This is a genomic window from Pseudomonas sp. LBUM1648, from assembly GCF_059716145.1.
This window is the reverse complement of the sequence record NZ_CP166808.1, coordinates 4,045,199-4,158,904: the sequence shown is the minus strand read 5'-3', so window position 1 is coordinate 4,158,904 and position 113,706 is coordinate 4,045,199. Positions and strand designations below refer to the sequence as shown.

At 57.9% G+C, this 113,706-nt stretch carries 99 protein-coding genes, 4 tRNA genes and 3 pseudogenes (1 of these 106 running past the window's edge); 58 read left to right on the top strand and 48 right to left on the bottom strand.

Features of this window, described 5'->3' with window-relative positions; translation table 11 throughout:
- Positions 1-371 precede the first annotated feature (371 nt).
- A protein-coding gene (locus ACA043_RS18885; RefSeq protein ID WP_497657660.1) for an IS3 family transposase occupies positions 372-1,534 on the bottom strand; the annotation gives its coding sequence in 2 pieces (ribosomal slippage) (positions 372-1,279 and positions 1,279-1,534; 1,164 coding nt in all).
- Positions 1,535-1,855: 321 nt separating this feature from the next.
- Positions 1,856-2,278 carry a hypothetical protein gene (locus ACA043_RS18880; protein ID WP_497657659.1) on the bottom strand — a complete coding sequence of 141 codons (423 nt, stop codon included), beginning with the start codon at positions 2,276-2,278 and terminating at the stop codon, positions 1,856-1,858.
- A 90-nt stretch (positions 2,279-2,368) separates the two neighbouring features.
- Here ACA043_RS18880 and ACA043_RS18875 point away from each other — a divergent pair, with 90 nt between their 5' ends.
- Positions 2,369-2,653, top strand: a complete 285-nt coding sequence (locus ACA043_RS18875; protein ID WP_497657658.1) for a helix-turn-helix domain-containing protein — start codon at positions 2,369-2,371, stop codon at positions 2,651-2,653.
- A 58-nt stretch (positions 2,654-2,711) separates the two neighbouring features.
- On the opposite strand, the gene ACA043_RS18870 is transcribed toward ACA043_RS18875, so the two are convergent.
- From ACA043_RS18870 to ACA043_RS18850, 5 genes and pseudogenes are all read right to left on the bottom strand, one after another.
- Positions 2,712-4,187 carry a tyrosine-type recombinase/integrase gene (locus ACA043_RS18870; RefSeq protein ID WP_497657657.1) on the bottom strand — a complete coding sequence of 492 codons (1,476 nt, stop codon included), beginning with the start codon at positions 4,185-4,187 and terminating at the stop codon, positions 2,712-2,714.
- Positions 4,177-4,539 (bottom strand): hypothetical protein, encoded by a 363-nt coding sequence (locus ACA043_RS18865; protein ID WP_497657656.1) that lies wholly within the window; start codon positions 4,537-4,539, stop codon positions 4,177-4,179. The genes ACA043_RS18870 and ACA043_RS18865 overlap by 11 nt, the downstream gene beginning before the upstream one ends.
- A 142-nt stretch (positions 4,540-4,681) precedes the next feature.
- Complete coding sequence (locus ACA043_RS18860) at positions 4,682-6,943, bottom strand: hypothetical protein (protein ID WP_497657655.1); 2,262 nt, start codon at positions 6,941-6,943, stop codon at positions 4,682-4,684.
- 65 nt (positions 6,944-7,008) lie between these two features.
- Positions 7,009-9,054: a hypothetical protein gene (locus tag ACA043_RS18855; protein ID WP_497657654.1), complete on the bottom strand. Its 2,046-nt coding sequence runs from the start codon at positions 9,052-9,054 to the stop codon at positions 7,009-7,011.
- Between the two features lie 142 nt (positions 9,055-9,196).
- Positions 9,197-9,715: pseudogene (locus tag ACA043_RS18850) on the bottom strand (U32 family peptidase); the annotation flags it as partial.
- Between the two features lie 261 nt (positions 9,716-9,976).
- Between ACA043_RS18850 and ACA043_RS18845 the strand changes: the two are divergent.
- A complete protein-coding gene (locus ACA043_RS18845; protein ID WP_497657653.1) occupies positions 9,977-11,038 on the top strand; it encodes an AI-2E family transporter in 1,062 nt (353 codons plus the stop codon).
- On the opposite strand, the gene ACA043_RS18840 is transcribed toward ACA043_RS18845, so the two are convergent.
- The 3 genes from ACA043_RS18840 to ACA043_RS18830 all read right to left on the bottom strand — a co-directional run bounded on the left by ACA043_RS18840 (position 11,035) and on the right by ACA043_RS18830 (position 12,104).
- Positions 11,035-11,217 carry a hypothetical protein gene (locus ACA043_RS18840; RefSeq protein ID WP_095190737.1) on the bottom strand — a complete coding sequence of 61 codons (183 nt, stop codon included), beginning with the start codon at positions 11,215-11,217 and terminating at the stop codon, positions 11,035-11,037. The genes ACA043_RS18845 and ACA043_RS18840 overlap by 4 nt on opposite strands.
- A 102-nt stretch (positions 11,218-11,319) precedes the next feature.
- The gene (locus tag ACA043_RS18835; protein WP_016984641.1) at positions 11,320-11,514 is read right to left on the bottom strand and encodes a hypothetical protein; all 195 of its coding nucleotides are present in this window, start codon (positions 11,512-11,514) and stop codon (positions 11,320-11,322) included.
- 230 nt (positions 11,515-11,744) lie between these two features.
- Complete coding sequence (locus tag ACA043_RS18830; RefSeq protein WP_187677652.1) at positions 11,745-12,104, bottom strand: hypothetical protein; 360 nt, start codon at positions 12,102-12,104, stop codon at positions 11,745-11,747.
- 245 nt (positions 12,105-12,349) lie between these two features.
- Between ACA043_RS18830 and ACA043_RS18825 the strand changes: the two genes are divergently transcribed.
- Positions 12,350-13,168, top strand: a complete 819-nt coding sequence (locus tag ACA043_RS18825; RefSeq protein WP_497657652.1) for a shikimate 5-dehydrogenase — start codon at positions 12,350-12,352, stop codon at positions 13,166-13,168.
- A gap of 112 nt (positions 13,169-13,280) precedes the next feature.
- Positions 13,281-13,799, top strand: coding sequence for a cupin domain-containing protein (locus ACA043_RS18820; protein WP_497657651.1), 519 nt, complete (start codon positions 13,281-13,283; stop codon positions 13,797-13,799).
- Between the two features lie 72 nt (positions 13,800-13,871).
- On the opposite strand, the gene ACA043_RS18815 is transcribed toward ACA043_RS18820, so the two are convergent.
- Complete coding sequence (locus tag ACA043_RS18815) at positions 13,872-14,516, bottom strand: YceH family protein (protein WP_187677655.1); 645 nt, start codon at positions 14,514-14,516, stop codon at positions 13,872-13,874.
- Positions 14,517-14,642: 126 nt separating this feature from the next.
- On the opposite strand from ACA043_RS18815, the gene ACA043_RS18810 reads away from it, so the two are divergent.
- The gene (locus ACA043_RS18810) at positions 14,643-15,152 is read left to right on the top strand and encodes a DUF1993 domain-containing protein (protein ID WP_497657650.1); all 510 of its coding nucleotides are present in this window, start codon (positions 14,643-14,645) and stop codon (positions 15,150-15,152) included.
- 241 nt (positions 15,153-15,393) lie between these two features.
- Here the strand turns inward: ACA043_RS18810 and sstT are convergent, their stop codons facing one another.
- Complete coding sequence (gene sstT, locus ACA043_RS18805; protein ID WP_497657649.1) at positions 15,394-16,626, bottom strand: serine/threonine transporter SstT; 1,233 nt, start codon at positions 16,624-16,626, stop codon at positions 15,394-15,396.
- 337 nt (positions 16,627-16,963) lie between these two features.
- Here sstT and ACA043_RS18800 point away from each other — a divergent pair, with 337 nt between their 5' ends.
- Positions 16,964-18,127, top strand: a complete 1,164-nt coding sequence (locus tag ACA043_RS18800) for an MFS transporter (RefSeq protein WP_187677658.1) — start codon at positions 16,964-16,966, stop codon at positions 18,125-18,127.
- On the opposite strand, the gene nhaR is transcribed toward ACA043_RS18800, so the two are convergent.
- Entirely contained in the window at positions 18,122-19,021 is a 900-nt protein-coding gene (gene nhaR, locus ACA043_RS18795; protein WP_401272096.1) for a transcriptional activator NhaR, read from the bottom strand. The two genes, ACA043_RS18800 and nhaR, sit on opposite strands and share 6 nt — an antisense overlap.
- A 133-nt stretch (positions 19,022-19,154) precedes the next feature.
- Between nhaR and ACA043_RS18790 the strand changes: the two genes are divergently transcribed.
- Together ACA043_RS18790 and ACA043_RS18785 are read left to right on the top strand one after the other, a co-directional pair.
- Entirely contained in the window at positions 19,155-19,397 is a 243-nt protein-coding gene (locus ACA043_RS18790) for a hypothetical protein (protein ID WP_187677660.1), read from the top strand.
- A gap of 29 nt (positions 19,398-19,426) precedes the next feature.
- Positions 19,427-20,176, top strand: coding sequence for a TerC family protein (locus ACA043_RS18785; protein WP_187677661.1), 750 nt, complete (start codon positions 19,427-19,429; stop codon positions 20,174-20,176).
- A gap of 74 nt (positions 20,177-20,250) precedes the next feature.
- Here the strand turns inward: ACA043_RS18785 and ACA043_RS18780 are convergent, their stop codons facing one another.
- The gene (locus ACA043_RS18780) at positions 20,251-20,442 is read right to left on the bottom strand and encodes a hypothetical protein (RefSeq protein WP_401272095.1); all 192 of its coding nucleotides are present in this window, start codon (positions 20,440-20,442) and stop codon (positions 20,251-20,253) included.
- Between the two features lie 210 nt (positions 20,443-20,652).
- On the opposite strand from ACA043_RS18780, the gene ACA043_RS18775 reads away from it, so the two are divergent.
- The 3 genes from ACA043_RS18775 to ACA043_RS18765 all read left to right on the top strand — a co-directional run bounded on the left by ACA043_RS18775 (position 20,653) and on the right by ACA043_RS18765 (position 21,835).
- Entirely contained in the window at positions 20,653-21,324 is a 672-nt protein-coding gene (locus tag ACA043_RS18775; RefSeq protein WP_497657648.1) for a C39 family peptidase, read from the top strand.
- A gap of 88 nt (positions 21,325-21,412) precedes the next feature.
- Entirely contained in the window at positions 21,413-21,619 is a 207-nt protein-coding gene (locus ACA043_RS18770; protein WP_305438703.1) for a DUF6021 family protein, read from the top strand.
- Between the two features lie 12 nt (positions 21,620-21,631).
- Positions 21,632-21,835, top strand: a complete 204-nt coding sequence (locus ACA043_RS18765) for a hypothetical protein (RefSeq protein WP_305438702.1) — start codon at positions 21,632-21,634, stop codon at positions 21,833-21,835.
- A gap of 52 nt (positions 21,836-21,887) precedes the next feature.
- Here the strand turns inward: ACA043_RS18765 and pbpG are convergent, their stop codons facing one another.
- Positions 21,888-22,826, bottom strand: coding sequence for a D-alanyl-D-alanine endopeptidase (gene pbpG, locus ACA043_RS18760; RefSeq protein ID WP_187680487.1), 939 nt, complete (start codon positions 22,824-22,826; stop codon positions 21,888-21,890).
- A 230-nt stretch (positions 22,827-23,056) separates the two neighbouring features.
- Positions 23,057-23,911, bottom strand: a complete 855-nt coding sequence (folD, locus tag ACA043_RS18755; RefSeq protein WP_401272093.1) for a bifunctional methylenetetrahydrofolate dehydrogenase/methenyltetrahydrofolate cyclohydrolase FolD — start codon at positions 23,909-23,911, stop codon at positions 23,057-23,059.
- Positions 23,912-24,186: 275 nt separating this feature from the next.
- Here folD and ACA043_RS18750 point away from each other — a divergent pair.
- The 10 genes from ACA043_RS18750 (at position 24,187) to ACA043_RS18705 (ending at position 33,502) form a co-directional block, all read left to right on the top strand.
- Positions 24,187-24,263 (top strand) — tRNA-Arg (locus ACA043_RS18750).
- Between the two features lie 32 nt (positions 24,264-24,295).
- Positions 24,296-24,371, top strand: a tRNA-His gene (locus ACA043_RS18745).
- A gap of 57 nt (positions 24,372-24,428) precedes the next feature.
- A tRNA-Leu gene (locus ACA043_RS18740) sits at positions 24,429-24,513 on the top strand.
- 76 nt (positions 24,514-24,589) lie between these two features.
- Positions 24,590-24,665: transfer RNA gene (locus ACA043_RS18735), tRNA-His, on the top strand.
- A gap of 323 nt (positions 24,666-24,988) precedes the next feature.
- Positions 24,989-26,299, top strand: coding sequence for a trigger factor (gene tig, locus ACA043_RS18730; protein ID WP_187680485.1), 1,311 nt, complete (start codon positions 24,989-24,991; stop codon positions 26,297-26,299).
- A gap of 92 nt (positions 26,300-26,391) precedes the next feature.
- Complete coding sequence (clpP, locus tag ACA043_RS18725) at positions 26,392-27,027, top strand: ATP-dependent Clp endopeptidase proteolytic subunit ClpP (protein WP_007951559.1); 636 nt, start codon at positions 26,392-26,394, stop codon at positions 27,025-27,027.
- A gap of 112 nt (positions 27,028-27,139) precedes the next feature.
- On the top strand, positions 27,140-28,423 hold the full coding sequence (gene clpX / locus ACA043_RS18720; RefSeq protein ID WP_016775335.1) for an ATP-dependent Clp protease ATP-binding subunit ClpX: 1,284 nt from the start codon (positions 27,140-27,142) through the stop codon (positions 28,421-28,423).
- A 163-nt stretch (positions 28,424-28,586) separates the two neighbouring features.
- Entirely contained in the window at positions 28,587-30,983 is a 2,397-nt protein-coding gene (gene lon, locus ACA043_RS18715; RefSeq protein WP_187680484.1) for an endopeptidase La, read from the top strand.
- A 148-nt stretch (positions 30,984-31,131) separates the two neighbouring features.
- Positions 31,132-31,404, top strand: coding sequence for an HU family DNA-binding protein (locus tag ACA043_RS18710; RefSeq protein WP_003183171.1), 273 nt, complete (start codon positions 31,132-31,134; stop codon positions 31,402-31,404).
- Between the two features lie 226 nt (positions 31,405-31,630).
- A complete protein-coding gene (locus ACA043_RS18705; protein ID WP_497657647.1) occupies positions 31,631-33,502 on the top strand; it encodes a SurA N-terminal domain-containing protein in 1,872 nt (623 codons plus the stop codon).
- A gap of 166 nt (positions 33,503-33,668) precedes the next feature.
- Here the strand turns inward: ACA043_RS18705 and ACA043_RS18700 are convergent.
- A pseudogene (locus ACA043_RS18700) lies at positions 33,669-34,107 on the bottom strand (MFS transporter); the annotation flags it as partial.
- A 3-nt stretch (positions 34,108-34,110) separates the two neighbouring features.
- On the opposite strand from ACA043_RS18700, the pseudogene ACA043_RS18695 reads away from it, so the two are divergent.
- Both ACA043_RS18695 and ACA043_RS18690 read left to right on the top strand, forming a co-directional pair.
- Positions 34,111-34,470 (top strand): annotated as a pseudogene (locus ACA043_RS18695) (LysR substrate-binding domain-containing protein); the annotation flags it as partial.
- 92 nt (positions 34,471-34,562) lie between these two features.
- Positions 34,563-35,405 carry a DUF2242 domain-containing protein gene (locus ACA043_RS18690; protein WP_497657646.1) on the top strand — a complete coding sequence of 281 codons (843 nt, stop codon included), beginning with the start codon at positions 34,563-34,565 and terminating at the stop codon, positions 35,403-35,405.
- Between the two features lie 338 nt (positions 35,406-35,743).
- Here the strand turns inward: ACA043_RS18690 and ACA043_RS18685 are convergent, their stop codons facing one another.
- Complete coding sequence (locus tag ACA043_RS18685; RefSeq protein WP_187680479.1) at positions 35,744-36,784, bottom strand: AraC family transcriptional regulator; 1,041 nt, start codon at positions 36,782-36,784, stop codon at positions 35,744-35,746.
- Positions 36,785-36,787: 3 nt separating this feature from the next.
- The gene (locus tag ACA043_RS18680) at positions 36,788-37,915 is read right to left on the bottom strand and encodes a carbon-nitrogen hydrolase family protein (protein ID WP_489880303.1); all 1,128 of its coding nucleotides are present in this window, start codon (positions 37,913-37,915) and stop codon (positions 36,788-36,790) included.
- A 206-nt stretch (positions 37,916-38,121) separates the two neighbouring features.
- On the opposite strand from ACA043_RS18680, the gene ACA043_RS18675 reads away from it, so the two are divergent.
- The gene (locus tag ACA043_RS18675; protein ID WP_497614716.1) at positions 38,122-40,161 is read left to right on the top strand and encodes a 2,4-dienoyl-CoA reductase FMN-binding domain-containing protein; all 2,040 of its coding nucleotides are present in this window, start codon (positions 38,122-38,124) and stop codon (positions 40,159-40,161) included.
- 140 nt (positions 40,162-40,301) lie between these two features.
- Entirely contained in the window at positions 40,302-41,207 is a 906-nt protein-coding gene (locus tag ACA043_RS18670) for a 1-aminocyclopropane-1-carboxylate deaminase/D-cysteine desulfhydrase (RefSeq protein WP_497657645.1), read from the top strand.
- Between the two features lie 134 nt (positions 41,208-41,341).
- On the opposite strand, the gene ACA043_RS18665 is transcribed toward ACA043_RS18670, so the two are convergent.
- The 3 genes from ACA043_RS18665 to ACA043_RS18655 all read right to left on the bottom strand — a co-directional run bounded on the left by ACA043_RS18665 (position 41,342) and on the right by ACA043_RS18655 (position 44,073).
- On the bottom strand, positions 41,342-41,896 hold the full coding sequence (locus tag ACA043_RS18665; protein WP_497614712.1) for a cytochrome b: 555 nt from the start codon (positions 41,894-41,896) through the stop codon (positions 41,342-41,344).
- 186 nt (positions 41,897-42,082) lie between these two features.
- Positions 42,083-42,910 (bottom strand): phosphonoacetaldehyde hydrolase, encoded by an 828-nt coding sequence (phnX, locus tag ACA043_RS18660; protein ID WP_187680475.1) that lies wholly within the window; start codon positions 42,908-42,910, stop codon positions 42,083-42,085.
- Positions 42,911-42,963: 53 nt separating this feature from the next.
- Positions 42,964-44,073: a 2-aminoethylphosphonate--pyruvate transaminase gene (locus ACA043_RS18655; RefSeq protein ID WP_497614710.1), complete on the bottom strand. Its 1,110-nt coding sequence runs from the start codon at positions 44,071-44,073 to the stop codon at positions 42,964-42,966.
- A 112-nt stretch (positions 44,074-44,185) separates the two neighbouring features.
- On the opposite strand from ACA043_RS18655, the gene ACA043_RS18650 reads away from it, so the two are divergent.
- Positions 44,186-45,046: a LysR substrate-binding domain-containing protein gene (locus ACA043_RS18650; RefSeq protein ID WP_497657644.1), complete on the top strand. Its 861-nt coding sequence runs from the start codon at positions 44,186-44,188 to the stop codon at positions 45,044-45,046.
- 25 nt (positions 45,047-45,071) lie between these two features.
- Here the strand turns inward: ACA043_RS18650 and ACA043_RS18645 are convergent, their stop codons facing one another.
- A complete protein-coding gene (locus ACA043_RS18645; RefSeq protein WP_187680472.1) occupies positions 45,072-45,944 on the bottom strand; it encodes a LysR family transcriptional regulator in 873 nt (290 codons plus the stop codon).
- Between the two features lie 268 nt (positions 45,945-46,212).
- Here ACA043_RS18645 and ACA043_RS18640 point away from each other — a divergent pair, with 268 nt between their 5' ends.
- Positions 46,213-47,538, top strand: coding sequence for an MFS transporter (locus ACA043_RS18640; RefSeq protein ID WP_489880297.1), 1,326 nt, complete (start codon positions 46,213-46,215; stop codon positions 47,536-47,538).
- Positions 47,539-47,609: 71 nt separating this feature from the next.
- Positions 47,610-49,001 carry an FAD-dependent oxidoreductase gene (locus tag ACA043_RS18635; RefSeq protein WP_497657643.1) on the top strand — a complete coding sequence of 464 codons (1,392 nt, stop codon included), beginning with the start codon at positions 47,610-47,612 and terminating at the stop codon, positions 48,999-49,001.
- 108 nt (positions 49,002-49,109) lie between these two features.
- Here ACA043_RS18635 and ACA043_RS18630 read toward each other — a convergent pair whose 3' ends face one another.
- Complete coding sequence (locus ACA043_RS18630; protein ID WP_497657642.1) at positions 49,110-50,504, bottom strand: type VI secretion system Vgr family protein; 1,395 nt, start codon at positions 50,502-50,504, stop codon at positions 49,110-49,112.
- 221 nt (positions 50,505-50,725) lie between these two features.
- On the opposite strand from ACA043_RS18630, the gene ACA043_RS18625 reads away from it, so the two are divergent.
- On the top strand, positions 50,726-51,430 hold the full coding sequence (locus tag ACA043_RS18625; RefSeq protein WP_187680468.1) for a YebC/PmpR family DNA-binding transcriptional regulator: 705 nt from the start codon (positions 50,726-50,728) through the stop codon (positions 51,428-51,430).
- A 102-nt stretch (positions 51,431-51,532) separates the two neighbouring features.
- Here the strand turns inward: ACA043_RS18625 and ACA043_RS18620 are convergent, their stop codons facing one another.
- Together ACA043_RS18620 and zapE are read right to left on the bottom strand one after the other, a co-directional pair.
- Positions 51,533-52,846, bottom strand: a complete 1,314-nt coding sequence (locus ACA043_RS18620) for a leucine-rich repeat-containing protein kinase family protein (protein WP_497657641.1) — start codon at positions 52,844-52,846, stop codon at positions 51,533-51,535.
- Between the two features lie 92 nt (positions 52,847-52,938).
- Entirely contained in the window at positions 52,939-54,063 is a 1,125-nt protein-coding gene (gene zapE, locus ACA043_RS18615; RefSeq protein ID WP_497657640.1) for a cell division protein ZapE, read from the bottom strand.
- Between the two features lie 286 nt (positions 54,064-54,349).
- Here zapE and ACA043_RS18610 point away from each other — a divergent pair, with 286 nt between their 5' ends.
- The 7 genes from ACA043_RS18610 (at position 54,350) to ACA043_RS18580 (ending at position 60,794) form a co-directional block, all read left to right on the top strand.
- A complete protein-coding gene (locus tag ACA043_RS18610) occupies positions 54,350-54,871 on the top strand; it encodes a Csu type fimbrial protein (RefSeq protein ID WP_497614696.1) in 522 nt (173 codons plus the stop codon).
- Between the two features lie 105 nt (positions 54,872-54,976).
- On the top strand, positions 54,977-55,510 hold the full coding sequence (locus ACA043_RS18605; protein WP_489880292.1) for a Csu type fimbrial protein: 534 nt from the start codon (positions 54,977-54,979) through the stop codon (positions 55,508-55,510).
- Between the two features lie 20 nt (positions 55,511-55,530).
- The gene (locus ACA043_RS18600) at positions 55,531-56,067 is read left to right on the top strand and encodes a Csu type fimbrial protein (protein WP_305438669.1); all 537 of its coding nucleotides are present in this window, start codon (positions 55,531-55,533) and stop codon (positions 56,065-56,067) included.
- 4 nt (positions 56,068-56,071) lie between these two features.
- Positions 56,072-56,572 (top strand): Csu type fimbrial protein, encoded by a 501-nt coding sequence (locus ACA043_RS18595; protein WP_187680462.1) that lies wholly within the window; start codon positions 56,072-56,074, stop codon positions 56,570-56,572.
- A gap of 30 nt (positions 56,573-56,602) precedes the next feature.
- Positions 56,603-57,391, top strand: a complete 789-nt coding sequence (locus ACA043_RS18590) for a fimbrial biogenesis chaperone (RefSeq protein WP_401268557.1) — start codon at positions 56,603-56,605, stop codon at positions 57,389-57,391.
- 77 nt (positions 57,392-57,468) lie between these two features.
- Positions 57,469-59,826 (top strand): fimbria/pilus outer membrane usher protein, encoded by a 2,358-nt coding sequence (locus ACA043_RS18585; RefSeq protein ID WP_497657639.1) that lies wholly within the window; start codon positions 57,469-57,471, stop codon positions 59,824-59,826.
- Positions 59,823-60,794 (top strand): Csu type fimbrial protein, encoded by a 972-nt coding sequence (locus tag ACA043_RS18580; RefSeq protein ID WP_497657638.1) that lies wholly within the window; start codon positions 59,823-59,825, stop codon positions 60,792-60,794. Before ACA043_RS18585 ends, ACA043_RS18580 begins: the two co-directional genes overlap by 4 nt.
- Positions 60,795-60,805: 11 nt before the next feature.
- Here the strand turns inward: ACA043_RS18580 and ACA043_RS18575 are convergent, their stop codons facing one another.
- Positions 60,806-61,561 carry an anti-sigma factor family protein gene (locus ACA043_RS18575; protein ID WP_497657637.1) on the bottom strand — a complete coding sequence of 252 codons (756 nt, stop codon included), beginning with the start codon at positions 61,559-61,561 and terminating at the stop codon, positions 60,806-60,808.
- Positions 61,558-62,064, bottom strand: a complete 507-nt coding sequence (locus ACA043_RS18570; RefSeq protein ID WP_187680457.1) for a sigma-70 family RNA polymerase sigma factor — start codon at positions 62,062-62,064, stop codon at positions 61,558-61,560. The genes ACA043_RS18575 and ACA043_RS18570 overlap by 4 nt, the downstream gene beginning before the upstream one ends.
- A 157-nt stretch (positions 62,065-62,221) precedes the next feature.
- On the opposite strand from ACA043_RS18570, the gene ACA043_RS18565 reads away from it, so the two are divergent.
- Both ACA043_RS18565 and ACA043_RS18560 read left to right on the top strand, forming a co-directional pair.
- The gene (locus ACA043_RS18565; protein WP_401268568.1) at positions 62,222-63,316 is read left to right on the top strand and encodes a catalase family peroxidase; all 1,095 of its coding nucleotides are present in this window, start codon (positions 62,222-62,224) and stop codon (positions 63,314-63,316) included.
- Positions 63,313-63,858: a cytochrome b gene (locus tag ACA043_RS18560; protein ID WP_187680455.1), complete on the top strand. Its 546-nt coding sequence runs from the start codon at positions 63,313-63,315 to the stop codon at positions 63,856-63,858. Before ACA043_RS18565 ends, ACA043_RS18560 begins: the two co-directional genes overlap by 4 nt.
- On the opposite strand, the gene ACA043_RS18555 is transcribed toward ACA043_RS18560, so the two are convergent.
- The 3 genes from ACA043_RS18555 to ACA043_RS18545 all read right to left on the bottom strand — a co-directional run bounded on the left by ACA043_RS18555 (position 63,855) and on the right by ACA043_RS18545 (position 67,175).
- Entirely contained in the window at positions 63,855-65,054 is a 1,200-nt protein-coding gene (locus ACA043_RS18555; protein WP_401268573.1) for an MFS transporter, read from the bottom strand. The genes ACA043_RS18560 and ACA043_RS18555 overlap by 4 nt on opposite strands.
- 150 nt (positions 65,055-65,204) lie before the next feature.
- Entirely contained in the window at positions 65,205-66,356 is a 1,152-nt protein-coding gene (locus tag ACA043_RS18550; RefSeq protein WP_497657636.1) for a M14 family metallopeptidase, read from the bottom strand.
- A gap of 480 nt (positions 66,357-66,836) precedes the next feature.
- Positions 66,837-67,175, bottom strand: coding sequence for a DUF6124 family protein (locus ACA043_RS18545; protein WP_187680452.1), 339 nt, complete (start codon positions 67,173-67,175; stop codon positions 66,837-66,839).
- 130 nt (positions 67,176-67,305) lie between these two features.
- On the opposite strand from ACA043_RS18545, the gene ACA043_RS18540 reads away from it, so the two are divergent.
- A complete protein-coding gene (locus ACA043_RS18540; RefSeq protein WP_187680451.1) occupies positions 67,306-67,965 on the top strand; it encodes a LexA family protein in 660 nt (219 codons plus the stop codon).
- A 39-nt stretch (positions 67,966-68,004) separates the two neighbouring features.
- Here the strand turns inward: ACA043_RS18540 and ACA043_RS18535 are convergent, their stop codons facing one another.
- From ACA043_RS18535 to ACA043_RS18520, 4 genes are read right to left on the bottom strand one after another with little or no spacing between them, the layout of a single operon-like run.
- Complete coding sequence (locus tag ACA043_RS18535) at positions 68,005-69,954, bottom strand: acetyl/propionyl/methylcrotonyl-CoA carboxylase subunit alpha (protein WP_489880285.1); 1,950 nt, start codon at positions 69,952-69,954, stop codon at positions 68,005-68,007.
- The gene (locus tag ACA043_RS18530; RefSeq protein WP_497657635.1) at positions 69,954-70,769 is read right to left on the bottom strand and encodes a gamma-carboxygeranoyl-CoA hydratase; all 816 of its coding nucleotides are present in this window, start codon (positions 70,767-70,769) and stop codon (positions 69,954-69,956) included. Before ACA043_RS18530 ends, ACA043_RS18535 begins: the two co-directional genes overlap by 1 nt.
- 13 nt (positions 70,770-70,782) lie before the next feature.
- A complete protein-coding gene (locus ACA043_RS18525; protein WP_497657634.1) occupies positions 70,783-72,390 on the bottom strand; it encodes a carboxyl transferase domain-containing protein in 1,608 nt (535 codons plus the stop codon).
- Between the two features lie 12 nt (positions 72,391-72,402).
- Complete coding sequence (locus ACA043_RS18520) at positions 72,403-73,566, bottom strand: isovaleryl-CoA dehydrogenase (RefSeq protein ID WP_187680447.1); 1,164 nt, start codon at positions 73,564-73,566, stop codon at positions 72,403-72,405.
- Between the two features lie 178 nt (positions 73,567-73,744).
- Between ACA043_RS18520 and ACA043_RS18515 the strand changes: the two genes are divergently transcribed.
- Positions 73,745-75,439, top strand: a complete 1,695-nt coding sequence (locus ACA043_RS18515; protein WP_497657633.1) for an AMP-binding protein — start codon at positions 73,745-73,747, stop codon at positions 75,437-75,439.
- Between the two features lie 118 nt (positions 75,440-75,557).
- On the opposite strand, the gene ACA043_RS18510 is transcribed toward ACA043_RS18515, so the two are convergent.
- The 4 genes from ACA043_RS18510 to ACA043_RS18495 all read right to left on the bottom strand — a co-directional run bounded on the left by ACA043_RS18510 (position 75,558) and on the right by ACA043_RS18495 (position 79,730).
- Positions 75,558-76,780 (bottom strand): IS3 family transposase gene (locus ACA043_RS18510; protein WP_123367138.1). Its coding sequence is split into 2 segments (ribosomal slippage): positions 75,558-76,429 and positions 76,429-76,780, totalling 1,224 coding nucleotides; the frame shifts between segments, so codons are not numbered across the junction.
- Between the two features lie 602 nt (positions 76,781-77,382).
- Positions 77,383-78,282 (bottom strand): hydroxymethylglutaryl-CoA lyase, encoded by a 900-nt coding sequence (locus ACA043_RS18505; RefSeq protein WP_497657632.1) that lies wholly within the window; start codon positions 78,280-78,282, stop codon positions 77,383-77,385.
- A 46-nt stretch (positions 78,283-78,328) separates the two neighbouring features.
- On the bottom strand, positions 78,329-78,730 hold the full coding sequence (locus tag ACA043_RS18500) for a MerR family transcriptional regulator (RefSeq protein WP_064117756.1): 402 nt from the start codon (positions 78,728-78,730) through the stop codon (positions 78,329-78,331).
- Between the two features lie 70 nt (positions 78,731-78,800).
- Positions 78,801-79,730 carry a LysR family transcriptional regulator gene (locus tag ACA043_RS18495; RefSeq protein ID WP_187680444.1) on the bottom strand — a complete coding sequence of 310 codons (930 nt, stop codon included), beginning with the start codon at positions 79,728-79,730 and terminating at the stop codon, positions 78,801-78,803.
- A 171-nt stretch (positions 79,731-79,901) separates the two neighbouring features.
- On the opposite strand from ACA043_RS18495, the gene ACA043_RS18490 reads away from it, so the two are divergent.
- Positions 79,902-81,131 (top strand): acyl-CoA dehydrogenase, encoded by a 1,230-nt coding sequence (locus tag ACA043_RS18490; protein ID WP_187680443.1) that lies wholly within the window; start codon positions 79,902-79,904, stop codon positions 81,129-81,131.
- A gap of 56 nt (positions 81,132-81,187) precedes the next feature.
- Here the strand turns inward: ACA043_RS18490 and ACA043_RS18485 are convergent, their stop codons facing one another.
- Both ACA043_RS18485 and xthA read right to left on the bottom strand, forming a co-directional pair.
- Positions 81,188-82,522: a phosphate ABC transporter substrate-binding/OmpA family protein gene (locus ACA043_RS18485; RefSeq protein ID WP_187680442.1), complete on the bottom strand. Its 1,335-nt coding sequence runs from the start codon at positions 82,520-82,522 to the stop codon at positions 81,188-81,190.
- Between the two features lie 154 nt (positions 82,523-82,676).
- Positions 82,677-83,489 (bottom strand): exodeoxyribonuclease III, encoded by an 813-nt coding sequence (gene xthA / locus ACA043_RS18480; RefSeq protein WP_497657631.1) that lies wholly within the window; start codon positions 83,487-83,489, stop codon positions 82,677-82,679.
- A gap of 303 nt (positions 83,490-83,792) precedes the next feature.
- Between xthA and ACA043_RS18475 the strand changes: the two genes are divergently transcribed.
- The 7 genes from ACA043_RS18475 (at position 83,793) to ACA043_RS18445 (ending at position 95,102) form a co-directional block, all read left to right on the top strand.
- Positions 83,793-84,443 carry a GNAT family N-acetyltransferase gene (locus ACA043_RS18475; protein WP_187681035.1) on the top strand — a complete coding sequence of 217 codons (651 nt, stop codon included), beginning with the start codon at positions 83,793-83,795 and terminating at the stop codon, positions 84,441-84,443.
- Between the two features lie 65 nt (positions 84,444-84,508).
- On the top strand, positions 84,509-86,236 hold the full coding sequence (locus ACA043_RS18470; RefSeq protein WP_489880279.1) for an autotransporter assembly complex protein TamA: 1,728 nt from the start codon (positions 84,509-84,511) through the stop codon (positions 86,234-86,236).
- Entirely contained in the window at positions 86,233-89,907 is a 3,675-nt protein-coding gene (locus ACA043_RS18465; protein ID WP_497657630.1) for a translocation/assembly module TamB domain-containing protein, read from the top strand. Before ACA043_RS18470 ends, ACA043_RS18465 begins: the two co-directional genes overlap by 4 nt.
- 225 nt (positions 89,908-90,132) lie before the next feature.
- Entirely contained in the window at positions 90,133-90,615 is a 483-nt protein-coding gene (locus ACA043_RS18460; protein WP_150592326.1) for a MarR family winged helix-turn-helix transcriptional regulator, read from the top strand.
- The gene (locus ACA043_RS18455) at positions 90,605-92,074 is read left to right on the top strand and encodes an efflux transporter outer membrane subunit (RefSeq protein WP_497657629.1); all 1,470 of its coding nucleotides are present in this window, start codon (positions 90,605-90,607) and stop codon (positions 92,072-92,074) included. The genes ACA043_RS18460 and ACA043_RS18455 overlap by 11 nt, the downstream gene beginning before the upstream one ends.
- A 15-nt stretch (positions 92,075-92,089) precedes the next feature.
- The gene (locus ACA043_RS18450) at positions 92,090-93,292 is read left to right on the top strand and encodes an HlyD family secretion protein (protein WP_187681031.1); all 1,203 of its coding nucleotides are present in this window, start codon (positions 92,090-92,092) and stop codon (positions 93,290-93,292) included.
- Between the two features lie 280 nt (positions 93,293-93,572).
- A complete protein-coding gene (locus tag ACA043_RS18445) occupies positions 93,573-95,102 on the top strand; it encodes a DHA2 family efflux MFS transporter permease subunit (RefSeq protein ID WP_489880276.1) in 1,530 nt (509 codons plus the stop codon).
- 169 nt (positions 95,103-95,271) lie between these two features.
- Here ACA043_RS18445 and lpxH read toward each other — a convergent pair whose 3' ends face one another.
- Both lpxH and ACA043_RS18435 read right to left on the bottom strand, forming a co-directional pair.
- A complete protein-coding gene (gene lpxH / locus ACA043_RS18440) occupies positions 95,272-96,018 on the bottom strand; it encodes a UDP-2,3-diacylglucosamine diphosphatase (RefSeq protein ID WP_401268606.1) in 747 nt (248 codons plus the stop codon).
- A complete protein-coding gene (locus tag ACA043_RS18435; RefSeq protein ID WP_187681028.1) occupies positions 96,015-96,521 on the bottom strand; it encodes a peptidylprolyl isomerase in 507 nt (168 codons plus the stop codon). Before ACA043_RS18435 ends, lpxH begins: the two co-directional genes overlap by 4 nt.
- 251 nt (positions 96,522-96,772) lie before the next feature.
- Between ACA043_RS18435 and ACA043_RS18430 the strand changes: the two genes are divergently transcribed.
- The 3 genes from ACA043_RS18430 (at position 96,773) to ACA043_RS18420 (ending at position 101,426) form a co-directional block, all read left to right on the top strand.
- On the top strand, positions 96,773-98,470 hold the full coding sequence (locus tag ACA043_RS18430) for a glutamine--tRNA ligase/YqeY domain fusion protein (RefSeq protein WP_187681027.1): 1,698 nt from the start codon (positions 96,773-96,775) through the stop codon (positions 98,468-98,470).
- Positions 98,471-98,491: 21 nt separating this feature from the next.
- Positions 98,492-99,874 carry a cysteine--tRNA ligase gene (gene cysS, locus ACA043_RS18425; protein WP_497657628.1) on the top strand — a complete coding sequence of 461 codons (1,383 nt, stop codon included), beginning with the start codon at positions 98,492-98,494 and terminating at the stop codon, positions 99,872-99,874.
- Positions 99,875-100,208: 334 nt separating this feature from the next.
- Positions 100,209-101,426 carry an MFS transporter gene (locus ACA043_RS18420; protein WP_497657627.1) on the top strand — a complete coding sequence of 406 codons (1,218 nt, stop codon included), beginning with the start codon at positions 100,209-100,211 and terminating at the stop codon, positions 101,424-101,426.
- A gap of 178 nt (positions 101,427-101,604) precedes the next feature.
- On the opposite strand, the gene ACA043_RS18415 is transcribed toward ACA043_RS18420, so the two are convergent.
- The gene (locus ACA043_RS18415; RefSeq protein WP_497657626.1) at positions 101,605-103,443 is read right to left on the bottom strand and encodes a sigma-54-dependent Fis family transcriptional regulator; all 1,839 of its coding nucleotides are present in this window, start codon (positions 103,441-103,443) and stop codon (positions 101,605-101,607) included.
- A 338-nt stretch (positions 103,444-103,781) separates the two neighbouring features.
- On the opposite strand from ACA043_RS18415, the gene ACA043_RS18410 reads away from it, so the two are divergent.
- From ACA043_RS18410 to ACA043_RS18385, 6 genes are all read left to right on the top strand, one after another.
- The gene (locus tag ACA043_RS18410; protein WP_497657625.1) at positions 103,782-104,876 is read left to right on the top strand and encodes an ABC transporter ATP-binding protein; all 1,095 of its coding nucleotides are present in this window, start codon (positions 103,782-103,784) and stop codon (positions 104,874-104,876) included.
- Complete coding sequence (locus ACA043_RS18405) at positions 104,876-105,991, top strand: ABC transporter ATP-binding protein (RefSeq protein ID WP_103305292.1); 1,116 nt, start codon at positions 104,876-104,878, stop codon at positions 105,989-105,991. The genes ACA043_RS18410 and ACA043_RS18405 overlap by 1 nt, the downstream gene beginning before the upstream one ends.
- Positions 105,988-106,854, top strand: a complete 867-nt coding sequence (locus tag ACA043_RS18400; protein WP_095189650.1) for a carbohydrate ABC transporter permease — start codon at positions 105,988-105,990, stop codon at positions 106,852-106,854. The genes ACA043_RS18405 and ACA043_RS18400 overlap by 4 nt, the downstream gene beginning before the upstream one ends.
- Before the next feature lie 9 nt (positions 106,855-106,863).
- On the top strand, positions 106,864-107,664 hold the full coding sequence (locus tag ACA043_RS18395; RefSeq protein WP_003192012.1) for a carbohydrate ABC transporter permease: 801 nt from the start codon (positions 106,864-106,866) through the stop codon (positions 107,662-107,664).
- A 10-nt stretch (positions 107,665-107,674) separates the two neighbouring features.
- Positions 107,675-107,947, top strand: coding sequence for a DUF2160 domain-containing protein (locus ACA043_RS18390; RefSeq protein ID WP_095189651.1), 273 nt, complete (start codon positions 107,675-107,677; stop codon positions 107,945-107,947).
- A 69-nt stretch (positions 107,948-108,016) separates the two neighbouring features.
- On the top strand, positions 108,017-109,759 hold the full coding sequence (locus ACA043_RS18385) for an ABC transporter substrate-binding protein (RefSeq protein ID WP_187681021.1): 1,743 nt from the start codon (positions 108,017-108,019) through the stop codon (positions 109,757-109,759).
- A gap of 147 nt (positions 109,760-109,906) precedes the next feature.
- On the opposite strand, the gene ACA043_RS18380 is transcribed toward ACA043_RS18385, so the two are convergent.
- The 4 genes from ACA043_RS18380 to ACA043_RS18365 form a co-directional block, all read right to left on the bottom strand.
- Positions 109,907-110,284, bottom strand: a complete 378-nt coding sequence (locus ACA043_RS18380) for a type II toxin-antitoxin system VapC family toxin (protein ID WP_401271835.1) — start codon at positions 110,282-110,284, stop codon at positions 109,907-109,909.
- Positions 110,281-110,712 (bottom strand): type II toxin-antitoxin system Phd/YefM family antitoxin, encoded by a 432-nt coding sequence (locus tag ACA043_RS18375; protein WP_489880272.1) that lies wholly within the window; start codon positions 110,710-110,712, stop codon positions 110,281-110,283. Before ACA043_RS18375 ends, ACA043_RS18380 begins: the two co-directional genes overlap by 4 nt.
- 299 nt (positions 110,713-111,011) lie before the next feature.
- Complete coding sequence (locus ACA043_RS18370; protein ID WP_497657624.1) at positions 111,012-112,409, bottom strand: heavy metal sensor histidine kinase; 1,398 nt, start codon at positions 112,407-112,409, stop codon at positions 111,012-111,014.
- Positions 112,406-113,080: a heavy metal response regulator transcription factor gene (locus tag ACA043_RS18365; RefSeq protein WP_187681019.1), complete on the bottom strand. Its 675-nt coding sequence runs from the start codon at positions 113,078-113,080 to the stop codon at positions 112,406-112,408. The genes ACA043_RS18370 and ACA043_RS18365 overlap by 4 nt, the downstream gene beginning before the upstream one ends.
- A gap of 455 nt (positions 113,081-113,535) precedes the next feature.
- Here ACA043_RS18365 and ACA043_RS18360 point away from each other — a divergent pair, with 455 nt between their 5' ends.
- A protein-coding gene (locus ACA043_RS18360) for a TolC family protein (protein ID WP_497657623.1) crosses the window boundary here: on the top strand, positions 113,536-113,706 show its 5' portion. The gene runs 1,086 nt beyond the window's last position; 171 of the gene's 1,257 nt are visible here — the first part of the coding sequence; its start codon is at positions 113,536-113,538; the stop codon falls past the right edge of the window.

The following is a 113,706-nucleotide window of genomic DNA, read 5'->3' as shown; positions in this document are numbered from 1 at the left end:
TCCACAGGTGACTGCCTCCGCAGCAATTGCAATCTAGTTGAACTGAGAGATCGTCATTCGTCAGTCTGTATCGTCCACAGTGGGTCGCGGCTCATGAATTCGGATTCCCAATCTGCAAAGGCCCGAACTCGTTAAACAGATGGCGGATTTAGGGATATACCAAGCTGATTGGAAAAATCTTCAGTTTCCAGTTTGGTAGTACCTCCACCAGATCCCCAGACATTAAGTAGGGCGCCGCTTCCGCGCGTGGCGCGAATCCGACTCCCGATCCGGCCAAGCATCCTGCTAGTCGCTCAGATAAATCTTTGGGGACTGAGCGCATAAACCTCTCAGCCTTCATAAATTGTGGTCAATTTCTTAAAGTGTAGTGGTCAACTAATCCCGGACACGACGTTAAGTTTTTTCTCGGCCTGAGCTGGGGCCAGTCCGTTGTTGAATTGGTGCGGTCTAATCCAGTTGTACCGATGCATCAGGTAATGACTGATGTCGCGGTGCGCCTCTTGAGCTGTCATGTAGCCCACGGTCGGTATCCATTCAGTTTTCAAGCTGCGAAACACTCGCTCCATCGGCGCGTTATTCCAGCAGTTTCCACGACGGCTCATGCTTTGGCGCATGCGGTAACGCCAGAGCCGTTGGCGAAACTGGCGGCTGCCATATTGCGAGCCCTTATCCGAGTGAAACATTAGCCCTTGAGGCCTGCCACGCTGCTCGTAAGCCATGTCCAACGCCTTGATGACCAGATCCGCATCCGGCTTGTTTGACAGCGCCCAGCCCACAATCCGGCGTGCGTAGAGATCCAGAACGACTGCCAGGTAATGCCATTTCCCTTGGGCCCAGATGTAGGTGATGTCGCCACACCAGACTTGGTTGGGTGCCGGAACATCAAACTCCCGATTCAAGATATTCGGAATGTCAGGCCGCTCGACCGTTGCTTTTTTGTAGGCATGCGATCCAGGTTGTTTGCTGACCAACTCCAGTTCCCGCATCAGGCCACGCACCTTGAACCGCCCGATTTGCTCGCCGTCTTCCTGCATCATCGACACGATGCTGCGGCTACCGGCGGCGCTTCGGCTTTGCGTAAACAGTTCGTTAACCCGGCTGCGCAACCGAAGCCGCTCAACGTCTGGAGTTCGGCGCCTGAGACGGTGGGCGTAGTAACACGAACGAGTGACATCAAAGACTGCGCAAAGCCAATCAACCGGCTCTTGAGGGCTCAGTTGATCAATCAGCGCGTGCGCTCGTGCTCTTCCGACATAAAGAGCGCGGTAGCCTTTTTTAAAATGGATTTCTCCCGCTCAAGTCGAGCGATTCGGGCTTCCAACTCCTGGATTTTCTGCTGCTCAGGCGTCAGCGCCTTACTCTGCGGAGTAACGCCGGTGCGCTCCTGCTGGAGTTGATTAACCCAGCGACGCAACGCGGACTCAACCACACCAAGCGAGCGGCTGGCTTCGATATGGCTATAGCCTTGATCGAGCACGAGGCCTGCGGCCTCGCGTTTGAATTCAGTGGAAAAAGAACGACGTTGTTTGGTCATCAGACACCTCTATCTGGCGAGCATTCTCGCCTAAATGGGTGTCCGGTTTCATTAGACCACTACATCAACGGTCACGACGATCACGGTCGCACAGAGTCAGTTCTGCTTCATTTCCAGCACAGCAGTGAGATGCTGACCAAGGCACTCCTCGTGCAAAAATCGAAGGAGGTCTTCGATAAACAGAAGGGAATTGCCATTGGGCTGGATCTGGCACTGAATGTAGCCACCGCCAGTGGGTAAGGGCAATGAGGACGCCATGCGCGATTGTGCGCTCGGTAAAATGGGAGTTTATTGCTCCTGAATTTTGGGTTAATCGATCGGTCATGAGGGGGAAAGGAACAGAACATTTACAGTTTGCAAATTTGCCTCGGTGCTCACCCCAAGTCCTGAGTATGTTCCACTGGAGACCCTAAAGAGGATTGTTGGATCTCCTTGCTGGTTAATAGCTTCCGTTGCCTCTAGTAAGGTTTCCATCTTCCATTTGCCTGTTCCGTTTACGAAGCCCGGTGTGATGTACTGAATGGACAGAATGCGAAAGAGTTTTCGGGGTAGCGCTAGCACATCCTTTAGGGAGTCGACTGAGGGAATCATCAGCATTTCCACCACAAACTCCTTGCTATAGCGGATTTCCGCTTCGATGTAAAACCAAGGAATTGGGACTGACTGTCGAATGAACGGGCGCGTCAGGAATTCACTATTGAAAAGGCTGGAAAGGATTTTCAAATCGGCGTAATTCTCGTTCATAGGTAGACTCTCTGTACACGAGTGCACAATATATGTTGTAGTCATATTTGGTGCAATGACGCTTTATCGTTCCTTTTGTGAGGCTGCAAAATGGAACTGAGGGATGCGTTCGGAACGACTTTGAGACGCGTGCGTCTGCTACAGGGGCTTACTCAAGAAGATTTTTCGCTGGTAAGCAGCCGTACGAATATCAGTTTGCTCGAAAGAGGTGGCACCATTCCGACGCTGGACAAGTTAGAGTCGATATGTTCTGTACTCGGGGTTCATCCGGTCACGTTGCTAGCTGTATGCTACATGCGGAAGGAGGATGAGATAAAAGTTAAGGATTTTTTGAAAAATATAGAGCGTGAATTGCGATTGGTTTGTGAGGACTGATTGTGTTTTAGCTGATGTTTTAAAGGAATATAGTATAATTTTTGTGGCAGCGAAAATATTATTTTTGGTGATGGTTTTTAGTCGCTTCAATTAATTGTCGTTTCATATTAATTAGCGAGTCTTTTGTTGTCTTGAGAATTTTCATTGGGCTCTGATTCTGTGAGTGTTCAAGCAACCCAATCATAGAGATGACCTGTGTGATCGTGCTTTCGATCGACGCATCAATTGCAGTCGCCGTGTCTAGCTGAGCATCAAAGCCCAATTCATTCCAAGCTAGATCGATATAATGAAGAAGGCTTAGTTCGTTGCCGTGGCCAGTTATCGTTGCTACCTTTTTAAGAATCGTTCGGTAGTCTGAATCAGTCATCATTTCCTTCGCTTTGTTTTCTGATCGTGTATAGACTTCCAAATGGATCGCGACTTGCTTGGTTATGAATCTGTGACGAAACATGGACATGCAACACTGGTAATCACCAAGCTGAGCTTCTTTAGATATTCTATTAAATTCTGACTCCATGACGCGCTCTGAGGTGGGGTTTCCATTAATGCTTAGAAACACACGGTCGAGTGGTTTTAGAAAGTTTTCTAAAGTTTTTATTTCTTTCAGGAGTTTTCTTCTGTGTTTTTTTATAAAAACTACGAGGCGCATAGCAACGCCAGGTTGGAGGGGGATAGTGCGTTCCACGAATCGACGCCTCTTCAAAGTTACTAGGATTAAACGGAGCGTCTTGTCGCAGTCTTCATTCTTGGACACACTGAGACGAGCGAGTTCTCCTGGACGCGCACCTGTTGCCTCTAGAAGTTCAAGTAATAGTTCTCGACGAGCTTTTAGATAGATATTTAGCATTTCCCCGAGGTCGCGGTCGTTTACCCAGCGGGAAGTAACGGGTTTTGCAGTCATGCTTGAAACTGCTGACCAAAGAGCATTGCGTTTGTTGCGGGTTATTGGGCGCTTCGGTTCTTTTATATCTCGCGGAGGTAATTGGTGATAGACAAGCTGAACGCTGTATTTGTTAGTTCGGGTGTTATGAATTTTTCGTTCTATAAGCCGAATACGAAACTCTGGACCTATCCCTAATAAGCGCAGTCCAATCATGATATTGTTTTGAATCCAAAGTAAAAACTCAATAGTGGTTGCAATGATTGCTCGAATCGTATTGTTATCTCTGGCTCGTACTGAAGGGGCATTGCTTTTGGTTTCGGTCATCAGGATTAGTATTAGTTGGTATATATCGTTGTCGTCTAGCTCCCAGAAATCACGTTGAAGCTTCCAGCAATGTCGAATTAAGTGAGATAACTTGGAAACTGTTGCTCTAAGGCTGCCTCCATCTTCTCTGACTGAAGAGCCTGTACGAAATTTATACAATAAAAAAATTTCTATCAAAGAACATGGCGTTCCATTAGGCCACGTTACGGCAAAGGTTACGGGCGCGATAGCTTCTATAGGGACAAAACGTTTAGAAATAGGGTCGAAGCGAGACTGAGAAGCTACGTCCACATTTTCTAATAGACAGAATCGGGCTCTAATTTTCATATAGGTCTGAACTCTTGTCGGCGAGCGCGATGCGCTTGAAAGAAAATACAGAGGTATGCCGGTTTATAAAAGTGACTAGTTCTGGGTCAGTTTTTGCCATGATTCGTATACGTTCAAGTAAAGCCTCGTAGGCCACCTGAATTCTTATGCGATATCTACGCTCCAAATCGAGTGTGTTTTGAAGTTCAATTAGCAAATCTTTCTGTCTAGCGGTGCGTTTACTTCTAGTAAAAGCTTGATCTCCTTTGTCTTTTGCGGTGGAGAGGTAAGATTTGCGCATAGAGTCTAATTTTCCCCAGCCTCCATCTTCAACAAACTGATCAGCACATGATTTTAAGGTGTTCAATGCCATTGGCTCGATACCCTCAGATCTGCAAATGTACTTCGCCAAACCACCCTGCGAGCGGCAGGCTTTGACAAGAGATAGAGGTATATGTTTATCGCCTTGGAGCGCACTAGTAAGAAGTTTTAATCTAGCGAGAGTGCTACCGCGACTATCCATGATTGGGGGCCCCGTCTTCCTTCGCGGCGGATACCCGAAATGAAATTTCAGTACTCAGACCACCGTCGGGGTTTTTTATTGAATAGGGAACAATTTCGAAATTATGTTTTTCAAACTGGAGTTCTAGCCAACCTTTAAGTGTCGATTCATCGATCCATGAGACATCACGCACAGAAAAGTGATTGCAAACTGCACGATATAGGGAGTCTACGTCTTTTGTACCCGTAGGAGAGCCAAACTCTCGGTACTCACGCAGTATTTTACTAGCATATTCGGCTTCCAAACTCGGTAATTCTTCCCCTGGAAAGTTTGCTTGGATATATTGATAAATATGAGATGTATCATTATGGCCTGCTATCCAACGCGACGCATCGAGACTTGAGTAACGAAAAGTCCAAAAAAATGTAATTAAAAAGCTTTTCCTCATTTCATGTATACGCAAATACCATCGGCGTCCATGCGAATCCGGTGGAATGGCGACGTAATCGCAAAAAGCGTCAAGAATCTGAATAAAACGCCCGGAATTTGGTACAGAGACACCTGCTTCGAAAACTCCGAAGGGGGGTAAGGCCATAAGTGAGGAAAGAAGCCATGGATCGGTAGTGCCAATTATTTTTTTTATACCATCTGTTAGTCTAAGAAGTAATTTAATTGCTTGTGCGGAAATGACTGGAATAGGTCTAGCATCACGTGAAAGAGAACCTTCTAAAGGTTTTTTTCGCACATCCTGATATAGCCAGTAGCCATCGCCTTTTGCATAGTATAAACACTCGCGTTTTAATGAACGGAACTCCGACTCACGCATTGGTTTCGTCATTGTGACTACGATACTAATAGCCCCAATTAATACCATTATTGCGTCCATTAATGAGGGTGAAGATCGGAGTTTTTCGAACGCCTTTTTCCCGTTTAAGCTTCCATAACAACCAATTCCTTTAATCTTTAACAGCATGATCGATTTTGGGAGAGGGATAGAATTTATTACCGCATCTCGTCGTTTCGATAACGTTCTATAGAGAGTGGCTTTATCCACCTTAATGGGATTTTCGTTGTCTGGCGTCGGTGCGGATATTAAAAGTCCTTGCTCATACAATTTTTCATATGCTTTCAGGAAAAATGATACTAGATCCTCTCCATACATATGAACCCATCGAAGTGCTTCGGTAGTATATGTCATCGCGATTGTTAATGGGATCCACGGTGTATGCTTGGCTTCGCTTGTAATGTTGCAAATTACTTGACTAAGCTCTTTCGGGTTGAAATATTCAGGATTCGGGCAAATGTCAGGGAGGTGTCGGTAAAGACCTACTATGTATTTCATGTCAGATAAATATTTATTTAGTGATTTCTCTGACATTAAGCTTTCTTTAATCTCTGCATTAGTGAGGAGGCGTTGCGTTGGCATTTCTCTACGACATGATGATGCGCCCGATACAAGATTTTTTGAGCTATTTGGGATGCTATCGTTAAAGTCGAATTGATGCAGAAAAGCGTGCCACTTTGGGCCTCCGGAGACGGTTCCGGGATCGACCTTTATAAGGTCACAAAAAGAATTTGGGTTCAGTTCAAGTTCGCCATTCGTGGAGCGATCCTTCTTTTTCATATACCCTGAACTTTTGAGCCACCAAGAAATTTTATTGCGCGTTTCTAAGTCAAGATCCAATGGATTTTCTAACTCTTTTCGGGAGGGTTTCCTGTAAAGTGCTAAAGGAATAACGGCTTGAAGGAATTTTTCTGGATATCGAAGAGCAAATACGGCCCCTCCCTTGCTTAAGTCCATGAGGAATTCAATTAGGTGCTGTTGTGTTATTTGTGTTAGTGCATGATTTCGAGGATCGAGCTCGTTGCCATGAACAAACATCCATCGTATGAAAAACTTCAAACTCCATAGGAAGTTTTTAAATGTTGAAAGCTTCCTTGGGCCTCCTGGTAGGTCTCTGATTAAAAATGCAAGGCGTTGTATTTTTTGAAGTAACTCTTTGTTTATTGGTTCGGTTAAGTTTGTTTCGTCATGTAGTTTGGTAGACCAATTGTATGTGTAGTGTCCTAAGAGATGGGTATCTACATATCTCGTTTCCTCGCCTTTGCTGATGATCCATTCATTGGCATGAATTGGAGATAATAACCATGGTGCTGTGTAGTCCCCGTCGTAAATGCGAATAGTAGAACTTGCTTCATCTAGAAGAGCAAGTAACTGGCATCGCTCTAAATTTGAAAATACTTCCGGGAAAACTGTTGTTTCAATGCTCGCCATGGCGACCTCGCGAGGGTGAGAGTAACGAAGACACGGGCTAAAGTGTCATTTTGGTGGATTTTAATTTAAACCATTAGCGCAGCCCATTTCTTGCGATTATTTGAATCGCTTGCAAACTCTAAAGCTTCATTGTGGCACGTAACATATTCGGTGTTTTTATCCAGGGGAAGTTGCGATTGAAGAAGGTCTGCAAGTGATATGAAGTGCCTTGGCGACAGGCCAGTAACTGCGTCGGTCTTGTCCAAGGCTATACTGGAAAGGCCTATATCAATGGCGGCGCCCTGGTACGAGTAAAGAACAGACAACCCTATCTTGCTTATGGCAATGTGCAGGTGTGAGTCGTTATTTTTAGTATCTGACACCTCACTGGATAAAACTCCGAATCTCTTATGAAGTAGTTCCGATAAGGGCGAGTCGGTTGCACCATGCAACATGAGCATGTCTCTTAGGAATGCATGAAGATCGGCTAAATTGCTGAAGTCTGTGACGTCTAGCAAAAAATCTTCATTAGCTGCAGCGACAGAAAGCCAAAGGTTTTGGAAACGTCGGATCATCCGGGTATTCCAAGCATTTAATAACGCTTTTGGGATGTAATGCTGAAGTACAATTTTTTCTGTATTACCGAGTTTTCGCGCCACAGCACGTATGCTTTTTGTCTTAAACCACTCTAATACACCTTCAGTGTTTCTGATTTTTGCAAAAGACATCGTTTTGAGGGTCAACCCAAGAGTGCCAAGTTCGGGGTAGAGAGAGCCGAGCCATATAGAAGTTTTTTTGCCGCTGAGGAAGCTAGCTCCAGCGCTCGGCTGCGGAGAGGTGATGGTTTTAAAGTTGCAAGGAAGGAATAATAGAGACGCTTTTTGGTCATTTTTAGATAATAGTTTTTTTCGAACTGGTTCGTACATTTCAATTAACGTTGAGATGATTTCGTATGCAAGGGGATCTAGTACTGCATGTTTATTTTTTTTTGCGCGGTGCTTCGAAATTTCATAGCTGTCTCCTGTGTCAGTCATGTCAAGATATCGTTTGTTATTGCGATTTACTACCTTGGATAGCATTATCGAATGAGGAGTCCATGACGCTTCGAGCATGATTAAAAGTGCTGTTAATACGCTGACGTCGAAATGGCTGATTTTGCTCTGCCACCATAAGAGTGTGTTTCGGTTTGATCCATTTCCTTGAGTATATGGTGAAGCAGGGGCTCTTAGTTTTTCCGCAATAATCGGAATAAAGCCAAATGTCGACATTTTAGGAATTAGTTCGATTTCGAGACCACGGTAACTATCGTCAGATGGCGCGATCCCGTGGTGATGGTAATGAATCACGGCTAGATAATTAGCTAACCCTTTCAAAGAGTCTGGGTATGCTGGATGAAGGCGTGGGTCATTGATTTTGTGGTTTTTTATCTGCTCCTGTAATAAATCCCAATTGACAGACTCTATTAGTTTTTTGCCGAACTCCATATTGGTCTTTATGTAGTTCCAATGCTTGGTAAGTGTTTCTAATAAAAGATGGCGGCGTTGGGACAGTTCGTCGCGCAACTCTTCTAGATAAGCAGCGTCAGTTCTAGATATGCTGATAGGACAAATTAGCTTGTTTATAATTGGGTTTGAACTGCTGGGCTCCAGTGGTGATTGCCCTAATAAACGATCACTATACGGAGTGATGTCTATTGAGTCCAACTCCTCTCGTACTGGAGGAAGATAGGTCGATATCGGAATTACTCCAGCTTCGACAAGAGATTTTAGGTAAGATCGTATTGCGCCCCATTCCACCGCAGAGCGGGTTAGCAGTTTAGCCTTGCTGTTCAAACGCGTGAGTATGTAGCGATGTATATCATTTACAAGATTTTGCCAAGCTTTTGGGGAGTTTGGTATTTTTTTTATTTTTAAATGGGCCAGTGTTTCCCCTAGTAAACGTAGTCGCGGCATATGACTTTGAATACTTGATGGTCGCAGCAAGCGTAATGGGTCAGTAATAATTTTTAGTATTTTATCAAGATCATCACCTAGCACCAACAAGGTTGAAAGATCGGATCTAGTTGTCCTTCCTAAAGTGTTCTCGTAAACACAAAACAGCTGGTTTTCCACGACTAGAATGGAGATTCCCATGATCTGTCCTGCAAGTTATCAGTTTTAATTTGTCAAGATTTACACGTTGGCTGCTGGCAGCATAGGCCAGGTGCCGCCATACTCAAGCCCGTTCGTCATAAACAAATAAAGAATTTTGACAACTTTACGAGTTGGAAAACAAGCCGTGAACGAATACTTCCAGCTCCATGGTTGGCACGTGCTCGCGGATTTCGCCGATCTCCTCCAGCGACAGTTCGCGCGACAGGATGATCCGACTCAGGCCCTGCTGTTGCCAGAACTCGACGCTCGCCCAATTCACCGTGTTGGCCTGTACCGAGAGGTGGATCGGCATCTGCGGGAAATGCCGGCGCACCAGCATGATCAACCCCGGGTCGGACATGATCAGCGCGTCCGGGGCCATTTCGATGACCGGTGCCAGGTCCTTGAGAAAAGTCTTCAACTTGGCATTGTGCGGCGCGATGTTGACTACCACGTAAAAGCGCTTGCCCTGCGCCTGTGCCTCGCGAATGCCGAGTGCCAGGTTGGCGTGGTCGAACTCGTTGTTGCGCACTCGCAGGCTGTAGCGCGGCTGACCGGCGTAGACCGCATCGGCACCGTAGGCAAAGGCGTAACGCATGTTTTTCAAAGTACCGGCGGGGGCGAGCAGTTCGGGGGGGGCGAGGGTGGCGGTGAGGGTCATGGCGGCATCTGTCGCAAAAGCGCAGCAGGGTAGTGCGGTTGCCGGCAGGGTTTATTGATCTGGGTCTACGTTCGAGTGGTGCGATGTGGGTCTGTGTAGAAACAGGCGACGTCCTCACCGCCGCGCAATCGTGTAATTGCCCGTTCGCTGCGTGGCTCGCGCCGATCCGCAACTATGCTCCATGAATAAAGATGGCACTCGTGCACGCTACGGCTGACTAAGCACCGGGCGTGTTTGACGCCCGACTGACATGGATCGGACATGAACGTAAAAAGTCTTCAATTCAAATCTCTGACGGTACTGCTGGTGCTGGTCACGGTGGCCTTTATCTGGATTCTGTTGCCGTTCTACGGCGCGGTGTTCTGGGCGGTGATTCTCGGCATTCTGTTTGCGCCGATGCAGCGTCGCTTGCAGGCGAAATTCGGCTGGCAGCGCAACCTCACGTCTTTTTTTACGTTAAGCATCTGTCTGGTGATCGCGATTCTGCCGGTGATCATCATCAGCTTGTTGCTGGTGCAGGAGGGGATGACGGTTTACAAGAATATCGAGAGCGGCGAGTTGGATATCGCGGCGTATCTGGCGCAATTCAAACACAGCCTGCCGCAATACTTTCAGCATCTGCTCGACCGGTTCGGCATGGGCGAACTCAATGCGCTGCGCGAAAAAATCGTCAAGGCAGCCATGCAGGGCAGCCAGGTGCTGGCGAGTCAGGCGTTCAGTTTTGGCCAGGGCACGTTCGAGTTTGTGGTGAGTTTTTTCATCATGCTTTATCTGTTGTTTTTCTTACTGCGTGACGGCCCCGAACTGGCGCGCAAGGTGCGCACCGCCTTACCGCTGGAGGAAAATCACAAGCGCCGTTTGCAATTGAAATTCAACCGGGTGGTGCGCGCGACGGTCAAGGGTAATGTGCTGGTGGCGATCACACAGGGCGCGTTGGGCGGGGCGATTTTCTGGTTTCTCGACATCCCCAGCGCGTTGCTGTGGGCGGTGTTGATGGCGTTTCTGTCGCTGTTGCCGGCGGTGGGGGCGGGGATTGTCTGGGCGCCGGTGGCGCTTTACTTCCTGCTCAGCGGGATGATCTGGCAGGGCGTGGTGCTGGGTTTGTTCGGGGTGTTCGTGATTGGCTTGGTGGACAATGTGCTCAGGCCGATCCTTGTGGGCAAGGACACTCGGATGCCCGACTACATGATTTTGATCTCGACCTTGGGCGGTCTGGCGGTGTTCGGCCTGAACGGATTCGTGATCGGGCCGTTGATCGCTGCGCTGTTCATGTCCAGCTGGGCGCTGTTCGTCGAGACCAAACCCAAGGTGCAACTGCCTTAGGCGTGAAACGGAGCGCTGATGAACTGTTGTGACAAGGCCTGCGCCGCCGGCAATGAGGTGAGCGGGCCGCTGATTGCTTCGCCGTCGCGCACCACATACCAACAGGCGAGCAGTCCCAGCTCTCTGAGTGGTGCGGGAACGGCGCTGCCGATTACCGACATGATTTGAACCTGAGCCATGACAAATACCTCCATCAAACGATGGGGCTACCTTAGGGATTTGCCGTTCTCAGGGACAATCAACGCTTTTGATAGTGGTCATTGATAACAGTGAGGGCTGCTTCAATCGACCACTTGATCAAGCATGTGCATGACTTCACGCTCATTGAGCAGGCCCTTGTGCACAAGGTTTTCCGCCAATAGCGAAAGAAACTTGGCGCAGCGGTGCCCTTCAAGGTGCTTGAGTTCGGTCAGCGCGCTGTACACCTTGCTTGAGGTGCACAGGCCGACGATGCGGTGCGGGTTTTGTGTTGGCATAGAGTCGTCCTTGTTGTTATCAACCTGTTGTTTGCGGACGGATTCAGATTGCAGTTCCGCCATGACAAAAAGATGACCGTTTAATGTTTGGCTCCCAACGGTCAAATCCATCATGCCGACTTTAGCTGTTGAAACTGTCCTCACAGCGACCTTGGCGAGATTTTTTCAGACGCCTGCCGACCGACGGTCATAAAAAAGCCCCGCTATAAAAGCGGGGCTCTGTGTTTCTGTTACCAGCGTGGGCCGCCGTAGTAGCCATGAGGGCGACCGTAATAACCACGGGGAGGGCCGTAGTAAACCGGGGCCGGTTGCACGTAAACCGGTTGCTGCACATAAACCGGCGCCGGCTGGTAGTAAACCGGTGGTGGCGGCTGTTGCACGTAAACCGGTTGCGGTTGAACGTAAACCGGCTGTTGCTGCACGTACACCGGTCGGTCCTGGTTGATCAGCGCCGAGCCGATGATGGCCGAGCCGACGATCGCGCCAAACACCGCAGGGCCTTGCCAGCCATGGCCACCACCGGCTTCTGCCTGGCCTGTGACAGCGAGTGCGCCAATCAGTAAGGCCATAATGGGGAGTTTACGAATCATGATAGTTCCTCGGTTCTTCGACCCGGCGTCCGGGCCTGCACCAGGCCCAAAGTTGTCGCGGGGATACTTCTAAGACAGCAACATTTTGAAAAACAGCACGGCCGCTGAGTAAATTTTGTGTAAGGTCTGTACCGCCATCTTTACCGGCCCGCCAAGGCCCGGTGCAGACGAGCGATATCATCGAACAGAACCCGATGGGCTGGCTAATCCCGTCCATCCGAAAGTGCGTTTGAAGGAGAAGTTTCATGCAGATGAACCCGAACAAAGACACCCAGCTGTGCATGTCCCTGTCGGCGCGCCCAGGGAATTTCGGTCTGCGTTTTCATAACCATTTGTATGAGCAACTGGGCCTGAATTTCTATTACAAGGCCTTCAGCAGCCAGGATCTGACCGGCGCGGTCGGCGGAATCCGGGCGTTGGGCATTCGTGGTTGCGGCGTGTCGATGCCGTTCAAGGAAGCCTGCATTGCGCTGGTCGATGAGCTGGATGCGTCGGCGGCGGCGATCCAATCGATCAACACCATTGTGAATACCAAGGGCCACCTCAAGGCTTACAACACCGATTACATCGCCATCGCACAACTGCTGGAAACCCACGCGGTGCCCAAGGATTCGACCTTTGCCCTGCGCGGCAGTGGCGGCATGGCCAAAGCGGTGGCCAGTGCCTTGCGTGATGGCGGTTATAAAAACGGTTTGATCGTCGCGCGCAATGAGCGCGCCGGACGTGCGCTGGCGGATTCGCTGGGGTATCGCTGGCAGGCTGAGCTGGGCGATGAGCGCCCGCAGATGCTGATCAACGTGACGCCTGTGGGCATGGACGGCGGCCCGGAGGCGGGGCAACTGGCATTTGAGCCTGAGGTGATACAAGCGTCTGAGACCGTGTTTGATGTGGTGGCGATTCCTTCGGAAACGCCACTGATTGTGCGTGGACGAGCAGAAGGCAAGCGGGTGATTGCCGGGCTGGAAGTGATCGCGATTCAAGCGCTGGAGCAGTTTGTGTTGTACACCGGCGTGCGGCCGACCGAAGAGCAGTTTCAGGCGGCGGTGACGTTTGCCCGGAGCTGAATTGTTGCGCTGACTGGTCGGGCCTCATCGCTGGCACGATTATCCGGTTGCCTATACTGCTCGACCAGCAAGCACAGACTTGTCCATCCACAAAAAAAAACCGAGGTTCAGCATGCATCCGCCCATCCTCAATCTGCATCAGGTCGAACTCGAATCCCTGCCCGAAGCCTTGGCCCCCGAAGGCGAAACTGCCGGACGTTATCAGCAGCGCATGGCCCGGATCGGCCAGCAACTCGGCGCGCAGAAACTCGGTTATCGACTGTATGCACTGCCGCCGGGCATGCGCGGCAGTCCGTTTCACAGTCATCGGGTCAATGAGGAGATGTTTTACGTAGTGGCCGGGGAAGGCGAGGTGCGTCTGGGCGCCGAGCGTTTTCCGATCCGCGCCGGCGATGTCATCGCCTGCCCAGCGGGCGGCCCGGAAATGGCGCATCAGATCATCAACACCAGCTTGACTGAACTGCGTTATCTGGCGGTCAGCACTCAGCAGCAGCCGGACATTTGTGAATACCCGGATTCGAACAAATATGCGGTGATGGACAACTTCAAGGTTGATGCCCAGGGCAATGCTTCAGGCTTTGTCGCGGTGGCTCGGCAGGCGGACGGGGTTGATTACTGGGATGGTGAGTGAAACGGCGAGTTTGCAGGCAGGCGCATAACCTGTTGGAGCGAGCTTGCTCGCTCCAACAGGGGGCGGTGGTGATTATTCCAGTCGGGCCAGGCGCTCTTCCAGCGCTGCAATCCGCGCCTCAAGCTCTTCGATGCGCTCGACGGAAACACCGCCGCTCGCGCGTTCGCCCGGATTCTGCCGCGCCGCCATAATCGCCTCGATGTCCGCCGGATCGCCCAGCGCATGGGTGTAGCGATCTTCGCGCTGCCCGGCCTGACGCGGAATCAACACAGCCAATCCGCGCGCAATGAGACGCTCCAACTGATGCACCACTTGCTCGGCATCTTCAAATTCATGCATGCGTCCGCTGCGGGTCAGCAATTCATTGACGGTCTGCGGACCGCGCAAAAACATCAGCCCGGTCAGAATCACCTGTGCCGGCACCAGTTCCAGCGCCTTGTCGACCTTGTGCTCCCAGCGGTCGGCGCGACTTCCCATTACAAGCTTGGCAAAACCGCGTCCTTCCAGAGCACGCAGGCTCTGGCCGACCTGGCCTGGGGTCAGGTTCATCACCGGTTCGCGGCTGGTTTTCTGATTGCAAGCCGTGACCAGTGCGTTGAGGGTCAGCGGATAGGTTTCCGGGCTGGTGGCCTGTTTCTCGATCAACGAGCCCAGGATGCGGATTTCCGTGGCATTGAGCCGTGGCTCGTCGAAGGTGGATTCTTGTTCAGTGGTCATCGCGCGTTCCCTCAGCAGTCGAAGGCGCCTAGCCTAATCCTTGCCAAACAAAAGGCAAGCCGTGTGGTCATCAAGCATGGCTATAATCGCCCCCACGTTCCACCCAGCCACTACCACGAGACTGCCATGACTATTTCCCTGTACGCCGCATCTGTCCCGGTTTTTCAACAAATGCTCAACGCCCTGAGCGATGTGCTGAAAAAGGCTGAAGCCCACGCCACCGAGAAAAACATCGACCCGAACGCCTTCCTGCAAGCGCGCCTGTACCCGGACATGTTCCCGCTGGTGCGTCAGGTGCAGATTGCCGTCGATTTCGCCAAAGGTGTTTCCTCGCGTCTGGCTGAAGTCGAAGTGCCGAAATACGACGACACTGAAACCACCTTCGCCGAGCTGCAAGCGCTGATCGCCAAGGTTCTGGCCTACATCGGCGAGATCAAGCCTGAGCAGATCAATGGCAAGGAAGGCATCGAAATCGTCACCCGTCCGGGCACGCCAAAAGAGAAGCGCTTCAGCGGTCAGGCTTATCTGCTGACTTACGGTTTGCCGCAGTTCTTCTTCCACGTCACCACCACTTATGCGCTGTTGCGCCATAACGGTGTTGAATTGGGCAAGCGCGATTACATGGGCGCGTTCTAAATCGCCAGAAGCCCCTCACCCTAACCCTCTCCCAGGGGAGAGGGGACTGATCGCGTTGTTTGTTCGAGATACGCCGACCTGATCTATCGAGTCGAACTCAGGTTTTGAACAGCACACAAATCAGCTCCCTTTCCCCCTCGCCCCCTTGGGGGGAGAGGGTTGGGGTGAGGGGGGAAAGATCTCAGGCACAAAAAAGCCCGCCCAGGTTCACAACTCGGCGGGCTTTTCATTGCGGCGATGATTACGCGGTACGTTGAGCTTTCTCTTCCTCACCCAAACAAGCCGCTGCGGTAAACAGCACATCCGTAGACGAGTTCAGTGCGGTCTCTGCCGAATCCTGCAACACCCCAATGATGAAACCGACCGCCACCACCTGCATGGCGATCTCGCTTGGAATGCCGAAGAGGCTGCACGCCAGCGGAATCAGCAACAACGAACCACCGGCCACACCCGACGCACCGCACGCGCAGATCGCCGCCACGACGCTGAGCAGGATTGCGGTCGGAATGTCCACGGCAATGCCCAAGGTATGTACGGCCGCGAGGGTCAGCACGGTGATGGTGATCGCTGCGCCCGCCATGTTGATGGTCGCACCCAGCGGGATCGACACCGAATACGTGTCTTCATGCAGCCCCAGACGTTTGCTCAACTCCAGATTGACCGGAATGTTCGCCGCCGAACTGCGGGTGAAGAACGCGGTGATACCGCTTTCACGCAGGCACTTGAGAGTCAGCGGGTACGGGTTGCGACGCAACTTCCAGAACACGATCAACGGGTTCATCACCAGTGCTACGAAGAGCATGCAGCCCAAAAGCACAGCGAGCAGGTGTGCGTAACCGATCAGCGCGCCGAAACCTGAGGTGGCGAGAGTCGAAGCCACCAGACCGAAAATACCCAGCGGTGCAAAGCGGATCACCACCCGCACGATCACGGTGACGCCGTTGGACAGATCGCCGAGCACTTCGCGCGTCGTATCACCGGCATGGCGAATCGCGACGCCCATGCCGATCGCCCACGCCAGAATGCCGATGAAGTTGGCGTTCATCAGCGCACTCACCGGGTTGTCGACCACGCTCAACAGCAGGCTTTGCAGCACTTCGGCGATACCGCCCGGTGCGCTCACCGCAATGTTGTCGGTGGACAGCACCAGGTGCGACGGAAACGCCATGCTGGCAACCACTGCCACCACCGCTGCTGCGAAGGTGCCCAGCAAATAAAGGAACAGGATCGGCCGAATATGGGTTTCCTGACCGTGCTTGTGGTTGGCAATCGAGGCCATCACCAGCACGAACACCAGAATCGGTGCCACGGCTTTCAGCGCCGAAACGAACACCTTGCCGATAAAGGCGCTGGCTTTCGCCGCGTCCGGGGCGAACATCGCCAGGGCGATACCGGCAATCAGGCCGATCAGGATCTGCGTGACCAGGCTCAGGTTCTTGAGGCGGTGCAATAGAGAAGGTGAAGAAGCGGTCATAACGGCATCTCTGATTTTTTATAGGGTGCAAGGCTGCGTGAAAACGGTGACAAAATCGGGGGCAGGCCACCGTCACGAGCCGAAAGGGCTGACGCTGTATCAACGCCAATAAACTTGGTGTTGAACAGGCTGTACGTTTTTCAGGGCGCGGACTTTATCACAGCGTAGGCTTTGTCCTTCAGGCCTGTGACGATCTGCCACTCGATTGATCGGCAAGTCGGCAGCTTTGTGCAAGTCAGGCTGGAAACACTCTGTTAAGATTCTCCATCCTCATTTTCAAGTTCTGCCAGCGGGCCCTCCGGTCATCGCTGGTGTCGTCGTTTTGTTGGAGTTCCCCATGCTGTTGCCCATCCTTCTGTTGTCTGCCGCCGGATTCACGGTACTGACCACGGAATTCGTCATCGTCGGCCTGCTGCCGGCGATTGCCCGCGACCTTGCGGTCACCATCCCGCAGGCCGGGCTGCTGGTCACGCTGTTCGCCTTTACTGTGGCGATGTTCGGCCCATTCCTGACCGCGTATTTCGCCCGCTTCGAGCGCCGCAAGCTGTTCATCAGCATTTTGATCATGTTCGGCCTGGCCAATACCGTTGCCGCACTGGCGCCGAACATCTGGGTGATGGCGATTGCCCGATTGATCCCGGCGCTGGGTCTTCCAGTGTTCTGGGCACTGGCCAGCGAGACGGCCGTGGACATCGTCGGCCCGGACTTCGCCGGCCGTGCCATCGCCAAGATCGGCTTCGGTATCGTCTGCGCCACGGTGTTCGGCATTCCTGTCGGCACGCTGATTTCCGATGCATTGGGCTGGCGCAGCGCGTTCGGCATCCTCGCGGTGATCGCGTTTGCCAAGGCGCTGTTGCTGTTTGTTTATTTGCCAAAAACCAATCTGCACCAGCATCAGGTCAGCTTCCGCTCGCAGTTCAAGATCCTGCGCAGCCCGTTGATGATCGGCCACATCGTGCTGTCGATCCTGGTGTTCAGCGGCATGTTTACCGTTTACACCTATCTGGCGGACATCCTTGAGCGTCTGGCGGGTTTCAACGGCACGGTGGTTGGCTGGTGCCTGATGGGCTTTGGCGCAGTCGGTCTGATCGGCAACTCGTTGGGCGGCCGTGCGGTGGATCGGCATCCGCTGGGGGCGTCGGTATTGTTCTGTGCGTTCATGATTGCCGGCATGGTGTCGCTGGTGCCGAACATTCATTCGCCGCTGGGGCTGACGGTGGCGATGGGCATCTGGGGCGTGACCCAGGCGGCGTTGTTCCTGGTCAGCCACGTGCGCCTGATGAAAGCCGCGCCAGAAGCGCCGGCCTTCGCCGCCTCGTTGAATATTGCCGGGGCCAATCTGGGGATTGGCCTGGGCGCCATGGTCGGTGGTCGGGTGATCGACAGCGCGGGTCTGGGCTTTCTCGGATTCGCCGCTGCAGGGTTTATTCTGCTGTCGGTATTCCTCGCCATGGTGTTGATGACGCTCAAGCCGCGCGAAATGTGCACAGACGCCTCATAAGGTAGTAAACAACTCGCGTCGGGCACCTTCGGTAATCGCAACGATGCCGGGGTGCTTGACCTTGCGCTCCACCGAAATGGCGTAGAACGACTCGGTCACCGCGTCCGTCTGGCCAATCAACTGAACGCCGTACTGGCGCTTCACCTCATCGGCAATCACGCTCGGGCCGATAAAAATCCCGCTGCCGGATTGGCCGAATGCCTGCATCAAGGCACTGTCATCGAACTCGCCGACGATCTGCGGCTGGATCTGCTGCTCGGCGAACCAGCGCTGCAAACGACTGCGCACCACGGTTTCCGCCCCGGGAATCAACAGCGGTGCACCGTGCAGGCTGCGCGGAAAATCCTGCCCGTAGCGCGCCGCCAGTTCGGCGGTGGCGAAAAAACTGATCCCGCATTCGCCGAGTTTCTGACTGTAGCCCTTGATGTCGAGGTGCGATGGCATCGGGCTGTCGGAGATCACCAGATCCAGCCGCTGGATGGCCAGGTCTGCCAGCAATCGTTCGAGTTTGTCTTCGCGGCAGGTGATGCGCAGTGGCTCGTTCAACTCCATGGTCGGTGCGATCAGGCGATAGACGATGGATTTCGGCACCACATCGGCGACGCCGACGCGGAACAGGATCTGCTGTTCATTGGGCTGGGCGCGCAGCATCAGTTCCAGTTCGCCGCCGAGCTGAAACATCTGTTCGGCGTAGGGCAGGGCCTGACGCCCGGCTTCGGTGAGTTCCAGTTGCCGGCCAACCCGTTTGAACAACTCGATGCCGTAAGTCTGTTCGAGCAGGGAAATCTGCCCGCTGATGGTCTGCGGGGTCAGGTTCAGTTGCTCGCAGGCGCGCACGATGCTGCCGGTTTTGGCTACAACCCAGAAGTAGTGCAGCTGTCGGTAATTGAGCATGGTGTTCTTCATTTCGTAAAAACCGAAGTATAGCCGCTAAAAATACGAATTTTCCTGAAGTGTTTGCCTCCCTAGAATGCCCAGCCATCGACGGCCGGTCTGCGACCCTGTCTGTTCATTCGAAGGAAACCTCATGAAATACACATTCCCTGTCCTGATGTTTACGTCTTTACTGGTTCTGGCCGGTTGCGATCAGGCCGAGAAAAGCGCCCAGCAGTTGATGGGCAAGGCGGCTGAAAGCGCCAAGCAAGCTATCGACGATACCCATAAAGCCGCCGAACAGGCGCTCAGTGATGCCACTGGCGGGTTGATCGAGAAAAAAGAATCAACGGAAAAAGATGCGGAACAATCCGAATCGTCCTCCAAAACCATCTAAACCGTATTACACAGAGTCAGGACTGAATCATGGAATATCTGTTGGAACTCGCCGCCAGCCCCACCGCCTGGGTTGCTTTGGCCACATTGGTAGTGATGGAGATCGTGCTCGGCATCGATAACCTTATCTTTATTTCGATCCTGACCAACAAACTGCCTGAGCAGCATCGGCAGAAAGCTCGTCGCATCGGTATTGGCATGGCGTTGATTCTGCGCCTGGCGCTTTTGAGCACCATTGCCTTCATCGTGCAGTTGACTGAGCCAGTCATCGAAATCCTCGGCCAGGCCTTCTCCTGGAAGGACATGATCCTGATCGCCGGTGGTCTGTTCCTGGTCTGGAAAGCGACGACCGAGATTCACCACAGCATGGATCCGTCGCCGGAAGACCCGAAATCGGCCACCTCGACAGTGACCTTGGGCTTTGCCGCCGCCATTGGCCAGATCCTGCTGCTCGACATGGTGTTCTCGATCGACAGCATCATTACTGCGGTCGGTATGACCGAACACTTGCCGATCATGATCATCGCGGTGGTGGTGTCGGTACTGGTGATGTTGCTGGCGGCTGATCCGCTGGCCAAGTTCATCAACGACAACCCGACTGTCGTGATGCTGGCCCTGGGCTTCCTGATCATGATCGGCATGACGCTGATCGCCGAAGGCTTCGGTGCCCACGTACCGAAAGGTTATGTGTATGCAGCGATGGCGTTCTCGGCGGGGATTGAAGTGCTGAACATGTTGTCGCGCCGGGCCCGGCAGAAGAAGTTGGCTGTGCAAGCGTAAACGCTGACAAGCCAAAAGGCCGCCTGAACTCCCGGAGTTCAGGCGGCCTTTTTGTTGGTGGCTTTTAGAGGCGGTCAGTGCGCAGTTACGTGACGTACACGATGCTTCACGGCTTTTTCAGCGGGTGAGGACTGAACAGGGTGGTGATGACGCCGCGCAATCCGCAACACGCCCCACAACATGGCGGCGGCAACAGCCAGCCAACCGGCAATCAACATTACGATAGTCATGGTCAGGCTCATCAGTGCCTCCTCTTCGCCCTGCATCGGGCACACGCTTTTTCAATTCGTTCTGTTTCAGTGACAGTCTAGTCAACCAGGTGTTTCAGGCTATTGACCAAAGGTCGGTGGTGACCAATCAGTTCGCTCTATGCAATCGATGTCTCTACGGTTTAAGGCTATACCGCAGCCTTGCACCACCCTATGATCGTGAACCTTGCCGGAACACGATGACCGGCGTCTGAACAGAGAGTGACAATGGTGCAGGTATTTTCTCGAATTCGTGCAGCGCTGTTGTCGGTTGGCTGCGCGGCCCTTTTGGTCGGGTGTGCAGGCAATGTTGCGCCCGAGGTCAAGCGATTGCCGGAGCGGGTCGAGCTGAGCGGCACGTTCTATCGCGGCGAAGCCAATCAGTCCGGGCCGCAAGTGTTGGCCAGCCTGCTGTCGCAGCAGGGCATCGTGATTACCCCGGGTTTGCTGGAAAAACCGCTGCACCTGCCCGGCGGCGAGGACAAGTTGCAGCAAAATATCCAGAACCTGGCTTGGGAATACGGCATGGTCGTGTATCCGTTGGACAAGAGCTTGCCAGCGTTGCTGACTCAGGTCGCGGCGGGTTATCCAGTGATGGTGCGCTTCAGCGAGGGCTCGGCGTTCTGGGCTGAACCGCGCTACGCGATTCTCTCCGGCTACGATCGTAATAAACAGAACGTGCTGTTGCGTGCGGGCATGAACCGTCGCGAATTGATGAGTTTCAGTGCTTTTGAATCGGCATTCGAAAAGTCCGGCGGCTGGGCCATATTGATCCAGAAGCCTTCGCAGATTCCGGCATCGGTTGATCGTCAGCGCTGGCTCAAGGCTGCCGATGAGCTATCCCGGGCGGGTCAGGAGCCGGAAGCGGCGCAGGCGCGCAAGGCGCTGACTGCGCACTGAGTTCCGTTCGTCATCTGCCGGGCACGACTGCACCCGGCAGGCCTCTCACGGTTATAGCCCGTAATTCGCGGGCAAATCAGGAGGCGACATGACAGATTCTCCATCCCCTCAAGGCCCGCATTCTTCCGAGCATTCCTCAGGTGATGATCTGGGATTTGATCCGGATTCGCCGGATGTCGCCGATCCGCAAGTCGACCCGATCGGTCCCGCCAAGGCGCCGAAAGATGTGAAGCCAGGCGAGGACGACCAAAAACCGGCCAAACCCTATGATCCGTTAGCCGATCTGAAACCTTGATGCGAGGTGCGTATGAGTACCGATTCAAGCTTCGATGACCAAAAGCCGGACAGCGTGCCGACTACGCCTGAAGAGGGCGTGGATCCGGTGCTGGATCCGGACAGTCCATTGCGCGATCCAATGGCCCGGCCGTTGGTGGCGCCAGGGCTTGCGCCAGATCCGAGTAAGGGCGATGGCATTCCCGACGATGACCAAATGCCATTGCCTAATGATTGATTCGCAGAAAGCAAAAAGCCCCGATCACTCGGGGCTTTTTTTGTGCTGCTATTTACTTTGAGGCTTCAACTACGCCGCTCTGGCGCGACTTCAGGTTTTTCTCGGCCTTGTACTGTTGAGCCACCGCTGGAACGGCGGCGCTCTTGCCGGTCTCGACCCAACTGCGGATACGGCTGGCATCGGCAAAGTGCGTGTATTTACCGAATGCATCAAGAATCACCAGGGCAACCTGACGGTTGCCCATGCTCGTTACCAGCACCAGGCAATGCCCGGCCTGATTGGTGAAGCCGGTCTTGGTGATCTTGATGTCCCAATTGTCCTTGTTCACCAGATGGTCGGTGTTACGGAAACCCAAGGTGTAGTTGGGTTTGCGAAACGCCACGGTTTTTTCCTTGGTAGTGCTCAGTTGGGTGAGCAGCGGTTGTTTGTGCGCGGCTACCAGCAACTTGCTCAAGTCGCGGGCGGTAGACACGTTGCGCGGTGACAGGCCGGTGGGCTCGACAAAATGAGTGCTGGTCATGCCCAGCGCTTTCGCCTTGGCATTCATTGCCGCGATAAACGCTGCGTAGCCACCCGGATAGTGATGCGCGAGGCTGGCGGCCGCGCGGTTTTCCGAGGACATCAGTGCGATCAGCAGCATCTCGCGACGCGGCAGTTCACTCTTCAGTTTGACTCGGGAGAACACGCCCTTCATTTCCGGCGTTTGACTGATATCGACATCGATCCATTCGTCCATGTTCTGTCGCGCTTCAACCACGACCAGGCCAGTCATCAGTTTACTGACGGAAGCGATCGGCACGATCACGTCAGGGTTACTGGAGTAGATGACTTTATTGGTCTGCATATCCATTAGCAGGGCGCTGCCGGAGGCGATCTTCAGTTGCGAAGCGTCACGAGGGGCAGCGGTGGTTTCCGCAGCGTTGATCGTTGGCGTGATGAATGTGCCTGTAAATGCAAAAAACAGGCTCAGTATCGAAAGACGAATTTTCACGCGGGCGAACTCATAAAGGTTGGATATTCCGTTAGTTTGTAACGGGTTATTTCTTCAAAGCGTCGCATTCTAGAAGTATGGCTGAAGATCTGTCGATGGTTGTTTGAACGAGCTGAAAATCTCGTGAAAAGGCCTGTAAAAAGAGGGGTTTCCGGCGAACGGTTAGTGTTTTTTCTCAGGCATGAAAAACCCCGCGCAAGGCGGGGTCCTTGTACTGCCGTAAATACCGATCAGACGTGCAGGGTTTCTGCTGCGTAAAGGGTGTTTTCCAGCAGGCAGGCACGGGTCATCGGGCCGACGCCGCCCGGTACCGGAGTGATCCAGCCGGCGCGGGGCAGGGCGGTTTCGTACACGACGTCACCGACCAGTTTGCCGTCTTCCTGACGGTTGATGCCGACGTCGATCACGATCGCGCCTTCCTTGATCCACTCGCCCTTGACCAGTCCCGGCTTGCCGGCGGCCACGACCACCAGGTCGGCGCGACCGACATGGCCAGCCAGATCCTTGGTGAAGCGGTGGGTCACAGTCACGGTGCAGCCGGCCAGCAACAGCTCCATCGCCATTGGGCGACCGACGATGTTGGAAGCACCGACGACCACTGCATCCATGCCATAAAGATCAGCGCCCGTGCTTTCCAGCAAGGTCATGATGCCTTTTGGGGTGCACGGACGCAGCAGTGGAATCCGCTGGGCCAGACGGCCGACGTTATAAGGATGGAAACCGTCAACGTCTTTGTCCGGGCGGATGCGTTCCAGCAGCTTGGAAGCGTCCAGGTGCTCGGGCAATGGCAGTTGAAGCAGGATACCGTCGATTGCCGGATCGTCATTGAGACGATCGATCAGATCGGTCAGCGCCTGCTGAGTGGTTTCAGAGGGCAGGTCGTAGGCTTGAGAGAGGAAGCCGACCTCTTCACAGTCTTTACGCTTGTGCGAGACATAAACCTGAGAGGCAGGATCGCTGCCGACCAGGATCACCGCGAGGCCGGGAGTGCGCAGGCCTTGCTGGCGACGCTCGGCAACTCGTTGGGCGATCTGCTGGCGCAGGCTGGCGGCGATCGATTTGCCGTCGATTAGTTGTGCAGTCATTGCGCGTGATTAACCATCGAGAGGGGAAAAAATGAGAACGCATTCTCGCATGTCGTGCGGTGAGGGCAAAGGCGCTTGGTCAGCAAATTCCCCTAACTCCTTTAATTAAATGAATTTTTTTCAAAAAGGATTTGACGACCTTGGGAGCGCTCTATACTATTCGTCGCACTTGTCGGGCACAGCCTAGCACTGGTTAAGAAGGTGAAGCGGAATCAAGGTTCTGCGACGCTGGAAAGCACTTAGTTTGTAGTCCTTTAAGAGTACAGATTAATAAGGCGCCCGTAGCTCAGCTGGATAGAGCATCCGCCTTCTAAGCGGATGGTCGCAGGTTCGAGTCCTGCCGGGTGCGCCATTAGGCAGCTTTGGCACAAGTAGCGCGATATGGTGGGCGTAGCTCAGTTGGTAGAGCACGGGATTGTGACTCCCGTTGTCGTGGGTTCGATCCCCATCGTCCACCCCATATTTCGAAAGGCGCCAGATTTAACGGTCTGGCGCCTTTGCTTTAAAAGCTTCATCCGCGGATGTGGTGGAATTGGTAGACACACTGGATTTAGGTTCCAGCGCCGCGAGGCGTAAGAGTTCGAGTCTCTTCATCCGCACCAATTAAAGCTTCATTCATGTCTTCGGGCTGGTGAGGTTCAACAAAGAAGTTGTTTGGCTTTTTTGTTACGCAATATGGTGGGCGTAGCTCAGTTGGTAGAGCACGGGATTGTGACTCCCGTTGTCGTGGGTTCGATCCCCATCGTCCACCCCATATTTCGAAAGGCGCCAGATTTAACAGTCTGGCGCCTTTTTTGTTTTACGGATTCGAATTTTCGGCGACCGCCGGCTCGGGTCGCAGGAAGGGTGATGCAGCGGCGCTTCTATATATAGAAGAGGTCGGCGCAGAGCCTTGGCGAGATTAGCTGTATTTGCGAACAGGGCGGGTTATAACCGTTTGTCCCCGCCTTCAAATTGCCTGCTGTTTTTTTACCCGTTTTCAGTAGGGTGACTTCTTGAGTTTGACCCACTAGAATGCATGCCCTTGATTCTGGGGTCGGAAACGGCCGGCTAACGTCTGTGCAACGAGGAATATCCATGCAAGTTTCTGTTGAAAATACTACTGCTCTCGAGCGCCGCATGAGCGTCACCGTGCCGGCAGAGCGCATCGAGACTCAGGTCAACAAGCGTCTGCAGCAGACTGCCCAAAAGGCCAAGATTGCTGGCTTCCGTCCAGGCAAAGTGCCAATGAGCGAAATCAAGCGCCGTTTCGGTGCTGATGCTCGTCAGGAAGCTGTTGGTGATGTTATCCAGTCCTCCTTCTACGAAGCTGTGGTTGAGCAGAAGCTGAACCCGGCGGGTTCGCCTTCGATCGAGCCCAAGTCGCTGGAAGCTGGCAAGGATCTGGAATACGTTGCCGTATTCGAAGTGTTCCCTGAGTTCACCGTTGCCGGCTTCGACGGCATCACCGTTGAGCGCCTGAGCGCTGAAGTGGCTGACGCTGACCTGGACAAAATGCTGGACATCCTGCGCAAGCAGAACACCCGTTTCGAAGTGGCCGATCGCGCTGCCCAGAACGAAGACCAGCTGAACATCGATTTCGTTGGCAAGGTTGACGGCGAAGTGTTCGCTGGCGGTTCCGCCAAGGGTACTCAGCTGGTTCTGGGTTCCGGTCGCATGATCCCAGGCTTCGAAGAAGGCCTGGTAGGCGCTAAAGCTGGCGAAGAGCGCGTTCTGAACCTGACCTTCCCTGAGGACTATCAGAACCTGGACCTGGCTGGCAAAACCGCCGAGTTCACCGTGACTGTAAACACCGTTTCCGAGCCAAAACTGCCAGAGCTGAACGAAGAGTTCTTCGCTCAATTCGGCATCAAGGAAAGCGGCATCGACGGTTTCCGCACCGAAGTTCGCAAGAACATGGAGCGTGAACTGCGTCAGGCGATCAAATCCAAGGTCAAGAATCAGGTAATGGACGGTCTGCTGGCCACCAACCCGATCGAAGTGCCTAAGGCTCTGCTGTCCAACGAAGTTGACCGTCTGCGCGTGCAGGCTGTTCAGCAGTTCGGTGGCAACATCAAGCCTGACCAACTGCCGGCCGAGCTGTTCGAAGAGCAAGCCAAGCGCCGCGTAGTGCTGGGTCTGATCGTGGCTGAAGTGGTCAAGCAGTTCGACCTCAAGCCGGACGAAGCCCGCGTTCGTGAAATGATTCAGGAAATGGCTTCGGCTTACCAAGAGCCTGAGCAGGTTGTGTCCTGGTACTACAAGAACGACCAGCAACTGAACGAAGTTCGTTCGGTTGTGCTGGAAGAACAAGTTGTGGATACTGTTCTGCAGAAAGCTAGCGTGACCGACAAATCGGTCTCTTACGAAGAAGCGGTCAAGCCGGTAGAAGCTCCACAAGCCGACTGATTGTTTTTGCGTTAAGAAGTGCTCACATAAGCCAGCTCTCGAGCTGGCTTATGCGTATTCAAGACATAACTATTTGGGAGTGACTGCAGAGCATGTTCCGTAATTCGTATATTCAGCAGAACTCTGATATCCAGGCCGCAGGCGGCCTGGTTCCGATGGTTGTCGAGCAATCTGCTCGTGGCGAACGCGCCTATGACATCTACTCGCGCCTGCTCAAGGAGCGAGTGATCTTTCTGGTTGGTCCGGTAGAGGACTACATGGCCAACCTGATCTGCGCGCAACTGCTGTTCCTTGAAGCGGAAAACCCGGACAAGGACATCCATCTCTATATCAACTCCCCGGGCGGTTCGGTGACAGCGGGCATGTCGATCTACGACACCATGCAGTTCATCAAACCCAACGTATCGACCACCTGCATCGGCCAGGCCTGCAGCATGGGCGCTTTCCTGCTGACCGCAGGTGCTCCAGGCAAGCGTTTCTGCCTGCCGAACTCGCGTGTGATGATTCACCAGCCACTGGGCGGGTTCCAGGGCCAGGCGTCGGATATCGAAATCCATGCCAAGGAAATCCTCTTCATTCGCGAGCGCCTGAACACGCTGATGGCCAAGCACAGCGGTCGCACTCTGGAAGAAATCGAGCGCGATACCAACCGCGATAACTTCATGAGTGCAGAAGCTGCGAAGGAATATGGCTTGATCGACGAAGTCATCAACCAGCGCCCAGCTTAAAATAAGCAGCTCAAAATAGGCTTGGTCGGCGCGTCTGATCAGCGGCGGGCTTGAAAAAGCCCGCAATAGCCTTCATCTTGTGTTGCAAGCCTATCGGATTTGGATCGAACGAATGACTGACACCCGCAACGGCGAGGACAACGGCAAGCTGCTCTATTGCTCCTTCTGTGGCAAAAGCCAGCATGAAGTGCGCAAATTGATTGCCGGCCCCTCGGTCTTTATCTGCGACGAGTGCGTCGACCTGTGCAATGACATCATCCGCGAGGAGGTGCAGGAAGCCCAGGCCGAAAGCAGCGCGCATAAATTGCCTTCGCCTAAAGAAATCAGCGGCATCCTTGACCAATACGTAATTGGTCAGGAGCGTGCGAAAAAGGTTTTGGCCGTAGCGGTGTACAACCACTACAAGCGCCTTAACCAGCGTGACAAAAAGGCTGACGACGTCGAACTCGGCAAGAGCAACATCCTGCTGATCGGCCCGACAGGCTCCGGTAAAACCCTGCTGGCCGAAACACTGGCCCGCCTGCTGAACGTTCCGTTCACCATCGCCGACGCAACCACCCTCACCGAGGCCGGTTACGTGGGTGAAGATGTCGAGAACATCATTCAGAAACTGCTGCAGAAGTGCGATTACGACGTAGAGAAAGCCCAGATGGGTATTGTCTACATCGACGAAATCGACAAGATTTCCCGCAAGTCCGACAACCCGTCGATCACCCGCGATGTATCCGGTGAAGGCGTGCAGCAGGCCTTGCTCAAGTTGATCGAAGGCACGGTCGCTTCCGTACCGCCGCAAGGTGGCCGCAAGCATCCGCAGCAGGAATTCCTGCAGGTCGACACCCGTAACATCCTGTTCATCTGCGGTGGTGCGTTCTCGGGTCTCGAGAAGGTCATCCAGAACCGTTCCACCAAGGGTGGCATCGGTTTCAACGCAGAAGTACGTAGCAAGGAAGAGGGCAAGAAAGTCGGTGAATCCCTGCGTGAAGTCGAGCCTGACGATCTGGTCAAGTTCGGTCTGATCCCGGAGTTCGTCGGTCGTCTGCCGGTCCTCGCGACGCTGGACGAGCTGGATGAGGCTGCGCTGATGCAGATTCTCACCGAGCCGAAAAATGCTCTGACCAAACAGTATGCGAAGCTGTTCGAGATGGAAGGCGTGGATCTGGAATTCCGTTCCGACGCGCTGAAATCGGTCGCCAAGCGTGCCCTGGAACGTAAAACCGGTGCCCGTGGTCTGCGCTCGATTCTCGAAGGTGTACTGCTCGACACGATGTATGAAATCCCCTCGCAGTCCGAGGTGAGCAAAGTCGTGATCGATGAAAGTGTGATCGAAGGCAAGTCCAAGCCACTGTATATCTACGAGAACAGTGAGCCGACAGCCAAGGCAGCGCCGGACGCTTAAGCGTCCACTCTGCCGGAATAAAGAAGGGGCCTTCGGGCCTCTTTTTTTTTATGTCGTTTTTTACATCTGCTTTGCGCTTGTTTTTTTTCAAGGCAGCCCCCATCTTGGTTTCAAGCTTAATTCCATCTGATTACGGCCATATGGCCGCCGTAGAGGCGAAATCATGAAGACAACCATCGAATTGCCTCTCCTGCCATTGCGTGATGTCGTGGTTTATCCGCACATGGTTATCCCGCTGTTCGTGGGGCGCGAGAAATCCATCGAAGCCCTCGAGGCAGCGATGACGGGCGACAAGCAGATCCTGCTGTTGGCCCAGAGAAACCCGGCTGATGATGATCCCGGTGAAGACGCTCTCTATCGCGTAGGTACCATCGCCACTGTTCTACAGCTGCTCAAGCTGCCTGACGGCACCGTCAAGGTGCTGGTCGAGGGTGAGCAGCGCGGTACCGTTGAGCGCTTCAGCGAAGTCGACGGCCACTGCCGCGCCGAAGTGTCGCTGATCGAAGAAGTCGACGCTGCCGAGCGCGAATCCGAAGTGTTCGTGCGCACGCTGCTGTCGCAATTCGAACAATATGTGCAGTTGGGCAAGAAAGTCCCGGCTGAAGTCCTGTCGTCGCTCAACAGCATCGATGAGCCGGGTCGCCTGGTCGATACCATGGCCGCACACATGGCGCTAAAGATCGAGCAGAAGCAGGAAATCCTCGAAATCATCGATTTGTCGGCCCGGGTCGAGCACGTTTTGGCGTTGCTCGACGCCGAAATCGATCTGCTGCAAGTCGAAAAGCGCATTCGTGGTCGCGTCAAAAAGCAGATGGAACGCAGTCAGCGCGAGTACTACCTGAACGAGCAGATGAAGGCCATTCAGAAAGAGCTCGGCGACAGCGACGAAGGCCACAATGAAATCGAAGATCTGAAAAAGCGTATCGACGCTGCCGGTCTGCCGAAAGATGCGCTGGCCAAGGCCACTGCCGAGTTGAACAAGCTCAAGCAAATGTCGCCGATGTCCGCCGAGGCCACCGTGGTGCGCTCGTACATCGACTGGCTGGTGCAGGTGCCGTGGAAGGCCCAGAGCAAGGTGCGTCTGGATCTGGCGCGCGCAGAAGACATTCTCGATGCCGATCACTACGGTCTCGAAGAGGTCAAGGAGCGCATCCTTGAATACCTCGCCGTGCAAAAACGCGTGAAAAAAATCCGTGGCCCGGTGTTGTGCCTGGTCGGTCCTCCAGGTGTGGGTAAAACCTCGCTGGCGGAGTCGATTGCCCACGCCACTAACCGCAAATTCGTGCGCATGGCCCTTGGTGGTGTGCGTGATGAAGCGGAAATTCGCGGTCACCGCCGGACTTACATCGGTTCGATGCCGGGAAGATTGATTCAAAAGATGACAAAAGTGGGTGTACGCAACCCGCTGTTCCTGCTCGATGAAATCGACAAAATGGGCAGCGATATGCGTGGCGATCCGGCGTCGGCATTGCTGGAAGTGCTCGATCCCGAGCAGAACCACAACTTCAACGATCACTATCTGGAAGTCGATTACGACCTGTCGGATGTGATGTTCCTGTGCACTTCGAACTCGATGAATATCCCGCCGGCGCTGCTCGACCGGATGGAAGTGATCCGTCTGCCGGGCTACACCGAAGACGAGAAGATCAACATCGCGGTCAAATACCTGTCGCCAAAACAGATCGCAGCCAATGGTCTGAAGAAAGGCGAGCTGGAATTCGACGCGGAAGCGATCCGCGACATCATTCGTTACTACACCCGCGAAGCCGGCGTGCGTGGCCTCGAGCGTCAGATTGCCAAGGTCTGCCGTAAGGCAGTGAAAGAGCATGCGCTGGAAAAACGTTTCTCGGTGAAAGTGACAGCTGAATTGCTGGAGCACTTCCTCGGCGTGCGGAAGTTTCGCTACGGCCTGGCTGAGCAACAGGATCAGATCGGTCAGGTCACCGGCCTTGCCTGGACTCAGGTTGGCGGCGAATTGCTGACCATTGAAGCGGCAGTTGTTCCGGGTAAAGGTCAGTTGATCAAGACGGGTTCGCTGGGCGACGTCATGGTCGAATCGATTACTGCAGCTCTGACCGTGGTGCGCAGCCGCGCGAAGAGTTTGGGCATTCCTCTGGACTTCCACGAGAAGCGCGACACGCACATCCACATGCCGGAAGGGGCTACCCCGAAAGACGGTCCTAGCGCCGGTGTAGGCATGTGCACGGCGTTGGTGTCGGCGTTGACCGGGATCCCGGTGCGCGCCGATGTCGCCATGACTGGCGAAATCACCCTGCGTGGTCAGGTGCTGGCCATTGGCGGTCTGAAGGAAAAACTGTTGGCGGCACACCGCGGCGGAATCAAGATTGTGATTATTCCGGAAGAGAACGTGCGCGATCTGAAGGAGATTCCTGACAATATCAAGCAGGATCTGCAGATTAAACCGGTTAAATGGATTGACGAGGTCCTGCAAATTGCGCTGCAATACGCGCCGGAGCCCTTGCCGGATGTGGCTCCGGAGATAGTTGCCAAGGACGAAAAACGTGAGTCTGACTCTAAGGAAAGAATTAGCACGCATTAATACGTTTTTGACTGGGTGGCTTCCTTGACAGCTTTTTAGAGCCCTTGTTATAAAGCGGCTCTTAAGTGTCTGTAGGCCATTCAGCACTCGTTTTTGCTTTCACCAAAAAACTTAGAATCATCTCAAAATAGATATAAGGGGACTTAGAGTGAACAAGTCGGAACTGATTGATGCTATCGCTGCATCCGCTGATATCCCGAAAGCTGCTGCTGGCCGTGCGCTGGACGCTGTAATCGAATCCGTCACTGGCGCTCTCAAGGCTGGCGACTCCGTTGTTCTGGTTGGTTTCGGTACTTTCTCCGTGACTGATCGTCCGGCTCGTACCGGTCGTAACCCTCAGACCGGCAAGACTCTGGAAATCCCGGCTGCCAAAAAGCCAGGTTTCAAAGCCGGTAAAGCACTGAAAGAAGCCGTTAACTAAGTTTCAGTTTTTACCCATCCGGGTCGGGGTAATGCCTGACTTGGCAGCGGAGCGGTAGAGCAGGTGGCTTGAATAGACATCTGTAACGCCGGGATCGAGGGTTCGAGCCCTGTCCGCTCCGCCAGTTACGAGAAGGCGCATCCTCGGATGCGCCTTTCTTCTATCCGGATTCTACCCACGCTCCACGGTTGCCTAATTTTGAAGTTCAACCGTTTCTGGGGGACGCATGCTGCAGAATATCAGGGACAATTCACAAGGCTGGATTGCCAAGACCATTATCGGGATCATCGTTGTATTGATGGCGTTCACGGGTATCGAAGCCATTTTCCAGGCTACGACCAACAGCCAGAATGCGGCCACGGTCAACGGTGAAGACATCAGTCAGAACGAGCTCAGCCAGGCCGTTGATATGCAACGACGTCAGCTGATGCAACAGCTGGGCAAGGATTTCGACGCTTCGTTGCTCGATGAAAAAATGCTCCGCGAATCTGCCCTCAAGGGTCTGATCGACCGCAAGTTGTTGCTGCAAGGTGCCGAACAAGCGAAATTCGCTTTCTCCGAAGGTGCACTGGATCAAGTGATCCTGCAGACGCCTGAATTCCAGGTTGATGGCAAGTTCAGCTCCGAGCGTTTCGACCAGGTGATCCGTCAACTGGGTTACAGCCGTATGCAATTCCGCCAGATGCTGGCTCAGGAAATGCTGATCGGCCAAGTCCGTGCCGGTGTGGCGGGCAGCGGTTTCGTCACCGACGCCGAAGTGCTGGCATTCGCCCGTCTGGAAAAACAGACCCGCGATTTCGCGACCCTTAACGTCAAGGCTGATCCGGCCGCGGTCAAGCTGACCGACGATGAGGTCAAGGCTTACTACGACGAGCACGCCAAGGAATTCATGACCCCGGATCAAGTGGTCATCGATTACATCGAGCTGAAGAAGGCTTCGTTCTTTGATCAGGTAGCCGTCAAGGACGAAGACCTGCAAGCGGCGTATCAGAAAGAGATCGCCAACCTGTCGGAACAGCGTCGCGCGGCGCACATTCTGATCGAAGTGAACGACAAGACCACCGAGGCTCAGGCCAAGGCGAAGATCGAAGAAGTCCAGGCGCGTCTGGCCAAGGGCGAGAAATTCGAAGCGCTGGCCAAAGAGTTCTCGCAGGATCCGGGTTCGGCCAACACTGGCGGTGACCTTGGTTATGCAGGTCCTGGCGTTTACGATCCGGCCTTCGAAAAAGCCCTGTACTCGTTGGCTAAAGATCAGGTTTCCGAGCCGGTTCGCACCGATTTCGGTTACCACTTGATCAAACTGCTGGGTGTTGAAGCACCTGAAGTACCGACCCTGGCCAGCCTGAAAGACAAGCTGACCCGCGAGCTGAAAGCCGCGCAGGTCGAGCAGCGTTTCGTCGAGGCGACCAAGCAACTGGAAGACTCTGCGTTCGAGGCGTCCGACCTGGCACAGCCAGCGGCGGATCTGAAACTGACAGTGCACACTTCCAAGCCGTTTGGCCGTGAAGGTGGCGAAGGTGTTGCGGCCAACCGTGCCGTGGTTACTGCTGCGTTCAGCACTGAAGTGATCGATGAGGGCGCCAACAGCACCGCCATCGAGCTGGATCCGGAAACGGTGGTCGTCCTGCGCGCCAAGGATCACTTGAAGCCTGCGCAATTGCCTCTGGAAAGTGTGAGTGCGGCTATCCGCACCCAACTGACCAAAGAGCACGCGAGCGCTGCTGCCAAGACCAAGGCCGATAAGCTGATCGCTGATCTGCGCGATGGCAAGGCTCCATTGGACAAGGCGGTTGACGGTCAGAACTGGAAAACCACCGAAGCGGCCACCCGTGGTCAGGAAGGTGTTGATCCTGCGGTGCTGCAAGCGTTGTTCCGCATGCCGAAGCCGGCTGCCAAGGACAAGCCAACGTTCAGCAGCGTTACTCTGCCCGATGGCAGTCTGATGATCGTGCGTCTGAACGGCGTCAACGAAGCGGCTGCGCCGACTGATGAAGAGAAGGCGCAGTACCGTCGCTTCCTCGCGTCGCGTGAAGGTCAGCAGGACTTTGCGGCGTATCGCAAGCAGTTGGAAGCTCAGGCAGAGATCAAGCGTTTTTGATGTTTGATTGAGTTGCGAAACAAGAGCCCCGGCCGATCAGCCGGGGCTTTTTTGTGGGAGCTTACTTGCCAGCGATGGCGACCTGTCTGCCGACCAATCTCTATCAGAAGCACTTGATCCACAGCTGGAAGGCGCCAGTCGTTATAGCGTCGCTCATCAATCGGTACTATCCCGCGCGCGGAAATCTATGTGCTCTCGCATTGATGGCCGCATACAAGGTCGAAACCAGCAACGCCGCGACGATCCACGGAAAGTGCTCGACGCCCACGCTGCCCAACATCAGACCTCCTGCCAACCCACCCCCTGCAATGCCGACATTCCACAAAGTAACCAACATCGACTGCGCGGTATCGGCGGCGTTTTTTGCAGTTTTCGCCGAGGCTGTTTGCAGCAACGATGGCATGGCACCAAATGCCAACCCCCACACAGCGGTGGCGAGGTAGACCACGCTCGGCAATTCGCGCCACAGGCCGAGTGCAATGGCCGAGAGGATGAACAGCAGTGCGCTGATCAGCACCCGTTCGCGCAGCCAGCGATCAATCAAGCTGCCGACTCCACAGGCTCAGCACCGAGGCCACGCCGTATACCAGCAGTACTTGATCGATACGGATCTAGCGGCTCACGCGTGTCTGCGCCACACCTTCCATGCCACCGGCAAAATGGAGCCGTGGCCCCTGCGTCGAGAGGTGTCTGCGGCTGAGCCAATATTGCCGGTGCGACTGGTCAGCACATCCATTGAGGCCGTTAACCACGCGGCGTTGGCCGGGATGGGAATCGCTTGCCTGCCGGACTTCATGACCCATGAGGCAGTCGCCGCAGGGCACCTGCAAAGGGTGCTGGATCGGTATCTGGAACACACCGGGCAGTTCTGGATTCTGTGGCCGTCGAGCCGCCACGCGACTGCGAAATTGCGGGTGTTCATTGATCATTTATCGACGCGACTTTTTCCCGCAATCGAGAGTCGTTAGAGTTGTAACCGTTTTAAGACACTAATCCATACGCCGCGGGGCCGCGATCTGTTGCACAATACGCCCTGGACTGTTTTCTCTCAGGATGTTCAATGTTGATTTTCACTCCCCTGCGTGTTGTCGGGTTGGCGCTGTTGTTGACTGCTGTTGCCGGCTGTTCGAAAGACAAGCCGATGTATGAGCATGAGAACTTCGATGACTCCGGTACGTTTTCGCGCAATTATCCAGTGACCGACTCGGTCAGCTGTGAAGCGGCCCGTCGTGCTTTGCTCAGCCAGGGTTACATCATCACCAGCAGCGATCCGAAACTGGTCAGCGGCCACAAGAGCTTCCAGCAAACCGGCGATACCCACATGGAGATCAGCTTCAACGTGGTCTGTGCAGATGACGGCACTGCCGGGCACCATGCCACGATGTTCGCCAACGCCCTGCAGGATCGTTACGCTCTGAAGAAGACCAACAACTCGGCCAGCCTGGGTGTCGGTGTGCTGGGTTCGGTGTCGATGCCGATCGGTTCCTCGGACGATTCGATGGTCAAGGTCGCCAGCGAGACGGTGACGGCACAAAAGTTCTATGAGCGCTTCTTTACGCTGGTCGAGCAGTTCCTGCCGGCAGAAACGAAGAAAGCGGCGCATATCGAAGAGAAGCCGAAGACCGATCTCGGCGTGCCTGAGCCGAAAGCGGCTCCAGCGCCTTTGGTTCCATCGGCGGAGCCCGCTCCGGCACCCGCACCAGCGGTGACCGCACCTGCACCTGTTGAGACCGCACCGGTCAGTTCAGAGCCTGTTGCGCCGCCAGCGGATTCCACGCCGATCACACCGGCGCCGAGTGCAGACCCTGCGCCGGCCACAGAAACCATCACGCCACCGGCCAATCCGACGGACATTCCGCCGCCGTCCGAGCCGATTCCGGCGATGCCATCCTCCGGCCAGTAAACCGCTGCTCCCTGTAGGAGCTGACGCAGGCTGCGATCTTTTGATCTTGATCTTAAAAAAATCAAAAGATCGCAGTCTTCGGCAGCTCCTACAGGTGAAATGTCGTTACATTCCCCTGACAAAATCCCCGCGATAAATTCCTGACCGCCTGCTACGTTTTATTCATGAAGGCCGTGTTTCATTTTTCCTTCACACGGGCACGTTATGCTCGGGACATTATCGAAGAGAGCAGTAGGGGGATTACACAATGGATGACTATCAAGAAGAACTGCTCGAATTCCAGGCTTATGAACTCGACTCGCCTGAGCCGGCAGAAGACGCCACCGAGCTTTAAAACCTCAAGCAGTTTTGCGATGACTACGGCGGAACTCGCCGGGTGTCTGACCGCTCCAGCGTTTGAATGCGCGCTGGAATGCTTCGGCTGAGGCAAAGCCCAGCAGGTAGGCGATTTCGCCGAACGCCAGTTCGGTGTCGCGAATGTAGGTCATCGCCAGATCACGCCGAGTGTCATTGAGGATCGCGCGAAACTGCGTGCCTTCCTCGGCCAGTTTGCGCCGCAAGGTCCACGTCGGCAGCTTCAGGCGCGCCGCCACTTCTTCCAGGTCGGGTTCCCGGCCGCCATTAAGCAACGGCCCAAGCAATTGCGTAATCCGTTCGCGCAGGCTGCGGGTGCGGGTCAGTTGTTCCAGCTCCCGCTCACACAACCCGATCAAATGCTTCCACGTGCTTGGGCAATGCTCCGGGTTGCGCTGGGCGAGGCTATTCAGGCTCAAACGCAACTGGTTGCGCTCGGCACCGAACTGGATCGGGCCATCTCCCAATGCGTTGTAGGCTTCACGATAATCCGGCTCTTCGAACTCGATTTCGATGCGTTCGGCGCGCAGCGGTTCGCGGTTGACGCTGGATAATTGCTGCAGCCATCCAGCGATGATCGAATCCACTACAAAGCGGTTATAGGCGTTGTACGGGCTGATCGAATAGAAGCGCAGCCAGGCGCCATTGGCGTCTTCGTGAAAGCTCGACTGGCCGCGATAGTTGGAGCCGTACAGCGGCTCGAAGCGAATCAAACAACGTGCCGCCTCACGCACGGTGGGCGCCTGCGATGCGGTGACGCCGGCCAATCCGGCCTGGCTCAAACGGCTGAGCTGACCCATGCGCAGGCCCAGTGCCGGATCTTCCGTGAGTTGAATCGCACTGTGCCCCAAACGCATATAACGCGGAATCGACAACCGGGCCCCGGCCTCGGCCAAGCGAGCGGCATCCAGACCGTACTGCTCCAGTAACGGCTGGGGATCGGCGCCATGGCTGCGGACGGCATCGGCGAGGCTATGGACGAAACCCACCGACAGATCCCCGAGGCGCATCGGCAGCGGCTTCATCACTTACAACCAGATATTCAGCAAGCGTGCGCCACGGGCGTCGCCGTCGGCGAACTGCTGGCCGTTGCTGCTGAGAAAGCTCTGCCCGGAACTGGATTTGTCCCAGAACTGGCCGCGCAGGAACACGCTCATACCGGCAATTGCGCGGCTGCTGGGTGGTTGCGCGGTCAAGGTCAGGCGATGCCAGGCCTGGCCTTCGCTGACTTCACCGGGTTTGAGGCTGACTGAGCTCGGTGTACTCGAACCCTTGTAGCCACGCCACGGCTTATCCCACGCGCCATGTCCGAACACTTGCGCCGGTACCGCGATCAATTGCGCGCCTTGCTCGTCGAGTTTGCGGTAGTTGTCCGGATACCAGCTGTCACTGCCGATCAGCACGCCGAGGCGTCCGGCCGGGGTGTCGACGACGTTGATTGTCTGTTCACTGGCCTGAATGACCTCACGTTGATCGAAGATCGGGTGCATTTGCCGCTGCGGCTGGCCGAGCGGCGCACCGTCGCGACCGAAGACCACGCTGCTGTTGTAGAGCGCACCGCTGCCGGGTTTGAGCTGGCCGTCGCGGATGCTCGGCTCGGGCAACACGATGGAGCCGGCCACCAGCGTCACATGGAATTCCTTGGCCAGACCGCCGAACAGCGCCTGGTAATCCTTGGCCATGGCGCGCGATTTCATGCGCAGATGGGCGTCGTTCAGCCGATCGCTACCTTTGGCGCCAAGCCAGGCGCGAGCGAACAATAATGGATTGCTGGCGGCCATCCAGTTCATCGCCTCGACGAGGGTCGGGGCCTGGTACAGCTCGTCTTTTTCGCCGCTGATCATCAGCCAGGTGCCGACATGTTCCGGCAACACCACCACGGTCTTGTCATTCAACAAGCCCTGATCCTGTGCTTGCTGCAAATACGCGGCGAGTTTTCGGTGCAAGCGCTCTGAGCTTTGATAGTCGGTGGGAAACAGTTCGGGCTGGATGCCGAGCAGATTGCCACGGTCGCCGGGCGTACCCTCATCGACCGCGAGTTTGATGCGCAGATCCGACAGATAATGCCCGGCGGGCCGATCCGCCGCCCACATGGCGTAGGTGGTCAGGGCGGCCACGATGGCCATGGAGAAAAACAGGTACAGAAGTTTGCGCATGAAAACCAACAACAACCGGGTACAGGGTGTGGCGACTAGGGTAGGGCGCCTGTCCGCGCTTGCCAAGGGGCGCTGCGCATTTTGATCATTAACTTGTCAGTTACGGTCATTGAGTGACAGCGGTGCGACTCTTAGTCTGTCGAACATGACTGACGGGGGACACAGAGCTCCCGCAATTTCCGTGATTGCTCGTTGTGGAGTTACCGATGACCGCCGCTCATTACCCGCACCTGCTGGCCCCGCTGGACCTGGGATTCACCACGCTGCGCAACCGTACCCTGATGGGTTCGATGCACACTGGCCTGGAAGAGAAACCGGGCGGTTTCGAGCGCATGGCGGCGTACTTCGCCGAACGTGCCCGAGGCGGCGTCGGCCTGATGGTCACCGGCGGGATCGGCCCGAACGACGAGGGCGGTGTGTATTCCGGCGCGGCAAAGCTGACCACCGAGGAAGAAGCGCTCAAACACCGCATCGTCACCCGCGCGGTGCACGAGGCGGGCGGCAAGATCTGCATGCAGATCCTTCACGCCGGCCGTTATGCCTACAGTCCGAAACAGGTAGCGCCGAGCGCGATTCAGGCGCCGATCAACCCGTTCAAGCCCAAAGAGCTGGACGAGGAAGGCATCGAGAAGCAGATCAGCGATTTCGTCACTTGCTCGGTACTGGCACAAACCGCCGAGTACGACGGCGTCGAGATCATGGGCTCGGAAGGGTATTTCATTAACCAGTTCCTCGCCGCGCACACCAACCACCGGACCGACCGTTGGGGTGGCAGCTACGAAAACCGTATGCGCCTGCCGGTAGAAATCGTGCGTCGCGTCCGGGAAGCGGTCGGGCCGAATTTCATCATCATCTTCCGTCTGTCGATGCTCGATCTGGTCGAGGGTGGCAGTACTTGGGAAGAAATCGTCATCCTGGCCAAAGCCATCGAGCAGGCCGGTGCGACCATCATCAACACCGGCATCGGCTGGCATGAAGCGCGGATCCCGACCATCGCCACCAAGGTGCCGCGTGCGGCATTCAGCAAGGTTACGGCCAAGCTGCGCGGCTCGGTGAGCATTCCGCTGATCACCACCAACCGTATCAACACGCCGGAAATCGCCGAGCAGATTCTCGCTGAAGGCGATGCCGATATGGTCTCGATGGCGCGGCCGTTCCTTGCCGACCCCGACTTCGTCAACAAGGCTGCCGAAGGGCGTGCCGATGAAATCAACACCTGCATCGGTTGCAACCAGGCGTGTCTCGATCACACCTTCGGCGGCAAGCTCACCAGTTGCCTGGTCAACCCGCGTGCCTGCCACGAAACCGAGCTCAATTATCTGCCGGTGCAGCAGATCAAGAAAATCGCCGTGGTCGGCGCCGGGCCTGCCGGGTTGTCCGCTGCCACCGTGGCCGCCGAGCGCGGGCATCAAGTGACACTGTTCGATTCGGCCAGCGAGATCGGTGGCCAGTTCAACATCGCCAAGCGCGTACCGGGCAAGGAAGAGTTTTTCGAGACCCTGCGCTACTTCAAGCGCAAGTTGCAGACCACCCACGTCGAGGTGTGCCTGAACACCCGCGTCGATGTGGCCAAACTGGTTGAGGGTGGTTACGACGAGATCATCCTCGCCACTGGCATTGCGCCGCGTGTGCCGGCGATTCCGGGCGTCGAGAATGCCAAGGTGTTGAGCTACCTGGATGTGATCCTCGAGCGCAAACCGGTGGGCAAGCGTGTGGCGGTGATCGGTGCCGGCGGTATCGGTTTCGACGTGTCGGAATTCCTTGTGCATGAAGGCGTGGCCACCAGTCTGGATCGTGCCGCGTTCTGGAAAGAGTGGGGCATTGACACTCATCTTGAGGCCCGTGGTGGTGTGGCCGGGATCAAACCAGCGCCGCATGCGCCGGCCCGTGAAGTGTTCCTGTTGCAGCGCAAGAAAACCAAAGTGGGCGATGGCCTGGGCAAGACCACCGGCTGGATTCACCGCACGGGGCTGAAGAACAAGCAGGTGCAGATGCTCAACAGCGTCGAATACCTGAGCATCGACGATGAAGGCCTGCATATCCGCATCGGCGAAAGCGGCGAGCCACAGCTGCTGGCGGTGGACAACATCGTCATCTGCGCGGGGCAGGATCCGCTGCGTGAACTGCATGACGGGCTGGTGGCCGCCGGGCAGAACGTGCACCTGATCGGCGGTGCCGACGTGGCGGCGGAGCTGGATGCCAAGCGCGCGATCAATCAGGGTTCGCGTCTGGCCGCCGAACTCTAAAACCACACATCTCCACTGTGATTGATCGTTGATCGTTCCCACGCTCCGCGTGGGAACGATCAAGCTCGCAGCCTGTGGCAGCTCCTAAAGGGTTTTTGTTGGCTGGTAGACTGTGGTCTTTTTCAGATCATGCCGTGCTTATGTTTCCCCAAGCCCCTCTCAACCTTCTTCAACTCGACTGGCTCACCACCGCCGGCATCGAAGTCGCGATCCTGCGCCTCGATCAGATCGACCCACTGATCAGCGGCAACAAGTGGTTCAAACTCGTCGAACACCTCAAAGCCGCCGACCACGCAGGCGCCGACGGCATCATCAGCCTCGGCGGGGCGCATTCCAATCATCTGCATGCCTTGGCCGCGGCGGGCAAGCGTCTGGGGTTCAAAACCGTGGGGCTGTTGCGCGGCCATCCGCAGGAAACGCCGACGGTGAAGGATCTGCAAGCATTCGGCATGCAGCTGCATTGGCTGGGTTATGGCGGCTATCGGGCGCGGCATGAACCGGGTTTCTGGCTGCCGTGGCAGGCGCAATATCCGACGCTGCATGCGGTGCCGGAGGGCGGTGGGGGATTGCCTGGAGCACTGGGCTGCGCAGCACTGAAGGTTCAGGTCGATGCGCAGTTGAGCGATCTGGGCTGGATCGATTACCACGGTTGGTGGCTGGCTTGCGGCACGGGAACGACGTTGGCTGGGCTGGCGCTGGTCGAGGCCGGCAAGCGTCCGGTGTACGGCGCGTTGGCCGTGCCTGACGATCACGGGGTCGCGCCACACGTCGAGGCGATCGTTCGCGAGGCAGGCTTGGCCACAGCGGATTACCAGTTGCTCGACGCCAGCCGAGGCGGTTTCGCCAAGGTCGATGCGCAATTGCTTGGCTTCATCGAACAGACCGAACAGCTCAGTGGTGTGCCGCTGGAGCCGTTGTACACCGGCAAGGCGTTACTGGCGCTCAAGCAGCAGGTCGAAGCGGGCCGGTTTGCCAGCGGCACGCGACTGATCTTCGTGCATACCGGCGGACTCCAAGGACGCCGAGGCTTCAACCGTAATTCCTGAGTAGAAGCGAGCACCCTGTGGCGAGGGGATTTATCCCCGATGGACTGCTTGGCAGTCCCGCGGCTTGATGGGGTTGCTTCGCAACCCGTCGGGGATAAATCCCCTCACCACGATGGCGTTTCCATTCCGGACAATCAGCGATCCGCCCGTTTTGGCATCATCCGTAGCAACGTGTTATCCCTCACCACGTAATGGTGATAAATCCCCGCCAGCGCATGCAGCCCGATCAGCCAGTAACCTGCCGTGGCGATCAACACATGCCAGCCTTCAACCTGTTTGGCGAACGCCTTGTCCTCGCTTACCAGCAGTGGCAGATCGAAACCATAGAACATCACCTGATGCCCCTCGGCGCTGGTGATCAACCAGCCGAGAATCGGCATGCCGATCATGAACAAGTACAACGCCCAGTGCATCAAACGCGCCAGCAGGGTTTGCCATTGCGGCGAAGCCGGGAAGATTTTTGGTGCCGCGCCGACGCTGCGGGCCAGCAGGCGAAACCACACCAGCACGAACACAGTCAGGCCCAGCATGTAATGGGCTTCTTTGATCAGCGTGCGTCCGCCACTGCCCTTGGGGAACAGACCACGAAATTCCATGCTGGCGTAGACCAGCACCAACAACACCAGCATCAACCAGTGCAGCAGGACCGATACGGTGCTGTAGCGAGATTCGGAACTTGTCCACGGCATACGGTGTTTCCTCACAGATCAGGGTCGAAACGGGCCGTTCTTGGGCGACGGCATGTTTTAACTGTAATCCGCTTTGACGGATTTGCCTGAGGCTGATCGGTCTTTCAATGCGCTGAATCAAGGTGCAGCCAAAAAAACGCCCCTGTCGCTAAGACAGGGGCGTTTTTTCATACGGCGCGGGGTAGATCAGCTCGACTGCGGCATCTCACCATTGGCCAGACGCTTATTGATGTCGGCAATCACTTCCGGCAGATCAGTGATGGTGTCGATCATGTAATGCGGGCGCGAGCTTTCGAACAGCGCGTGGATGCGCTTGCGTTCGCTGGCCAGTTCATCGCTGCCTAATGCGCGGAAACCCTCGTAGTCCAGACCCAGCGCGTTGCCCGAGCAGATCAGTGCCACTGTCCACATTCCGGCGCGACGGCCCTCAAGAATGCCCGGTACGGTGTCGTCGATCTTCACGCAAGCGCCGACATCATCAATGCCCAGCGCGATCACGTTGGCCAGTGCCTGGGCCGGCCATGGGCGGCCATTTGGCACTTCGTCGGTGGCGACCACGTGGTCGGCGACGTAGCCATTGGTGGCGGCCAGTTCCACGACTTTATCCATCACCGGTTTCGGGTAGCCGGAGCAGGAGCCGATCTTGATCCCTTGCTGGCGCAGATTGGCGATGGTTTCCAGGGCGCCGGGAATCAGCGCCGAGTGTTCGGCGATCTTCTCGATCTGCAACGGCATGAAACGGTTGTAGATCGCGGTGACGTCATCGTCGGTCGGGGTGCGGCCGAACACCTTGCGATACCGCTCGGCGACCTGCGGCTGATCGCACAGGGTGCGGATGTGATCCCACTTGCCCATACCCATCGGCCCACGGGCTTCTTCGATGGAGACCTGGACGTCGAACTCGGCGAACGCTTCGACGAAGATCTGCGTCGGGGCGAAAGAACCGAAATCGACCACGGTGCCGGCCCAGTCGAGGATGGCGGCTTGCAGTTTGGTTGGATTGGTGTAGTTCATGGCGAAAATTCCTGAGTTGGCAATGCAATTCAAAATGTGGGATTTGTGGTGAATCAGATTTCGAGGACTTCCATCTCGCGCAGCACTTCACCTACCGCCGCGACCGCTTCGCGCATCTGCGCCGGGCTGACGTGGCCGATGCAGCCGACGCGGAAAGTTTCGACCTGGGTCAGTTTGCCGGGGTAGAGGATGTAACCCTTGGCCTTGACCCGTTCGTAGAAGTCCTTGAACTGATAACGAGGATCGGTCGGCGCGTGGAACGTGGCGATGATCGGCGCCTGAATCGCTGCCGGTAGGAAGCTGCGCAAACCGAGTTTGGCCATCTCTTCCATCAGCGCCTGACAGTTGGCGGCGTAGCGCGCATGCCGCGCCGGCAGCCCACCTTCTTCGTTGTATTGCAGCAAGGCTTCGTGCAGCGCCGCGACCACGTGGGTCGGCGGGGTGAAGCGCCACTGGCCGGTCTTCTGCATGTAGGTGTGCTGGTCGAACAGATCCATCGCCAGCGACTGCGAATTACCGGCGGCAGCGGCCAACGACTCTTTACGAGCGAAGACAAAACCCATCCCCGGCACACCTTCCAGGCATTTGCCAGACGCTGCGATCAGTGCGTCGAAAGGCACTTGCTGCGCATCCACCGGCAAGGCACCGAAGGAACTCATGGCATCGATGATCAGGCGTTTGCCGTGTTGCTCGATAACCTGGGCAATTTCCGGCAACGGATTGAGGATGCCGGTGCTGGTTTCGCAGTGGATCAGCGCGACGTGGGTGATATCACTGTCGGCGCGCAGCAGACGATCAACGTCGGCAGCAGTAGTCGGTTCATCTTCAGCGGTTTCGAAAGTGCTGAACGAACGGCCGAGCACTTCGCAGATTTTCGCCAGACGCTTGCCGTAGGCACCGTTGATCAGCACCAGCACCTTGCCGTCGCGGGGTACGAGAGTGCCGATGGCCGCTTCGACCGCAAAGGTTCCACTGCCCTGCAACGGCACGCAATGGTGAGTGGCGGCGCCGTTGAGGATCGCCAGCAATTGCTCGCAGAGGCTGGCGGTCAGTTGGTTGAAGCGGTCATCCCATGACCCCCAGTCGACCATCATCGCCTGGCGGGTGCGGGCCGAAGTGGTCAACGGGCCGGGAGTGAGCAGGATGGGTTCGGCAATACTCATTCGTGTGTCCTCGGAAAGCGCTGTGGGATGAAGCTACGGGGCATACGTTGCAATTCGCCGTTGCATCAATCAAATTGTTTGTTGTTATGCTAGCCATCAGTGAGGGTTATTCATGAACTTGTTCCAACTGCGCGCCTTCGACGCCGTCGCCCGTGAAGGCAGCTTCACCCGCGCCGCCGCGCGGTTGTTCATCAGCCAGCCGGCGGTCACCGGGCACATCAAGTCGCTGGAGGAGCACTACCAGATCACCCTGTTGCGGCGCACCGCGCGACGGGTGGAACTGACCGAGGAGGGCACCAAACTCGCAGCGATCACCCGGGCCATGTTCGGTCTGGCGGAAGAAGCGCAGACGATGCTCGAAGCCAACCGTCAGCTGCTCACTGGGCGCCTGGAAGTGGCGGCTGATGGGCCGCACATGGTCATGCCGATGCTCGCCAGCCTGCGCGCGCGGTATCCGGGGATTACCGTGAATCTGCGTCTGGGCAATGCGCAGGAAACCCTCGCCGCACTGTTATCGGAGCACGCCGATGTCGCGGTGCTGACTGAAGTCGAGCCGCGCAAGGGACTGCATCTGCAAGCACTGAATGAATCTCGGATTTGCGCGCTGGTGCCGGCCGGACACCCTTGGGCAGAGCGCGTCGCAGAGGTGAAGCTCAAGGAACTTGATCAGGTGATCATGGTGCTGCGCGAGCCGAGTTCGATTACCCGGCGCACGTTTGATCTGGCGTGTGCGCAGGCGTCGATCCATCCGCGTGTGCTGCTCGAACTGGACAGCCGCGAAGCGGTGACGGAGGCCGTAGCGGCGCAGTTGGGGATTGGCGTGGTGTCGTCGGTGGAGGTCAGTCATGACCCGCGAGTGGTGGCGATTCCGATTGTCGGCGAGGGGCTCGTGAACCGGCACATGATTGGCTGCATGGAGCGGCGGCGGGAGTTGCGGTTGATTCAGGCGTTCTTTGGCTTGGCGCCAGTCTGATACACCGCGACGCACTCATCACTGGCTACACAAGACTTTCGCGAACCATATCGAGAAACGTCGCGACCACCCGCCGCGAACTCTGCTCACGCAAACAGACCAAGGTTTCGGTCAATCTGCGGGTGCAATCGGTAATCGGCAAGGCGCATACCCGCGAATCCGCCCCAAACTCCGCCGCCGAAACAACCCCCACACCAATCCCGACAACCACTGCTTCCCGCGCCGCTTCCCGCCCCTCAACCTGAATCGCCGGGCGAATGCGAAACCCGGCCCGGGCCATTTCCTCTTCCAGTGTCTGCCGCGTCACTGAACCGTGTTCACGCAACACCAGCGGCGTGTCGTCGAGGTCCGCCAGGCAAATCGATTCACGCTCCGCCCACGGATGATTGCGCGAAACGAATGCCACCATCGGATCGTTGCGCAACGGCACGCTGAGCAAACGTTCATCACTGACATCCCGACCCAGCAGCGCTAGATCGGCCTGATAGTTGAACAGCCGAAACAGCGATTCATCGGTGTTGCCCGTCTCGATCTTCACGCTGATCCCCGGATATCGCTCGCAGAACCGCGCAATCTGCGGCAGCACATGCACCGGCGCATCCACCGCCAGAATCAGGCTGCCGGTCTGCAAGGCCTGGGATTCCTGAAGCAGCTCCTGCGCTTCGGCTTCAATCACAAACAGGCGCTGAGTAATCGCCAGCAAGCGTTCGCCGAGGTCAGTCAAACGCACGGAACGTTTATTGCGATGAAACAATAAAACGCCGAAGCGTTCTTCGAGTTTGCGCACCTGGTCGGAAATCGCCGGTTGCGTGAGGAAAAGCCGCTCGGCGGCCTTGGTGAAGCTTCCATGTACGGCCACGGCATGGAAGGCTTTGAGCTGGGCGTGGGACACCGACATGTAGCCTCCAGTAACAAGCTGAGCTTATGTGTGAAATACGATAAATCGATTTTATTTATTAAACAGTAATTGCTTTGATCCGCTCACGCCATCGATGACTGCCCGATCGGACAGCAGCGTTGGCGATGAGCCTGTGCGTGCAACAGCAGGACTCATCTGACCGGTATCGCTTTAGGGATGGGGTGATATCGCAGTGCTCAACAATAAAAACACAGGCGTTTACTTAACGATTCTGCCGGCACACTCACACCCTGAGGTCAGAACCACAATGAACAAGCACATCGGCACCATTGCGCGTTGGCGCATGCAGATTTTCGCTATTACCTGGCTCGCGTACGCCGCTTTCTACTTCACCCGCAAAGCGTTTTCGGTGGCCAAACTCGGCATCGGTGAAGACCCGAACTTCATGCTCGACAAAATGACCATGGCCAATCTCGATGCCATCTATCTGGCGGCTTACGCGATCGGCCAATTCACTTGGGGCATGCTTGCCGACCGCTTTGGCCCAAGGGTTGTGGTGCTCGGCGGTTTGCTGATTTCCGCTGCGGCGGCGCTGGTGATGGGCAGTTTTGCAACGTTGCCGATCTTCGCCACCTGCATGTTGATCCAGGGGTTGGCGCAGTCCACCGGTTGGTCGGGGTTGTGCAAGAACCTCGGCAGTTTTTTCCCTTCTGCACAACGTGGGCGAGTGCTTGGGTTGTGGAGTTCCTGCTATGCGTTTGGCGGTCTGGTGGCGTCGCCGTTCGCCGGTTGGTGGGCGTACACGCTGGTGGGCACCTGGCACGCGGCGTTTATTTCCAGTGCGGTGGTGGTTGCGGTCGTGGCGGTGTTGTTCTTTATCTTCCAGCGCAACAAACCGGAAGACGTCGGTCTGCCGGCGGTGGAACCGGAGCCTGAACTGAGTGCTGAAGAGATCGAAGCCAACAGCAAACTCAGCGTTTGGGAGCCGCTGAAGGAGATCCTGCGCAACCGCACGGTGTTGGTGCTGGGGCTGGCTTACTTCATGTTGAAACCGGCGCGTTACGCGATTCTGTTGTGGGGGCCGGTGATTGTCTTTGAGCAGATGCCCAGCGTCGGCAAGGTGGGGGCAGCGATCATTCCGACCTCGTTCGAACTGGCCGGGTTGCTCGGGCCGATCATGATCGGCTTGGCCTCGGACAAACTGTTCGGCGCCCGGCGCATGCCGGCCTGTGTGCTCAGTCTGCTGGCACTGACCGTAACCCTGGCGCTGTTCATGGGCGCCTTGCAAACCGGCAGTGTATTGCTGGTGGTGGCGCTGCTGTTTGTCATGGGCCTGACCCTGTATGGCCCGGACTCGATGATCAGCGGCGCGGCCGCCATCGACTTCGGTAAAGCCAAGGCTGGCGCTACCGCTGCCGGATTCGTCAACGGCTGCGGCTCGGTCGGCGCGGTGCTCGGCGGTTTGCTGCCGGGTTATTTCGATACGGTGACGGTGTTCATCGTCTTCGCCGGTTGCGCGCTGTTCTCGGCGCTGGTGCTGATCCCGCACTGGAACAGCCGTCCGGTCGGCGTGATGGAGCCGCGCGCGTCCATCCCCAATTGCCCGTTGACGATCAAACCTCTGCGTTCCTGAAACCCTTTGCCTCGCGGCCTGCTGCGGCGTTCGCGGCAGGCTGTGTCGTGGCCAACTGAATGGAGAATCCCATGAGACCGTTTTGGCTGGAGCAGGCCTTGCAGGCCGATGCGTCCGCAACCTGCCCGCCGCTGCAAGGCGAAGTGCGCAGTGACGTGTGCATTGTCGGCGGCGGTTACACCGGGTTGTGGACGGCGATCATGCTCAAGCAACAGAACCCCGAACTCGATGTTCTGTTGATCGAAGCCGACATCTGTGGCGCTGGCGCCAGTGGGCGGAACGGCGGTTGCGCGCTGTCGTGGTCGGCCAAGTACTTCACCCTCGAGCGTTTGTTCGGCGTCGAAGAAGCGGTGCGGCTGGTCAAGGAATCGGAGCGCAGCATCCACGCCATCGGCGAGTTCTGCGAGCAATTTGGCGTCGATGCCGATTACCGCCTCGACGGCACGCTGTACACCGCCACCAACCGCGCGCAGGTCGGCTCGACCGACGCCGTGATCGCGGCGCTGGAGCGCAACGGCATCAACTCGTTCAGCCAGCGCCCGGTGGCGGATGTACAATGCATGGCCGGGTCGAGCAAGCATCTGGAAGGCTGGTTTTCCCCGGCCGCCGCCAGTGTGCAACCGGGCAAACTGGTGCGCGGGTTACGGCGGGTGGCGTTGCAACTTGGGGTGAAGATTCACGAGAACACCGCAATGACCGGTTTGGAGGAGGGCCGCCCAGCGCGTATTCACACCGCGAACGGCAGCGTGATCGCCGACCGCGTGGTGCTGGCGATGAACGCGTGGATGGCCCGCGCGTTTCCACAGTTCGAGCGCAGCGTGGCGATCGTTTCCAGCGACATGCTGATCACCGAGCCGCGCCCGGATCTGCTGCAGGAAATCGGTTTGACCAGTGGCGTTACCGTGCTCGATTCGCGGATTTTCGTGCACTACTACCACAACACTCCCGACGGCCGGATCATGCTCGGCAAGGGCGGCAATACATTTGCCTTTGGCGGGCGGATGCTGCCGGTATTCGATCAGCCATCGCCGTATGCCGGATTGCTCAAGCGCAGTCTTGGCGATTTCTTTCCAGCGTTCGCTGACGTCAAAGTCGATGCAACCTGGAACGGGCCGTCCGATCGCTCGGTGACTGGTCTGCCGTTTTTCGGCCAGATGAGCAACAGCGGTAATGTGTTTTACGGTTTTGGGTATTCCGGCAGCGGCGTGGGGCCGTGTCACATGGGCGGGCAGATTCTCGCCTCCTTGGTGCAAGGGCTGGATAACCCTTGGACGCGCTCGCCACTGGTCAATGGGCCGCTGGGTTACTTCCCGCCGGAGCCGATCCGCTATCTCGGATCGTTGATGGTGCGCAACGCCATCCGCCGCAAGGAGCGCGCCGAAGACCACGGGCGCCGGCCCCGACATCTGGACGTGCGCCTGGCAAAATTTGCTGCGGCGGCGGGCAAGGCGGACAAAGGCTGAGCACACCACTTACCTCCGGAGCTGCCGAAGGCTGCGATCTTTTGATCTTGATGGTTAAAAGCAAAATCAAAAGATCGCAGCCTCGTTTCACTCGACAGCTTCTACAGGTTATGTCGCGCGATTGAGCAACCAGTCGAGCAACAAACCGCTGTCGGACGCGGGTTGTGTTGCCCGGGGTTTGGGATTGCGGGTGTAGCCCAGGCACAGAATCGGTCGGTCGGGATCGCTGTCGAGGAAGCTCACCCATACTTCGCTGCCGGCGCCGGGCAACTCATCAGGCCTTATTCGGCCATTGGCTCGGGTCATGGCGATCGGCAGCCAGATCGCTTCGGTGTCGGTGGTTGGTGATGGTTCCGAGGGCCACAGCCTGACGGCGATCCGGCCGAGTTCGTCGAACCGCGCAGTTTGCCCCAGCGTGCCAATGACCTCCGCCAGATGATAGCCGGCGACACTCGGGCGCCGTTGTTTGAGCGGCGGGCGAAAGTCGGTGGACCAGGGCTGGGCGCTGAAATCGTTGTAATAACGGTGCACGGTCAGGGTAGGGTCAAGGATCGATGGATGTTGTCCATGATGGCGGATGGAGGTGATTCGCCATTGCTCGTTGAAGTGGCTGATCGGATGTTCCGTCACCTGCAACAAATGCCCACTGAGCAAGCCGATACAGTCGCTGCGTCCATTGATCGAGCGATGCTGGCAACGTTGTCGCTCCAGATGCCGACGACTGCGCTGTTCACTGTAGCGCTGCTCCAGCGAGGGTAGCGGTGTGGGTGGATTTGACGGGGTCTGATTGGCGGCATCGTCGCCGAGAGTTTGCTGCCCTCGATTGCGTACGGCGTGGAGCGTCGGAATCGGCGCGGCGTGGTGATGCTGGAACAGCTCACTGATAGTGGGTGAGGGCGCTTGTTCATCAGCCTTGAACGGCAGCAGCGCCGGTTCTTGCGGCAGGCTCAGGCTGTCATCGGCAAACACCACAACGTGCCCGTCGGGCCGGTGTTCGAAGTGATAGTGGATGCCTTCCTCTTCGCAAAGTCTGTGCAGCAGCGCCAGATCACTTTCCTCGAACTGAATGCAGAACGGCCGCACCGGGTACTGCCCCACGGTCATTTCAATCCGGTAGCTATCGCCGGGCAGCGCATTTTCAGTGAGCAACTGCTGGAGAATCTGCGGCACGCTCAGTTGCACGAACACGCGCCGATTACTCCGCCGGGCCAGGCTTTGCAGGTGGGGCACCACTATCAGGCGATAGCCGATCCGGTGCGTTCCGCGATGTTCGCAACTGGCGCTGTGGATGATGCCGTGAACCCCGTGATGATCGTCCAGGCGCAGAAATGCCGGTTGCTGCAACAGCGTGCCTGGCGCCACGGCGGGTGCCAGGCCGATCAGCTCAATGTCGAAACGGTAGGGCTGGTTAAGCGCTTCCTCGCCTTTGAAACGCAGCACCGGCAGGCATAACCCGCTGGCGGTCAGGGTAAGGGTGAACGGACTTTCCTTGTCATTGAGCATTCGAACAGGCTCTGTCAGGCAATACGGGCCTCAGAGGGTACGAAACCCCAGCGCTGAATGGTCATGTCAAAGGCGTTTTTCAGAATTGCCCTACAAGCACTGGTGAAGAAGTCGATTCCGCATTGGATTTTTTTGGTCGATTGCCGACTTTAGGCCGTATAAACTTGCCGCCACGCGTCGGCCAATAGATGTCTCGGCGCCACAGATCAAGAGAGTGAGTAATGGGCGCACAGTGGAAGGTTAAACACAAAGAAGCGGCAGCCAACGCCAAGGGCAAAATCTTCGGCAAACTGGTGAAAGAAATCACCATTGCTGCTCGCAACGGTGCCGATACCACCACCAACGCACACCTGCGTCTGGTGGTCGAACAGGCCAAGAAAGCCTCGATGCCGAAGGAAACCCTGGATCGCGCCATCAAGAAAGGCGCCGGCCTGCTGGGCGAAACCGTGCAATACCATCGCGTGACCTACGAAGGTTTCGCCCCGCACCAGGTGCCGCTGATCGTCGAGTGCGTCACCGACAACATCAACCGCACCGTCGCGGAAATCCGCGTGGCATTCCGCAAGGGCCAACTGGGCGCTTCCGGTTCCGTGGCTTGGGACTTCAACCATGTGGGCATGATCGAAGCCTCGCCGGACACCCCGGACGCCGATCCGGAAATGGCCGCGATCGAAGCCGGTGCTCAGGATTTTGAAGAAGGTGAAGAGGGCGCAACCCTGTTCCTGACTGATCCGACCGATCTGGATTCGGTGCAGAAAGCCCTGCCGGAACAAGGTTTCACCGTGCTGTCGGCCAAGCTTGGCTACCAGCCGAAAAACCCGGTCAGCGGTTTGAGTGATGAGCAGATGGCTGAGGTTGAAGCGTTCCTGGAAGGCCTCGACAACCATGATGACGTGCAGGATATGTTTGTCGGTCTGGCTGGCTGATTTGCTTCGTCAGTGATGCCCTCATCGCGAGCAGGCTGGCTCCCACAGTTGAAATGCATTCCAATGTGGGAGCCAGCCTGCTGGCGATTGACCGCGTAGCGGTCACTGCTTCTCCAGTACCTCAATCACTTCACTGAACCCCGGCCGCCCCAGCACGTCCGCCTGACAGCAGCGCCGCTGCAGTTCTTCCAGTACCCCACGGCGATCATCACTCAACCCCGAGTCGATGCGCGCCAGCAATTCTCCAAGCAAAATCCCGAACGCCCGCACTTCAATGCGTTGCAGCGCGCGGGTTTCGAAGTTGTCCGTGGTGGCATGGAAAGACGCCGCACCGAAGTCCCCCAATAAACAGTCGCCCTGATCGTTCAACAGAATGTTGTGCCCGTAGAGATCGCCGTGGGTGATGCCTTGCTGATGCAGATGCTCGGCTGCCGAAGCGATGCCCTTGGCAATGCGCAGCGCCACATCGGCGCTGAACCGGCAATTATCGGCATACACGTCCCGTGAGCAGGAGGCCAGGCTCGGCAAAGCCGCCAGATTGAGGAAACTCGGGTCAATCAATTGCATCACCAGCCCCTGCTGTCCGTCGGGGTGGCCAGTGATACGGCCTTCCACCCGGATCAGATTCGAGTGCAATCCGGCGGTGATGCAGGCGTTCATTTCGTGCAGCGGCGAACCGTCGCTGGTCATCGCGCCTTTGTACAGCTTGACCGCAACCGGTTGCGCCGAGCCATCGGCGCGCTGCCAGATCGCCCGGAAAATCACCCCGGAGGCGCCTTCACCGAGTTGTTGCTCCAGACGCAACGCCGACCAGTCGATCTGCGGCGTGGCTTCAAGGGCGGCGGCGTCGGCTTCGGTTTCCAGCGGATTACCGGCGTAGGCCAGCCACGTCAGGCTCGGCAGCGTCAGCAGAAACTGCGGTAACTCGGTCAAGCGGTTGGCGGCGATGCGGATCAGTTCCAGTCGATGGCAGTTGCCCAGGGATTGCGGCAGCGATTGCAACTGATTGCCCGCCAGCATGAGTTTCTGCAAGTAAGGACGTTCGCCCAGTTCATTTGGCAGGGTTTCGATGCAGTTGTCGGTCAGGATCAGCCAGCGCAGCAGCGGGGGCAGGGCGGCACCGGGCACATCGACAATGTGGTTGGCCTTGAAGCCGATCATCGTCAGCGCGGTGCATTGGCCGAGGCAAGCGGGCAGTTCACTGAACTGGTTGTCGGAGCAGAACAGCACGCGCAGGCGGGTCAGCCGATGCAAATCATCCGGCAGGCTGCTCAAGGCGTTGCCGCTGAGGTTGAGCACCTCCAGCGTTTTGGCCAGATCGAAGATCTCCGGCGGGAATTCGGTCAGGCCGCAGGACAGATCCAGCCGCGTGATGCCCGACAGTTCGCCGGCGCGCAATTGAGCAAGGGTGTGCATGAAAGTCTTCGCAATAGAGGGGTCGCTGGGAATGGGCGACATGATAGCGGCAAAGCTGTAGTTGCAGGCTGCTCCAGATCTTTGGAACGTTATCAGGCGTGCACTTCTTGCAACTGTCCCAACCGACTCCGCGTGCGGGCCAGGTCGATAGCGTTGCCCGCCAGGCTTTCGCCCAGCGGCAGCCTACCGAGCAGCGTCAGGTGTTTGTCCTGGTCGTAAAGCACGTCGATCAGGTTGATGAAGCGCTGTTGCGCGGCGATCGAGCATTCGGCGAGTTCGGGCAAGTCATCGATGACCCATTGATCGAATCGCCGACACATTTCCAGAAAATCCATCACCGCCGTTGGCTGTTCGCACAGGTCATTGAAGGTAAAGCCGACACGCCGCTCCTCGCACAGGCGTGCCTGAAAGTGTCGGGTGCCAACCGCTAACGACAGGGGCGGCGCATCTTCGGGCGGCAGGTTGAGGGCCTGGCGCTGGGCTGGCGTGGCTGGCCACACGTAATGACCTTGGGTGAATACCTGATGCAAATGGTTGCGCGCCAGACTTCGATAGTCGTGAGCCCCACCCACTTCCATAACCTGCATGCGTGAGTTGATCAGCTCGATCACCGGTTTGAAACGAGCGTGATAGAGCGGGTTGGGCAGCAAGCCTTCCGGCGGATAGTTGGATGTCACCAACAACAAAATCCCGCGTTGGAACAACGCCTTGAACAGCCGTGTGATGAGCATCGCATCGCCAATGTCATGCACATGAAACTCGTCGAAACACAGCACTCGACAATCCTGCAACAACTCATCGAGCGTGAGGGTGAGGGCATCGTCATGCTGGCGATGACGGAACATGCCCTGGTGCAGTTGCGCGAAGAACTCATGGAAATGCAGGCGGCGTTTCTGCGTGATCGGCAGCGCCTGGAAGAAACCATCGAGCAACCAACTCTTGCCGCGCCCGACGGCGCCGTACAGGTACAGACTCGGCGGCGTCTGCCGTGATGCACCGAACAGCAGACTGGCCTGCTGCGCCATGCAGTCGATCACGCGCTGCTGGCTCTGGCTGAGGGTGTAACCCTGGCCGTGAGCCTTGTTGCGGAAGTAATCGCGGATCGACCGGGCACTGGCGTCATGGCCTGCGCTGGCAGGCAGACCTTTGCCGAACAAACGGCGCAACGCCAGCCAGCGCTGGGTCAGTGGCGATCGTTTCGGCGGCTGGGCGCTCACTCTGCGGTCACTCCGTGTTCGTCAAACCGGCTCCCGGGAGCGCGGCGGCGTAGTGTAACCAGACGCGGAGTCAGCCTTCCACCGCAGCCGGTCGAGAGTGGGCGGTCATTGAACAATATTGTGCGGTTCGTACAGCTATTTTCAGCGACAGGATCCGACGTGCTGCCAACCTTTCGAAACATATCCCCGACTATCCGTGGATCCAATCGACTGGCGCAATCGTCGTCCGTTGCTAATCTGAAACACAGTAACGACCTTCGGGTGATCCCTGACAAGGAATGGGACAGTGAATGCACGTGTGGTCATGGGCCTGCTGGGTGTGCTTGTTGCACCCGCATACGCGACGGATCTTCAGGTCGAAGTACGGGTCGATGTGCAGCGCGGCTGCCAGTTGATCGGCCAGCAGCGCGAGGCCGGTATCGAGCAACTGGGTGTGCTCGACTTCGGCAGCACAGCGCGTCTCGACGATCCGGCAGGGCCACTGGCGGCGGCGCTGACCAATCAGCGGCTGCCGCGTCTGGAGTGCAATCCGGACACGCCGTATCAGATGCGCGTCGATGGCGGTTTGCACGGCGGTGTCGGCGAAGTGCGTTACATGGTTGGCGATGCGGGCAGCAAGCCGATTCCTTACCGGTTGTATCAGGACGCCGCGCGGCGCGTGCCGTTGGTGGTGGATGTACCGGTCAGCGGTCGAGTGCCGGACAGCGGCACCGTTGAGTTGCCTTTGTACGCGCGGATCGAGCGTTTGGCGCAAGTCCCCCGGGTCAGCCGTTACTCGGATCTGGTCAAAGTCACGGTCACCTGGTGATCGCAGGGTTTTAGTCGGCAATCCAGCGGATTCGGGTTGCGCAGGGAAGGCGCTCAATGATGAGCGCGGTGGTTGAGTCATCCTCAGGGAGCAGGGAAGGGCGAAATGGCAGGCAAGCACTGGGTGGTCGTGGCGGCAGGTACGCTCGCATTACTCGCTGACGACGCGCAAGCGGCGGTGAGCGGGCAGATTCATGCGCGGCTGATCCTGATTGCCGGCTGTGAAGTGACCAACACCAGCAATCCCTCCAGCCCGGTCAGCGATTTTGGCAAGCTTGATTTCGGCCTTCAGGGCCCGACCTGGAACGCGCCGATCAACGCTAGCCTCGACAGCGACAGCAGCGGCAAACTCAACGTCGCGTGCAACCCTTCGGTCACCGGTTTCACCGTCACCATCGACGGTGGCGCCCATGGTGACGGCAATACCCGGCGCCTGAGCAACGGCCGCCAGACCATCCCTTATCAGCTGTTTCTCGATGCCTCCGGCAACCAAAGCTACAGCATCGGCCAACAACACAATTTCGCTGTCACCAGCGGTGCACAGATACCCATTCCGGTATTTGGCTCGGTGGTGGCGAATACCCGCGCGGTTCCGGCAGGGGTCTATACCGACACCCTGACGGTGACGCTCGACTGGTAACCCCGTAGAGGACGGACACCATGCGTACGTTTGCATCAAGGATAGGTTTGTCGCTGCTCGGCCTGACGCTGGTTTCCAGTGCCCATGCCGCCACCACTGTCACCGGCCAGATCACCTCCAGCCTGATCCTGATCAGCAGCTGTCAGGTCAACGGCGCTGGCGGCTCCACCGGTCTGAACTTCGGTGCCTTGAACTTCGGCACTGCCAACAGCCTGTTCACCACTGCCACCGGGCAAGTGCTGGGTGGTGGCGGCGGGGCGCTGTCGATTCTCTGTTCCAGCGGCACCACGCCGACGGTGAAGGTTCGTGCCGGCTCCCATGACGGCATGTCCCCGGGCGGCACGCGCGCGCTGTACGACGGTGTCGCCAACTACGTGCCGTACGACTTGTACACCGATGCCGGGCATTCGCAGCTGTTGGCGATTGACGGCACGATCAATCTGGCCGCCAGCACTGGCGTAGCACAAACGGTGAACATCTATGGTCAGGCAGTGGGCAAGGCCGGTTTACCGGCGGGGACCTACACCGACACTGTCGCTGTTGAACTGACGTTCTGATGCCATGCGCCGGCATGGCTGCATCGCGCTGCTCCTGCTTTGTGCGGGCAGTGCGCCGCTGCCGCTGACGGCGGCGACGAGTCAGAGCTTCCAGGTCAGCGCCACGGTCACGGCGGGGTGTCTGGTGGTGGGTGGGGTGTCGAACTATGGAGGGCTGAATTTCGGCTCGCGTTCAGCCCTGGCCACCGGCACGGTGCAGGTCGCGTTGACCGGTGGCGTGCAATTGCAATGCACGCCGGGGGTGACATTGAACATGAGCGTCGATGGCGGCCAGTACAACAGCAGTGGCCGGCACATGCAGGTCAACAGTGGAAGTGCGCGGGTGGCGTATTCGCTGTTTCGCGATGCCGCGTACAGCCAGAGCCTGGGCATCGGCCAGAGCGTAGCGGTGGCCTACAGCGATGCGAACAACATCAGCCTGCCGATTTACGGTCAGGTGCAATTGCCGGGCAATCAGCCTGGGGGGACGTACAGCGACGTGCTGCAGGTGCAGCTGTCGTGGTGAGGCGAAGGTTGTTCGACAGGGAGCGGTTTTATGGGGTCAGTTACATCTCGGCACTTGTTCATTCAGAGCGCAATGTTGGCGCTGGCCATGTTCGCAGCAGGCCATACGCAGGCGGCCAGTTCGGTATTGATCTGGCCGATTGATCCGGTGCTTGAGGCCGACCAACAGGCCAGCGCGTTGTGGCTGGAAAACCGTGGCAATGAAACCGCGAATCTGCAGATTCGCGTCTTCGCCTGGAGCCAGAACGGTTTTGCAGAGCAGTACCAGAATCAGCGCGACGTGATTGGCAGCCCGCCGGTGGCGAAGATCGAACCGGGGCAAAAGCAATTGGTGCGCCTGACCCGAACCAAAGACGTACCGCCGGGGCAGGAACTGGCCTACCGCATCATCATCGACGAAATCCCTTCTGCACAACCGGCCTCCGCTGACGGTGGCAAAACGGCGGCGGCCATTCGTTTCCAGATGCGTTACTCGGTCCCGCTGTTTGCCTACGGTGCGGGGCTGTGGAGCAAAGAGGACAGCACGCGCCCACGTGATCCCAAAGGCATCGGCCTGCCGCAGTTGAGCTGGCGCACAGTGGCGGTCGACGGCCGGCCTTACGTGGAAGTGCGCAATCAGGGTGCGGTCCATGCGCGGCTGACCGACGTGGCTATCAAACAGGGTGGGCAGAGCAAACCTGTGGCTGAAGGCCTGCTGGGTTATGTGCTGCCGGGGGCGGTGATGCGCTGGCCGGCACCGGGTTCGCTGGCCGGTGATTCGGCGTTGCAGGTGCGGGTCAATGGTGCGCCCCAAGTGCAGAGCATCACCCCGGCACGCTGAGGATTCGAGTCTCAATAGCTGGCGTCGGTTAAAGCAGTATCAGGAGGATTGAGTCCATTGACGGACGTAAAGCGCGTATGAGCCCAGGATGGGCTCGCCGTATTCAGCGTCCGTTGTGGCTCATGACCGGCGCTTGTTGCCTGGTGTTCGTTCAACCAACCGGGGCCGGCGAGCTGCCGCCACCGCCCAGCGGCATGGAGGCCGTAAGTGATGCACAGTTGTTTCTGGAACTGGTGGTCAACCAGATGAATACCGGCCGCGTGGTGGCGGTGGAGCAGCGCGGTGGGCGACTGTATCTGCCGGCCACGGCGTTGCGCGAAACCGGTATGAAACTGCCCGATAACCTCGGCGTAGAAGTCGACCTCGACGGTCTGCCGGGGCTGCACAGCGATTACGACAGCGTCGGTCAGCGCTTGCTTCTCGACGTACCGCCGGACTGGCTGCCGGAGCAATTGATCGGCAATCGCCAGGCTTATCCACGAACCCCGGCATTGAGCAGTTTCGGCGCGCTATTCAACTATGACCTGTACCTCAACGACACCGACGATGCCGGCACGTATCTGGCGGCCTGGAATGAAGTGCGGCTGTTCGACAGTTGGGGCACCTTGTCCAATACCGGGCAGTATCGGCGCACCTTGTCCGGTGATTCGCTCAGTACACTGAACAACGGCTATCTGCGTTACGACACCACCTGGCGTTACTCCGATGACGAGCGGATGCTCACCTACGAAGCCGGCGACGTGATCAGCGGCGCGTTGCCATGGAGCAGTTCGGTTCGGCTGGGCGGCGTGCAGTTCTCCCGGGACTTCGCGGTGCGCCCGGATCTGGTCACCTATCCACTGCCGCAGTTTGCCGGCGAAGCGGCGGTGCCGTCCTCGGTGGATCTGTTTATCAATGGCTACAAATCCAGCAGCGCCGACCTGCAACCTGGGCCGTATACGCTGACCAACATTCCGTTCATCAATGGCGCTGGCGAAGCGGTGGTGGTGACTACGGATGCGCTGGGTCGGCAGGTTTCGACCACAGTGCCGTTCTATGTCACCAGCAGTTTGCTGCAAAAGGGTTTGAGTGATTTCTCCGTGGCCGCCGGTACGTTGCGTCGCGATTACGCCCTGAAGGATTTCAGTTACGGGCCGGGCGTGACCTCCGGCAGCCTGCGTTATGGCGTCAGCGACACTTTCACCCTCGAGAGCCACGCCGAAGCCGCTGATAGCCTGACCCTCGCAGGGCTCGGGGGGAACCTGCGGCTCGGCAATTTCGGCGTGCTCAACAGTGCGATCAGCCAGAGCCGTTTCGAGGGCGACGGTGGCGAGCAATTGAGCCTGGGTTATCAGTACAGCAACCAGCGCTTCAGTTTTTCTTATCAACGCCTGCAACGGTACGATCAATACGCCGACCTGACCGTGGTCGACAGCCCCTACATCAGCCTCAGCCGCCGCAGCGAACAGGCCACCCTGAGCCTCAATCTCGAGCGCTGGGGCAGCCTCGGTGCCGGGTATTTCGATGTGCGCGCGGCTGACGATTCGCGCACGCGCCTGCTCAATCTGAGCTGGAGCAAACCGCTGTGGCGCAACAGCAGTTTCTACCTGTCTGCCAACCGCGAGATCGGCGACAGCAACTGGGCGGTGCAGGCGCAACTGGTGATTCCGTTTGACTTGCGTGGCAGCCTGGCGATCAGCAGTGAACGCAGCAATACCGGGCAGACCCAGCAGCGGATCAACTACAGCCGCGCGGTGCCATCCGAGGGCGGGGTGGGCTTCAATCTGGGTTACGCCAAGGGGGACGGCGCCGATTACCGTCAGGCTGACGTGACCTGGCGTCTGCAATCGGTGCAGTTGCAGGCCGGGGTTTATGGTACCTCGGACGCCGAAACCCGTTGGGCCGATGCCAGTGGCTCGCTGGTGTGGATGGATCAGCAGGTGTTCGCCGCCAACCGCATCGACGATGCGTTTGTCGTGGTCAGTACCGATGGTTTTGCCGACATTCCGGTGCGCTATGAAAACCAGCAAGTGGGTCAGACCGACAAGAACGGACATCTGTTAGTACCGTGGAGCAGTGCTTATTACCGTGGCAAATACGAAATCGATCCGCTGAATCTGCCGGCCAACGTGCGTAGTCCGAATGTCGAGCAGCGTATCGCGGTTCGGCGTGGCAGCGGGTACTTGCTGGAATTCCCGCTGGCCCGGGTGATCGCGGCGAGCATTGTGTTAGTCGATGCACAACAGCGTGAATTGCCGCTGGGCGCAGGTGTGTTGCATGAACAGAGCGGCACAAACACGGTGGTCGGGTGGGACGGGCTGGTCTATCTGGAAAACCTTCAGGCGCATAACTCTTTAAAGGTCACGCTGGCCGATGGCAAAACCTGCAAGGCGCAGTTCAGCGTGGACATGAATCAGAGCCAGGTGCCGCTGATTGGTCCGTTGGTGTGCCAATGATCGGCGTCCGTTTGTGTCTGTGGCTGGCGCTGATGCTGCCGGGGGCGGCGCAGGCCTTGTGTTCAGTGGTCAGCACCACGCCGGCGGCCTTCGGTACGCTCAGTTCGATTGCCGTACGCACCACGTCGCAGCCCAGTTCCACCCTCAATGGTGGTTTAAGCTGTACGGGTTCCCTGTTGACGTTGTTGAGCAACAGCGACCACTTCTGGGCCACCGTCTCCTCGACCCAAAGTGGCCTGGTCGGGCCGACAGGTGATGTCATCGGTTACACGATCTACGCCAACAACAGCACCAGTTACCCGCTGACGCGGGGCACGGCCTATGACTTCGCCCGCAATGGCATCATTGATGCCTTGGGGCTGCTTAACGGGACGACGCCGAAAACCGTGCCGCTCTATCTGAGAACGACCATCGGCAGCAACGTTGCTGCCGGGGTGTACACCGAGACCCTGAGTATTTTCTGGAACTGGAATTACTGCTCGGGGATTGGCATCGGTGCCATCTGCCTCGGGCGCGATATCAACAATGGAACCACCACGTTGACCGTCAACCTTACCGTGTCCAATGATTGCACGATTACCGCGCCGAACATCGCGTTTGGCAGTGCGCCGGTGGTCAGTGCCTTTACGCCGGTAACCGGGCAGACCATCAATCTGGCTTGCACCAAGGGCAGCGCCTACACCGTGGGCTTGAGCGACGGTCAGAACCCGGTAAGCATGGGTGGGCGACGGCGGATGATCTCCGGCGGCAATTACCTGGCCTATGACATTTTCAAAAGCGCCGGCACGACGCGTTGGGGCAGTGTCGGCACTGCGCGTCGGGCGAGTACCGATGCCGAGGTCAATCCGGGTAACGGCTTGGGTACCGGCAGCCAGATTTTCAATTACAACGCAAAGATCTACACCGACCAGACCACACCGCCGGCGGGGACGTATCTGGACAATGTGGTGCTGGATGTCGGTTTCTGAGCACGCGTGTTTCAGAATTGCAGCGATTGCTTGAGCTGTTGCGCCGCTGGCGTATCAACCGGGCTGACCATCGCATAGTTGTACCCGCCACCCGACCAATACTCGGCCTGCAAATCCCCATCACTTCGGCTGCCACGGGGCAAAAAGGTGTTTTTCGGCCCCGGCGGTCGCACATAAAAACTCACCTTGTGCCCACCGCGATCCTCATACATCACCATCGCTGCCGGACCTTCATCGGTGCTGAGCAGGCGACCACTGACCGGTTCAAATCCGGCCGACTTCAGGTCTGGCAAGCGCCCCGCCTGATTGAAGTAGCGGTCGAGCCAGCGCTGCATATCGCCGTCGCCATCGACCTTGTAATCGGCCGGCAATATGCCTTGCTGGGCAATCAGTCGATAGGCCTGCAACGCATCGGTCATCGGCAATATGGAGGCGCGCACGAGGGTCATTTCCCGCGCCTGCCAGCCACTGAAACCGCCGACGCTGACCGCGATCAGCAACACTGCAGCGCTGGCCAGATGGCGGCGCGACTGAAGTTTGCGGCGCTGACGAATCATCGACGGATCAAGCGCCGGATTGGCCGGTTGCTGTAGCGCGCCACTTAGCGCCGCACGCAGTTGCTGGGCGTCCAGTTGCCAGCCGCGCACTTGCGCGGCTTCATCCGGGTGGCTGGCCAGCCAGGTTTCCAGCACACGCCGGTCGGCGTCGCTGAGCTGGTGGTCGACGTAAGCGTGCAGGTCACGCTCGCTGGGAGGCAGGCTGATCATTTGAGTATCCGCAAAGAAGGGCTGCTGATTTCGCCGTCGCTGAGTTGGCGCAAGGCCTGGCGGGCGCGGGACAGGCGCGACATCACGGTGCCGATCGGGGCGCCAAGGATCTCGGCGACCTCTTTATAGGAAAGGCCTTCAACCGAGACCATCATTAGCAGGGCGCGTTGCTCGGTGGGCAATCGGTCGAAGGCTTGCAGGGTCGATTGGGCGATCACCGTGCGCTCCACCGAAGGCTCGACGTCGTCGCGACCGGTAAAAAACTCAAGCATCCGTGCATAGCGGCGAGAGCGGCGATGAGCATCGAGAAACTGTCGATACAGGATCGCAAACAGCCAGGCACGCAGGTCGCCCTCGGCGCGTTTATCGCCCCAACTCGACAGTGCCCGCTCCAGGCTCGCCTGTACCAGATCGTCGGCGCTGCTGCTGTTGCGCGTCAACGACACGGCAAAGCGGCGCAATCTGGGAATGATTTCTCTCAACTGTTCGTCGAATTCGCTCATGAGTTTCTGCTAGTCACTACGCTGTGGACTAGGGAGACGTCCGTCGTTGGAGGTTATTCCACGTTCGGAAAAATAAATACCGGGCCGTGGAATAAACCCTGACGGGGTGCGTCTTGCTGATTCTTCCTATTTGTGGCCGATGGCCCTGGAGTTATTCATGGTTGATCGCACTTCACCCACAGGCGGGCCGCAGCGCCCGCCACTGAGTGCCGCGAGCCTGATTTTGCGTCTTGGCGGCATAGCCGTGGTGGTTGCAGCAGTGGCCGGGGCGTTTGCCTACGTGCATGGCAACTTTGACCCACAACGTCTGACGCCCAAGGCGCTGGTCGATGTATTGGAAAAGAACAACGGTGTGCATCCCGGGTTCCGCCGCAATCACGGCAAGGGCGTTTGCGTCATCGGCCATTTCGAGAGCAGCGGCGAGGCGCGAGCGTTCTCGACCGCGCAGGTATTCAACGAGCCACGCACCCCGGTGGTGGGGCGTTTTGCGTTGCCAGCGGGCAATCCTTATGCGCCGGACAGCAGCGTACCGATTCGCAGTCTGGCGCTGCGTTTCACCCAGGCCAACGGCCAGCAGTGGCGCACCGGGATGAACAGCATGCCGGTGTTTCCGGTGGGTACGCCCGAGGCGTTCTATCAACTGCAACAGGCGCAGTCGCCGGATCCGGCCACCGGCAAACCGGACCCGGCCAAGGTGCCGGCATTCTTCGCATCGCACCCGGAAGCCGTGCCGTTTCTCACTTGGGTGAAGACCGCCAAACCATCGGCGAGCTACGCCACTGAAACCTATAACAGCATCAATGCCTTCTATCTGGTGGATGCCAGCGGGAAAAAACAGGCCGTGCGCTGGAGCATGAAGCCTTTGGCTCAGGACGCTGCAGGCGCCACCGCTCCCGAGGGCGGCGACTTTCTGGAGAAAGACCTGGTGCAACGCATGGCTGCTGCACCACTGCGTTTTCAGTTGAATATCACCCTGGCTAACGCCGATGATCCGGTGAACGACGCCAGCAAAACCTGGCCCGAGGGTCGCAAGGTGTTGAATGCCGGCACGTTGGTGCTGGAGAAAACACAGCCGCAACTGAGCGGCGAGTGCCGTGACATCAACTACGACCCACTGGTTTTACCGGCCGGGATTCAAGGTTCCGACGATCCATTGCTGGCCGCTCGCTCCGCCGGTTACGCCGATTCCTACCTGCGCCGCACCAGCGAAGTCAGCCAATTGCCCGCCGCCAAACAGGAGGCTCGCCCATGAGCACGCAACCGACTCATTTCGCGCTGTTGGCGCGGCTGCTGCACTGGCTGATGGCGGTGATGATCATCGCGATGCTGTTTATTGGTGCCGGTATGGTCACCTCGGTCTCAGAACGGCATGAATGGCTGATCAATCTGCACAAGCCGTTGGGTATCGCGATTCTGGCGCTGGTGATCGTGCGTTTGTTGGTGCGTTTCTCGACGCGCCAGCCACCATTGCCGGCGGATCTGCCGGACTGGCAAGTGCTGGCCGCCAAGGCTTCGCACGTCTTGTTGTATGCGTTGATGCTGGTGTTGCCGCTGCTCGGTTGGGCGATGATCAGTGCCTCGGGGGAGCCGGTGATGCTCAGCAGTTCGTTGCAGTTGCCGTCGATTGTGCCGGCCGATGCGCAGGTATTTGCGTTTCTGCGCAAAGCCCATGGGTATCTGGCGTATCTGTTGTTTCTGACCGTGCTGCTGCACCTGGCGGCGGCGTTGTTCCATGGCTGGGTGCGCCGCGACGAGGTACTCGACAGTATGTTGCGTGGGCGGGACCGCAGTTAGCCCGTTTGGGTGGCGCATCGTTCAGGTGCGCCGCTTTTCAGGGTCAGCCACCAATAGCCCAGCGCGACCGCGTTGATGCCTGCACCCAGCAGGCACACGCCAGTCCAACCGGCCCACGCATACATGGCGGTTGATCCGATTGAGCCCAACGCGCTGCCGATCGAATAAAACAGCATGTAACCGGCGGTAAGGCGGCTTTGCGCTTCAGGGCGCACGCTGTAGATCATGCTCTGGCTGGTGACGTGCACGGCTTGCAGGCCTAGATCCAAAGTAATCACTCCAAGCAGCAACGCCCACAGCGAGGATTGGGTGAGGGCGATCGGCAGCCACGAGCCGAGCATCAACAGCAGCGAAAGCCCGCTGACCCATTGGCCCAAGCCTCGGTCGGCCAGGTGTCCGGCGCGCGCGGCGGCCAGTGCGCCTGCTGCACCGGCGAGTCCGAATAATCCGATTTCGCTGTGGGAAAGCGACAGCGGCGGGGCGGCCAGTGGCAGCACCATCGGCGTCCACAACACCATGGCGCTGGCGAAGGTCAGCAGCGCGAGCAGTGCGCGTTGGCGCAGAACCGGCTCTTCCTTGAACAGGCTGAATACCGAGGCGATCAGTGCGCTGTAACGTGTCGCCGGTTGCGGCGCTTCTGCTTTGGGCAGCACGCGAAACAGCAGCAAAGCCATCACCAATGTCAGTCCCGCCGACAACCAATAGATGGCTCGCCATCCGGCCAGATCGGCCATGGCTCCGGCGACCGTGCGCGCCAGCAGGATGCCGACAACGATGCCACTGGTAACGACGCCGACTACGCGACCGCGTTGTGCCGGATCTGTCAGTGTCGCCGCGTAAGCCACCAAGACTTGAGTGACCACCGCGAGCAAACCGGTCAGCGTCATGCCAAGCAATAACCAAAGACTGGTGGGGGCCAGCGCGATAATCAATAACGCCGCCGCTGACAACAGCGTTTGCGTGACGATCAACCGTCGTCGATTCAGCAAATCACCGAGCGGCACGAGCAATACCAGCCCAACGCCGTAACCGATTTGAGTCAGCGTAATGACGATGCCGATGGAGGCCGGCGACATGGCAAACGCCTCGGCCATGGCATCCAGCAGCGGCTGTGCGTAATACACGTTGCCCACGGCCAAGCCGCAGGCGACGGCGAAAAGCAGCACGACACTGCTGTTAAGTGATTGAGATTTCATACCCGGATTCCCTTTTGGGTTTCAAATTAAAACCAGAATCAAGGTATGCACTCTGGTTTTGATTTGCAACCACCTATGTCGAATCCATGGACAGCACAAAGAAAAAGATCGCAGACAAGCTGCGATCTTTTGGTAACGCGGGGAAGGGTATCAGCGCAGGGTATCGACCATGTCGGCGATGGTGGTCAGCACGTCTTTGCCCAACTGTTTCGAGCGTTTGCCCGACCAGCCGGTTTCCGTATTCGGTGCGTCGTCGTGATCCTTGAACGGCATTTCGAGGGTCAGTGACAGACAATCGTACTTCTGGCCGACGCTGTTGCACGCCAGGGTCATGTTGGCCTGGCCCGGTTCGTCACGGGTGTAGCCGTACTTGGTCTGGAACTCTTTGGTGGTGTGTTTCAGGTGGCTGCGGAAATGCTCTTCGAGCTTCTCGATCCGCGGTGTGTATCCCGGATTGCCTTCACAACCGGCGGTGAACACGTGGGGAATGGTTTCGTCACCATGGGCGTCCAGAAACAGATCGACACCGTACTTTTCCATTTGCTGCTGTACGAACAGGACTTCAGGACTGATCTCCTGACTGGCATTCTGCCAGGCACGGTTCAAGTCCTGGCCCATCGCGTTGGTGCGCAGGTGGCCATGGAAGGCGCCGTCCGGGTTCATGTTCGGCACCAGGTAAAGATCGGCGCTGGCGAGTAATTTGTTCAGCACCGGGTCATCGTGTCTTTCCAGACGCTCGATGATGCCTTCCATGAACCATTCGGCCATGTGTTCGCCAGGATGCTGTTGGGCGATGATCCAGACTTTGCGCTGGCCTTCGGCACCGCTGCCTTTGCGCAACAGTTGAATGTCGCGACCTTCGACGCTCTTGCCGGTCGCCAGCAACTCGGTGCCGGCCTTGGTCAGGGCTTGTTCGATCAGCCAGTCATGACGGCCACGGCTGTAGGGTTCGAAATAGGCGAACCAGGCGTGGGTCTGGGTGGCTTCAAGGGAGAAACGCAGGCAGTCGCCTTCGAAAATCGTTGGTACGCGGAACCAGTTGACGTGGTCATAGGACGCTACGGCTTGATAGCCGGGCCAGCCCTTGGCGTAGGTGGACTGGCTGGCGTTGTTCAGGCGAAACCAGTGTTCCTGGCCGACGTGCAGGCCGCTGGCCTTGAAATGGAACCACTGGAAATGCGCGCTGCGGGTGTCTGGGCGGATGGCCAGAACCGGGTTGAGCGGATTGCTGATGTCGATGACTTGGATATTGCCGCTATCGAAGTTGGCGCTGATGTCGAACGAAGATTTGGCCACGGTCATAGTCGATTCCTGAATATGATTTTTATGGCCGTTACTTTACACGCAAGACAGCGGTGAAACCGAGGGGAATTACGGATGTTGGCGGGGGGCGTCCTCCATGACGCGGACGCAGCTTAGAAGCTATGCGATTGATTCTCAAGTGCTAATTGTCATTAGTTTGCCCCAATGTGGCCGGGCTTCGCTTGCCAACCGATATTCTTTTGATATTATCCGCGCCATCGAATTTGCAGTACCTAAAGACTTCATTAGCCTGAAGCCATAAGCCCGAAAAACGGGCAAAAAAAGACCCGGCAAAAAGCCGGGTCAAAAACCGTGATTAGCCTGATGAGGAGATAGTCCAGAAGACCGACCTAAGGTCTCTGGCCCATCGACTGATCTCGCGACCAGCTGCTTGCAATAATAATCATTATCATTTGCAAGTCAAATGTTTTTATCTGCGCGATTGGAAAACTCTTTCCTGTCCGTCCGAATTCCTGTTCCTCAGACGTCATCGCCATCGATCGAATGGTCGACCATCGCCCGCGCCATATCCACCATGTGCACCACCGAAAAGGCCAGATCGCGACTCGCGCCTTGCAGGTTTTCTGCTGCTTTGAAGGCAGTGGCGGCCGCGCAGCGCAACAGATCGGAAGCGTGCACCAGAGCTTCTTCGCCGCTGAGGTGACGTCTGACATTGAAAAAGCGTTCATCCACCTCAGGTTCTGACACAGCTGGTTTCAAGTAATAATCCAGGGCTCGCTGCGCCGCCGCGTTGCCTTGTGGCGAGGTGAAGGTGGTGTCCATTTGCAGATCGGGCAAGTCTTTGCTGCTGATATTCATGATGAAGAGCCACTCCTTGTTCGATTGGAAATCCGTGCCTTCAGGATAATACGATGTGTAGTTGTGACTAGAATTTAAATACTACAATATGTGTTTTGCCGGCCGAAGGCGTCCGCGTAAGGTGCCGCACATGGATAAATGGATTGAGTTGGTCAAGGCCAAGATGAGTGAACTCAAAATCACTCAAACAGAGCTCGGAGAGCGCGTCGGTATGTCCCAGGGCGGGATTGGCCATTGGCTGAACAAACGCCGGGAACCGGGCATCACTGAAATGAACCGCGTGCTGCAGGCGCTGGGTATGGACTTCCTTGAAGTGGTGCTGGTGATCCGCGAGCCACAGGAAGCGCCGGACGATGACATGCCGCTGGCGCAGAAGTACAACCCTTACTTCCGATACCCGGTCAGCGATTGGCGCGCACCGTGCGAGGTGCGTGAGAGCGGTTCGGCAGTCTATGTGCCGACAACGGATAAACAGCGCTTCGAACTGACGGATTACCACGCCCGAGGTGCTGCGTTCTGGCTGGCGGTGGCGGGGGATTCGATGACCGCACCCAGTGGCCCGAGTATTGCCGAAGGCACGCTGATCCTGGTGGATCCGGAGGTGGAAGCTGTGCCCGGCAAGCTGGTGATTGCCCAGTGGCAGGGCAGCGAAGAAGCGATATTTCGCAAGCTCGACGAAGAGGGCGGCCAGCGTTACCTGGTGCCGCTCAATCCGACCTGGCCGAAGGCCCTGTTCACCGATGAGTGTCGAATCATCGGTGTCGTGGTTCAGGCAACGGCGCGATTCTAGTCAGATCGATCCTCGCCCGGCGTAGGATCGATCCTCCATTCACACCTCTTCCAGTTCGACCAAAGCGCTGCCTTCGCCGACCATTTCACCTTCCTGGCAATACAGCGCCTTGATCACTCCTGCATGTGGCGCACGGATGCTGTGCTCCATCTTCATCGCCTCCAGCACCACCAGTTGCGCACCTGCTTCGACCGATTGGCCTGCTTCCACCAGAACTCGCACGATGCTGCCGTTCATTGGCGCAGTCAGCCCCCCTTGATGACTATGGCTGGCCTCGACGGCGCTGATCGGGTCGTACGTTTGGATACGGCGCAACTCGCCTTCCCATTGCAGATACAGCGAATCGCCCTGGCGGATCGCGCGCAAGTTACGACGTACACCGTCGTGCTCGATAACCAGTGCTTCACCAGTCAGTTTGGCGTTGCCACCTGCATCCAGTGTCAGCGCCCGATCCTGGCCTTCGCAACTTAAATGCAGGGTGATCTCCTGCGGCAGACCTGCACGCAAACCGCTGTTTGCAGTCCACGGCGAACTCGGATCATCCGCCCGAGCAATACTCGGCAGGCTCTGTGCAAACGCCTGCGCCGCGACGTTCCAGAACGCATCACTCAACTCACCCGGAGCCGGCAACAGTTGCTCCTGATAACGCGGAATAAACCCGGTATCCAGTTCCGCCGCGGCAAACGCCGGATGAGCGATGATCCGCCGCAGGAAATTGATATTGGTCTTCAATCCGCCAATCGCAAACTCATCGAGCATGCTCAGCAAACGCAATCGCGCTTGTTCTCGATCCTCGCCCCAGGCAATCAGCTTGCCGAGCATCGGGTCGTAAAACGGCGAAATCTCATCACCTTCTTCCACTCCACTGTCGACTCGGCGTCCCGGCCCTTCAGCCGATTCACGGTACAACGCCAGGCGCCCGGTCGCGGGCAGGAAGTCATTCGCAGGATCCTCGGCATACAGCCGCACTTCAATCGCGTGGCCGTTGAGCGGGACTTGCTGCTGAGTGATCGGCAATACTTCGCCACGGGCAACGCGAATCTGCCAGGCCACCAGATCCAGGCCAGTAATGGCTTCGGTCACCGGGTGCTCAACCTGCAGTCGCGTGTTCATCTCCATAAAGAAGAATTCGCCACGCGCATCGAGCAAAAACTCCACGGTGCCAGCGCCGACGTAGCCGATTGCTTGCGCCGAACGCACGGCCGCCTCGCCCATCGCACGGCGCAGTTCCACCGTCAGGCCCGGTGCCGGTGCTTCTTCGACGACTTTCTGGTGACGGCGCTGGATCGAGCAATCGCGCTCGTTGAGGTAGAGGCAATTGCCATGCTGATCGGCGAACACCTGGATTTCCACGTGGCGTGGCTTGAGCAGGTATTTCTCCACCAGCATCCGCGAATCGCCGAACGACGACTGTGCTTCACGTTGAGCGGAGGCCAGGGCCTCTGCGAGTTGGCTGACGTCCTCGACGACTTTCATGCCCTTGCCGCCGCCGCCAGCTGTGGCTTTCAGCAGGACTGGATAGCCGATGCGTTCGCAGGCAGCGCGGAAGGTCTCGAGATCTTGCGCTTCACCGTGGTAACCCGGCACCAACGGCACGCCGGCGGTTTCCATCAGCGCTTTGGCCGCGGATTTGCTGCCCATCGCGTCGATGGCCGAGGCAGGTGGGCCGAGGAAAATCAGGCCGGCCGCTTCGATGGCGCGGGCGAAACCGGCGTTCTCCGAAAGAAAGCCATAACCTGGGTGAATCGCCTGTGCGCCGCTGGCCTTGGCCGCCGCGATCAGCTTGTCGATTTGCAGATAACTGTCGGCGGCTTTGCTGCCTCCGAGATCAACACGAATATCTGCTTCACGGCTGTGCCGCGCTTCGCGGTCGGTGGCGCTGTGTACGGCGACAGTGGTCAGGCCAAGCGCTTTGGCGGTACGCATGACCCGGCAGGCAATTTCGCCACGGTTGGCCACCAGCACGGTGGTGAGAACAGGTGCGCTCATCAACGCGGCTCCTTGGTAGTAGTTGCGGCTAGCCAGTTCGGCGGGCGTTTTTGCAGAAACGCGCGCAAACCTTCCTGGCCTTCGGGGCTGACGCGGATACGGGCGATGGCGTTTTCGGTGTAGCGGCGCAGCGCCGGGGTCAGCGCTCCGTTCCCTACTTCACGCAGCAAGTCTTTGCTCGCGCGCATGGCGGCGGGGCTGTTGAGCAGCAGATTGTCGATCCACTGTTCGACCTGTTGCTCAAGCTCCGCGACCGGATAGCTCTCGGACAACAAACCTATTTCCCGAGCCCGCTGACCGCCAAAACGTTCGGCCGTCAGTGCGTAACGACGTGCCGCGCGCTCGCCAATGGCCTGCACCACGAACGGGCTGATCACTGCGGGTGCCAGACCGATACGCACTTCCGACAGGCAGAACTGCGCGTCATCGACGCCAATCGCCATGTCGCAGCAACTGATCAAACCCAGCGCGCCGCCGAACGCCGCGCCTTGCACCACGGCCAGGGTCGGGATTTTCAGCTTGGCGAGGTTGTACATCAGCTCCGCCAGCTCGCGGGCGTCGTCGAGGTTGGTGTGGTAGTCGAGTTCAGCCGATTGCTGCATCCAGGCGAGGTCGGCGCCGGCACTGAAGTGTTTGCCACGCCCGCGCACCAGCAGGAAACGCAGGCTGGCATCGCTGGCAACCTTGTCTAGGGCGAGGATCAGTTCGCGGATCATTTCGGCGTTGAAGGCGTTGTTCTTTTCTGCGCGGTTGAGCCACAGGGTGGCGAAACCTCGTGGGTCGCTTTGCAATTCGAGGGTGTTGAAATCGCTCATGAGATTCTCCCGATCACATCCGGAACACGCCGAAGCGGCTCGGTTCGATAGGCGCGTTCAGCGACGCGGACAAGGCCAGGGCCAGCACATCGCGGGTCTGCGCCGGGTCGATGACGCCGTCGTCCCACAGCCGTGCGCTGGAATAGTAGGGGTGACCCTGCTCTTCGTACTGGTCGAGGATCGGTTGCTTGATCTCGGCTTCCTGCTCGGCGCTGAACGCCTGGCCGCTACGCTCAGCCTGCTCGCGCTTGACCTGCACCAGCACGCCGGCGGCCTGTTCGGCGCCCATCACGCCAATCCGCGCGTTCGGCCACATCCACAGAAAACGCGGATCGTAGGCGCGACCGCACATGCCATAGTTACCGGCGCCGAAGCTGCCGCCGATGATCACGGTGAATTTCGGTACCTTGGCGCAAGCCACGGCGGTCACCAGTTTCGCGCCGTGCTTGGCGATGCCGCCGGCCTCGTATTTCTGACCGACCATGAAGCCGGTGATGTTCTGCAAGAACAGCAGCGGGATGCCGCGCTGGCAGGCCAGTTCGATGAAGTGCGCGCCTTTTTGCGCGGCTTCGGCGAAGAGGATGCCGTTGTTTGCCAGAATCGCGATCGGGTAGCCGTGCAGGTGAGCGAACCCGCAGACCAGCGTGGTGCCAAACAGCGCTTTGAATTCATCGAACACCGAGCCGTCGACCAGTCGCGCGATCACTTCGCGCACATCGAACGGTTGCTTGGCGTCAGCCGACACCACGCCGTACAACTCATCGCTGCTGTAGAGCGGAGCAATCGGTGCGCGCTGTTGCACTTCACCGAGTTTGCGCCAGTTGAGGTTGGCGACACTGCGGCGGGCGAGGGCGAGGGCATGTTCGTCGCTCTCGGCGTAATGGTCTGCGACTCCGGAAATCTTGCAGTGCACGTCGGCGCCGCCCAGATCCTCGGCGCTGACCACTTCACCGGTCGCGGCTTTCACCAGCGGTGGGCCGGCGAGGAAAATCGTTGCCTGATTGCGCACCATGATCGCTTCGTCGGCCATCGCCGGGACATAAGCGCCGCCAGCGGTGCACGAGCCCATGACCACGGCGATTTGCGGAATGCCCATCGCACTCATGTTGGCCTGATTGAAGAAGATCCGCCCGAAGTGCTCGCGATCCGGGAACACCTCGTCCTGGCGTGGCAGGTTGGCGCCGCCCGAGTCGACCAGATAAATGCATGGCAAACGGTTTTGTTGGGCGATGGTCTGCGCGCGCAGGTGCTTTTTCACGGTCAGCGGATAGTACGAGCCACCTTTCACGGTCGCGTCGTTGGCGACGATCATGCATTCAACGCCTTCGACCCGGCCAATCCCCGCAATCACCCCGGCGGCCGGCACGTCTTCGCCATAAACGGCGTGGGCGGCCAATTGGCTGATTTCCAGAAATGGCGAACCCGGATCGAGCAAGCGGTTGATGCGCTCACGCGGCAGCAGTTTGCCCCGCGAGGTGTGCCGTTCCTGAGCTTTCGCGCCGCCGCCCTGCGCCACTTGGGCGAGCAGGTTTTGCAGAGCGTCGACCTGTTTGAGCATTGCCGCGCTGTTGGCGGCAAACTCCGCTGAACGCGGGTTGAGCTGAGTGTGCAAGGTTGCCATGGCCAGCTCCGTTTAGCGGGTTTCGTTGAACAGTTCGCGACCGATCAGCATGCGACGGATCTCACTGGTGCCGGCGCCGATTTCGTACAGCTTGGCGTCACGCAGCAAGCGACCCGCAGGGAATTCGTTGATGTAACCGTTACCGCCCAGAATCTGGATTGCGTCGAGGGCCATTTGCGTGGCGCGTTCGGCGGTGTAGAGGATCACGCCGGCGGCGTCTTTGCGGGTGGTCTCGCCACGTTCGCAAGCCTGGGCCACCGCGTAGAGGTAAGCGCGGCTGGCGTTGAGTTGGGTGTACATGTCGGCGACTTTGCCCTGGATCAGCTGGAATTCGCCGATGCTCTGGCCGAACTGCTTGCGGTCGTGGATGTACGGCACGATCAGGTCCATGCACGACTGCATGATCCCGGTCGGGCCGCCGGACAACACGACGCGTTCGTAGTCGAGGCCGCTCATCAGCACTTTCACGCCGCCGTTGAGCACGCCGAGGATGTTCTCTTCCGGCACTTCGACGTCATCGAAGAACAGCTCGCAGGTGTTGGAGCCGCGCATGCCGAGTTTGTCGAACTTGTTGCTGCGGCTGAAGCCTTTCCAGTCGCGCTCGACGATGAACGCGGTGATGCCGTGGGGGCCTTTTTCCAGATCGGTCTTGGCGTAGATCACGTAGGTATTGGCGTCAGGGCCGTTGGTGATCCAGGTTTTGCTGCCGTTGAGGACGTAGCGGTCGCCGCGTTTGTCGGCGCGCAGTTTCATCGAGACCACGTCGGAACCAGCGTTCGGCTCGCTCATGGCCAGCGCGCCGACGTGCTCGCCGCTGATCAGCTTCGGCAGGTATTTGATTTTCTGTTCGTGGTTGCCGTTGCGGTTGATCTGGTTGACGCAGAGGTTGGAATGCGCGCCGTAGGACAACGCCACCGAGGCCGAGCCACGGCTGATTTCTTCCATCGCCACGACGTGCGCCAGATAACCCAAACCAGCGCCGCCGTACTCTTCCGGCACGGTGATGCCGAGCAGGCCCATGTCACCGAACTTGCGCCACATGTCGGCCGGGAACAGGTTGTCGCTGTCGATCTGCGCCGCACGTGGGGCGATCTCTTTAGCGACAAAGGACTGAACCTGATCGCGCAGCATGTCGATGGTTTCACCGAGGGCGAAGTTCAGGGATGGGTAGCTCATGGGTCACCTTTTGGCTTTTTTGTAGGGTGGGGAGGGCGGTCGTGCCGCTCTCACCTTTACGTTAACGTAAGCCTGTGAGGAATGACTGTCAATCACCCTTTACGTTAACGTCAACTTGAGCGAGAGTAGGGGCAGTTCAAGATTGCTAAACCCACTAATAAAGACAATAGGGGTCGTCATGGATCAACCCAGTGCAAACCCGCAGCGCAGCTATAACCGTGGCTCCCAGGACAAAACCTTGCTGGCGATGACCATCGGGCAGAAGTTCGACCAGACCGTTGCGCAATACCCCGATGGCGAGGCGCTAGTGGTGCGGCATCAGCAGTTGCGCTATTCCTGGCGACAGCTGGCCGACGCGGTGGATCTGCATGCCAGAGCCCTGCTCGCATTGGGTTTACAGGCCGGTGACCGGCTCGGTATCTGGGCACCGAATTGCGCGCAGTGGTGTATCACGCAAGTGGCCACCGCGAAGATCGGCGTGATTCTGGTCAACATCAACCCGGCCTACCGCAGCTCCGAACTGGAATACGTGCTCAAGCAATCCGGTTGCCAATGGCTGGTCTGCTCCGGCGCGTTCAAGTCCTCCAACTATCACGGCATGTTGCAAGGGCTGATACCGGAACTGGCCGAGCAGTCCATCGGCCAGATGCGCAGCGAACGCCTGCCGGATCTGCGCGGGGTGATCAGTCTCGACACCCAGCCGCCGCCAGGGTTTCTGCCGTGGTCGCAACTGGCCGATCTGGCCGTCAGCATCTCCCCGCAACAATTGCGCGAACGCAGCGACAGCCTGCACTTTGATCAACCAGTGAACATTCAATACACCTCCGGCACCACCGGTTTTCCCAAGGGCGCGACCCTCAGTCATTACAACATTCTCAACAATGGTTACATGGTCGGCGAAAGCATCGGCCTGACCCCGCTTGATCGACTGGTGATCCCGGTGCCGCTGTATCACTGCTTCGGCATGGTCATGGGCAACCTCGGGTGCATCACCCACGGCAGCACGATGATTTATCCCAACGATGCCTTCGATCCGTTGCTGACCCTGCAAACCGTCGCCGAGGAAAAAGCCACCGGACTGTACGGCGTACCTACCATGTTCATTGCCATGCTCGATCAGCCGCAGCGTGCCGAATTCGACTTGTCGAGCCTGCGCACCGGGATCATGGCCGGTGCTACCTGCCCGATCGAAGTGATGCGCCGGGTCATCAGCGAGATGCACATGAGCGAAGTGCAGATCGCCTATGGCATGACCGAAACCAGTCCGGTTTCCCTCCAGACCGGGCCGAACGACGAACTGGAGCTGCGCGTGACCACCGTCGGCCGCACCCAGCCGCAACTCGAAAGCAAGATCATCGACGAGGCTGGCAACCTGGTTCCACGCGGCACTATCGGCGAACTCTGCACCCGCGGTTACAGCGTGATGCTCGGCTACTGGAGCAACCCGCAGGCCACCGCCGAGTCCATCGACGAGGCCGGATGGATGCACACCGGCGACTTGGCGAGCATGAATGACGAGGGTTACGTGAACATCGCCGGGCGTAACAAGGACATGATCATCCGTGGTGGCGAGAACATTTATCCGCGTGAGCTGGAAGAGTTTTTCTTCACCCATCCGGCGGTGGCGGACGTGCAAGTCATCGGCATTCCGTGTTCGCGTTACGGTGAGGAGATTGTTGCCTGGATCAAATTTCACCCCGGCCACAGCGCTTCCGAGCTGGAGCTGCAAACCTGGTGCAAGGAGCGCATCGCACACTTCAAGACGCCGCGACACTTCAAGTTCGTCGAAGAGTTTCCGATGACGGTGACGGGCAAGATCCAGAAATTCAGGATGCGTGAGATCAGTATCGAGGAGTTGAAGGCGCTGCATTGAAGATCAAAAGATCGCAGCCTGCGGCAGCTCCTACAGGGGATCGGTGTAGGAGCTGCGCAGGCTGCGATCTTTTAAAAACACTGTCTAGTCCTGAAATAGGTTTACACCTGTTTCAGCCTCAAAACGCCCGATGCACCGCATCGGGCGTTTTGTATTTCAGCGACAGATGAGGCCGCTCGTTGTTATAGATCTGCACCGACTCGTCCACCATCCGGATGGCCTCTGCAAAATCTTTGGGGCGATGCAGCAATAACTCGTTTTTCAAAATCCCGTTCACACGCTCAGCCAACGCATTTTGGTAGCAGTCGTAGCCATCGGTCATTGAGCAGGTGATGCCGTATTTGGCATGCAGCCGCTGATAAAGCTCGGAGCAGTATTGGACGCCTCTATCCGAGTGATGCACCAGGCGTTGCTCCGTTGTCCGCTGCCTGAGGGCTTTGTTGAACGCCTGGATCACCGATTCGGTGTGCAAGCTTTCATGGACATGGTGCCCCACGATTTTTCGAGAGTACGCATCGGTGATCAAACTCAGATAAGCCACACCCGTTTGCGTCGGTAAGTAGGTGATGTCCGCAACCCATACTTGCTCTGGCGCCTTGGCGACTACCTGAATCGGTCCATCTTTGAGCAGGTTTGGATGCCGGCGAAAGCGATGATGGCTGTCTGTCGTTTTGTGATACGCCCGTCTGCGGGGAACCAGTTCGCGCCGATCTCGCAAGATATCGAATAAACGGTCTCGACCAACCTTTACGGACACTTCTGGCTCAGTGCGCATTAGATTGTGAAGTTTTCGGGTGCCAAGGCGCGGCTGCCTAAGTCGCTTTTCCCTCACGAATCCCATCACTTCCTGGGCATGACGGGCCCGGGCATCACACGCCCGGTTGCGCTTGTAATAAGCCTGACGGGAAATCCCCATGAACTGGCAAGCCCTACTGATGCTCAGGCCTTGGATCTGCCCTTGGGAGAGGACTTGCCGGATCGCTTTTTTACGACAGAAACACCGAAGTCGTTCTTCAAAACGTCAACGACGGCCTCGAAAAACTGAGCTTTCTGGTTGGCTTGGGCAAGCTTTTCTTCAAGCTCTTTGATTCGCTGTTCGGGTGTCAGGGGTTTATCGGGCTCATCCATGGAACGGGGTCTCTTGGAGCGAATGGACGCGCCTTGACTCCAGTCCTGCCGACCATGCCTGCGTAACCAGTTCAGTACGGTCGTTTTACCCTGAATGCCATAGCGCTCTTGAGCCTCTTTATAACTCAACTCGCCTTTTTCGACCTGATCGACGACCGACAATTTAAAGGTCAGCGTGTAATCACGCTGACTGCGCCTTTCTCCCGTATTCATTACTCCCTCCTGAGAATGGGTCAGAAGGTGTAAACCTTATTCAGGACGGGACACACAAAACACAGAAAGCACAAAGGGGAGCCGAGGCTCCCCTTTAATTTTGTCGTCGCGTGCTCTTTTTTATTATTGAGGGTCGGTCTGTTGTTGTTTTTGGTAACCGTGGCCCTTTACCGCTGTTTTTGGCGACCCCCATCCGGGGTCAAGAGCAAACGTATTTTTTTGAGCGCTGATCTGCTTTCTCGTTAAACGATCCAACCGATTCGGGAGCTACCTGAAGGTAGTTTTATTGTTCTCTGCCCGGTTGCGGGTCACTCCTGAGAGCACCCTGAAAAGCACACCTTCTCCAAAAAAATCTGTTAGCTGCGTCTCTGTCGTGTTGTTTTTGTTATGTCAGAGTCGGTACGTCTTATTTTTATTGGCTTGCTGCTTTTTATTCTTGTTATGCCATAGAGATAGCAGAACGCGTGCCAACTTTTAAAAATCCTTATAAATCAATGGTTTGATATTTTTGGTGAGTTTTTCGCTCAGCCGAAACCAGACAATTTGTTTCCGTGTTACTCGCTTGCGACCACACTCTGGACGCAGCGGTAACACCATCTCCCTCACTGCGCGCTACGGGCCTTGGCCACGCGCGAACCGCTTGGGCGACCGAGCACGGCGCTGATCTGCTGACCCGCAGCAATCAAGGCGTCCAGATCGATACCGGTCTCGATGCCGAGGCCATTGAGCAGGTACACCACGTCTTCGGTGGCGACGTTACCGCTCGCGCCTTTGGCGTATGGGCAGCCGCCGAGGCCGGCGATAGAGCTGTCGAACACCGCAATCCCTTCGAGCAGGCTGGCGTAGATGTTGGCCATGGCCTGGCCGTAAGTGTCGTGGAAATGCCCGGCGAGTTTGTCGCGCGGCACTTTTGCCGACACTACTTCAAACAGACGGCGAGTGGCGCCGGCGGTGCCGGTGCCGATGGTGTCGCCCAAAGACACTTCGTAGCAGCCCATCGCGTACAACTCGCGGGCGACCATGGCGACTTGCTCCGGCGCGACCGTGCCTTCATACGGGCAGCCGAGCACGCAGGAAACGTAACCGCGCACGGTAACGCCATGCTGTTTCGCCGCTTCCATGATCGGCGCAAACCGCGCCAGGCTCTCGCTGATCGAGCAATTGATGTTGCGCTGTGAGAACGCCTCGGAGGCAGCGGCGAACACCGCGACTTCCTTGACCCCGGCGGCAATGGCGTCTTCAAACCCGCGCAGATTCGGTGCCAATGCGCCGTAGGTCACGCCGGGTTTGCGCTGGATCTGCGCGAACACGTCTGCGGAACCGGCCATCTGCGGCACCCACTTCGGCGAGACGAAACTGCCGACTTCTATATAGCCAAGACCGGCGGCGCTCAATGCGTCGACCAATTGCACCTTGTCGGCGACGCTGATGGGTTGCGCTTCGTTCTGCAGGCCATCGCGCGGGCCGACTTCGATCAGGCGTACTTGGGAGGGGAGGGACATGGGCTGAGCCTGCTGATTATCTGAATGCAAGGGGATTTTTGTGGGTTTACTGAACCGCTTGCTGGCTCTTGAGCGTCTGCTCCAGCGCCTGCACGCAGCGCTCTTCGGCGGTGTCGAGTTCCAGCTTCATCTGTTCGATGTCGAGCAACTGCTGCTCCAACTGCTCGCGCCGCTCGCTGATTTTCGCCAGCATGCTGTTGAGCTGTTTGGTGTTACCGCTGGACGGGTCGTAGAGTTCGATCAGTTCGCGGCACTCGGCCAGCGAGAAACCGATGCGCTTGCCCCGCAGGATCAGCTTCAGGCTGACTTTGTCGCGGGGCGAATAGATGCGTTCCTGGCCTCGGCGCTCGGGGCTGAGCAGGCCTTGCTCTTCATAAAAGCGGATCGCCCGGGTGGTGATGTCCAGCTCGCGGGCGAGGTCGGAAATGCTGTAAGTCTGGCTGCTCATGAAAGCGCTCGAAAAAAGGTCTTGGCGCTAAGCTAATGGCAGGTTGACGTTTACGTCAAGCGTGGACTGCTTACGCCTTATCCAGCTTCTTCTCATGCGCCGTTACCTGTTGGCACAACTCGATCATCTGCTCGCGCATCCAGCGATTCGCCGGGTCCTGGTCGGTACTCTCATGCCAGTACAGGTGAGTCTCCACCGGCGGCACATCATTGACCGGCAGATTAAACGCATGCAGTTCATGCCGCCGGGCGAAACGCTCCGGCACAGTCATGACCATGTCGGTCTGCTGCATCACCTGGGACGCCATCAGGTAATGCTGCGAGCGCAGGGCGATCTTGCGCTGAATGCCCATTTTGCCCAGCGCCAGATCGACATAACCCAAACCGCTGCGGCGGCTGGAAATATGGATGTGGGTCAGCGACAGATAGTCATCGAGGGAAAGCTTTTCCTTGCCCGCCATCGGATGGCCCTTGCGCATCGCACACACGTAACGGTCTTCCATCAACTTGACGTGGCGCACCTGCGGGTCGGTGTTGAGCGGCGCGTCCACGGCAAAATCCAGACGCCCGGCCGCCAGTTCCTTGGTGGTTTCCCGGCGTTTGGAAAGGAAACTTTCGATGATCACTGTTGGCGCCAGACGGCGCAGGCGTTGGAACAGCGGCGGCAAAATCACTGCTTCGGTCAGGTCGGTCATGCTGATGCGGTAGGTCTTGACCGCTTGCGCCGGGTTGAAAATGCGACTTTCCTGCACCGACACGCGCAACAGCGACAGTGCGTTGCGTACCGGGCCAATGATGTTCTGCGCCATCGGCGTCGGCACCATGCCCTGGGCGGTACGCACAAAAAGCGGATCGTTGAAGGTTTCGCGCAACCGCGCCAATGCGTTGGACACCGCTGGCTGAGTGATGCCGACAATCTGCCCGGCGCGGGTCAGGTTGGCTTCGGTGTAGATCGCGTCAAAGACGATGAAAAGGTTGAGGTCGACCTTGCTCAGATTCATAACGCGGCTTCTCTTGTTTTTAAGGGCTGACGATCACTGGATCATATATCGGTGATGAATGTTTATACACGCCGAGAATAGGCTAGGTAAATTATCAGCGCTGTTCTAGCATCGATTGCATGACTTAAACAACCTCTGCTCAAGAACTGCCTTAACCATCGGGAGCTGCTCATGGATTTCGCTTATTCGCCCAAGGTGCAAGAACTGCGTGAGCGCGTGACCGCGTTCATGGACACTTATGTTTACCCGGCCGAAGCCGTGTTCGAGCGCCAGGTTGCCGAAGGCGATCGCTGGCAGCCGACGGCGATCATGGAAGAGCTCAAAGCCAAGGCCAAAGCCGAAGGCCTTTGGAACCTGTTTCTGCCTGAGTCGGAACTCGGCGCCGGCCTGACCAACCTTGAATACGCACCGCTGGCGGAAATCATGGGCCGTTCCTTGCTGGGCCCAGAGCCGTTCAACTGCTCGGCGCCGGACACCGGCAACATGGAAGTCTTGGTGCGTTACGCCAACGAAGAACAGAAACAACGCTGGCTCGAACCGCTGCTGCGCGGCGAGATCCGCTCGGCGTTTGCCATGACCGAACCGGACGTTGCCTCCTCCGACGCCACTAACATGGCCGCTCGCGCCGTGCGCGATGGTGACGAGTGGGTGATCAACGGCAAAAAGTGGTGGACCTCCGGCGCTTGCGACCCGCGCTGCAAGATCCTGATCTTCATGGGCCTGAGCGACCCTGATGCACCGCGCCACGCCCAGCACTCGATGATCCTCGTACCGGTCGACACCCCGGGCGTGAAAATCGTTCGGCCGCTACCGGTGTTCGGCTATGACGATGCGCCGCACGGTCACGCCGAAGTGCTGTTCGACAATGTGCGCGTGCCGTACGAAAACGTTCTGCTCGGTGAAGGACGCGGCTTCGAAATCGCTCAGGGTCGCCTTGGCCCTGGCCGGATTCACCACTGCATGCGTTCGATCGGCATGGCCGAGCGTGCGCTGGAATTGATGTGCAAACGCTCGGTGAGCCGCACTGCATTCGGCAAACCGCTGGCACGTTTGGGCGGGAACATCGACAAGATCGCTGACTCGCGGATGGAAATCGACATGGCGCGCCTGCTGACGCTGAAAGCGGCGTACATGATGGACACCGTCGGCAACAAAGTGGCCAAGAGTGAGATTGCGCAGATCAAAGTCGTCGCACCCAACGTGGCACTGCGTGTGATCGACCGGGCGATCCAGATCCATGGCGGGGCAGGGGTTTCCAACGATTTCCCGTTGGCCTACATGTACGCCATGCAACGCACCCTGCGCCTGGCCGACGGCCCGGACGAAGTACACCGCGCGGCAATCGGCAAGTTCGAGATCGGCAAATATGTGCCGAAGGAGATGCTGCGTAGCGAGCGCTGATCCAGCACAGCGGTGATCGTTCCCACGCGGAGCGTGGGAACGATCAATCATCAAATTCAATACACCCAAACCTCAACCCGTCGATTCTTGATCCGCCCCTCATCCGCACTATTCGCCGCCACCGGCATCTGCGCTCCAAACCCGCGAACCTCACGCAACACCACGCCGTTCTTCACCAGCTCCCGCCGCACCGCCATCGCTCGCAGTTTCGATAGCAAGTCCGCGCGCGCCGGGTCGTCCTTTACATCACCAAACCCAATCAGCGTCACCGTGCGATCAGTCTTGTTTTGACGCTTTATATAGTCGAGCACCCGGGCCAGATCCTGTCGCGCCTTGTTATCCAGGCTCGCGCTGCCTTCCTCGAAACGGAAGTTCACTGTCAGACGCTGGGCGTGACGGCTGAGTGATTGGTAACCCTCGGGCATCAGCGCATTCGGTGCGACCGTCATGGCCTGAACGGTCTGGCTGATAAACCCGTTGGCCGCCACGATCGCCTGGCCCTGACGACTTTGCGCGAACGCCGCCAATGCTTTCGCCCAAGGATTCTTGCTATTCGGCGGCATATAGAAGAACAACCTGCGGGACAAGGGATAGTCCTCGGTGGCGATCAAGCTGCTCAGCGGCAGCATCGACTGCGACGCACCATCGGCAATCGCCACCGCTTTGGCCTGGCGCACGTAAGGTAAACCGATAAAACCGATGCCTTGCGGATCGGCGCTGACGGCATCGGACAATTGCTCGCTGGATTCAAACCTTTTCGCAACGCTACTCAGATTTTTCCCACGACGACTGAGGACCAATTCCTTAAACGTGTCGTAGGTGCCGGACTGATCATCGCGTGCATATAAATGAATCGCCCCGCCATGGCCGCCGAGGTCTTCCCAGGTTTTCACCTCGCCGGCAAAGATCCGCGCCAGTTGTTCGGTGTCCAGTTGCTGCAACGGGTTGTCGGGGTGAAGGATGATTGCCAGGCCATCGATGGCAATGACTTGCTCGGCTGCGGGGCTTTTCAAGTCGCCGAGCGATTGCAGGCTGAGCAGTTCGCTGTCCTTGATCGGGCGGGAGGAGGCGGCGAGGTCGGCAGCGGCGGCTTTGAGCGCAGTGAAGCCGGTGCTGGAACCGTGGGCTGCGATTTCCACCACGACGCTTTTACCTTGGGCAGACTGGCCGACGATCCGCAGTTCGTTGGCGCTGTCCGGGGTTTCGCGGTGGATCTTCAGCAGCCCTTGTTCCCGTAACAGGCCTTCGACCAACGCCGGGCCGAGTTCGGCGCCGATGGTGTTCGAGCCTTGGATGCGCAATGCCGGGCCGTTTTCAGGGATGGGCAGTGCAGCGGCGGAGACCGTCAGCCATCCACTCAAGAGAAAAACGCACAGAACACGCAGGGTCATGCCGGCACCGAATCAAGCCAAGGGGATTGCCGGGGAGATTAAGTCAGGCGCATGACCAAAAGATTACAGGTCAAAAGATCGCAGCCTGCGGCAACTCCTACAGCAAACCCATCATTCCCCTGTAGGCGTTGCCGCAGGCTGCGATCTTTTGTTTTTAGCTCAGTTCAAGCCAGATCGGCGCATGGTCCGAAGGCTTTTCCATCCCGCGCAGTTCATAGTCGACACCCGCCGCTTTCACCCGAGGCAACAAACCGTGGGAAGCGAGGATCACGTCGATGCGCAGGCCACGCTTCGGCTCGTCTTCAAACCCACGGCTGCGGTAATCGAACCAACTGAACATGTCGGTCACGTCCGGGTTCAGGTGGCGGTAGCTGTCGGTCAGGCCCCAGTTTTTCAGGCGGGCCATCCACTCGCGCTCTTCCGGCAGGAAGCTGCATTTACCGCTTTTCAGCCAGCGCTTCATGTTGTCCGGGCCGATGCCGATGTCGCAGTCTTCCGGGGAAATGTTCACATCGCCCATCACCACCAGCGGCTGTTCATTGTGGAACTGACTTTCCAGCAAGGCTTGCAGATCGCTGTAAAAGCGCTGCTTGGCGGGGAATTTTGTTGGATGGTCGCGGCTTTCGCCCTGTGGGAAATAGCCGTTCATGATCGTCACCGGCACGCCGTTGGCGTCGGCGAAAGTGCCCCAGATGAAGCGGCGCTGGGCGTCTTCTTCGTCGGTGGCAAAACCTTTGTGAATCGCGATCGGCTCCTGACGCGAGAGCAGGGCGACGCCGTAGTGACCTTTCTGGCCGTGGAAATACACGTGATAGCCCAGCGCACGTACTTCTTCCAGCGGGAACTGGTCGTCGTGGACTTTGGTTTCCTGCAGGCCGATGACGTCCGGCTGGTGTTTTTCGATCAGCGCTGCCAGCTGATGCGGACGCGCGCGCAGTCCGTTGATGTTGAAGGAAACAATCTTCATGGTCGGCAGTCCTGGCAAAAGGGCGATGCTAGCTGACATGTGGGGTGGGGGCCAGTGTGGGGTAGGGGAAATCGCTTTTGCCTGCCAGATAAATGTTGTCTGAACCGGCGTCATCGCGAGCAGGCTCACTCCTACAATTGAAATGCGTACCCCTGTAGGAGTGAGCCTGCTCGCGATTGGCGGTCGCCCGTTCGATGAAGATCCAAGGTTGGTCTATACCTGTGGGGAACTGTGCCAACGGCAATAGGTTCGTACCAACAAGAGCGCAGTCATTTTAGCCGCGCCCCGGGGAGAATCACCGTCATGCCTGAAACCCAGACCGCCATCGCTGACATTCATATGCTCGACCGCGGCTATTCCCGCGAAGCACGATCCCTGCTGTATCAGGCCTACCGCCACGAGCCGACTTTCGGCTACCTGTTCGAAGCCGAGCGTCCCGGCTACGAGCAGCGGGTGCGGGCGACGGTGCGCGAATTGGTAAAGCAACACTTCCTGCAGGATCTGCCGGCCATCGGCCTGCTGGTCAACGACCGCCTGATCGGCATCGCCCTGATCGCACCGCCGCAACGCCGTTTGGGCATCACCGAGAGCTGGGCGTGGCGCCTGCGCATGGTGCTCAGCACCGGTTTCCGCTGTACTCGCCGCTACCTGGAATATCACGATGCGGTGGCCGCGTGCGTGCCGAGCGATTCGGTGCACATGTTACCGCTGCTGGGTGTTCACCCGCAGTTCCAGGGCAAACACTTCGGTGAGCAACTGCTGACTGCCGTGCACAACTGGTGCGCGGTGGACGAAACCTCGCAAGGCGTGGTGCTCGATACCGGCAACCCGCGTTACCTGGAATTCTATAAACGTCAGGGTTATCAGGAGATTGGCGAAGTTGCCGTCGGCCCGGTGCGCGAACACGTATTTTTCCACGCCAACCCTCAGGTGTTACAAACTGCAACAGCATAGCAATCGAACTTCTTGGGAAATTTCCTCTTCTATTACGCTCCCAAGCCCGTGATAGCATTCGCGCCATGAAGTTTCCAGGAAGATTTACCAGTGGCGTGCTCATGCTGTTATCCAGCTGCGCGGCGCTGGCGCAAAGTGAATTGGATGTGCGGATCAAACCGTCCAACGATGAACTCAAGGCCAATATAGAAGGCTATATCGGCAGCCTCGGTGACCGTGACGAAGAAGCCTTGCTGCGCTTCAGTCGCGGTGCCGAAGAGCAGGCGCGCAAGGCGGCCCAGGCGTTGGGCTACTATCAGCCGCAGATCGACAGCGACGTGAAGGGCGGCGAAAAACCGCGTCTGGTGCTGAACATCGATCCCGGCGAACCGATTCGTCTGCGCAACGTCACAATCCGTGTCGACGGCCCGGCTGCCTCCTTTAAATCCTTTCGCGTGCCGAAAGCCGACGTGCTCAAGCCCGGCGCGGTGCTCAACCATGGTCGCTACGAAGACGCCAAGCGGCTGATCCAGAATCAGGCCTCGCGCTTCGGTTATTTCAGCGGCCATTTCACCAGCCAGAAACTCATGGTCGACCCGCGTGCCGGTGTCGCCGATGTTGAATTGATCTACGAAAGCGGCCCGCGTTATGCGCTGGGCAAAGTCAGTTTCGAGGGTGATACGCCGTTCGACGAAGACCTGCTGCAACGCATGGTGCCGTTCAAGGAAGGCGAGCCCTACGACTCCGAGCTGATTGCCGAACTCAACCGCGACCTGCAATCGAGCGGCTATTTCGAAGGTGTGCGCGTCGATGCCGCACCGACCACCGCGAAAAACGAGGTGATCCCGGTCGACGTCAAACTCGACACGCGCAAGCCGCGCACCATGGGCCTGGGCCTCGGTTATTCGACCGACGTCGGGCCACGGATCAAGGCCAACTGGACGCGCCATTGGGTCAATCCGCAGGGCGACAGTTATGGCTGGGAAGCCGAACTCTCGGCGCCACGGCAGAACGTCGGCCTCTTCTACGACATTCCGCTCGACCCGCCGCTGACCGACAAATTGCGTTGGGCCGGTGGTTATCAATTCGAAGACATCGAGGGTTCTGACACCCTGAGCAAGCTGCTGACCTTCGGCCCGGAATGGCACAGCAAGTTGCCCAGTGGCTGGCAACGGGTGATCTCGCTGAAATGGCAGCGCGAGGAATACGAGCTCGGTGATGACTCGGGTTTGAGTACCTTGCTGATGCCCGGCATCAGTTATTCGTACTTGAAAAGCGACAACCGCATCGACCCGCACAACGGCTATCGCCTGACCTTTGAAAGCAAAGTCGCGAAGGAAGGCCTCGGCTCGGACAACAACCTTCTATATGGCACCGCGCTGGTCAAAGGCCTGACCACGGTGTTCGACAAACACCGTTTGCTCGGCCGCGTGCAGGTCGGCGGCAGCGCCACCAACGGTTACGCGTCGGTGCCGCCGTCGCTGCGTTTCTTCGCCGGTGGCGATCAGAGCGTGCGTGGTTACGACTACCAGAGCCTGTCTCCGGAGAACTCCGACGGCAAACGTATCGGTGGCCGTTACATGGTTGCCGGCAGCGTCGAGTATCAATACTCGGTCGCCGAGAAGTGGCGGGTCGCGACCTTCGTCGACCAGGGCAACTCTTTCAACAAACTCGAACTGCCGAACCTCAAGACCGGGGTCGGTATTGGTGTGCGCTGGGTCTCGCCGGTGGGGCCGATCCGCCTCGACCTGGCCCACGCGCTGGACGACGATGGCGGCATCCGGCTGCACTTTTCCATGGGGCCTGAGCTGTGAAACGTGGTTTGAAAATAACGGCACTGACGCTTCTGGCGCTGGTGTTGTTGATTGTCTTGAGCGTCGCTGCGGTGCTGGGTACGCAGGCTGGCAGCCGTTGGGCGCTGGGTCTGGTGCCGGGTTTGAGCGTAGAAAATTTCCAGGGTCGCCTCGGCGGACAATGGAGCGCCGATCACCTGTTGTGGCAGCAAGACAGCAGCCGCGTCGAGTTGCAGAAGCCGATTTTCGCCTGGTCGCCGCTGTGCCTGACGCGCATGACCTTGTGCATCGACCAGCTCAAGGCTGATCAGGTCATTCTGCAATTCCCGCCGAGCGAAGAAACTACGCAAAGCGGTCCGATCAAACTGCCGGATCTGCAATTACCGGTGGCCCTCGAGCTGGGCGACGTGCAGGTCGGCAGCCTGTTGTTTAACGGCAGCGAACAACTCAAAGGCCTGAAACTGGCGGCGCACTGGACCGCCAAGGGCATGCAGATCGACAGCGTGCAATTGCAGCGCGACGAGCTCAGCCTGAATCTGTCCGGTCTGTTGCAACCCTCCGGTAACTGGCCACTGAACATCGCCGGTGATCTGACCCTGCCGTCGCCGGGCACCGGCCCATGGACGTTGGCGTTAAAGATCGACGGCGACCTGTTGAAAACCCTCAACCTGCACGCCGACAGCCGTGGCTACCTCGATGGCCAGTTGAGCGGCGAACTGCAACCGCTGGCGGAGAACCTGCCGGCCAAGGTGCGCATCACTTCCGAGGCGTTCAAGCCGAGCGCCGACCTGCCGGACCCCCTGCAACTCAATCAACTGGTGCTGACCGGCGAAGGCGACCTGAAAAACGGTTACCAGTTGCTCGGTAACGCCACGCTGCCGGCGGAAAAAGGCCCGGTGGCGCTGTTGCTCAAAGGCAAGGTCGACGCCAGCGGCGCGCAAATCGCCGGGCTCGACCTGAGCGCCAACGACAAGCAAAGCCTCAAGCTCACCGGCAGCGTCGACTGGAGCAAAGGCATCACGGCTCAAGCCAACATCAATTGGCAGGACTTCCCGTGGCATCGGCTCTACAACGAAATCGACGAGCCGCAAGTCGCCTTGCGCACCTTCAATGGCGAAGTCTCCTACACCGACGGTCAGTACATCGGTAACTTCGCCGCCGCGCTGGATGGCCCGGCGGGGGCGTTCAGCCTGAGCAGTCCGTTCAGTGGCAGCCTTAAACAGATCGCACTGCCGCAACTGAAAATGGAAGCCGGGCAGGGCAAGGCCGAAGGGCATGTGAACGTGCAGTTCGCCGACGGCATCGCCTGGGACACGGCGCTGGATCTGTCAGCGCTCAACCCGGCGTACTGGGTCGCGGAGCTGCCGGGCACCTTGGCCGGGCCACTGAAAAGCAAAGGCGAAATGAAGAACGAGCGCTTGAGCCTCACCGCCGACCTCGATCTGAAAGGCAAACTGCGCGGCCAACCGGCGATCCTGCAAGCCAAGGCTGACGGTGCGGGCGAGCAGTGGAATCTCAACGCCCTGCAAATCCGCCTCGGCGACAACAGCATCATCGGCAAGGGCAGCCTGCAACAGAAACTCACCGGGCAGATCGACATCAAACTGTCGCGTCTGGCCCAGCTCTGGCCGCAATTGCGCGGGCAGATCAACGGCCAGGTCAACGTAGCCGGTACGCTGAAAGCGCCGCAAGGCAAGCTAGGTCTGCAAGGTTCGCAACTGGCCTTCCAGGACAATCGCCTGCAAAGCCTCAACCTCGACGCCACCCTCGACAGTGCGCAACGGGCGAAGATCGATCTGAAGGGTTCTGGCATTCAGGCCGGCGACACGTCGCTGGGTACACTGACCGCCAGTGCCCAAGGCGACATCAAGAGCCAGAAACTCAACCTCGATCTGCTCGGGCCGAAACTGAAACTGGCGTTGGGCCTGGACGGCAATCTCGACAAGGGCAACTGGCGTGGACGCTTGGCCAGCGGTGACATTCAGGCCGGTGGCCAGGACTGGAAGCTGCAAAACCCAGCGAAACTCGAACGTCTGGCCGACGGCAAAATCAACTTTGGCGCCCACTGCTGGATGTCCGGCAGCGCCAGCCTCTGCGGTGAAGATCAACGGCTGATGCCCGATCCGAAACTGCGCTACCACCTCAAGCAATTCCCGATTGAGAGTCTGGCGCAGTGGCTGCCCAAGGATTTCGCCTGGCAGGGCAAGCTCAACGCCGATCTGCAACTGGACGTGCCGGCCAGCGGCCCGAACGGTGTGATCAGCGTCGATGCCAGTGGCGGCACGCTGCGCATGCGTGAGAAAGATCAGTGGCTGGATTTCCCGTACCAGACCCTCAAGCTCACCAGCAAACTCTCGCCGAAGCGTATCGACACCGACCTCAACTTCGTCGGCGGCAAACTCGGCGAATTGATGGTGCAGGCGCAACTCAATCCGTTGCCGAAGAACAAGCCGCTGAGCGGCTCGTTCCGCTTGAGTGGGCTGGATCTGTCGGTGGCGCGGCCGTTTGTGCCGATGGTCGAGAAACTCACCGGGCGCTTGAACGGTAGCGGCACGATTTCCGGTGGGCTACTGGCACCGCTGGTCAACGGTACGGTGCAGCTCAGCGACGGCGAAGTGTCGGGTGCCGAGTTGCCGATGGAACTCAACAATCTGCAACTGCAAGCCGTGATTGCCGGTGAGTCGGTGCGTCTGGACGGCGGCTGGAAAAGTGGCAAGGCCGGGCAGGGCAGTCTGAACGGCAACGTCGCCTGGGGTCAGGCGCTGGTGGTTGATCTCGCTTTGAAAGGTACGCAACTGCCGGTCACCGTCGAGCCATACGCCAACCTTGAAGTGGCGCCCGACCTGAAGATTTCCATGGCCGGTGATGAGCTGAAGATTGCCGGCAAAGTGCTGGTGCCCAAAGGCGAAATCACCGTGCGCGAATTGCCGCCATCGACGGTGAAAGTCTCCGATGACACGATCATCGTCGGCGCGCAGACCGAAGAGGGCAAACCACCGATGGCCATGAAAATGGACATCGATGTAGTCGTCGGCGAAGACAAACTCAGCTTCGCCGGCTTCGGCCTGACCGCCAACCTGCAAGGTCAGGTGCACATCGGCGACAACATGGACACCCGTGGCGAGTTGTGGCTCAACGACGGACGTTACCGCGCCTACGGCCAGCGTCTGACGGTGCGGCGTGCACGTCTGCTGTTTGCAGGCCCCCTCGATCAGCCGTATCTGGACATCGAGGCGATTCGCCAGACTGACGACGTGATCGCCGGTATTCGCCTGAGCGGCAGTGCCGAGCAGCCGACTACGCAGATCTTCTCGGAACCGGCGATGAGCCAGGAACAGGCGCTGTCCTACCTCGTTCTTGGTCGTCCGCTGAGTACCAGCGGCGAAGACAACAACATGCTCGCGCAAGCGGCGTTGGGTCTCGGCTTGATGGGCAGCTCCGGGGTGACGAGCAGTCTGGCCAAGGACTTGGGCATTCAGGATTTCCAGCTCGACACCCAGGGCAGCGGCAACACCACCAGCGTGGTGGCCAGCGGCAACATTTCCGAAAAACTCAGTTTGCGTTATGGCGTCGGCGTGTTTGAACCGGCCAGCACCATTGCCCTGCGTTACAAACTGAGCAAGAAGGTTTACCTCGAAGCGGCCAGTGGCGTCGCGAGTTCGCTGGATATCTTCTACAAGCGCGATTTCTGATTCACCTCTGAAAAATCAAAAGATCGCAGCCATCGGCAGCTTCAACAAGGGTTTACTCAATCCCTGTAGGCGCTGCCGATGGCTGCGATCTTTTGCTTTTGGCTTCTGAAGCACCACCGCCTATCCGCCAATTACAAAGCCTCCTAACTATTTGTTTGACATTCGCTGCCTAGGCAGTAACATCTCGACATACATTCACTGCCTAGGCAGTTATTAGGTGAGCAAATGAAGCATTTCACCCCGGACGAATTCAAACACTGCCATCTCGGCCTGTTGCTTGGCCGTGCTGCGCTGCTCAAGGACCGGATCATCGACACCCACATGGAACCCCACGGCATCACCGCCGCGCAGTTCAAGGTGTTGATCATCATGGCCCAGTTCGGCGTCGACACTCCGGCCGAGCTGTGCCGGCACCTGTCGCTGGACAGCGGTTCGATGACGCGCATGCTCGATCGTCTGGAGCAGAAAGGTTTCCTGGTTCGCCAACGCAGCGAAGGCGATCGCCGTCAGGTGCAGTTGAAACTGACCGAGCAAGGCCAGCAACTGGCCGATCGCCTGCCGCACATCGGCGCCGATGCAATGAATGAATTGGCCGGCGCCGTCACTCCGGACGAGTTGAAGACCCTGGAATACATCCTCAAGAAAATTCTGCTGGCAGCCGGTGACCCGATCACCATCCAGCGGTTAGGTGAACACAATGAGCGGTAAAACCTTGCGCAGCAGCCTGACACTCGTGCTGTCGGCGATGATCCTCGCCGGTTGCGCCAACTACAGCGGCCTCGACACCCAAGGCAAAAATCTTGATGCGCAAAGCCTGAAAGTCGGCCAATCCCTCAACGGCGTAACCCTGTCGCCCGCCGCGTGGCCGAAAAGCGACTGGTGGACCAGCCTCGGCGATCCGCAACTCGACGGTTTGATCCGCGAAGCGCTGCACGACAGCCCGGACATGCAGATCGCTGAAGCCCGCGCCCATCAGGCCAGCGCCGCTGCGTATGCCGCCGATGCCGCGCGTTATCCGACCCTCGACGCCAGCGCCGGCATCAGCCGTTCGCGTCTGGCCAAGGATCAGGATCCGCGAGGGCAGGGCGATGCCTACGCCACCGTGCGCAATGTCAGCGCCGGCTTCAATTACAACTTCGATTTGTGGGGCGGTCAGCGTGACGCCTGGGAAGCCGCACTCGGTCAGGCCCGTGCCGCCGAAGTCGATCGTCAGGCTGCACAGCTGACCCTCGCCGCCGACGTGGCCCGGGCTTACAGCGATCTCGGTCAGGCGCACATCGTCTATGACCTGGCCAACGAAGACCTCAAGCGCACCAAACAGATGCTCGATCTGAGCCAGCGTCGCCTGAGTTCCGGGATCGACAGCCAGTATCAGTTCCAGCAAACGCAAAGCCTGGAAGCCAGTTCCGAAGCCAGCCTGATCGATGCGGAAAAACGCCTGAACAGCGCGAAAATCACCTTGGCCGTGTTGCTCGGCAAAGGCCCGGATCGCGGCAATGAAATCGCCCGGCCAAAAGTGTTGCAGGCCAGCGCCGTGGCGGTGCCGTCGGTGTTACCGGCGGAACTGCTCGGTCGTCGCCCGGATCTGGTTGCCGCCCGCTGGCGGGTAGAAGCGGCGAGCAAGGACATCGACTCGGCGAAGACCCAGTTCTATCCGAACCTGAACCTGACGGCCTCGGCCGGCGCCGAATCCCTTTTGGGTGACGCAATGTTCGGTTCGGCCAGTCGCTTCTTCAATATTGCCCCGACCATTTCGGTGCCGATCTTCGATGGCGGACGCCTGCGTGCCAACCTCGATGCGCGCGACGCCGATTACGACCTGGCGGTGGCGCAGTACAACAAAAGTCTGGTGAAAGCACTGGGCGATGTCAGCGACACGATCAATCAGTTGCGTGACATCGGCCGGCAGATCGGCGCGCAGCAACACGCCACCGACATTGCTCAGGACTCTTACAACACCGTCGTCCAGCGTTACGGTTCCGGCATCGGCAACTACCTGGACGTGCTCAGCATCGAGCAGCAATTGCTCCAGGCCCAGCGTCAATTGGCCAACCTCAATGCCGAGCAGATCGACCTGTCGATTCAACTGATGCAAGCGCTGGGCGGCGGCTTCCAGGGGCAGACCCTGACCGCAGCCAACGCCACCCCAGCCACGTCGCACAACTAATTCAAGGTATTTGTCATGGCCACTGCCGAAAACACTCAAGCTCCAGACAACACCCCAGACACCGGCAATCCGCGCAAACGCAAAGTGATGCTGCTGGTGCTGGCGGTTATCGTCCTCCTCGCTGTTGGCGGCGTCTGGGCGTATCACGAATTCATCGGGCGCTTTAACGAAAGCACCGACGACGCCTACGTCAACGGCAACGTCGTGGAAATCACTCCGCTGGTGACCGGCACCGTGGTCAGCATCGGCGCTGACGATGGCGACCTGGTTCACGAAGGTCAGGTGCTGATCAACTTCGACCCTAACGACGCTGAAGTCGGCCTGCAAAGTGCTCAGGCCAAACTGGCGCGCACCGTGCGTCAGGTGCGTGGCTTGTACAGCAACGTCGATGGCATGAAAGCCCAGGTCAATGCGCAACAGGCTGAAGTGCAGAAGGCGCAGGACAACTTCAATCGCCGGAAGAATCTCGCCGCTGGCGGGGCGATTTCCCAGGAAGAACTGTCCCACGCTCGCGATGACCTGACCTCGGCGCAAAACGCCCTGGCCAACGCCAAACAGCAACTGAAAACCAGCAGCGCGCTGGTCGATGACACCGTGGTGTCGTCGCACCCGGACGTGATGTCGGCTGCTGCGGATCTGCGTCAGGCCTACCTGACCAATGCGCGCAGCACCTTGATCGCGCCAGTCACCGGTTACGTCGCCAAACGCACCGTGCAACTCGGTCAGCGCGTACAACCGGGCACCGCGCTGATGGCGGTGATTCCACTGGATCAACTGTGGATCGATGCCAACTTCAAGGAAACCCAACTGCGTGACATGCGCATCGGTCAGCCAGTCGACATCGAGTCCGACATCTACGGCAGCGACGTGAAATACAGCGGCACCGTCGACAGCCTCGGCGCCGGCACCGGCAGCGCGTTTGCCTTGTTGCCTGCGCAGAACGCCACCGGTAACTGGATCAAGATCGTTCAGCGTGTGCCGGTGCGGATTCACATCAACGCCGAAGAACTGGCCAAGCACCCGCTGCGGGTGGGCCTGTCGACCAACGTCGAAGTCAATCTGCACGACCAGAGCGGCCCGGTACTGGCTCAGCAACCACCGCAGAAAGCCTCGTTCAGCACCAACGTCTACGACCGTCAACTGGCCGAAGCCGACGCGATGATCGCTCAGCTGATCCACGACAACAGCGCTGCGGCCAGCAAAACCGCGCAACGCTGATTCACCGCTAACCCTGTGGGAGCAGTCTTTGTGGTGAAGAGATTCATCTGGGAAGAAGGGATTCTTCTGTAGAGAAAGGATGCATCTGTGGCGAGGGGATTTATCCCCGATGGACTGCGAAGCAGGCCCGTCTTTTTAGGACCAAAAGAGGGGCCGCTTCGCGACCCATCGGGGATAAATCCCCTCGCCACAAAAGCTCCCTCATCACAAAAGCGTGTTCCCACAAGGGCTGCTGTGTCTGTAACAGACGCAGCGTCAACTTTGTTCCAAAGGATTCACAATGAGCAATAACGCCTCTTTCACGCCGCCCAGCCTGTTGCTCAGCACCATCGGCCTGTCGCTGGCGACCTTCATGCAAGTGCTCGACACCACCATCGCCAACGTGGCATTGCCGACGATTTCCGGCAACCTGGGGGTGAGTTCGGAGCAGGGCACCTGGGTGATCACCTCGTTTGCCGTGAGCAACGCCATTGCGCTGCCGCTGACCGGTTGGCTCAGTCGGCGTTTCGGTGAGGTGAAGCTGTTTCTCTGGGCCACCATTCTGTTTGTGCTGGCCTCGTTTCTCTGCGGTATCTCGACGTCGATGCCCGAGTTGATCGGCTTCCGCGTGCTGCAAGGCCTGGTGGCCGGGCCGCTTTATCCGATGACACAAACCCTGTTGATCGCCGTTTATCCCCCCGCGAAACGGGGGATGGCTTTGGCGTTGCTGGCGATGGTCACGGTGGTCGCACCAATTGCCGGGCCGATTCTCGGTGGCTGGATCACTGACAGTTACAGCTGGCCGTGGATCTTTTTCATCAACGTGCCGATCGGGATCTTTGCGGTGATGGTGGTGCGTTCGCAACTGGCCAAGCGGCCGGTGGTGACCAGTCGTCAGCCGATGGATTACGTTGGGCTGATCTCGCTGATCATCGGCGTCGGTGCCTTGCAGGTGATCCTCGACAAAGGCAATGACCTGGACTGGTTCGAATCGAACTTCATCATCATCGGCGCAGCGATTTCGGTGATTGCCCTGGCGGTGTTCGTCATCTGGGAAATGACTGACCAGCATCCGGTGGTGAATCTGCGGCTGTTCGCGCACCGTAACTTCCGTATCGGCACGATTGTGCTGGTGTTGGGTTACGCCGGGTTCTTCGGCATCAACCTGATCCTGCCGCAGTGGTTGCAGACGCAAATGGGTTACACCGCGACCTGGGCGGGTCTGGCTGTGGCGCCGATCGGCATTCTGCCGGTGCTGCTGTCGCCGTTTGTCGGCAAGTACGCGAACAAGTTCGACCTGCGCTTGCTCGCCGGGCTGGCGTTTCTGGCGATTGGCCTGAGCTGCTTCATGCGCGCCGGGTTCACCAATGAAGTGGACTTCCAGCACATCGCTCTGGTGCAACTGTTCATGGGCATTGGTGTGGCGCTGTTCTTCATGCCGACCTTGAGCATTCTGATGTCGGACTTGCCGCCGAGCCAGATTGCCGACGGTGCGGGCCTGGCGACCTTCCTGCGGACACTGGGCGGCAGCTTTGCCGCGTCGTTGACCACGTGGATCTGGATTCGCCGGGCTGATCAGCATCACGCGTACATGAGTGAAAGCATCAGTACGTATGAGCCGGCGACGCGCGAGACCTTGAATCATCTAGGCGGCGCGAGCCAATCGGCTTATGCGCAGATGGATCAGATCCTCACCAGCCAGGCGTACATGCTCTCCACCGTGGATTACTTCACGCTGCTGGGTTGGGGGTTCATGGGGTTGATTCTGATTGTGTGGCTGGCGAAGCCGCCGTTTGCGGCGAAGGCAGGGCCGGCTGCTTCCGGGCATTAAGGTCAAAAGCCCCTCTCCCGGAGGGAGAGGGGACTGACCGTGGTGGATGTTCGGGATACATCGACCTGACAGACTTCAGTCGAACTCAGGTTTTGAAAAGCACAGAGATCGGCTCCCTTTCCCCCTCGCCCCCCTGGGGGAGAGGGCTGGGGTGAGGGGGTAGCGATCTTCAGCCGTGCGGCAAAGCCAGCGGCGGGGCGAAGTCGAATGGCGCTAACGCATAGCCGTTCTCATCCACCTGCAACGCCCAACCCTGACGATCCCAATCCCCCAGCACAATCCGCTTCGCCGCTTGCTCACCGAGCTGCAGCTTATGGATCGCCGGGCGATGGGTGTGCCCGTGAATCAGGGTTTTCACGCCGAATGCCTGCATGATCCGCGGAATCTCTTGCGGCGTGACATCGACAATGTCATTGGCCTTCATCCGCACCTGCGCCCGGCTTTCGCTGCGCAGCTTGCGCGCGAGTTTGTGGCGGGTGCTTAAAGGCAGGTTCCGCAGGATAAACAGGGTGATCGGGTTGCGCAGGTAACGACGCAGCTTCATATAGCCGACGTCGCGGGTGCAGAGGCTGTCGCCGTGCATCAACAGCACCGGTTCGCCGTAAAACTGCACGACACTCGGGTCCTTCAACAACGTGCAGCCGGCCTGTTTGCAGAAGGCCTTGCCGAGCATGAAGTCGCGATTGCCGTGCATCAGAAAAATGGCCGTGCCGCTGTCGCTCAATTCGCGCAGGGCCTGGCAGATGGAGCGCTGGAAGGGCGTCATGGCATCGTCGCCAATCCACGCCTCGAAGAAGTCGCCCAGAATGTACAACGCACTCGCCGAGCGGGCGCGTCCGGCGAGCAAATCCAGAAACGCCCGGGTTATGTCCGGGCGCTCCTCTTCCAGATGCAAGTCTGAAATCAGCAATATCACGCTTCGATGATCTCGGCTTTCTCGATGATCACGTCGTCTGCTGGTACGTCTTGGTGGCCGGCCTTGGAAGTGGTCGAAACACCTTTGATCTTGTCGACAACGTCGGTACCGGCGGTCACTTTACCGAACACGGCGTAACCCCAGCCTTGGGTGGTCTTGGCGCTGTGGTTCAGGAAGCTGTTGTCAGCCACGTTGATGAAGAACTGCGCGGAAGCCGAATGCGGCTCCATGGTGCGCGCCATGGCAACGGTGTACTTGTCGTTGGAAAGACCGTTGTCAGCTTCGTTCTGGATGCTTGGACGCTTGTCTTTCTTTTCCTTCATGCCTGGCTCAAAACCGCCGCCCTGGATCATGAAGTTACCGATTACACGGTGGAAAACAGTGTTTTCGTAGTGACCGGCGTTAACGTACTCGATGAAGTTGGCGACGGTGGTCGGCGCCTTTTCAGCATTCAGTTCGATGACGATGTCGCCATGGTTGGTGGTCAGTTTGACTTGAGTCATGGTCATTACTCTTCATAAGGAATTCGTGGTTATCGGACATTGAGCCCCAAAACCGGTTCAGCCTGCTTTGGCCAAGGTGCGCAGTTTAGCGTGACAGGCGCGAATTTCGAGGCTGTTTTTCAATTCCCGGCGATTAAATGCGTTCCTTTATAGGGCCTGCTCTGTCAGCCCCTTGACAGCATCGGCTATGATAGCGGCTTTGTTTTGTCTGGCCCCTCTCTGCGGCCGCGCACATGTAAGTCAAGGATCCTATGAGCAAGCCCACTGTCGACCCTACCTCGAATGCCAAGTCCGGCCCCGCCGTGCCGGTCAACTTCCTGCGGCCGATCATCCAGGCAGACCTGGACTCGGGCAAGCACACTCAGATCGTCACCCGTTTCCCGCCTGAGCCCAACGGCTACCTGCACATCGGCCACGCCAAATCGATCTGCGTGAACTTCGGCCTGGCCCAGGAGTTCGGCGGCGTCACGCATCTGCGTTTTGACGACACCAACCCGGCCAAGGAAGATCAGGAATACATCGACGCGATCGAAAGCGACGTCAAATGGCTGGGCTTCGAATGGTCCGGCGAAGTGCGCTACGCCTCGCAGTATTTCGACCAGTTGCACGACTGGGCGGTCGAGTTGATCAAGGCTGGCAAGGCCTACGTTGACGACCTGACCCCTGAGCAAGCCAAGGAATACCGTGGCAGCCTGACCGAGCCGGGCAAGAACAGCCCGTTCCGCGACCGTTCGGTTGAAGAGAACCTCGACTGGTTCGCCCGCATGCGCGCCGGTGAGTTCCCGGACGGCGCCCGTGTGCTGCGTGCCAAGATCGACATGGCCTCGCCGAACATGAACCTGCGCGACCCGATCATGTACCGCATCCGCCACGCTCATCACCATCAGACCGGTGACAAGTGGTGCATCTACCCGAACTACGACTTCACCCACGGTCAGTCGGACGCCATCGAAGGCATCACTCACTCGATCTGCACCCTGGAGTTCGAAAGCCATCGTCCACTGTACGAGTGGTTCCTCGACGCCTTGCCAGTGCCGGCGCACCCGCGTCAGTACGAGTTCAGCCGCCTGAACCTGAACTACACCATCACCAGCAAGCGCAAGCTGAAACAACTGGTCGATGAAAAGCACGTCAATGGCTGGGACGATCCGCGCATGTCCACGCTGTCGGGCTTCCGCCGCCGTGGCTACACGCCGAAATCGATCCGCAACTTCTGCGACATGATCGGCACCAACCGTTCCGACGGCGTGGTTGACTTCGGCATGCTCGAATTCAGCATCCGTGACGACCTTGATCACAGCGCACCGCGCGCCATGTGCGTGCTGCGCCCGCTGAAAGTCGTGATCACCAACTACCCGGAAGGCCAGGTCGAGAACCTCGAACTGCCGCGCCACCCGAAAGAAGACATGGGCGTGCGCGCTCTGCCATTCGCCCGGGAAATCTACATCGACCGTGAAGACTTCATGGAAGAGCCGCCGAAGGGCTACAAGCGCCTGGAAGCCGGTGGTGAAGTGCGTCTGCGCGGCAGCTACGTGATCCGTGCCGACGAAGCGATCAAGGACGCCGACGGCAACATCGTCGAACTGCGTTGCTCGTACGACCCGGAAACCCTCGGCAAGAACCCTGAGGGCCGTAAGGTCAAAGGCGTGGTGCACTGGGTGCCGGCCGCTGCCAGCGTCGAGTGCGAAGTGCGTCTGTACGATCGTCTGTTCCGTTCGGCCAACCCTGAGAAGGCCGAAGACAGCGCGAGTTTCCTCGACAACATCAACCCTGACTCACTGCAAGTGCTGACCGGTTGTCGTGCTGAGCCATCGCTTGGCAATGCACAGCCGGAAGACCGTTTCCAGTTCGAGCGCGAAGGCTACTTCGTCGCGGACATCAAGGACTCGAAACCAGGTCAGCCGGTATTCAACCGTACCGTGACCCTGCGTGATTCGTGGGGCCAGTGATTCAGCGTCAAGGAAATTAAAGTGCTGACGATCTACAACACGCTCACCAAGAGCAAAGAAGTCTTCAAGCCGCTCGATGGCAACAACGTGCGCATCTACGTCTGCGGGATGACCGTGTACGACTACTGCCACCTGGGCCACGGCCGCAGCATGGTCGCGTTCGACCTGGTGACCCGCTGGTTGCGGTTCAGCGGTTACAACCTGACCTACGTGCGTAACATCACCGACATCGACGACAAGATCATCAACCGGGCCAACGAGAACGGCGAATCGTTCGAAGCGTTGACCGAGCGCATGATCGCGGCGATGCACGAAGACGAAGCGCGCCTGAACATCAAGAAGCCGGACATGGAGCCGCGCGCCACGGATCACATTCCGGGCATGCACGCGATGATCCAGACCCTGATCGACAAGGGCTACGCCTACGCCCCGGGCAATGGCGACGTGTACTACCGCGTCGGCAAGTTCATGGGTTACGGCAAGCTGTCGCGCAAGAAGATCGAAGACCTGCGCATCGGTGCGCGGATCGAGGTCGACGAAGCCAAGGAAGATCCGCTGGACTTCGTGCTGTGGAAAGGCGTCAAGCCGGGCGAGCCGAGCTGGGAATCGCCGTGGGGCGCCGGGCGTCCGGGCTGGCACATCGAGTGCTCGGTGATGTCCACCTGCTGCCTGGGTGAGACGTTCGACATTCATGGCGGCGGCAGCGATCTGGAATTCCCGCACCACGAAAACGAAATCGCCCAGAGCGAAGCAGCCACCGGCAAGACCTACGCCAACGCGTGGATGCATTGCGGCATGATTCGCATCAATGGCGAGAAGATGTCCAAGTCTTTGAACAACTTCTTCACCATTCGCGACGTGCTCGACAAGTACCACCCGGAAGTCGTGCGTTACCTGCTGGTGTCGAGCCACTACCGCAGCGCGATCAACTACTCGGAAGACAACCTCAAGGACGCCAAAGGCGCCCTCGAGCGTTTCTACCACGCGTTGAAAGGCCTGCCGACTGTGGCGCCGGCCGGCGGCGAAGCGTTCGTCGAGCGTTTCACCTCGGTGATGAACGACGACTTCGGTACGCCGGAAGCCTGCGCGGTGCTGTTCGAGATGGTGCGTGAGATCAACCGTCTGCGTGAGAGCGATCTCAATGCAGCGGCCGGTCTGGCGGCGCGTCTGAAAGAACTGGCCAGTGTGCTGGGCGTGTTGCAATTGGAAGCCGATGATTTCTTGCAGGCGGGCGCTGAAGGGCGTGTCGATGCGGCTGAAGTCGATGCGCTGATTGCGGCGCGTCTGGCGGCACGGGCCGGTAAGGACTGGGCTGAGTCCGACCGCATCCGCGACCAGCTCACCGCCATGGGCGTGGTGCTGGAAGATGGCAAGGGCGGCACGACCTGGCGTCTGGCTGACTGATCGTCTGATCTGCTTTAAAACAAAACCCGCCTGGTGCGGGTTTTTGTTTGGCTGCGAAGAAGAGCCCCTCACCCTAACCCTCTCCCGGAGGGAGAGGGGGACTGAATGGGGGATATTCAAGAAATACGCCGACCTGAAAGGTTTTCTCCGAATCCATAATCCACGCAATCTCTCAGGTCGATGTACAACGCCAGACACCTCGGTCGGCTCCCTCTCCCTCCGGGAGAGGGCTGGGGTGAGGGGATCTTTTTGCTGTTGCTTTTGGTGTCCGCCTAGGTCTTGATGTCTGACGCGGCAGCGGGATGCTGCTCAGCGACGAATAGAGGGAGAAATCATGGCTAATCACTATCGCGAACTGCTGACAACCCCAGGCGCCACCGGGTTAGTGCTCGCGAGCTCTATTGCCCGATTACCGCAGGCAATGATCGGCATCGGCATCATCACCATGTTGGTACAGCAAACAGGCGTGTACTGGCTGGCCGGCGCAGTCGCCGGTACGTTTACCCTGGCCAATGCACTGCTCGGCCCGCGCATCTCGAAACTCGTTGACCGGCATGGTCAGAGTCGAGTGCTGCCCATCGTCACGGCTTTCAGCGTTGTGATGTTGCTGGCGCTGATCTTCGCCGTCTACATGAGGGCTCCCGCCGCATTGTTTTTTGTGCTCGCTGCACTGGCGGGGACGATGCCGAGCATGCCGTCCATGATCAGGGCACGCTGGACGCAGTTGTTCCGTGGCAAGCCTCAGCTGCATACGGCGTTCTCCCTTGATACGGTGCTGACCGAACTGGCTTACATCATCGGTCCGCCACTGGCGATCGGTTTGAGCGTGAGCTTTTTCGCCGAAGCCGGGCCGCTTGTCGCTGTGGCGCTGCTGGCCATCGGGGTGACGGCGTTTCTGTTGCAGCGCCAGACCGAACCGAAAGTGGTCTTGGGCCACAAGAGCCACACCGGTTCCACCTTGCTGATTCCCGGCGTTCGCACCATCGTGCTGGCGCTGTTGGCGATGGGGGTCATTGGCGGAGCAATCGATGTCGCCGTTGTGGCGTTCGCCAATGCACAAGGCTGGCCAGCGTCCGCCACGTTCATCCTCGCCGCCTACGCGTTCGGCTCACTGGTGGCGGGCCTGACCTTCGGTGCAATGCGGGTTTCCCTGCCGATCGAAAAACAGTTCTTCATTGGCATATTGGTCACGGCCGTTACCGGCGTACTACCGGTTTTCTCAACAGATGTTTATGTCCTGTCAGGGATGCTGTTTATCGCTGGTATATCGTTTGCGCCAACGATGGTCGTGGTCATGAAGCTGGGGACGATCATCATCCCTGCGTCCAGGATGACAGAAGGGCTGACGTGGATGACCACTGGCATCAGCATCGGCGTAGCGCTGGGAGGCATGCTGGCGGGGTTGGTGATTGATGCGTTCGGCGCGCGAGCAGGGTTCGGCGTGGCGATTGGTGCCGGGGTGATGATGATGGTGGTTGTGCTGGTTGGACTGCGTACATTGGGTGCTGCTTCTGCTACGCATGTTGAGCCGGCCTTTTCGCCCTCACCCTAACCCTCTCCCCCAGGAGAGGGGACTGTTTGGGGGATGCTCAAGAGATACGCCGACCTGAACGAGGTGTACTGAATCCATAATCGACACGATTTTTCAGGTCGATGTACCACGCCAGACACCTCGGTCAGCCCCCTCTCCCAAGGGGAGAGGGCTGGGGTGAGGGGCAAGGGCCATCCTCTCAATCCCCCATCTGCCGCAACCGCTTGTAAAGCGTATTGCGACTAACCCCCAACCGCCGCGCCAAGTGCGAAATATTCCCCCCCGCAGCCTTCAACTCCCGGTTCAGCGCTTCAACGTCATTCAAATCCAACCCCAGTGGCTGCGCGCTCTCAACCGGCTCCATCTCCAGATCGACAAAGAAATCATCCGGCAAATGCTCCGGCCGCACCGGTTGCTCCTCAGCCATGGCCAGTGCCACCTGCATCACGCTGCTGACCTGACGCAAATTCCCCGGCCACGGATGCTTGTCGAACAGTTCCAATACCTCACGGCTCAAACCCGCCCATTGCGTCGGCTCGCGATGCTGTTCCCACAGCCGTTTGAACAACGCCTCTTTGTCACTGCGCTCGCGTAACGGTGGCAGCTCCAATGTCAGCCCACCGATGCGGTAATACAAATCCTCACGAAACCGCCCCAATTGCACCTGTTCCCGCAGCGAGCGGTTGGTCGCCGAGATGATCCGCAGATCCACAGGGAACAACTCGCTGCTGCCCACCGGTTGCACACAGCGCTCCTGCAAAACCCGCAACAACCGCGCCTGGGTCGGCAACGGCATGTCGCCGATTTCATCGAGGAACAGCGTGCCTTTGTCAGCCTTGCGAATCAGGCCGATGCTGCCTTTCTGGTTAGCGCCGGTGAACGCGCCTTTCTCGTAGCCGAACAGTTCGGACTCCACCAGTTCGGCGGGGATCGCCGCACAGTTGACGGCGATGAATGCCTGTTTGCTGCGCGAACTGGCCTGATGCAAGGCTTTGACGAACACCTCTTTGCCGACCCCGGTTTCGCCGTGGATCAGCAACGGAATGTCTTTTTCCAGCAGACGCTCAGCCTGGCGCACGGCTTTTTCCACCCGACTGTCGCCAAAGTGCAGAGTGTTGAGACTGATCGCGGTTGCAGCGACGGGTTTAGGTTCAGTTGCAAACACCCGCGCCTGAATCGGTGCCTGTTTCGGCCGCTTCAACAAGCACTGAAAGCGGTTACGTCCGGAGGTCTGCAAGGCGAACGGCAAACCGTCCGGCTGATTGATCAACTCCAGCAGCGACACCTTGAACAGGCTTTCAACGCTGACCCGCGACAAGCGCACGCCCAACAGATTGTCCGCCCGGCGATTGGCCGACAGCACCTGACCGCTCTCATCAAAAATCAGCAAGCCGGCCCATTGGCTGTCGAGGTTGTTCAAACCGGTGTTGAAGGTCAGTTGAAAGTGCTGGCCGTGGAACAGGTTGAGGATCAGCCGGTTCTCCACGGTCTGGCTCATCATCTTGACCATGCCCAAGGTGTGGGAGGGCGGCAGGTAGCTGTCGCTGGACACATCGAGCACCGCGATGACTTTGCGCTCGGCGTCGAAAATCGGTGCGGCGGAACCGGTCATGAAGCGGTTCGCCTTGAGGAAATGCTCGTCGTGTTCAATGTGTACCGCCTGCTCGCAGGCCAGTGCAGTGCCGATCGCATTGGTGCCGCTGCAGCGCTCCATCCAGCTCGCGCCGGGTTGAAAGCCCCGCGCCAGATTCGGCTCGATAAACCGTTGCGTGCCCCACGACGTCAGCACCTGGCCCTGATGGTCGGCGAGCATGATCAGGCAATTGGAATTACTGAGGATGTTCTCGTAGTAGGGCAGCACCTCCTGATGGGTGGTCTGCACCAGCGAGTGCTGACTGTCGAGCAATTGCGCAATGCCGGCGGCGGGCAATTGGTCGAAGGCCGGGGTGCTTTGATGATCAAGACCGAACGCACGGCAACGTTGCCAGGAACTCTGGATGATCGCGTCGTGGGACAGCGGCGGGGCAGGTGCGGCCATGGCGGTCAGCCTCTGAAGGGCATTTTTATTATTGTTATAAGGCCCCCTGTAGGAGCTGCCGAAGGCTGCGATCTTTTGATTTTGATCGTTAAAAAACAACATCAAGAGATCGCAGCCTTCGGCAGCTCCTACAGGGAATCGGGTCGCGAAAGCGTTCATAGAGTGTTGTTCACTATTGTTCATTGTCAATCGCCCAACTGTTCAAATGTGTTCAGCTCTGAACGCCGTTTAGCCGCGTTTTCAACGATTTTCACGACAAATCAATCACTTGCCATTTTTGGCACGAAAGTCGCTCCAGTGCACAGGTCGCTTGACTCCAATAATAAAAAGGCCGAGCCATGTCACTCACCCTGGAGCACGTCTGCCGTACCGTCGAAGGCCTGACCTGGATCGACGATGCGTGCCTGAAATTCGAACCCGGTTCCTTCAACGTTTTGCTCGGGCGCACCCTGTCCGGCAAGACCAGCCTGATGCGCCTGATGGCAGGGCTGGACAAGCCCGACAGCGGCCGCATCCTGATGAACGGCGTGGACGTCACCCAACGACCGGTGCGTTTGCGCAACGTGTCGATGGTCTATCAGCAGTTCATCAACTACCCGACCATGACCGTGTTCGAGAACATCGCCTCGCCGCTACGGCAGGCTGGTGTGTCGAAAGAGATCATCCACAGCAAGGTGCAGGAAACGGCGAAGATGCTGCGCATCGAGAAGTTTCTGCAGCGCTATCCGCTGGAGCTTTCCGGGGGGCAGCAGCAACGCACGGCCATGGCCCGGGCGCTGGTCAAGGATGCCGAGCTGATTCTGTTCGATGAGCCGCTGGTCAACCTCGACTACAAACTGCGTGAAGAGCTGCGTCAGGAAATGCGCGAGCTGTTCAAGCTGCGCCACACCATTGCGATCTACGCCACCACCGAGCCCAACGAAGCGCTGGCGCTGGGCGGCACTACCACGATTCTTCACGAGGGGCGGGTGATTCAGAGCGGCCCTTCGACCTCGGTTTACCACCAGCCGCAAACCGTGCTGGCGGCGGAGTTGTTCTCCGAGCCGCCGATCAACCTGATGCCGGGGCGAATTGCCGGCAACGAAGTCAGCTTCGCCAACTTCGTACACTTCCCGTTGAACGTCGATCTGCGCCCGGTGGGCGAGGGCGAGTTCCGCTTCGGCGTGCGCCCCAGCCATATCTCGCTGGTGCCAAGCAACGACGACGATCTGGAATTGGCAGTGACCGTCGAAGTCGCCGAGATCAGCGGTTCGGAAACCTTCCTGCACGTGCGCAACGAGCATTTTCTGCTGGTGCTGCACCTGCCCGGCGTTCACGAATACGACGTCGATGCGCCGATCCGCATTTATATCCCGACCCACAAACTGTTCGTTTTCGATGCGCAGGGCCGTCTGGTGCAAGCACCGGGTCGGCGTGTCGCGAGGGTTGCCTGATGGCCGAAATCCGTTTGCAACACCTCGCCCACAGCTACAGCAAAACCCCCAGCGGCGCGGAAGATTATGCGATTCGCGAGATGGATCACGTCTGGGAGCAGGGCGGCGCCTATGCGTTGCTCGGGCCGTCGGGTTGCGGCAAGTCGACCTTGCTCAACATCATTTCCGGCCTGCTCAGCCCCTCGCAGGGTCATGTGTTGTTCGACGGCAAAGCAGTCAACGACCTGACCCCGGAGAAGCGCAACATTGCTCAGGTTTTCCAGTTTCCGGTGGTTTACGACACCATGACCGTGTTCGATAACCTCGCGTTTCCCCTGCGCAATCAGGGCATGGCCGAGGCGAAAGTACACAGCAAGGTGCAGGAAATTGCCGAGGTCCTCGATCTGCAAAGCCTGCTGAGCAAAAAGGCCCGCAACCTCACCGCCGACGAAAAACAGAAAGTCTCCATGGGCCGTGGGCTGGTGCGTGACGACGTTTCGGCGATCCTCTTCGATGAACCGCTGACGGTGATCGACCCGCACCTGAAGTGGAAACTGCGGCGCAAGCTCAAGCAGATCCACGAGCAGTTCAACATCACCATGGTCTACGTGACCCACGATCAACTGGAAGCCTCGACTTTCGCCGACAAAATCGCGGTGATGTACGGCGGCCAGATCGTCCAGTTCGGTACGCCACGGGAATTGTTCGAGCGGCCGAGTCATACCTTTGTCGGCTACTTCATCGGCAGCCCCGGCATGAACCTGATCGAGGTGCAGCCGCAACCCGGCGGCGTCGGTTTCGCCTCGACCCACCTGCCGTTGTCCGACGCCTTGCAGCGCCATATCGAACACGGCCAGTGGAAAAATCTGAAGGTCGGCATTCGCCCGGAATTCATTCATGTGTGGGACGAGCCGTTTGACGACGCGATGCAGGCCAGGGTCGTACACGTCGAAGACCTCGGTACCTACAAGATCATGACCCTGGACCTCGACGGTGCGCCGCTGAAAGTGCGCCTGGCCGAAGACAAACCAGTGCCGCAGGGCACCGCGTACATCAGTTTTCCGGCGCAATGGCTGATGGTCTATGCCGATGAGTTTCTGCTTGAAGCCCCAGAAGAAAACGAGGTGCAGCCATGAACAAGGTGCAGAACAACAAGGCCTGGTGGCTGGTGTTGCCGGTGTTTCTGCTGGTGGCGTTCAGTGCGGTAATCCCGATGATGACCGTGGTCAACTATTCGGTGCAGGACATCTTCGACCAGTCCAGCCGCTACTTCGTCGGTGCCGACTGGTACAAGCAAGTGCTGCTCGATCCGCGTTTGCACGACTCGCTGCTGCGCCAGTTCATCTACTCGGCCTGCGTCTTGTTGATCGAAATCCCGCTGGGCATCGCCGTCGCCCTGACCATGCCGACCAAGGGCCGCTGGTCGTCACTGGTGCTGATCATTCTGGCGATTCCGCTGCTGATTCCATGGAACGTGGTAGGCACCATTTGGCAGATCTTTGGCCGTGCCGATATCGGCTTGCTCGGTTCGAGCCTCAACGCCATGGGCATCAGCTACAACTATGCGGCCAACACCATGGACGCCTGGGTCACGGTGCTGGTGATGGACGTCTGGCACTGGACTTCGCTGGTGGCGCTGTTGTGTTTCTCCGGGTTGCGGGCGATTCCCGACGTGTATTACCAGGCCGCGCGGATCGACCGGGCCTCGGCCTGGGCTGTGTTCCGCCACATCCAGTTGCCCAAGTTGAAAAGTGTGCTGCTGATCGCGGTGATGCTGCGGTTTATGGACAGTTTCATGATTTACACCGAGCCGTTCGTGCTCACCGGCGGCGGGCCGGGTAATGCCACGACCTTCTTGAGTCAGACGTTGACGCAAATGGCTGTAGGGCAATTCGACCTGGGTCCGGCAGCGGCGTTTTCGCTGGTGTACTTCCTGATCATCCTGTTGGTGTCCTGGCTGTTCTACACCGCCATGACGCACTCCGACGCCAACCGCTGAGGCCCGGCCATGAGCAAAAGAAAGCTTATCCCATTGCTGGTCTACATCCTGTTCCTGCTGGTGCCGATCTACTGGCTGCTGAACATGTCCTTCAAGAGCAACACCGAAATCCTCGGCGGCCTGACGCTTTTCCCACAGGACTTCACGCTGGCGAACTACAAGGTGATCTTCACTGATCCGAGCTGGTACACCGGTTATCTGAACTCGCTGTACTACGTCAGCCTGAACACGGTGATTTCCCTGAGTGTGGCGTTGCCGGCGGCGTATGCGTTTTCGCGCTATCGTTTTCTCGGCGACAAGCACCTGTTCTTCTGGCTACTGACCAACCGCATGGCGCCGCCGGCGGTGTTCCTGTTGCCGTTCTTTCAGTTGTATTCGTCGATTGGCTTGTTTGACACGCACATCGCCGTGGCGCTGGCGCACTGCCTGTTCAACGTGCCGTTGGCGGTGTGGATTCTGGAAGGCTTCATGTCTGGCGTGCCGAAGGAAATCGACGAAACCGCCTACATTGATGGCTACAGTTTTCCAAAGTTCTTCGTGAAGATTTTCATCCCGTTGATCGGCTCCGGTATCGGCGTCACGGCGTTTTTCTGCTTCATGTTTTCCTGGGTCGAATTGCTGCTGGCGCGCACGTTGACCTCGGTAAACGCCAAGCCGATTGCCGCCGTGATGACCCGCACCGTCTCGGCTTCGGGTATCGATTGGGGCGTGCTGGCAGCGGCGGGGGTGTTGACCATCCTGCCGGGCATGCTGGTGATCTGGTTTGTTCGCAACCACGTGGCCAAGGGCTTTGCCCTCGGTCGGGTCTGAGGAGCTGATGATGGAATGGATGAGTTGGACGACACCCACAGCCGCATTCTTTATCGTCATTGGCCTGATCCTGGCGGGGATGACGACGTGGGAGCTGCGCTCGCCGAGCATCCTGCGGCGAGGTTTTCTGCCGATTGCCACCACCCGTGGCGATCGCTTGTTTATCGGTCTTCTCGGCAGCGCCTACCTGCATCTGCTGGTAATCGGCGCCACCGACTGGAGCATCTGGGTCGCGTCCGCGTTGTCCCTGGTGTGGCTGTTGGCTGTGATGCGTTGGGGCTAGGTTCTTTACAACGTTCGCTCGGCGGGCTTGTGTAAAAAGTCAGCTCCACAACTTAAACAGGAGGTCTCTATGTTCGACAAAAACAATAAGCTGCGACATAGCATTTCATTGGCAGCCATGCTGGCACTCAGCGGTCTGAGCGCATCTGCCTGGGCCGATGCCTACGAAGACGCCGCGAAAAAGTGGATCGGCAGCGAATTCAAACCGTCGACCCTGACGGCTGAACAGCAGTTGGAAGAATTGAAGTGGTTCATCAAGGCCGCCGAGCCGTTTCGCGGGATGAACATCAAGGTGGTTTCGGAAACCCTGACCACTCACGAATACGAGTCCAAGGTGCTGGCCAAGGCCTTCAGCGAAATCACCGGGATCAAGCTCACCCACGACTTGCTGCAAGAAGGCGACGTGGTGGAAAAAATGCAGACGGTGATGCAGTCCGACAAGAATATCTATGACGGCTGGGTCAACGACTCGGACCTGATCGGTACGCACTTCCGCTACGGCAAGACCGAATCGATCACTGATCTGATGGCCAACGAAGGCAAGAACTTCACCTCGCCGACCCTCGACCTCAAGGACTTCATCGGCATCTCGTTCACCACTGCGCCGGACGGCAAGATCTATCAACTGCCCGACCAGCAGTTCGCCAACCTGTACTGGTTCCGCGCCGACTGGTTCGAACGGGCGGATCTGAAAGCCAAGTTCAAGGAAAAGTACGGCTACGAATTGGGTGTACCGGTGAACTGGTCAGCCTATGAAGACATCGCCAAATTCTTCAGCGAAGACGTCAAGGAAATCGACGGCAAACGTGTTTACGGGCACATGGACTACGGCAAGAAAGACCCGTCGCTGGGCTGGCGTTTCACCGATGCCTGGTTCTCCATGGCCGGTGGCGGCGACAAGGGCCTGCCTAACGGTCTGCCGGTGGACGAGTGGGGGATTCGTGTCGAGGATTGCCACCCGGTCGGCTCCAGCGTGACCCGTGGCGGCGACACCAACGGCCCGGCGGCAGTGTTTGCCACGACCAAATACGTCGACTGGCTCAAGGCCTACGCGCCACCTGAAGCGGCGGGCATGACCTTCTCCGAGTCGGGGCCGGTGCCGTCGCAGGGCAACATCGCCCAGCAGATTTTCTGGTACACCGCGTTCACCGCCGACATGACCAAACCGGGCCTGCCGGTGGTCAACGCCGACGGTACGCCGAAATGGCGCATGGCACCGTCGCCGCGCGGGCCGTATTGGGAAGAGGGCATGAAGCTCGGTTATCAGGACGTGGGTTCGTGGACGTTCATGAAATCCACTCCCGAGAAACAGAAACTCGCGGCGTGGCTGTACGCGCAGTTCGTGACTTCCAAAACCGTATCGCTGAAGAAAACCATCGTCGGCCTGACGCCGATTCGTGAGTCGGACATCAACTCGCAAGCGATGACTGACCTGGCGCCGAAACTTGGCGGTCTGGTCGAGTTCTATCGCAGCCCGGCCCGTGTGCAATGGACCCCGACCGGGACCAACGTGCCGGACTATCCGCGCCTGGCGCAACTGTGGTGGAGCCACATCGCCGAAGCGGCCAGCGGCGAGAAAACGCCGCAGCAGGCGCTGGATGGGTTGGCGAAAGATCAGGACGCGATCATGACCCGACTGGAACGCTCCAAGGCCCAAGCCACTTGCGCACCGAAAATGAACCCGGAACGCGACGCGCAATACTGGTTTGATCAGCCAGGCGCGCCGAAACCGAAACTGGCTAACGAGAAGCCGAAGGGCGAGACCGTGAGCTACAACGAACTGCTGAAATCGTGGGCGGATGCTCGCAAGTAAAGGCTGAACTGTGAAAAGAGAACGGCACCGCAAGGTGCCGTTTTCTTTTGTGGCTGATTTACCGTCATCGCGAGCAGGCTCACTCCGACAGGTGTTGTGTCGTTCACAAAATCCGAAGTCACCGCAGATCATTGTGGGAGCATTGGGTTAAACCAGGACAGCCAAATCTGTGTACTGAGCAACCAATGGATCAGCCGTAAGCAGTTTCATCGGTTCGGTCATTGCGGTTGCCACGATGAGGCGATCAAAAGGATCTCGGTGGTGGTGCTCAAGATCCTTAACAGCAATGGCATGTTCGGAAGTCACCGGCAGTTCGATAAATCCGCTATCGAGGCAATATTGGCGGATTTCTTCCAGATCAACGTTCAGTTTTCCGAGTCCAACCTTGATAGCCATCTCCCAGAAGGTGGCGGCACTGATGTAGATATCGGCAGCGTTTTCAATCAGCTTTCTGGCTTTGCCGGACAGTCTGGCGTCATCAGTGAGTGTCCAGAGCAGAATGTGCGTGTCGAGCAGCAGCCTCATGCTTGAGTGCCTTCAAAGGCATCCAGCATGTCATCGGGTATTGGTGAATCGAAATCCTGGGGCAGCACCAGTTTGCCCTTCATCGCACCGATGCGCTGCGTGCTGGGTTTTCCTACCGGAACAAGGCGAGCCATCGCCCGACCATGCTTGGCAATGGTGATGACTTGCCCGGCAGCGGCGTCATCAACGAGTTTGGATAAATTGTTTTTTGCTTCAGCCAGCGGAACGATGATCATCAGTTCACTCCTGTATTCTGGACAAATATAGCCAGAATATTTTAGAGCTGCAAAATCACGCCCATGCTCCGTGCAAATGACGGGTTGATCATTGGGGCTTCGCCGATAGGGGAGTTGCGTGACATGAGTTTGATGCCGGGCTGCCAAAGCATCGACGCCCCCAACCAACTCACAAAAGACATCTCGTTTCATTATTTGCCTCGTTTCGATATTCGACCTGCCTGGGCACTCACCTTAGAGCTATCCACTCAAGGCTGGCTGTAGGACGAAACGGAGGTTAAAGCGAGAGCTTTCGGAGTTTGTGCGGGGACGCGAGCGTTTCGGTAAAAAATCGCACAAAACGCTCGATTTCCGCTCAGGCATTCAACATTGCTATCGACTGACCCACCGCTATCGCTGGCAAGCCAGCTCCCACAGGTTTCGGTGGTGTTCACAAAATCCGGAGTCACCGTAGATCACTGTGGGAGCTGGCTTGCCAGCGATAGGGCCGTTCACGCCTCCGCAGGAAAACCCAATCGGAACACGGTCATCGCACCGGGCAGGCTTTTCACGTCGGCCACGCCCTGATGCAGGCTCATGATCGACCTCACAATCGCCAACCCCAACCCGGTACTGCCCTGCGAGCGCGAGCGGCTGCTGTCGACCCGGTAGAAGCGATCAAACAGATGCGGCAGATGCTGCGCCTCGATCCCCGCGCCAGGATTACTGACCAGCAATGAAGTCTGCGTCGCGCCTTGCTCGATCAGCAGCGTCACGGTTTTCCCGGCCGGGCAATGCCGAAGCGCGTTGGACAGCAGATTGGAAATCGCTCGCTGAATCATCAACCGATCCCCCATCACCGACGCACTGCCAAGCACGTTCAAATGAATCTGCTTGTCCTGCGCCGACAGCGAAAACATCTCCGCCACCTTCAATGCTTCCACCTCCAGCGCCACCGACTCAAACGGTGCCAGTGCCGATGGATGACTGACCTGCGCCAAAAACAGCATGTCCGAGACAATCCGCGCCACGCGCTCCAGTTCTTCAGTGCAGGAGACCAGCACATCCTTGTACTCATCCACGCTGCGTTCGCGTGACAGTGTGACTTGCGCCTTGCCCATCAGATTGTTGATCGGCGTGCGCAGCTCATGGGCCAGATCATCCGAGAACTGCGACAACTGCTGCACCCCGGCATCCAGCCGATGCAGCATGAAGTTGATGCCTTGCGCCAGTTCGCTGAGTTCCTGCGGCATGTTCACCACTGAAAGCCGATGATCCAGATCCTGAGTCGAGACCATCGCCGCCACTTTGCGAAACTCGCGCATTGGCGCCAGCCCGCGCTGCACCGCGCCCCAGGCAGTCAGGCCAATGAAGATCAGCAACAACGGCAAGGCAATCAGCGTCGAGCGCAGATAGGCACTGAGCAAGGCCTGATCGTGAGCGTTATCCATCGACAGCAACACCGGTACGCTGCTGCCATCCTTGAGGCGGATCAGCTTCGACACCGTCAGAAACTTTGCGCCTTCAGCATCAGTGCTATCGCTGTAGCTCAACTGCTCGGTGGTCGCCCGAACGGCTTTCAATTCAACCCGTGGATCGGCCAGTCCCGAGCCGGATTTCAGCAGCGGCGTACGCAGATTTGCGCGGTCGTAAATGGTCAACGTGAGGTTGTCATGGCCCATCACCTGATCGAGCAAAATATGCGGTTTCGAGCGAATCTCACCAGCATCGGCGTACAGCGACAGGCTGTGTTCGACTTGCTCCACCTTCTTTTCCAAGCTGTCTCTGGATAGCGCATTGAGCTCATGGGTCAGGGCGAAATACGCCAGGATCGCCAGAAACACCACCAGCAGCGCACCGAGAATACTCACCGTCAAACCCAGGCGCATCGACAGACTGGCCGGTTTCATTCGCGCGCCTCCAGCACATAACCGACACCGCGCAGGGTGTGGATCAACTTGTGGTCGAACGGGTCGTCGATCTTCGCCCGCAACCGCCGGATCGAGACTTCGACCACATTGGTGTCGCAGTCGAAATTCATGTCCCACACCAGCGAGATGATCTGCGTGCGGGTCAGCACCTCGCCGGACTGGCGCATCAACAGATGCAGCAGGGCGAATTCCTTGGTGGTCAGGTCAATGCGCTGCTCGCCACGAAACGCACGATGGCGCCCGGGATCAAGTTCCAGATCAGAGACTTTCAGCACCTGCGGCACCGGGATGTTTTCGCTGCGGCGCATCAGTGTACGGACCCGTGCCAGCAACTCGGGGAACTCGAATGGCTTGACCAGATAGTCGTCGGCGCCCAGATCGAGACCGCGAATCTTGTCGGCCAGACGCCCGCGTGCGGTGAGCATCATCACCCGCGTGGCGTGGGTACGGCGCAGTTGTTCCAGCACGCCCCAGCCGTCGAGTTCCGGCAGATTCACATCGAGAATAATCAGGTCGTAGGCCTGCTGTTGTGCCAGATGCAGTCCATCGGCGCCGGTGGCCGCGTGGTCGACGATATAACCACTTTCGGTCAAACCCTGATGCAAGTATTCGGCAGCTTTAAGCTCGTCCTCGATGACAAGGATTCGCATGATCTATCACCACTTTTATTTAATGGATATTTAATTAAGGGTGGCCGGGAAAGTTATTGTTTTTGTAAGGGCTTCCGGGCGGGTTTTATTAACGACTAAAAATATTCCTACAGAGATTTCTCTGCGTGCAGGCGTGCAAGGTAAAGGCTGTAGTAGCTACAGAGTCAACGAAAAACCTCTCGATGAAGCCCTGAATAGAGCCACTGCGGCAGCCTGTCGCAGGGCGATAAGGCATCCTTCATGAGAACTCGTTTCAGGCAAGTGCTGTTCGGCAGATAACTTCGGCGTATTTGTTTCCGTGTATTACATAATTGAATGTCGCACTTCGCATGCTAGTGCAAAACAACTTCCTGCAACCCTGGATAACGGATTTGTAATCTTCCAGTCACCTTGTCGATAAGTTCAAAACTCTACCGTGGCGCCATCGAAGATTCTTGATTAAAGGAAGCATTCCATTGCCCGGTTTAATAGAACTGACGGCGCGATCACGCCTGAAAAAAAGGTGGGTACTGGCCAGCAGCGTTTTGTGGCTGACCACAGCGGGGCTTGCGCAAGCCTCGACGCTGACCCTCGAACAAGCCCTGCAATCGGCATTCGCCGGCAACCCGGATCTGGCGGCCGCGCAA

What these genes read in the sequence shown, in the direction of transcription:
- sstT (WP_497657649.1), bottom strand. Translation starts at nt 16,626, where the DNA reads ATGACCGCTTCTTCACCTTCTCTATTGCACCGCCTCAAGAACCTGAGC.
- ACA043_RS18410 (WP_497657625.1), top strand. Translation starts at nt 103,782, where the DNA reads ATGTCACTCACCCTGGAGCACGTCTGCCGTACCGTCGAAGGCCTGACC.
- ACA043_RS18460 (WP_150592326.1), top strand. Translation starts at nt 90,133, where the DNA reads ATGAAGCATTTCACCCCGGACGAATTCAAACACTGCCATCTCGGCCTG.
- ACA043_RS18825 (WP_497657652.1), top strand. Translation starts at nt 12,350, where the DNA reads ATGCAGATGAACCCGAACAAAGACACCCAGCTGTGCATGTCCCTGTCG.
- ACA043_RS18810 (WP_497657650.1), top strand. Translation starts at nt 14,643, where the DNA reads ATGACTATTTCCCTGTACGCCGCATCTGTCCCGGTTTTTCAACAAATG.
- ACA043_RS18530 (WP_497657635.1), bottom strand. Translation starts at nt 70,769, where the DNA reads ATGAGCGATTTCAACACCCTCGAATTGCAAAGCGACCCACGAGGTTTC.
- ACA043_RS18675 (WP_497614716.1), top strand. Translation starts at nt 38,122, where the DNA reads ATGACCGCCGCTCATTACCCGCACCTGCTGGCCCCGCTGGACCTGGGA.
- ACA043_RS18535 (WP_489880285.1), bottom strand. Translation starts at nt 69,954, where the DNA reads ATGAGCGCACCTGTTCTCACCACCGTGCTGGTGGCCAACCGTGGCGAA.
- nhaR (WP_401272096.1), bottom strand. Translation starts at nt 19,021, where the DNA reads ATGCTCAATTACCGACAGCTGCACTACTTCTGGGTTGTAGCCAAAACC.
- ACA043_RS18665 (WP_497614712.1), bottom strand. Translation starts at nt 41,896, where the DNA reads ATGCCGTGGACAAGTTCCGAATCTCGCTACAGCACCGTATCGGTCCTG.
- phnX (WP_187680475.1), bottom strand. Translation starts at nt 42,910, where the DNA reads ATGAACTACACCAATCCAACCAAACTGCAAGCCGCCATCCTCGACTGG.
- ACA043_RS18585 (WP_497657639.1), top strand. Translation starts at nt 57,469, where the DNA reads ATGAGCCCAGGATGGGCTCGCCGTATTCAGCGTCCGTTGTGGCTCATG.
- ACA043_RS18385 (WP_187681021.1), top strand. Translation starts at nt 108,017, where the DNA reads ATGTTCGACAAAAACAATAAGCTGCGACATAGCATTTCATTGGCAGCC.
- ACA043_RS18430 (WP_187681027.1), top strand. Translation starts at nt 96,773, where the DNA reads ATGAGCAAGCCCACTGTCGACCCTACCTCGAATGCCAAGTCCGGCCCC.
- ACA043_RS18655 (WP_497614710.1), bottom strand. Translation starts at nt 44,073, where the DNA reads ATGAGTATTGCCGAACCCATCCTGCTCACTCCCGGCCCGTTGACCACT.
- ACA043_RS18590 (WP_401268557.1), top strand. Translation starts at nt 56,603, where the DNA reads ATGGGGTCAGTTACATCTCGGCACTTGTTCATTCAGAGCGCAATGTTG.
- ACA043_RS18685 (WP_187680479.1), bottom strand. Translation starts at nt 36,784, where the DNA reads ATGAAGCCGCTGCCGATGCGCCTCGGGGATCTGTCGGTGGGTTTCGTC.
- ACA043_RS18555 (WP_401268573.1), bottom strand. Translation starts at nt 65,054, where the DNA reads ATGAAATCTCAATCACTTAACAGCAGTGTCGTGCTGCTTTTCGCCGTC.
- ACA043_RS18380 (WP_401271835.1), bottom strand. Translation starts at nt 110,284, where the DNA reads ATGAGGCTGCTGCTCGACACGCACATTCTGCTCTGGACACTCACTGAT.
- ACA043_RS18520 (WP_187680447.1), bottom strand. Translation starts at nt 73,566, where the DNA reads ATGAGCTACCCATCCCTGAACTTCGCCCTCGGTGAAACCATCGACATG.
- ACA043_RS18860 (WP_497657655.1), bottom strand. Translation starts at nt 6,943, where the DNA reads ATGGCGAGCATTGAAACAACAGTTTTCCCGGAAGTATTTTCAAATTTA.
- ACA043_RS18455 (WP_497657629.1), top strand. Translation starts at nt 90,605, where the DNA reads ATGAGCGGTAAAACCTTGCGCAGCAGCCTGACACTCGTGCTGTCGGCG.
- ACA043_RS18845 (WP_497657653.1), top strand. Translation starts at nt 9,977, where the DNA reads ATGAACGTAAAAAGTCTTCAATTCAAATCTCTGACGGTACTGCTGGTG.
- ACA043_RS18435 (WP_187681028.1), bottom strand. Translation starts at nt 96,521, where the DNA reads ATGACTCAAGTCAAACTGACCACCAACCATGGCGACATCGTCATCGAA.
- ACA043_RS18390 (WP_095189651.1), top strand. Translation starts at nt 107,675, where the DNA reads ATGGAATGGATGAGTTGGACGACACCCACAGCCGCATTCTTTATCGTC.
- tig (WP_187680485.1), top strand. Translation starts at nt 24,989, where the DNA reads ATGCAAGTTTCTGTTGAAAATACTACTGCTCTCGAGCGCCGCATGAGC.
- ACA043_RS18765 (WP_305438702.1), top strand. Translation starts at nt 21,632, where the DNA reads ATGAGTACCGATTCAAGCTTCGATGACCAAAAGCCGGACAGCGTGCCG.
- lon (WP_187680484.1), top strand. Translation starts at nt 28,587, where the DNA reads ATGAAGACAACCATCGAATTGCCTCTCCTGCCATTGCGTGATGTCGTG.
- ACA043_RS18540 (WP_187680451.1), top strand. Translation starts at nt 67,306, where the DNA reads ATGGATAAATGGATTGAGTTGGTCAAGGCCAAGATGAGTGAACTCAAA.
- clpP (WP_007951559.1), top strand. Translation starts at nt 26,392, where the DNA reads ATGTTCCGTAATTCGTATATTCAGCAGAACTCTGATATCCAGGCCGCA.
- ACA043_RS18505 (WP_497657632.1), bottom strand. Translation starts at nt 78,282, where the DNA reads ATGTCCCTCCCCTCCCAAGTACGCCTGATCGAAGTCGGCCCGCGCGAT.
- ACA043_RS18525 (WP_497657634.1), bottom strand. Translation starts at nt 72,390, where the DNA reads ATGGCAACCTTGCACACTCAGCTCAACCCGCGTTCAGCGGAGTTTGCC.
- ACA043_RS18875 (WP_497657658.1), top strand. Translation starts at nt 2,369, where the DNA reads ATGGAACTGAGGGATGCGTTCGGAACGACTTTGAGACGCGTGCGTCTG.
- ACA043_RS18770 (WP_305438703.1), top strand. Translation starts at nt 21,413, where the DNA reads ATGACAGATTCTCCATCCCCTCAAGGCCCGCATTCTTCCGAGCATTCC.
- ACA043_RS18680 (WP_489880303.1), bottom strand. Translation starts at nt 37,915, where the DNA reads ATGCGCAAACTTCTGTACCTGTTTTTCTCCATGGCCATCGTGGCCGCC.
- ACA043_RS18800 (WP_187677658.1), top strand. Translation starts at nt 16,964, where the DNA reads ATGCTGTTGCCCATCCTTCTGTTGTCTGCCGCCGGATTCACGGTACTG.
- ACA043_RS18870 (WP_497657657.1), bottom strand. Translation starts at nt 4,187, where the DNA reads ATGAAAATTAGAGCCCGATTCTGTCTATTAGAAAATGTGGACGTAGCT.
- clpX (WP_016775335.1), top strand. Translation starts at nt 27,140, where the DNA reads ATGACTGACACCCGCAACGGCGAGGACAACGGCAAGCTGCTCTATTGC.
- ACA043_RS18515 (WP_497657633.1), top strand. Translation starts at nt 73,745, where the DNA reads ATGGATCAACCCAGTGCAAACCCGCAGCGCAGCTATAACCGTGGCTCC.
- ACA043_RS18575 (WP_497657637.1), bottom strand. Translation starts at nt 61,561, where the DNA reads ATGATCAGCCTGCCTCCCAGCGAGCGTGACCTGCACGCTTACGTCGAC.
- ACA043_RS18625 (WP_187680468.1), top strand. Translation starts at nt 50,726, where the DNA reads ATGGGCGCACAGTGGAAGGTTAAACACAAAGAAGCGGCAGCCAACGCC.
- ACA043_RS18420 (WP_497657627.1), top strand. Translation starts at nt 100,209, where the DNA reads ATGGCTAATCACTATCGCGAACTGCTGACAACCCCAGGCGCCACCGGG.
- ACA043_RS18645 (WP_187680472.1), bottom strand. Translation starts at nt 45,944, where the DNA reads ATGTCGGTGTCCCACGCCCAGCTCAAAGCCTTCCATGCCGTGGCCGTA.
- ACA043_RS18545 (WP_187680452.1), bottom strand. Translation starts at nt 67,175, where the DNA reads ATGAATATCAGCAGCAAAGACTTGCCCGATCTGCAAATGGACACCACC.
- ACA043_RS18650 (WP_497657644.1), top strand. Translation starts at nt 44,186, where the DNA reads ATGAACTTGTTCCAACTGCGCGCCTTCGACGCCGTCGCCCGTGAAGGC.
- ACA043_RS18640 (WP_489880297.1), top strand. Translation starts at nt 46,213, where the DNA reads ATGAACAAGCACATCGGCACCATTGCGCGTTGGCGCATGCAGATTTTC.
- ACA043_RS18450 (WP_187681031.1), top strand. Translation starts at nt 92,090, where the DNA reads ATGGCCACTGCCGAAAACACTCAAGCTCCAGACAACACCCCAGACACC.
- ACA043_RS18485 (WP_187680442.1), bottom strand. Translation starts at nt 82,522, where the DNA reads ATGACCCTGCGTGTTCTGTGCGTTTTTCTCTTGAGTGGATGGCTGACG.
- ACA043_RS18880 (WP_497657659.1), bottom strand. Translation starts at nt 2,278, where the DNA reads ATGAACGAGAATTACGCCGATTTGAAAATCCTTTCCAGCCTTTTCAAT.
- ACA043_RS18775 (WP_497657648.1), top strand. Translation starts at nt 20,653, where the DNA reads ATGGTGCAGGTATTTTCTCGAATTCGTGCAGCGCTGTTGTCGGTTGGC.
- ACA043_RS18830 (WP_187677652.1), bottom strand. Translation starts at nt 12,104, where the DNA reads ATGATTCGTAAACTCCCCATTATGGCCTTACTGATTGGCGCACTCGCT.
- ACA043_RS18670 (WP_497657645.1), top strand. Translation starts at nt 40,302, where the DNA reads ATGTTTCCCCAAGCCCCTCTCAACCTTCTTCAACTCGACTGGCTCACC.
- ACA043_RS18630 (WP_497657642.1), bottom strand. Translation starts at nt 50,504, where the DNA reads ATGCTCAATGACAAGGAAAGTCCGTTCACCCTTACCCTGACCGCCAGC.
- ACA043_RS18370 (WP_497657624.1), bottom strand. Translation starts at nt 112,409, where the DNA reads ATGAAACCGGCCAGTCTGTCGATGCGCCTGGGTTTGACGGTGAGTATT.
- ACA043_RS18790 (WP_187677660.1), top strand. Translation starts at nt 19,155, where the DNA reads ATGAAATACACATTCCCTGTCCTGATGTTTACGTCTTTACTGGTTCTG.
- ACA043_RS18445 (WP_489880276.1), top strand. Translation starts at nt 93,573, where the DNA reads ATGAGCAATAACGCCTCTTTCACGCCGCCCAGCCTGTTGCTCAGCACC.
- ACA043_RS18705 (WP_497657647.1), top strand. Translation starts at nt 31,631, where the DNA reads ATGCTGCAGAATATCAGGGACAATTCACAAGGCTGGATTGCCAAGACC.
- ACA043_RS18570 (WP_187680457.1), bottom strand. Translation starts at nt 62,064, where the DNA reads ATGAGCGAATTCGACGAACAGTTGAGAGAAATCATTCCCAGATTGCGC.
- ACA043_RS18580 (WP_497657638.1), top strand. Translation starts at nt 59,823, where the DNA reads ATGATCGGCGTCCGTTTGTGTCTGTGGCTGGCGCTGATGCTGCCGGGG.
- ACA043_RS18865 (WP_497657656.1), bottom strand. Translation starts at nt 4,539, where the DNA reads ATGGCATTGAACACCTTAAAATCATGTGCTGATCAGTTTGTTGAAGAT.
- ACA043_RS18635 (WP_497657643.1), top strand. Translation starts at nt 47,610, where the DNA reads ATGAGACCGTTTTGGCTGGAGCAGGCCTTGCAGGCCGATGCGTCCGCA.
- xthA (WP_497657631.1), bottom strand. Translation starts at nt 83,489, where the DNA reads ATGAAGATTGTTTCCTTCAACATCAACGGACTGCGCGCGCGTCCGCAT.
- ACA043_RS18820 (WP_497657651.1), top strand. Translation starts at nt 13,281, where the DNA reads ATGCATCCGCCCATCCTCAATCTGCATCAGGTCGAACTCGAATCCCTG.
- ACA043_RS18600 (WP_305438669.1), top strand. Translation starts at nt 55,531, where the DNA reads ATGCGTACGTTTGCATCAAGGATAGGTTTGTCGCTGCTCGGCCTGACG.
- ACA043_RS18690 (WP_497657646.1), top strand. Translation starts at nt 34,563, where the DNA reads ATGTTGATTTTCACTCCCCTGCGTGTTGTCGGGTTGGCGCTGTTGTTG.
- ACA043_RS18470 (WP_489880279.1), top strand. Translation starts at nt 84,509, where the DNA reads ATGAAGTTTCCAGGAAGATTTACCAGTGGCGTGCTCATGCTGTTATCC.
- ACA043_RS18500 (WP_064117756.1), bottom strand. Translation starts at nt 78,730, where the DNA reads ATGAGCAGCCAGACTTACAGCATTTCCGACCTCGCCCGCGAGCTGGAC.
- ACA043_RS18560 (WP_187680455.1), top strand. Translation starts at nt 63,313, where the DNA reads ATGAGCACGCAACCGACTCATTTCGCGCTGTTGGCGCGGCTGCTGCAC.
- ACA043_RS18490 (WP_187680443.1), top strand. Translation starts at nt 79,902, where the DNA reads ATGGATTTCGCTTATTCGCCCAAGGTGCAAGAACTGCGTGAGCGCGTG.
- ACA043_RS18855 (WP_497657654.1), bottom strand. Translation starts at nt 9,054, where the DNA reads ATGGGAATCTCCATTCTAGTCGTGGAAAACCAGCTGTTTTGTGTTTAC.
- ACA043_RS18495 (WP_187680444.1), bottom strand. Translation starts at nt 79,730, where the DNA reads ATGAATCTGAGCAAGGTCGACCTCAACCTTTTCATCGTCTTTGACGCG.
- ACA043_RS18375 (WP_489880272.1), bottom strand. Translation starts at nt 110,712, where the DNA reads ATGAAACGAGATGTCTTTTGTGAGTTGGTTGGGGGCGTCGATGCTTTG.
- ACA043_RS18405 (WP_103305292.1), top strand. Translation starts at nt 104,876, where the DNA reads ATGGCCGAAATCCGTTTGCAACACCTCGCCCACAGCTACAGCAAAACC.
- ACA043_RS18415 (WP_497657626.1), bottom strand. Translation starts at nt 103,443, where the DNA reads ATGGCCGCACCTGCCCCGCCGCTGTCCCACGACGCGATCATCCAGAGT.
- folD (WP_401272093.1), bottom strand. Translation starts at nt 23,911, where the DNA reads ATGACTGCACAACTAATCGACGGCAAATCGATCGCCGCCAGCCTGCGC.
- ACA043_RS18365 (WP_187681019.1), bottom strand. Translation starts at nt 113,080, where the DNA reads ATGCGAATCCTTGTCATCGAGGACGAGCTTAAAGCTGCCGAATACTTG.
- ACA043_RS18780 (WP_401272095.1), bottom strand. Translation starts at nt 20,442, where the DNA reads ATGCAGGGCGAAGAGGAGGCACTGATGAGCCTGACCATGACTATCGTA.
- ACA043_RS18550 (WP_497657636.1), bottom strand. Translation starts at nt 66,356, where the DNA reads ATGACCGTGGCCAAATCTTCGTTCGACATCAGCGCCAACTTCGATAGC.
- ACA043_RS18620 (WP_497657641.1), bottom strand. Translation starts at nt 52,846, where the DNA reads ATGCACACCCTTGCTCAATTGCGCGCCGGCGAACTGTCGGGCATCACG.
- ACA043_RS18475 (WP_187681035.1), top strand. Translation starts at nt 83,793, where the DNA reads ATGCCTGAAACCCAGACCGCCATCGCTGACATTCATATGCTCGACCGC.
- ACA043_RS18815 (WP_187677655.1), bottom strand. Translation starts at nt 14,516, where the DNA reads ATGACCACTGAACAAGAATCCACCTTCGACGAGCCACGGCTCAATGCC.
- ACA043_RS18835 (WP_016984641.1), bottom strand. Translation starts at nt 11,514, where the DNA reads ATGCCAACACAAAACCCGCACCGCATCGTCGGCCTGTGCACCTCAAGC.
- ACA043_RS18785 (WP_187677661.1), top strand. Translation starts at nt 19,427, where the DNA reads ATGGAATATCTGTTGGAACTCGCCGCCAGCCCCACCGCCTGGGTTGCT.
- ACA043_RS18565 (WP_401268568.1), top strand. Translation starts at nt 62,222, where the DNA reads ATGGTTGATCGCACTTCACCCACAGGCGGGCCGCAGCGCCCGCCACTG.
- ACA043_RS18395 (WP_003192012.1), top strand. Translation starts at nt 106,864, where the DNA reads ATGAGCAAAAGAAAGCTTATCCCATTGCTGGTCTACATCCTGTTCCTG.
- ACA043_RS18595 (WP_187680462.1), top strand. Translation starts at nt 56,072, where the DNA reads ATGCGCCGGCATGGCTGCATCGCGCTGCTCCTGCTTTGTGCGGGCAGT.
- ACA043_RS18840 (WP_095190737.1), bottom strand. Translation starts at nt 11,217, where the DNA reads ATGGCTCAGGTTCAAATCATGTCGGTAATCGGCAGCGCCGTTCCCGCA.
- ACA043_RS18605 (WP_489880292.1), top strand. Translation starts at nt 54,977, where the DNA reads ATGGCAGGCAAGCACTGGGTGGTCGTGGCGGCAGGTACGCTCGCATTA.
- ACA043_RS18400 (WP_095189650.1), top strand. Translation starts at nt 105,988, where the DNA reads ATGAACAAGGTGCAGAACAACAAGGCCTGGTGGCTGGTGTTGCCGGTG.